The organism is Blautia sp. MSJ-36 (assembly GCF_018917985.1).
Lineage (GTDB): Bacteria > Bacillota > Clostridia > Lachnospirales > Lachnospiraceae > Blautia_A.
Genome location: NZ_JAHLPQ010000008.1, coordinates 1 through 115,343, shown reverse-complemented (window position 1 = coordinate 115,343; position 115,343 = coordinate 1). Strand labels below are relative to the sequence as shown.

General features: G+C 43.6%; 98 protein-coding genes, 2 tRNA genes, 1 rRNA gene, 2 pseudogenes and 2 riboswitches (1 of these 105 running past the window's edge). Of the genes and pseudogenes, 63 read left to right on the top strand and 40 right to left on the bottom strand.

The genetic code is table 11. The features are described from left to right. The 7 genes from KQI39_RS08205 to KQI39_RS08175 form a co-directional block, all read right to left on the bottom strand. A protein-coding gene (locus KQI39_RS08205) for a nucleotidyl transferase AbiEii/AbiGii toxin family protein (protein WP_003505363.1) crosses the window boundary here: on the bottom strand, nt 1-19 show its 5' end (the start). Its footprint begins 845 nt before the window's first position; the window shows 19 of its 864 coding nt (coding positions 1-19); it begins with the start codon at nt 17-19; the stop codon falls past the left edge of the window. Continuing rightward, nucleotides 20-613 (bottom strand): type IV toxin-antitoxin system AbiEi family antitoxin domain-containing protein, encoded by a 594-nt coding sequence (locus tag KQI39_RS08200; RefSeq protein WP_003505367.1) that lies wholly within the window; start codon nt 611-613, stop codon nt 20-22. 88 nt (nt 614-701) lie between these two features. Next, nucleotides 702-1,412 (bottom strand): DUF6040 family protein, encoded by a 711-nt coding sequence (locus KQI39_RS08195; RefSeq protein ID WP_138344492.1) that lies wholly within the window; start codon nt 1,410-1,412, stop codon nt 702-704. Then, nucleotides 1,390-3,111 (bottom strand): MobA/MobL family protein, encoded by a 1,722-nt coding sequence (locus KQI39_RS08190; protein WP_173685576.1) that lies wholly within the window; start codon nt 3,109-3,111, stop codon nt 1,390-1,392. The genes KQI39_RS08195 and KQI39_RS08190 overlap by 23 nt, the downstream gene beginning before the upstream one ends. Then, nucleotides 3,087-3,392, bottom strand: coding sequence for a hypothetical protein (locus tag KQI39_RS08185; protein WP_055156138.1), 306 nt, complete (start codon nt 3,390-3,392; stop codon nt 3,087-3,089). Before KQI39_RS08185 ends, KQI39_RS08190 begins: the two co-directional genes overlap by 25 nt. Continuing rightward, nucleotides 3,392-3,706: a DUF3847 domain-containing protein gene (locus tag KQI39_RS08180; protein WP_216417762.1), complete on the bottom strand. Its 315-nt coding sequence runs from the start codon at nt 3,704-3,706 to the stop codon at nt 3,392-3,394. Before KQI39_RS08180 ends, KQI39_RS08185 begins: the two co-directional genes overlap by 1 nt. Nucleotides 3,707-3,850: 144 nt before the next feature. Continuing rightward, on the bottom strand, nt 3,851-4,081 hold the full coding sequence (locus KQI39_RS08175; protein ID WP_003505382.1) for a helix-turn-helix domain-containing protein: 231 nt from the start codon (nt 4,079-4,081) through the stop codon (nt 3,851-3,853). 174 nt (nt 4,082-4,255) lie between these two features. On the opposite strand from KQI39_RS08175, the gene KQI39_RS08170 reads away from it, so the two are divergent. Both KQI39_RS08170 and KQI39_RS08165 read left to right on the top strand, forming a co-directional pair. Continuing rightward, nucleotides 4,256-4,885: a helix-turn-helix domain-containing protein gene (locus KQI39_RS08170; RefSeq protein ID WP_118109760.1), complete on the top strand. Its 630-nt coding sequence runs from the start codon at nt 4,256-4,258 to the stop codon at nt 4,883-4,885. Nucleotides 4,886-5,045: 160 nt separating this feature from the next. Continuing rightward, nucleotides 5,046-6,341 (top strand): tyrosine-type recombinase/integrase, encoded by a 1,296-nt coding sequence (locus KQI39_RS08165; protein ID WP_118109763.1) that lies wholly within the window; start codon nt 5,046-5,048, stop codon nt 6,339-6,341. A 138-nt stretch (nt 6,342-6,479) separates the two neighbouring features. On the opposite strand, the gene KQI39_RS08160 is transcribed toward KQI39_RS08165, so the two are convergent. The 13 genes and pseudogenes from KQI39_RS08160 to KQI39_RS08100 form a co-directional block, all read right to left on the bottom strand. After that, on the bottom strand, nt 6,480-7,016 hold the full coding sequence (locus tag KQI39_RS08160) for a GNAT family N-acetyltransferase (protein WP_216417726.1): 537 nt from the start codon (nt 7,014-7,016) through the stop codon (nt 6,480-6,482). A gap of 65 nt (nt 7,017-7,081) precedes the next feature. Continuing rightward, nucleotides 7,082-7,486, bottom strand: coding sequence for a hypothetical protein (locus KQI39_RS08155; protein ID WP_216417724.1), 405 nt, complete (start codon nt 7,484-7,486; stop codon nt 7,082-7,084). Between the two features lie 7 nt (nt 7,487-7,493). After that, complete coding sequence (locus tag KQI39_RS08150; RefSeq protein WP_005334864.1) at nt 7,494-7,790, bottom strand: hypothetical protein; 297 nt, start codon at nt 7,788-7,790, stop codon at nt 7,494-7,496. A gap of 9 nt (nt 7,791-7,799) precedes the next feature. After that, nucleotides 7,800-8,522 (bottom strand): annotated as a pseudogene (locus KQI39_RS17880) (DUF6017 domain-containing protein); the annotation flags it as partial. After that, a pseudogene (locus KQI39_RS17875) lies at nt 8,511-9,122 on the bottom strand (ParB/RepB/Spo0J family partition protein); the annotation flags it as partial. The pseudogenes KQI39_RS17875 and KQI39_RS17880, both read right to left, overlap by 12 nt. Beyond that, nucleotides 9,112-9,897 carry a ParA family protein gene (locus KQI39_RS08135; protein WP_216417722.1) on the bottom strand — a complete coding sequence of 262 codons (786 nt, stop codon included), beginning with the start codon at nt 9,895-9,897 and terminating at the stop codon, nt 9,112-9,114. The pseudogene KQI39_RS17875 and the gene KQI39_RS08135, both read right to left, overlap by 11 nt. 14 nt (nt 9,898-9,911) lie before the next feature. Then, nucleotides 9,912-10,877: a ParB/RepB/Spo0J family partition protein gene (locus KQI39_RS08130; RefSeq protein ID WP_216417720.1), complete on the bottom strand. Its 966-nt coding sequence runs from the start codon at nt 10,875-10,877 to the stop codon at nt 9,912-9,914. Between the two features lie 249 nt (nt 10,878-11,126). Further along, a tRNA-Arg gene (locus KQI39_RS08125) sits at nt 11,127-11,200 on the bottom strand. Between the two features lie 374 nt (nt 11,201-11,574). Continuing rightward, nucleotides 11,575-12,450 (bottom strand): DUF3881 family protein, encoded by an 876-nt coding sequence (locus tag KQI39_RS08120; protein ID WP_021976387.1) that lies wholly within the window; start codon nt 12,448-12,450, stop codon nt 11,575-11,577. Nucleotides 12,451-12,483: 33 nt separating this feature from the next. Then, nucleotides 12,484-13,779: a serine--tRNA ligase gene (gene serS, locus KQI39_RS08115; protein WP_021976386.1), complete on the bottom strand. Its 1,296-nt coding sequence runs from the start codon at nt 13,777-13,779 to the stop codon at nt 12,484-12,486. Between the two features lie 42 nt (nt 13,780-13,821). Beyond that, nucleotides 13,822-14,343 (bottom strand): DUF4446 family protein, encoded by a 522-nt coding sequence (locus KQI39_RS08110; protein WP_216417718.1) that lies wholly within the window; start codon nt 14,341-14,343, stop codon nt 13,822-13,824. A gap of 8 nt (nt 14,344-14,351) precedes the next feature. Further along, nucleotides 14,352-15,281 (bottom strand): ParB/RepB/Spo0J family partition protein, encoded by a 930-nt coding sequence (locus KQI39_RS08105; RefSeq protein WP_021976384.1) that lies wholly within the window; start codon nt 15,279-15,281, stop codon nt 14,352-14,354. Beyond that, complete coding sequence (locus tag KQI39_RS08100) at nt 15,281-16,048, bottom strand: ParA family protein (RefSeq protein ID WP_118071877.1); 768 nt, start codon at nt 16,046-16,048, stop codon at nt 15,281-15,283. The genes KQI39_RS08105 and KQI39_RS08100 overlap by 1 nt, the downstream gene beginning before the upstream one ends. A 1,462-nt stretch (nt 16,049-17,510) precedes the next feature. Between KQI39_RS08100 and KQI39_RS08095 the strand changes: the two genes are divergently transcribed. After that, complete coding sequence (locus tag KQI39_RS08095) at nt 17,511-17,954, top strand: SseB family protein (protein ID WP_216417716.1); 444 nt, start codon at nt 17,511-17,513, stop codon at nt 17,952-17,954. Between the two features lie 282 nt (nt 17,955-18,236). After that, nucleotides 18,237-19,190, top strand: coding sequence for an alpha/beta fold hydrolase (locus KQI39_RS08090; protein WP_216417713.1), 954 nt, complete (start codon nt 18,237-18,239; stop codon nt 19,188-19,190). A gap of 140 nt (nt 19,191-19,330) precedes the next feature. Here the strand turns inward: KQI39_RS08090 and KQI39_RS08085 are convergent, their stop codons facing one another. After that, nucleotides 19,331-19,921 carry a TetR-like C-terminal domain-containing protein gene (locus KQI39_RS08085; protein ID WP_148445690.1) on the bottom strand — a complete coding sequence of 197 codons (591 nt, stop codon included), beginning with the start codon at nt 19,919-19,921 and terminating at the stop codon, nt 19,331-19,333. Nucleotides 19,922-20,315: 394 nt separating this feature from the next. Between KQI39_RS08085 and KQI39_RS08080 the strand changes: the two genes are divergently transcribed. Continuing rightward, entirely contained in the window at nt 20,316-23,627 is a 3,312-nt protein-coding gene (locus KQI39_RS08080; protein ID WP_216417711.1) for a YhgE/Pip domain-containing protein, read from the top strand. A 107-nt stretch (nt 23,628-23,734) separates the two neighbouring features. Here the strand turns inward: KQI39_RS08080 and KQI39_RS08075 are convergent, their stop codons facing one another. The 13 genes from KQI39_RS08075 to KQI39_RS08015 all read right to left on the bottom strand — a co-directional run bounded on the left by KQI39_RS08075 (nt 23,735) and on the right by KQI39_RS08015 (nt 37,673). After that, nucleotides 23,735-25,300, bottom strand: coding sequence for a DUF4340 domain-containing protein (locus KQI39_RS08075; RefSeq protein ID WP_216417709.1), 1,566 nt, complete (start codon nt 25,298-25,300; stop codon nt 23,735-23,737). Then, the gene (locus KQI39_RS08070; protein WP_216417707.1) at nt 25,300-26,829 is read right to left on the bottom strand and encodes a GldG family protein; all 1,530 of its coding nucleotides are present in this window, start codon (nt 26,827-26,829) and stop codon (nt 25,300-25,302) included. The genes KQI39_RS08075 and KQI39_RS08070 overlap by 1 nt, the downstream gene beginning before the upstream one ends. Nucleotides 26,830-26,842: 13 nt before the next feature. Then, entirely contained in the window at nt 26,843-27,706 is an 864-nt protein-coding gene (locus KQI39_RS08065; protein ID WP_216417705.1) for an ABC transporter permease subunit, read from the bottom strand. Then, the gene (locus KQI39_RS08060) at nt 27,703-28,743 is read right to left on the bottom strand and encodes an ABC transporter ATP-binding protein (RefSeq protein ID WP_216417703.1); all 1,041 of its coding nucleotides are present in this window, start codon (nt 28,741-28,743) and stop codon (nt 27,703-27,705) included. The genes KQI39_RS08065 and KQI39_RS08060 overlap by 4 nt, the downstream gene beginning before the upstream one ends. Nucleotides 28,744-28,972: 229 nt before the next feature. Then, nucleotides 28,973-29,692: a 16S rRNA (guanine(527)-N(7))-methyltransferase RsmG gene (rsmG, locus tag KQI39_RS08055; RefSeq protein ID WP_216417701.1), complete on the bottom strand. Its 720-nt coding sequence runs from the start codon at nt 29,690-29,692 to the stop codon at nt 28,973-28,975. A gap of 53 nt (nt 29,693-29,745) precedes the next feature. Beyond that, nucleotides 29,746-31,632 (bottom strand): tRNA uridine-5-carboxymethylaminomethyl(34) synthesis enzyme MnmG, encoded by a 1,887-nt coding sequence (gene mnmG, locus KQI39_RS08050; RefSeq protein ID WP_216417699.1) that lies wholly within the window; start codon nt 31,630-31,632, stop codon nt 29,746-29,748. Between the two features lie 668 nt (nt 31,633-32,300). Continuing rightward, nucleotides 32,301-33,677, bottom strand: coding sequence for a tRNA uridine-5-carboxymethylaminomethyl(34) synthesis GTPase MnmE (gene mnmE / locus KQI39_RS08045; protein ID WP_148445706.1), 1,377 nt, complete (start codon nt 33,675-33,677; stop codon nt 32,301-32,303). A gap of 307 nt (nt 33,678-33,984) precedes the next feature. Further along, complete coding sequence (jag, locus tag KQI39_RS08040) at nt 33,985-34,995, bottom strand: RNA-binding cell elongation regulator Jag/EloR (protein WP_216417697.1); 1,011 nt, start codon at nt 34,993-34,995, stop codon at nt 33,985-33,987. 21 nt (nt 34,996-35,016) lie between these two features. Continuing rightward, entirely contained in the window at nt 35,017-36,333 is a 1,317-nt protein-coding gene (gene yidC / locus KQI39_RS08035) for a membrane protein insertase YidC (protein ID WP_330653994.1), read from the bottom strand. Between the two features lie 89 nt (nt 36,334-36,422). Continuing rightward, nucleotides 36,423-36,635 (bottom strand): membrane protein insertion efficiency factor YidD, encoded by a 213-nt coding sequence (yidD, locus tag KQI39_RS08030; RefSeq protein ID WP_015526553.1) that lies wholly within the window; start codon nt 36,633-36,635, stop codon nt 36,423-36,425. Beyond that, nucleotides 36,613-36,975 (bottom strand): ribonuclease P protein component, encoded by a 363-nt coding sequence (gene rnpA, locus KQI39_RS08025; RefSeq protein ID WP_173762165.1) that lies wholly within the window; start codon nt 36,973-36,975, stop codon nt 36,613-36,615. Before rnpA ends, yidD begins: the two co-directional genes overlap by 23 nt. Before the next feature lie 82 nt (nt 36,976-37,057). Further along, nucleotides 37,058-37,192, bottom strand: coding sequence for a 50S ribosomal protein L34 (gene rpmH, locus KQI39_RS08020; RefSeq protein WP_005423866.1), 135 nt, complete (start codon nt 37,190-37,192; stop codon nt 37,058-37,060). A gap of 205 nt (nt 37,193-37,397) precedes the next feature. After that, complete coding sequence (locus KQI39_RS08015; RefSeq protein WP_173762166.1) at nt 37,398-37,673, bottom strand: hypothetical protein; 276 nt, start codon at nt 37,671-37,673, stop codon at nt 37,398-37,400. 90 nt (nt 37,674-37,763) lie between these two features. Between KQI39_RS08015 and dnaA the strand changes: the two genes are divergently transcribed. From dnaA to KQI39_RS07815, 40 genes are all read left to right on the top strand, one after another. Beyond that, nucleotides 37,764-39,134: a chromosomal replication initiator protein DnaA gene (gene dnaA / locus KQI39_RS08010; RefSeq protein WP_173762167.1), complete on the top strand. Its 1,371-nt coding sequence runs from the start codon at nt 37,764-37,766 to the stop codon at nt 39,132-39,134. A 277-nt stretch (nt 39,135-39,411) separates the two neighbouring features. Further along, nucleotides 39,412-40,527 carry a DNA polymerase III subunit beta gene (gene dnaN / locus KQI39_RS08005; RefSeq protein WP_148445716.1) on the top strand — a complete coding sequence of 372 codons (1,116 nt, stop codon included), beginning with the start codon at nt 39,412-39,414 and terminating at the stop codon, nt 40,525-40,527. A gap of 177 nt (nt 40,528-40,704) precedes the next feature. Beyond that, complete coding sequence (locus KQI39_RS08000; RefSeq protein ID WP_021650164.1) at nt 40,705-40,911, top strand: RNA-binding S4 domain-containing protein; 207 nt, start codon at nt 40,705-40,707, stop codon at nt 40,909-40,911. Nucleotides 40,912-40,915: 4 nt separating this feature from the next. Beyond that, a complete protein-coding gene (gene recF / locus KQI39_RS07995) occupies nt 40,916-42,007 on the top strand; it encodes a DNA replication/repair protein RecF (RefSeq protein WP_216417760.1) in 1,092 nt (363 codons plus the stop codon). Nucleotides 42,008-42,062: 55 nt separating this feature from the next. Continuing rightward, the gene (locus KQI39_RS07990) at nt 42,063-44,930 is read left to right on the top strand and encodes a tetratricopeptide repeat protein (RefSeq protein ID WP_253293115.1); all 2,868 of its coding nucleotides are present in this window, start codon (nt 42,063-42,065) and stop codon (nt 44,928-44,930) included. Nucleotides 44,931-44,959: 29 nt separating this feature from the next. Beyond that, entirely contained in the window at nt 44,960-45,841 is an 882-nt protein-coding gene (gene rsmA / locus KQI39_RS07985) for a 16S rRNA (adenine(1518)-N(6)/adenine(1519)-N(6))-dimethyltransferase RsmA (protein ID WP_148445722.1), read from the top strand. 401 nt (nt 45,842-46,242) lie between these two features. Then, nucleotides 46,243-46,710: a DUF1002 domain-containing protein gene (locus tag KQI39_RS07980; RefSeq protein WP_216417694.1), complete on the top strand. Its 468-nt coding sequence runs from the start codon at nt 46,243-46,245 to the stop codon at nt 46,708-46,710. Between the two features lie 535 nt (nt 46,711-47,245). Next, nucleotides 47,246-48,151 carry a 30S ribosomal protein S1 gene (locus KQI39_RS07975; protein ID WP_216417692.1) on the top strand — a complete coding sequence of 302 codons (906 nt, stop codon included), beginning with the start codon at nt 47,246-47,248 and terminating at the stop codon, nt 48,149-48,151. Between the two features lie 35 nt (nt 48,152-48,186). Next, the gene (locus KQI39_RS07970) at nt 48,187-49,857 is read left to right on the top strand and encodes a putative manganese-dependent inorganic diphosphatase (RefSeq protein ID WP_021975983.1); all 1,671 of its coding nucleotides are present in this window, start codon (nt 48,187-48,189) and stop codon (nt 49,855-49,857) included. A gap of 13 nt (nt 49,858-49,870) precedes the next feature. Beyond that, nucleotides 49,871-50,452 (top strand): flavin reductase family protein, encoded by a 582-nt coding sequence (locus KQI39_RS07965; protein ID WP_021975984.1) that lies wholly within the window; start codon nt 49,871-49,873, stop codon nt 50,450-50,452. Nucleotides 50,453-50,519: 67 nt separating this feature from the next. After that, nucleotides 50,520-51,026, top strand: coding sequence for a shikimate kinase (locus KQI39_RS07960; RefSeq protein ID WP_021975985.1), 507 nt, complete (start codon nt 50,520-50,522; stop codon nt 51,024-51,026). 129 nt (nt 51,027-51,155) lie between these two features. Next, on the top strand, nt 51,156-52,448 hold the full coding sequence (locus KQI39_RS07955) for a UDP-N-acetylglucosamine 1-carboxyvinyltransferase (protein ID WP_216417683.1): 1,293 nt from the start codon (nt 51,156-51,158) through the stop codon (nt 52,446-52,448). Between the two features lie 864 nt (nt 52,449-53,312). After that, nucleotides 53,313-54,314, top strand: a complete 1,002-nt coding sequence (locus KQI39_RS07950) for a helix-turn-helix domain-containing protein (RefSeq protein ID WP_216417680.1) — start codon at nt 53,313-53,315, stop codon at nt 54,312-54,314. 363 nt (nt 54,315-54,677) lie between these two features. Beyond that, nucleotides 54,678-59,798, top strand: a complete 5,121-nt coding sequence (locus tag KQI39_RS07945; RefSeq protein WP_216417678.1) for a SpaA isopeptide-forming pilin-related protein — start codon at nt 54,678-54,680, stop codon at nt 59,796-59,798. A gap of 69 nt (nt 59,799-59,867) precedes the next feature. Beyond that, nucleotides 59,868-61,580 (top strand): SpaA isopeptide-forming pilin-related protein, encoded by a 1,713-nt coding sequence (locus KQI39_RS07940; RefSeq protein WP_216417676.1) that lies wholly within the window; start codon nt 59,868-59,870, stop codon nt 61,578-61,580. Between the two features lie 135 nt (nt 61,581-61,715). Next, the gene (locus KQI39_RS07935) at nt 61,716-62,576 is read left to right on the top strand and encodes a class C sortase (RefSeq protein ID WP_253293114.1); all 861 of its coding nucleotides are present in this window, start codon (nt 61,716-61,718) and stop codon (nt 62,574-62,576) included. A gap of 3 nt (nt 62,577-62,579) precedes the next feature. Further along, a complete protein-coding gene (locus tag KQI39_RS07930; protein ID WP_173723269.1) occupies nt 62,580-63,488 on the top strand; it encodes a class C sortase in 909 nt (302 codons plus the stop codon). Further along, entirely contained in the window at nt 63,472-65,061 is a 1,590-nt protein-coding gene (locus KQI39_RS07925) for a pilin N-terminal domain-containing protein (protein ID WP_216417672.1), read from the top strand. Before KQI39_RS07930 ends, KQI39_RS07925 begins: the two co-directional genes overlap by 17 nt. Nucleotides 65,062-65,301: 240 nt before the next feature. Further along, nucleotides 65,302-65,403, top strand: a riboswitch (SAM riboswitch). A gap of 86 nt (nt 65,404-65,489) precedes the next feature. Then, nucleotides 65,490-66,692 (top strand): methionine adenosyltransferase, encoded by a 1,203-nt coding sequence (metK, locus tag KQI39_RS07920; protein ID WP_118063653.1) that lies wholly within the window; start codon nt 65,490-65,492, stop codon nt 66,690-66,692. A gap of 163 nt (nt 66,693-66,855) precedes the next feature. Beyond that, a complete protein-coding gene (locus KQI39_RS07915; protein ID WP_118063651.1) occupies nt 66,856-68,013 on the top strand; it encodes a sensor histidine kinase in 1,158 nt (385 codons plus the stop codon). Continuing rightward, nucleotides 68,006-68,695, top strand: coding sequence for a response regulator transcription factor (locus KQI39_RS07910; protein WP_021975785.1), 690 nt, complete (start codon nt 68,006-68,008; stop codon nt 68,693-68,695). Before KQI39_RS07915 ends, KQI39_RS07910 begins: the two co-directional genes overlap by 8 nt. Before the next feature lie 102 nt (nt 68,696-68,797). Next, complete coding sequence (locus KQI39_RS07905; RefSeq protein ID WP_118063649.1) at nt 68,798-69,334, top strand: Uma2 family endonuclease; 537 nt, start codon at nt 68,798-68,800, stop codon at nt 69,332-69,334. Nucleotides 69,335-69,402: 68 nt separating this feature from the next. Beyond that, entirely contained in the window at nt 69,403-70,842 is a 1,440-nt protein-coding gene (locus KQI39_RS07900; RefSeq protein ID WP_216417671.1) for an aminotransferase class I/II-fold pyridoxal phosphate-dependent enzyme, read from the top strand. A 147-nt stretch (nt 70,843-70,989) separates the two neighbouring features. Next, on the top strand, nt 70,990-71,577 hold the full coding sequence (locus KQI39_RS07895) for a guanylate kinase (RefSeq protein ID WP_216417669.1): 588 nt from the start codon (nt 70,990-70,992) through the stop codon (nt 71,575-71,577). Between the two features lie 101 nt (nt 71,578-71,678). Further along, on the top strand, nt 71,679-72,668 hold the full coding sequence (holB, locus tag KQI39_RS07890) for a DNA polymerase III subunit delta' (protein WP_216417667.1): 990 nt from the start codon (nt 71,679-71,681) through the stop codon (nt 72,666-72,668). A gap of 1 nt (nt 72,669) precedes the next feature. Next, nucleotides 72,670-73,560, top strand: coding sequence for a PSP1 domain-containing protein (locus tag KQI39_RS07885; RefSeq protein WP_216417665.1), 891 nt, complete (start codon nt 72,670-72,672; stop codon nt 73,558-73,560). Next, complete coding sequence (locus KQI39_RS07880) at nt 73,550-74,290, top strand: tRNA1(Val) (adenine(37)-N6)-methyltransferase (RefSeq protein ID WP_216417663.1); 741 nt, start codon at nt 73,550-73,552, stop codon at nt 74,288-74,290. Before KQI39_RS07885 ends, KQI39_RS07880 begins: the two co-directional genes overlap by 11 nt. 965 nt (nt 74,291-75,255) lie before the next feature. After that, a complete protein-coding gene (gene rsmI / locus KQI39_RS07875) occupies nt 75,256-76,119 on the top strand; it encodes a 16S rRNA (cytidine(1402)-2'-O)-methyltransferase (protein ID WP_114001970.1) in 864 nt (287 codons plus the stop codon). A 509-nt stretch (nt 76,120-76,628) separates the two neighbouring features. Beyond that, nucleotides 76,629-78,554 carry a DNA topoisomerase (ATP-hydrolyzing) subunit B gene (gene gyrB, locus KQI39_RS07870; protein WP_118063637.1) on the top strand — a complete coding sequence of 642 codons (1,926 nt, stop codon included), beginning with the start codon at nt 76,629-76,631 and terminating at the stop codon, nt 78,552-78,554. A 14-nt stretch (nt 78,555-78,568) separates the two neighbouring features. Then, a complete protein-coding gene (gene gyrA / locus KQI39_RS07865; RefSeq protein ID WP_021976144.1) occupies nt 78,569-81,124 on the top strand; it encodes a DNA gyrase subunit A in 2,556 nt (851 codons plus the stop codon). Between the two features lie 15 nt (nt 81,125-81,139). Further along, nucleotides 81,140-81,769, top strand: coding sequence for a hypothetical protein (locus KQI39_RS07860; protein ID WP_253293113.1), 630 nt, complete (start codon nt 81,140-81,142; stop codon nt 81,767-81,769). Nucleotides 81,770-81,790: 21 nt separating this feature from the next. After that, the gene (locus KQI39_RS07855) at nt 81,791-82,501 is read left to right on the top strand and encodes a lysophospholipid acyltransferase family protein (RefSeq protein WP_216417660.1); all 711 of its coding nucleotides are present in this window, start codon (nt 81,791-81,793) and stop codon (nt 82,499-82,501) included. A 195-nt stretch (nt 82,502-82,696) separates the two neighbouring features. Continuing rightward, on the top strand, nt 82,697-84,160 hold the full coding sequence (locus KQI39_RS07850) for an alpha-L-fucosidase (RefSeq protein WP_216417658.1): 1,464 nt from the start codon (nt 82,697-82,699) through the stop codon (nt 84,158-84,160). 47 nt (nt 84,161-84,207) lie between these two features. Continuing rightward, nucleotides 84,208-85,524 (top strand): alpha-L-fucosidase, encoded by a 1,317-nt coding sequence (locus KQI39_RS07845; protein ID WP_148445774.1) that lies wholly within the window; start codon nt 84,208-84,210, stop codon nt 85,522-85,524. 97 nt (nt 85,525-85,621) lie between these two features. Further along, nucleotides 85,622-87,064: a transposase gene (locus tag KQI39_RS07840; protein ID WP_216417657.1), complete on the top strand. Its 1,443-nt coding sequence runs from the start codon at nt 85,622-85,624 to the stop codon at nt 87,062-87,064. A 427-nt stretch (nt 87,065-87,491) separates the two neighbouring features. Beyond that, on the top strand, nt 87,492-88,568 hold the full coding sequence (locus tag KQI39_RS07835) for a LacI family DNA-binding transcriptional regulator (RefSeq protein WP_174095794.1): 1,077 nt from the start codon (nt 87,492-87,494) through the stop codon (nt 88,566-88,568). 256 nt (nt 88,569-88,824) lie between these two features. After that, nucleotides 88,825-89,850 (top strand): sulfate ABC transporter substrate-binding protein, encoded by a 1,026-nt coding sequence (locus KQI39_RS07830; protein ID WP_253293112.1) that lies wholly within the window; start codon nt 88,825-88,827, stop codon nt 89,848-89,850. Between the two features lie 37 nt (nt 89,851-89,887). Beyond that, entirely contained in the window at nt 89,888-90,727 is an 840-nt protein-coding gene (cysT, locus tag KQI39_RS07825) for a sulfate ABC transporter permease subunit CysT (RefSeq protein WP_216417655.1), read from the top strand. Beyond that, nucleotides 90,727-91,563 (top strand): sulfate ABC transporter permease subunit CysW, encoded by an 837-nt coding sequence (gene cysW / locus KQI39_RS07820; protein ID WP_216417653.1) that lies wholly within the window; start codon nt 90,727-90,729, stop codon nt 91,561-91,563. Before cysT ends, cysW begins: the two co-directional genes overlap by 1 nt. Next, the gene (locus KQI39_RS07815; RefSeq protein WP_216417651.1) at nt 91,553-92,611 is read left to right on the top strand and encodes an ABC transporter ATP-binding protein; all 1,059 of its coding nucleotides are present in this window, start codon (nt 91,553-91,555) and stop codon (nt 92,609-92,611) included. Before cysW ends, KQI39_RS07815 begins: the two co-directional genes overlap by 11 nt. Before the next feature lie 26 nt (nt 92,612-92,637). Here KQI39_RS07815 and KQI39_RS07810 read toward each other — a convergent pair whose 3' ends face one another. Genes KQI39_RS07810 through KQI39_RS07800 form a run of 3 tightly spaced genes read right to left on the bottom strand, consistent with a single transcriptional unit; the run spans nt 92,638 to nt 94,439 of the window. Then, on the bottom strand, nt 92,638-92,820 hold the full coding sequence (locus tag KQI39_RS07810) for a hypothetical protein (protein WP_216417649.1): 183 nt from the start codon (nt 92,818-92,820) through the stop codon (nt 92,638-92,640). Nucleotides 92,821-92,841: 21 nt separating this feature from the next. Continuing rightward, entirely contained in the window at nt 92,842-93,585 is a 744-nt protein-coding gene (locus KQI39_RS07805) for a serine hydrolase domain-containing protein (RefSeq protein ID WP_216417647.1), read from the bottom strand. Nucleotides 93,586-93,605: 20 nt separating this feature from the next. Continuing rightward, nucleotides 93,606-94,439 (bottom strand): MurR/RpiR family transcriptional regulator, encoded by an 834-nt coding sequence (locus KQI39_RS07800; RefSeq protein ID WP_216417646.1) that lies wholly within the window; start codon nt 94,437-94,439, stop codon nt 93,606-93,608. 261 nt (nt 94,440-94,700) lie between these two features. Here KQI39_RS07800 and KQI39_RS07795 point away from each other — a divergent pair, with 261 nt between their 5' ends. From KQI39_RS07795 to KQI39_RS07770, 6 genes are all read left to right on the top strand, one after another. Next, the gene (locus KQI39_RS07795) at nt 94,701-96,047 is read left to right on the top strand and encodes an APC family permease (RefSeq protein ID WP_216417643.1); all 1,347 of its coding nucleotides are present in this window, start codon (nt 94,701-94,703) and stop codon (nt 96,045-96,047) included. Nucleotides 96,048-96,052: 5 nt separating this feature from the next. Beyond that, nucleotides 96,053-96,985, top strand: a complete 933-nt coding sequence (locus tag KQI39_RS07790) for a serine hydrolase domain-containing protein (protein ID WP_216417641.1) — start codon at nt 96,053-96,055, stop codon at nt 96,983-96,985. 111 nt (nt 96,986-97,096) lie between these two features. Continuing rightward, a riboswitch (TPP riboswitch) is annotated at nt 97,097-97,204 on the top strand. A gap of 210 nt (nt 97,205-97,414) precedes the next feature. Continuing rightward, nucleotides 97,415-97,618: a sulfur carrier protein ThiS gene (gene thiS / locus KQI39_RS07785; protein ID WP_216417639.1), complete on the top strand. Its 204-nt coding sequence runs from the start codon at nt 97,415-97,417 to the stop codon at nt 97,616-97,618. Between the two features lie 59 nt (nt 97,619-97,677). Continuing rightward, nucleotides 97,678-98,463 (top strand): thiazole synthase, encoded by a 786-nt coding sequence (locus KQI39_RS07780; RefSeq protein WP_021977211.1) that lies wholly within the window; start codon nt 97,678-97,680, stop codon nt 98,461-98,463. 199 nt (nt 98,464-98,662) lie between these two features. Further along, the gene (thiH, locus tag KQI39_RS07775) at nt 98,663-99,904 is read left to right on the top strand and encodes a 2-iminoacetate synthase ThiH (RefSeq protein ID WP_118170207.1); all 1,242 of its coding nucleotides are present in this window, start codon (nt 98,663-98,665) and stop codon (nt 99,902-99,904) included. 441 nt (nt 99,905-100,345) lie between these two features. Then, on the top strand, nt 100,346-101,362 hold the full coding sequence (locus tag KQI39_RS07770) for a sulfate ABC transporter substrate-binding protein (RefSeq protein ID WP_216417637.1): 1,017 nt from the start codon (nt 100,346-100,348) through the stop codon (nt 101,360-101,362). Nucleotides 101,363-101,568: 206 nt separating this feature from the next. Here the strand turns inward: KQI39_RS07770 and KQI39_RS07765 are convergent, their stop codons facing one another. From KQI39_RS07765 to KQI39_RS07755, 3 genes are all read right to left on the bottom strand, one after another. Further along, the gene (locus KQI39_RS07765) at nt 101,569-102,879 is read right to left on the bottom strand and encodes a hypothetical protein (RefSeq protein ID WP_216417636.1); all 1,311 of its coding nucleotides are present in this window, start codon (nt 102,877-102,879) and stop codon (nt 101,569-101,571) included. A 143-nt stretch (nt 102,880-103,022) separates the two neighbouring features. Next, entirely contained in the window at nt 103,023-103,736 is a 714-nt protein-coding gene (locus tag KQI39_RS07760; protein ID WP_216417634.1) for a response regulator transcription factor, read from the bottom strand. Then, nucleotides 103,737-104,912 (bottom strand): sensor histidine kinase, encoded by a 1,176-nt coding sequence (locus KQI39_RS07755; RefSeq protein ID WP_253293111.1) that lies wholly within the window; start codon nt 104,910-104,912, stop codon nt 103,737-103,739. Nucleotides 104,913-105,261: 349 nt separating this feature from the next. On the opposite strand from KQI39_RS07755, the gene KQI39_RS07750 reads away from it, so the two are divergent. The 12 genes from KQI39_RS07750 to KQI39_RS07695 all read left to right on the top strand — a co-directional run. Continuing rightward, on the top strand, nt 105,262-106,500 hold the full coding sequence (locus KQI39_RS07750) for an O-acetylhomoserine aminocarboxypropyltransferase/cysteine synthase family protein (RefSeq protein ID WP_216417632.1): 1,239 nt from the start codon (nt 105,262-105,264) through the stop codon (nt 106,498-106,500). A gap of 40 nt (nt 106,501-106,540) precedes the next feature. After that, the gene (locus KQI39_RS07745; protein WP_118071857.1) at nt 106,541-107,404 is read left to right on the top strand and encodes a 4Fe-4S binding protein; all 864 of its coding nucleotides are present in this window, start codon (nt 106,541-106,543) and stop codon (nt 107,402-107,404) included. Further along, nucleotides 107,397-107,642, top strand: coding sequence for a sulfurtransferase TusA family protein (locus KQI39_RS07740; RefSeq protein ID WP_015526613.1), 246 nt, complete (start codon nt 107,397-107,399; stop codon nt 107,640-107,642). Before KQI39_RS07745 ends, KQI39_RS07740 begins: the two co-directional genes overlap by 8 nt. 12 nt (nt 107,643-107,654) lie before the next feature. Beyond that, complete coding sequence (thiS, locus tag KQI39_RS07735; RefSeq protein ID WP_021976045.1) at nt 107,655-107,864, top strand: sulfur carrier protein ThiS; 210 nt, start codon at nt 107,655-107,657, stop codon at nt 107,862-107,864. After that, on the top strand, nt 107,864-108,670 hold the full coding sequence (gene thiF / locus KQI39_RS07730) for a thiazole biosynthesis adenylyltransferase ThiF (protein ID WP_216417630.1): 807 nt from the start codon (nt 107,864-107,866) through the stop codon (nt 108,668-108,670). Before thiS (KQI39_RS07735) ends, thiF begins: the two co-directional genes overlap by 1 nt. A gap of 66 nt (nt 108,671-108,736) precedes the next feature. Next, a complete protein-coding gene (locus KQI39_RS07725) occupies nt 108,737-109,153 on the top strand; it encodes a M67 family metallopeptidase (protein ID WP_021976043.1) in 417 nt (138 codons plus the stop codon). A gap of 5 nt (nt 109,154-109,158) precedes the next feature. Beyond that, the gene (locus KQI39_RS07720) at nt 109,159-110,865 is read left to right on the top strand and encodes an adenylyl-sulfate reductase subunit alpha (protein WP_216417628.1); all 1,707 of its coding nucleotides are present in this window, start codon (nt 109,159-109,161) and stop codon (nt 110,863-110,865) included. Beyond that, nucleotides 110,849-111,160 (top strand): 4Fe-4S dicluster domain-containing protein, encoded by a 312-nt coding sequence (locus KQI39_RS07715; RefSeq protein WP_015526617.1) that lies wholly within the window; start codon nt 110,849-110,851, stop codon nt 111,158-111,160. Before KQI39_RS07720 ends, KQI39_RS07715 begins: the two co-directional genes overlap by 17 nt. Before the next feature lie 51 nt (nt 111,161-111,211). Beyond that, nucleotides 111,212-112,114 (top strand): sulfate adenylyltransferase subunit CysD, encoded by a 903-nt coding sequence (gene cysD / locus KQI39_RS07710; protein WP_015526618.1) that lies wholly within the window; start codon nt 111,212-111,214, stop codon nt 112,112-112,114. A 1-nt stretch (nt 112,115) separates the two neighbouring features. Continuing rightward, nucleotides 112,116-113,801 carry a sulfate adenylyltransferase subunit 1 gene (locus tag KQI39_RS07705; RefSeq protein ID WP_216417626.1) on the top strand — a complete coding sequence of 562 codons (1,686 nt, stop codon included), beginning with the start codon at nt 112,116-112,118 and terminating at the stop codon, nt 113,799-113,801. A 1,004-nt stretch (nt 113,802-114,805) separates the two neighbouring features. Next, nucleotides 114,806-114,893, top strand: a tRNA-Ser gene (locus tag KQI39_RS07700). Nucleotides 114,894-115,229: 336 nt separating this feature from the next. After that, nucleotides 115,230-115,343, top strand: a 16S ribosomal RNA gene (locus KQI39_RS07695); the annotation flags it as partial.

Here is a 115,343-nt window from a genome sequence, read left to right as displayed (position 1 = left end):
GTCTTGCCGTTGTTATCATCTAAAGTAACACCTCCAAATATGGTCTAAGTATGTTTTCAACATGAAACATAGCTGCGTATTTCATAAGCATCCGTAAGTTTTTATCCTTACGTTTTGCATATTGTTTCAATGCGTCTTGAAAGACCTGCATTTCAACATTTTTTCTGCTACGAAGCAGATCACAAATTGTTCTCTCCATGTCATAAACGGGAACGGAATGTCCGAATGATGTCTGCATAGCTATGATTCCTATTTCATGTAAATCCTTTTTTACTGTGTACACTTGAAAACCGTCTTCCTGCAAACGACTTGGATTATATCCAGTTCTTACTGTTATGGTGTATTTCAAAGGCTCTCTGTCCGTTAAATCATGAAAAAACAATGCAGTTTCATGAGAAAATACAGCTTGACCACAACGTAAATGCAAAAGGTACATTGCATCTGTCCACGTATCCGGCGATACATACACACCATGAGCAGCTTGTTCTAATCCTCGTTCCTTCACATATGCATAAAACACAGACTTACTAATTCCATTATTTAGAACTTGAAATGTCTGAATTGTCCCTCCACATTCACGCAACAACAAATCTAATTTTTCAAACTGAGTCATATACTTTCTCCTTTCGTGCTAATATGATAATATATATTAGCACGAAAGTAAAGACATATAGTACCAATAAAATATCGGTATTTTTGTTTTAATGATATCCCCTTGTTTCTCGCCATCCCTTTACATACCACCTGATTCCAACATATACCAGTTGCACGAATAATAAGAGAAATAGCAGATTGATTGGCAATGTTATCTTTATCCACTTCCCAAAGTAGATAGCTGTTGCCATGCTTATAAGTATTACCATTATGGTAATCATATCCCAACAGCACTTCTTATATAACTCTGCAATCTTTATCTCTATAAATGCTACAAGTATTCCAGCACCCACCAAACATCCACCGCAGATCAGTATTCTTATCAGCCAATATACAATTCCGGCAACGACAGGATTGGATATTCCATTACTAATCTGTGCCATGTTCTTTCCTGTCAGTATAATCCACCCTGCAATGGTCTGTATAAAAGTGGCGATTGTATCAAAGAATACCACGCAATCAGAAATAAATATTTTTGACCGTATCATCTGAAAAAGAGTAGTTGATACGGAATACCATATCAGCAGAAACATCAATGCTTCATACATGGCTGTTTTTGTTTTATATCTGCCTGCCAGTTTTTCTCTCTGCGTATCATACTTTTCCTTGGCTTTCAGATAAGCTGTCAGGTTACAGTTCCCACACTTTTGATAGAGTACTGGCTTTTCAACCGGTATCTCTACTTTTTTCTGATGAGAGAGTGCATAGTCCCGTTCCTGTTCTGCCTGCCTTAGCTTATCTTGACATTCCTCTGTCATGATTTCGGCAGCGTGCGTTTTCTCTTTCTCTCTCTGCAACAATTCTTTTGTTTTCCTCAAGTCGTTCTTTAAGGCTTGAATGTTCCCTGCTCTGTTCTCGCTGTTTAACCTCTCGTTCAAGGTCAGCGATTCGTCGAGCTGCATTTTCAGTTCCCGGATAGTCCTGTCTTTCTGGTCGAGTTCTTCCTGCATCTGCTCTGTCAGCAGAAGCAACTCTTCCAGTTGATCGTCGCTCTTTGAGTTTCTTAATTCGTTCATCAATCGACCTTCCTTTCTCTAATTGCTGTTCAAGTTCAGTAATTCGCTGTTCTGTTTCTGCAATAGCCGGTTCTCGCTGTTTAATTTCTGTGCCAATTCCTGCCATTGCTGATTTTCGTCTGTAAGCTTCTGTATCTGGTCTGTCTTTTCTTCCAGAAGTATCAACAGTTCTTCTGTATCCGGCAAGATTTGAAGCAGTTCTGATAATTCGCTCTCTAATTGCTGCAATCGTTCTTCCTTCTCCTGAAAGCACATCAGCTTCTCGTCCTTTTCCTGTATTTCCTGAAGCATCTCTGCCATGATATTCTGCTGTTCCTCTATCTGTGTAATCATTGCTTCCATCATGGGAATTACTTCTTTGCTTTCTTCTAATGTCATTCAACCACTCCTTCCATATTGACAATGCACCGGATACCTTACCAAAGGTTGTGATTACCTTTTGCAGTAGTGCATTTTGTTTTTTAATCATCTGGTTTTCCTCTACCTTCCATGAACCATTCCATATCTGTCCGGTGAGATATTTTTCCTCAATCTTTCTTGCATCCGCACCCTCATGAATCGTAGGGATTTTTAATTTGCCCTGTCTTTCATAAGAGCGGTGGTCAATCTGATTGTCTATGGATAAATGCCGGTTACACATCCCAGCCCATTCGCTTCGCCATAACTCACAATTCTTTGGATTATTCCAGCCGGTAGCATCGGTCAGAACCCGTTTCCATTGTTTTCGGTTTCTTGCCCCGACTTTCTGTACTCCGTTTTCATCAAGTACCGGAATGCGGATTCCATGCCGGTCAGGATTTTTCTTATCCTGCCACCAGTCCGGGTGGGATTCATCAACCACGATATTTCCGTCAGTATCTCTGACAAAATCCCAGTCCTTGACTTCTTTGCTGCCCCATGAATGATCCAGATTGAATGGTCGCATGGTTACAAGTAAATGCACATGTGGGTTTCCATCGCCCTTATCGTGTATGCTCCAGTCGACACACATTCCCTTATCCACGAAAGTCTTTTGAATATATTCGGTTGTATAATCAATCTGTTCCTGTCTGCTCCATTCTTTCGGCAGGGAAAATTCAAATGAGCGTCCAAGCTGTGCATCTGCATTTTTTTCTATCTTCAATACCTCATTCCATAGACGCTGTTTCTGAAATGTGATTTTAAACTTTTCCAGTGCGGCATCTTTATCATCCGCTCTTTTATAACGGATAGACTGTTGAAACCTTTTTATATTTTCTTCCGGTACATGCAGCCATTCAGGAGGTGCATTTTCGCACATCATCAGACTGGTGTAGACGACTTCCTTTTTGGAAGTATAGTAACTGATTCTGCCTGTTTCCTCATTCTTCATCACATCTCCATTAAGATATGCCGATGCGGATATGACAGATTTTTCTTTACTGCGCCCGACAATCTTTACTGTAAAGTGAAATATCGCCATGATACGATTCCCCCTTTCTGCCGTATCCGGCATTGATTTCCGACAGCATCTTCTTCTGGTTTGGCAGAAGTGAAGCTGTCGGAACGCCCTCTGCGCAAGAGTGCCCCCTGCGGCATGAGCAGGTCTGGCTGAAAGCCCCGCCGACGGAACGAGCCCGGCAAGCGTAAGCGCAGACCGGTTGCCACTTGTGGCAAACTTATAAGGACGACCTCTGGTTGTCCATAAGTGCGCCCTTCATTCAAAGGCAATGAAGGGAATGGAAAACCCACTCCCTCCGCCATTACACATCCTCCATGTCTGTAACTAATTCTTTCTGCATCGCTTTTGAGAAAAACTTCCCGTTTGTTTCCTGCCTTTTTAAGAAGCCTATCAACTTTGGTAAATCTTCCTCCTCAATCGGACAGCCAAGAACCGATTCCACCGCTCCTCCAATCTGACAGAGCCTGTGGGTTCGTTTTTTACTTTCTTCCGCTTTCTTTCTCTTTTCCAGTTCCTTCCGCTGTGCTATGAGCTTTTTTGTAGCTTCAATGCTTTCCTGTTCCTTTTTCTCTAATGCACGTATTCTTTCTTCATAAGTCTTTGTTGATTTCGCCATATCGTCTTCATCCTTTCTTTTTCCGATAAACAACAGTTCCCGGTTGCATATCAGGAGAAGCACATGGTATAATCCTCTTGCGTGTAGGTATATCATGGCTTCGGTCTGATAGAACCTTTGGCGGTTTCGTAGGAAGCCGCCTTTTTAAGTTGCCACATTTCTTGTGACAGCTTTTACATTTCCTTTATCCCTCAGATCTCGCCCCTCGTTGGCTTCCATGAACTTTTCCAGAATGTCAGTTTTAATAAGGACTTTTCTTCCGACTTTTAATACCGGAAGCTTCTTCCATTCAACCAGCTTTCTCAAAGTGTTTCTGCCAATTCCTGTATAGTCGGCTGCTTCCTCGATGGATAATGCAATCTTTCTTTCCGTCATCTTGTCACCTCCCGTTAAATTGCATTATGCAATTTTTGTTGTGCTGTTAGTATAGCGGTTTTATATTGCGTTGTCAAGCGTTATGAAATTTTAAAAATAATCATTAAATTGCATATTGCAATTATGTGAGGTACATGCTATAATTCATACATACCGAAAAAGGAGGCAATCAGCATGAAAGATAAAGAACTACGCAAGCTGATAGGTAGCAGGGCAAAACAGCGTCGTCTGGAATTAAATCTGACACAGCCTTATGTTGCAGAGAAGATGGGAGTTACCGCTTCCACAATCCTGCGTTATGAGAATGGTTCGATTGACAATACCAAAAAGATGGTGCTGGAAGGTCTTTCGGAAGCACTTCATGTATCTATTGAATGGCTCAAGGGGGAAACCGATGAATACGAAACCGATATTACGGATAAGAAAGAATTACAGATTCGTGATGCAATGGGCGATATTCTCAAACAGTTACCTCTCGACCTTAGTAAAAAGGAAGATGCTTTTTCCAAAGATTTACTGCTGTTGATGTTAAAGCAATATAACCTGTTTCTGGAATCATTCCAGTTTGCCTGCAAGAATTACAAGGGCAACACGAATGAATCGGATATTGCAAAGGCAATGGGATTTGAATCGAATGATGAATATAACGAGATTATGTTTCTCCGGGAGATCACCCATACCGTTAATGCCTTTAATGATATGGCAGATATTGTAAGGCTCTATTCCAAGAAACCGGAAATAGCAGAACAAAGGCTTGAAAATCTTTTATCAGAAGTTTTGTATGAGGATTCCGATTCGGTATAGAACGACAACCGGAGTTATGATACAATGAGCACGAGCAAGTCAGGCTGTTTACAGATTTGACGAGCGGCGAATTGGCTTATGGACTTGTCCATAAGATGCCTACACGCAAGAAGCATTTCATCAGTTCCGATTGTCTGATATCGAAAGGAGACACACGATTATGGCAAAAGGATCTGTAAGAAAAAAAGGAAAGAAATGGTACTACCGCTTCTATGTAGAAGATGCAAGCGGCAATCTGGTTCAGAAAGAATACGCTGGAACAGAAAGCAAAAGTGAAACGGAAAAACTGCTCCGTCAGGCAATGGACGATTACGAAAGCAAGAAATTCATTGCAAAGTCGGAAAATATTACAGTTGGAGAATTACTTGATATATGGGCAGAGGAAGAATTAAAGACCGGTACTCTCAGTAATGGGACAGTCCAGAATTACCTTGGTGCTATTACCAACATCAAGAAGCATCCAATTTCAGAGAGAAAGTTGAAAAATGTAACATCTGAGCATTTACAAGCCTTCTTCGATCTGCTTTCCTTTGGTGGCACTTATCCAGATGGTTCAGAAAGAAAAGGTTACAGCAAAGATTACATTCGTTCTTTCTCGGCAGTATTACAGCAGTCATTCCGGTTTGCAGTATCACCAAAGCAATATATCACTTTCAATCCGATGCAGTATATTAAGCTGAAATACCAGACGGATGAGGTTGACCTGTTTTCTGATGATGACATGGATGGCGATATACAGCCAATTCCACGAGAGGATTATGAAAGACTGATTGAATTTCTACAGGATTACAATCCACCGGCAATACTTCCAATCCAGATAGCTTATTATGCAGGACTTCGTATCGGTGAAGCCTGTGGTCTGGCATGGCAGGATGTAAATCTTGAAGAACAGTGCCTTACGATCAGACGCAGTATCCGATATGATGGTTCAAGGCACAAGAATATCATCGGACCAACCAAACGAAAAAAGGTAAGGATTGTTGATTTTGGAGATACACTGGCAGAGATTCTTCGCAATGCCCGAAAGGAACAGCTTAAAAACCGAATGCAGTACGGAGAACTTTACCACAAAAACTACTACAGAGAAGTAAAAGACAAAAACAGAGTTTACTATGAGTTCTATCATCTGGACGGAACAGAGAATGTTCCAGAAGATTATAAGGAAATATCCTTTGTCTGCTTAAGACCGGATGGAAGTTTGGAACTGCCAAGCACGTTAGGAATTGTTTGCAGGAAGATTAGTCAGAAACTGGATGGATTTGAAGGATTTCATTTTCACCAGTTGCGACACACCTACACAAGCAACCTTCTGGCAAATGGAGCAGCTCCGAAAGATGTACAGGAACTGTTAGGACACTCAGATGTCAGTACCACAATGAATGTCTACGCCCATTCCACAAGAAAAGCCAAGCGGGAATCCGCAAAGTTACTTGATAAAGTGGCAGGCAACGACTAAATAAAACTTTCCCTTATTTCCCTTACGATTATCTCATAAGGGCAAAAATAAGGGAAAATACATATCATTTCACTAATGAATGGGCTGGAAAGCCTGTAAAATAGGGAAAGTTAGAAAGATATTTCGGCAAACTTGAATTTACCTAATAATCTTTTCAAACCGAAACATTCCGTCCGGAAACTGCTCGTCCTGCTTTTCAGCATTCATTTCCGGATTATTGGGGGCTTGGTGATATTTGTTAAAGAACTCTACGATGTGAAAACCACATCTGTTCACATAAAAATGGATGTTCCGCTGCTCGAAATAGGGCGTTACGGTTTCCCAGACTTTCACTTCTGGATATAACTTCTCAACTTCGCACCATGCAGCATACCCGATGCCTTTGCTATGAACTGATGGCGCAATGAAAAGAAGATCTAGGTCGCCTTTTTCACCCTCGACTTTAATCACAATACCGCCTACTTTTTTGCCATCGAGTACGATGCGGTAAGCTTCACCATCGTCAATGGACTGCTCAATCGTTTCTCGTGATATAATCTGTCCATCTTCCTCAAAATGATTATCTCTAAGGCCAAATTCTTCCAGGGCACCGTAATTGAAGGCTTCCTGATTGTCTAAAACAAATTGCTCTCTATCACTGTGTTCAAGGGGGCGCAACTGCACAATAGTAGTCATGTCTTTACTCCTAAAAATCCCGATTTGCACTTCAAATCGTTTTCTTTATTCTATCATAGCTTCTATTATTCCGCCATCAGTCTTTCGAACCAGGTATCCATAACAATGATGAACTGGCCTGCTCCTGGCAATTCTTGCAGCATTTCGTCAAGAGTTTTCTGTTTCACGTATTTCTGCACATACACCCAACAGGCAACGCTACTGGCTTCTGATACAATGTCAGCTATGGTTTTGCGCATAAGCTCTTCGAATTCAGCAATTTCTTCTTTTTGAAGAATATCATAAAGTTTTGGTGCCTGATGACTTAATTTTACGCCATTTTCATTTGCATCTTTAAGCAGATTCTTAACTTTTTCTCTTGAATTCTCCGGTACTTTCATATACTCCCACATAAATGCTACCACATCGGACGGTGTGTCTTTTTTAAGTGGTGGTAACTGAATATAATCATTGTTTTCGCTCATTTTCATATCCTCCTCACGATATAATAAAATCAATAATACGTTCTCTTGTCATGTCCAGTACAGTATCTACGAACACTCCTGCAAACAGGATCAGATACAGAATTACACTCAGCGAAAACAGAAATGCAACCTGTACCCAGTCATGGTAACAGTATGCAGTCGCTATAATCAACAAAGTGAATATAAACCCAAGGATCCCTCTGACAACCGCATAAGTCTGTACTGTCATCTTCACTGCCAAGCCGATCACAAAAAGGATCAGCCATACCGGCAGTAATAATATCTTCCCAGCAAGTTTTAAAATAAACATGTGCACCTCCTATCTTACCAGTCCTGGCATATCATGGTTCACCTCTGCCTGATAATACCCGTTCATTGTAGACGGTGCATTAAACAGGGCTGCTAATAAATATTTCTTGATGTTCTTCACTTTTGTGGTGTTACCACGCATACAGTGTAAGACATACTCGATATGTGAATAGGTCAGCATCAGAAATTTTTTCTTTACCAGTGATGCCGGATACCAGTTGCTGGCAATCAAGATCTTGTCATTTTTACACATCACAGTTTCTACGATCAGGTTCACGATTTCATCTACCTGTCGCATATCGTCATGATGGGTTACTTCCAGTGATTCATAATCAATGGTCTCTTTGACAAGGTTTTCGTAAGCCTGATAATCCTCAGAGCGATTATCGCTATCAAATCTTTTCTCATCCACAGATATGATATGATTAGATTTATTATCATTCATTTCAGTATCACTAAGATTAGTATTATTAGGGTTTGAAATGTAAACTTCTGTAGGTTCCTCATTTTCTACAGAAGTTTGTTTTTTAAACTTCTTTAATTCCTCTCCAAATTTTTTCTCATCTGTTTTCTCAGGCATAAAGGTTTTCACGTAAATGACGTTTACCTTTCCAAATCCCTGTCTGCGTTTCTCGATCAGACCAATTCCGGTTTCGTCATCCAGTTCTCTCATGGATTTGATGGCTTTATTTCTGCCACAATTCAGTAATTCCATGATATCTTCGATGGAAACTGTAAACTGGAGCTTCTTGTTGTCTACCAAATCAAGCAATTCCGGTATCAATTCTGTCAGGCGGATATAACGAGTCACCTGCACACTGCTTATTCCAACTTGCTCACCCAATAATTCTCGTGACTTTTTACCTAACTTGTGTTCATTTTGTACACAAGTTAAATCTGTTCTAACTCCCTGTCTCTTCATTGCCTCAAGTTTCATCTTGTAAGCAAATGCTTTCTCACTCGGCAACAATTCCTCACGCTGAATGTTAGCGTCCACCATGGCCACAATGGCATCATCATCCGATAATTCTCTTACGATTGCCGGAATAGTCGTAAATCCTGCCAGCTGTGCTGCATGCATTCTTCTGTGACCGGATACCATTTCATATTCTTCATTTTCATCCACACGAAGCAGTACCGGTGTCAGCACTCCATTGATCTTTACACTTTCAACCAGATCCTGCATCTTCTCATCATCCAGCACCTTGAACGGATGATTTTTAAATGGATGGATCTTACTGATCTCTATCTCCATTGCAGATTCTTCATTTACCACACCAAGCAGTTCATCAATACTTGCCAGTCTGATCTTTTCTCCACTTCTATTTTTCATTCTTCAAAACCTCCTGTGTTAAGTTCATATATGCTTCAGCAACCTTTCCTTTCGGGCAGTGCATGTAGATGCTTTTTCCCTCTGCACTGGTCTCAGCAGCTTTTACGGACATCGGAATCACATTTTCAAATACTTCGATCTGGCTTCCGTAGGTTGTATGTACTCTCGCTGCAATGTCCCTTGCATAATTGGTCCTGAAATCTACCATAGTCAGGAGAATGCCCTCAATCGCCAGTTTCCGGTTCAGTCTTTTCTTTACTGTAAGAATGGTCTTGATCAGCTGCTGAAGGCCTTTAACAGGCAAATATGCGGCCTGCACAGGTATCAGAACGGAATCGGAGGAGACCAGTGCATTGATCGTCATCATGCCAAGGCTCGGCATACAGTCGATCAGGATATAATCGTATCGTGATCTTATCGCATCGATATATTCTTTCATGATCATTTCCCTGCTCATAACATTTCCCATCGTTACTTCCAGGGCGGAAAGCTCAATATTGGCCGGAAGAAGATCTACATTTTCCTGATGATGCAGGATTCCATCTTCCAGAGAGATCTCTTCTTCGTTGATGACATCCATCATGATCGTTGCCAGTGTGATGCGTAGATCATCCGGTTCCTCATATCCAAGACTTGCTGTTAAACTTCCCTGTGGATCCGCGTCAATCAGCAGCACTTTCTTACCTTCTCTTGCCAGTCCAATGCCTACATTTACAGTTGTGGTGGTCTTTCCGACTCCGCCTTTCTGGTTTACTATGGATATAACTTTACACATGATTTCTTCCTCCTTTAACTTTCCCATGATTCTTTTTTCCATAATTTCAGCAGTGCCAGTATTTCCCGTTTCATCATTGCCGGTATATAGGAATTCGGAAAATACTTGTGTAACTGCTCGTTTGTAAATGCCACTCTAGTGATCTCACCCTTTTTAACCTCACTCATGATCTCTTCCATCTTTTCCAGTGACAACTGTTTTTCTTTACTCAGTTGTCGGATCCTCTGGGCCTGCGAGAGTGACGGGATTGCCTGTGCATAGTCCATTGCTGCAAGAAGTTCTCTTTGTTCTTTTTCACTCAATGCAGCTATCTCTACAGCCGGACAAAAAGAAATGATCTCATCATCCAGTTTCTGCAGCATTTCCGGTATAAGTTTTGTCAGTGAGATGTAACGCTGCACCTGTTTTGGACTATCACCACAATCCTCACTGATGATCTCTATCGCCCGCTTTCTTGGTGTTTTGTGGTCAACTTGGCTCTTTTTTCGACCACTTTTTCTTTTTAGTACTTCATTCTTCAGTTTGTAAGCAAATGCTTTTTCACTGTAGCTGATCCGTTCTCTGTGAAGATTGGAATCTACCATGCTCAAGATGGAATCATCTTCACTTAATACTCGGATGATCACCGGTACTTTACGGTATCCCAGTTTCTCCGCAGCATGTTTTCTTCTGTGACCGGATATGATCTCATAGTAGTCATCCGGTACCGGTCTGACGATCAGCGGATTTAAGATTCCATACTTCTCAATGCTTTCCTGCAGAAGAAACATTTCCTTATCGTCTTTCACCTGAAACGGATGCTCCTTGAACGGTCGAAGACGCTCAATCTCAATTTCTATGATTCTTTCTTCGTTTTCTCCTGATTGTCTGTTTGGTTCAGTCATCTTGACTCCTTTCCTCCAGGATTCAGGAAATAAAAAATGCCTGCCTGGAACTTTTATAGATAGTAAAGTTCCAAACAGACATTGCTGTTTGACCATTAGCTGTAGCTAATAGAATTGAATACTGTTTCAGCTAATTCATGTTTGCAGGTTTGGGAGAGATTGTTTCTTTTCCCGCCTTTTCTCTGATTTACATCCCCGAATAAGGGGTGACAACAGAGCGGAACCCAAATGTTAGCTGGAAATTGATCATTTTGAATGGAATTTCATGTCACGAACGTGATTAGAAAATAACAAAAGCGTTCGTTGTCAGCTAATCCAGCTAACATTTTCGAACGCTTTGAAGCCCGTCGCCAAGAGGATTTGAACCTCCGACCCCTCGCTTAGGAGGCGAGTGCTCTATCCAGCTGAGCTATGACGACACATGCCGCAAACCCTTGATTTTAATGGGTTTCTGGGATTTTTCCCTTCGGCCATATATAAGATTATCAACTCTTTTTCAAGTTGTCAATCTACAGATTTTTTCGATTTGGTAACATTAGAACGCTCCCAAAATTGGGGAATGCTTTGTTGTCACCTTTGGCATTTTTCAGAATAGATTCGAACTGAAAGTTGTTTTTCATTTTTTCCCTTTGGGGAATGCCTCGGCTTTCTCTTAGGAGGCGAGTGCTCTATCCAGCTGAGCTACGAGGACATATATGGTTGTGAAACATTTCGGATGCTTCCAGAAGTTTCACAACCATTATTTTACTATATTTATTTTGAAATTACAAGAATTAATTCCGGGTCCGGAAACTTAGTAATGCAGCTGTCCCTGCAGCCAGATCGTTCCCTTGAAGCGGCGGCCAACTGCAGGCTCACCGAGAAGATCTTTGCTGTTGATGCAGACATCGAACTGCATATCGTTGCTCTCAATAGTCATCTGGCAGATTTCTTCGCCAGTCAGAATATTCTTAAATTTCATAATATCCAGAATCTCGCCAAGTACATTGTACTGGTCACACTCAATTCCATATGGCATGAAATAGGAATCCACAATGGTTAAAATATCGTCAGTAACAATCCTCTGGGAGATCATGGAATACGTATCCATGTCTTCCATTGTGAGGCTTTCCATTGCTTCTTCATCACCATTTCTTGCAGCCTCGATAAGATTTGTTCTGTTTTTGGCAAGCTCTCGCTCCACCTTTACAGCCTCTTTATCTTTCTGCACCGGAAAAAGGATCTTTCCTTCTGAAGCAAGACCGGAAACTGTTACAGGTCTGTTTCCGGGATCTTTCAGGCCTCTGCATTTTTCCTGCATATATTCTGCCGGGTTCTGCAGATAAAAGATCATCGTCACACCAATGCGAAGATCATCACATGCACCTGCATAAGATTCTTTCTCTGTATGACGTTCAACAGTTACTTTTTCCCTGGATGTGATTCCTGTTCCTCTGAAAAACGGAAAATAATATTCCACGTGAAACTCACCGTTTTCATCGTACTGACCACAAACGCTGATTCCACAGTCGCAGCCGTAATTCTTGGAAAACTGTACAAATACGCCTTCCGGATGATTTTCCACGCAAACTTTTTCATCGTAGTTTGCGATCACATCACGGATGATCTCTTTTACTTCACTTCTTCTGGTAACCTGTGAAAAGCCAACGGCCTTTAAATAACTATGCACAAGAACACCTCCCTGAAAAAGCCTGCGTTTCTCTTACGCGCGTGTCTTTTTCTCAATCTTTGTCATACCGCCCATGTATGGCTGCAGAGCTTTTGGAATGCTTACAGAACCGTCTGCATTCAGGTTATTCTCCAGGAAAGCGATGAGCATTCTCGGAGGTGCTACTACTGTGTTATTTAATGTATGTGCAAGATATTTCTTACCATCTTTGCCGTTTACACGGATTTTCAGACGACGTGCCTGTGCATCACCAAGGTTGGAGCAGCTTCCTACCTCGAAGTATTTCTTCTGACGTGGGGACCATGCCTCAACATCGAGGGATTTTACTTTAAGGTCAGCGAGATCACCGGAGCAGCACTCAAGTGTACGAACCGGAATATCAAGAGAACGGAACAGATCTACAGTGTTCTGCCACAGTTTGTCGAACCACATTTTGCTCTCCTCTGGCTTGCAGACAACGATCATCTCCTGTTTCTCGAACTGATGGATACGGTAAACACCTCTCTCCTCAAGTCCGTGAGCACCTTTCTCTTTACGGAAGCATGGAGAATAGCTTGTAAGTGTCTTCGGAAGCTCTTCCTCCGGAATGATCTGGTCGATGAATTTACCGATCATGGAATGCTCACTTGTACCGATCAGGTAAAGATCCTCACCCTCGATCTTATACATCATAGCGTCCATCTCAGCGAAACTCATAACGCCTGTAACAACGTTGCTTCTGATCATGAAAGGCGGTACACAGTAAGTAAATCCACGGTTGATCATGAAATCTCTTGCGTAGGAAATTACTGCGGAATGAAGACGAGCGATGTCTCCCATCAGATAATAGAATCCGTTACCTGCAACACGTCTTGCGCTGTCAAGGTCGATTCCGTCAAAGCTCTCCATAATATCTGTATGATACGGAACTTCGAAATCCGGAACAACCGGCTCACCGAATTTCTCGATCTCTACGTTCTGGCTGTCATCTTTACCGATCGGTACAGACGGATCGATGATGTTCGGGATTACCATCATGTCTTTCAGAAGCTCTTCCTCAACCTCTTTCTCTCTCTGGGAAAGTTCCTCAATACGGGTTCCGGATGCAGCAACCTGCTTTTTAACCTCTTCTGCCTCTTCTCTTTTTCCCTGGCCCATAAGAGCACCGATCTGTTTGGAGATCTTGTTTCTCTCAGCACGGAGAGCCTCAACCTCCTGCTTAATCTCTCTGTTTTCTTTATCAAGTTCGAGAACCTTGTCAACCAGCTCCAGTTTGCTGTCCTGGAACTTATTGCGGATATTCTGTTTTACAACCTCCGGATTCTCTCTCACAAACTTAATGTCTAACATGATATTCCTCCTGTATTAAAAATATTCTTATTTTTGTAATTTTTATTCTTTCTCGATCTCACCAAGTCCAAAGTTTACGGCTTTTCTCAAAGCTTCCACTTCTTCCTGACTGAGGACAACATAGGATTCACCTTTTACAATCTCCTTTAAATAAAGAAAACAGTTGTCACGGCTGTGAACCGCATTCAGGATCAAACCTGTGTTATTCTTATCAAGAAACGCCAGCGCAAAACTAAGTTTTCCACCTACATCATCAAAAGCATCATACTTCTCAACACCATATTTGCTGAACATTACATTCAGATTTTTTTTGATAAAGCTGATGTCATGATCATGATCTTCCTTTGCCTCATACAGCCGGTCGATCTGTGCAAATTTTCTTACAAAAACTTTTTCCAGTGACTGTGCATCTCCGCCTCTCATGAACAGTTTGTACTTCCGTTCCAGACGGCTCAGACGCATATTGCTGCTCACCACATTAATCAGAAGAATGATGGTAAGGATCAGCAAAATAATGATCACAATCCCGGAATCAATTCCTATGCTTTCAAAAATTCCGCTCATTCTGCCTCCTATCTGATAGATTCGAACAGATCAATGATCCTCTCCAGTTCATCCCTGGAATAATATTCAATTTCAATTTTGCCTTTGTTGTTTTTCTTTCGCTGAATGGATACCTTTGTTCCCATGATGCCTTTCATTTTTTCTTCCAGGCTTTCATAAATGGCATCCTCTGCGGTATTTCTCTCTGTTTTCTCTTTTTTTGCCGGGGAAACCAGATTTTTTACAAGTTTTTCCGTCTCACGGACACTGAGTTTCTCGTCAAAAACCTTCATGGCTGTATTTTCCTGAAGGGTTTCATCGGAAATTCCCAGAAGTGCTCTTGCATGGCCTGCAGAAATCATATCTGCAATCACCATTTCCTGCACTTTTGAAGTAAGCTTCAGAAGACGCATGGAATTGGTTACCGCGGTTCTGCTCTTGGCAACTCTGTCTGCGATTTCATCCTGTTTCAGGTGAAACTCTTCCATCAGACGTTTGTAGGCCATTGCTTCTTCTATAGGGTTCAGATCTTCCCGCTGAATATTCTCAATCAGAGAAATTTCCACAATCTCCTGATCTGTAAACTCCTTTACCACAACCGGAACTTCCTTAAGTCCAGCCATCTTGGCTGCTCTCCAGCGACGTTCCCCTGCTATGATCTCAAAATAATCCTTCTTATCTGATACCAGCAGTGGCTGAAGAACTCCATACTGCTTGATCGATTCAGAAAGCTCCATCAGTGCGTCCTCATCAAAATGCCTTCTCGGCTGATTCAGATTCGGCTCCACACTGGAAATTTTTACAAGACGTTCTGCCGCAGGTTTTTCCTGTGCTTCTGTTTTTTCTTTCTTAACTGTGGATCTTGTCCTTTTTGCGGTTTCCTTTGACGGTCCGCCGGCTTTATTAGGAATCAGTGCATCCAGACCTCTTCCAAGGCCTCCTGTTTTTCTTGCAGCCATTATTCGCCCTCCCTGCTGATAACTTCTTCTGCCAGAAGACGGTAGCTTTCTGCTCCTGTAGATCTTGAATCGTACAGGTTAATTGGTTTTCCATAGCTTGGAGCCTCTGCAAGTCGTACATTTCTCGGAATAATCGTTTTGTATATATTCTGATCCAGGTTTTCTTTTACATTCTCTACAACCTGGAGTGACAGATTTGTTCTGGCATCATACATGGTGAAGACCACGCCTTCGATTTTCAGACGTTTATTCAATCTGTCTCTCACCAGTTCGATGGTATGTATCAGCTGTGACAGACCTTCCAGTGCGTAATATTCACACTGAATCGGCACCAGAACAGAAGTTGCCGCCGTCAGGGCATTGATTGTCAGCATGCTCAGTGACGGCGGACAATCCATGATTATGTAATCATATTTCCGACGCAGTTTGTCAGTAATCTTTTTCAGGATATATTCCTTATCCTCAAGATCTACCAGCTCAATCTCAGCACCGGAAAGATTCATATTCGATGGTATCAGGTCAACATTATCTACTACGTTTTTTATAATGGTATCTTTGGTCTCTGCTTCTCCAAGCAGCAGCTCGTAAAGGGTATTTTCTACTGCATTCTTGTCCACGCCAAGTCCACTTGTGGTATTTCCCTGCGGATCTATGTCAATGGCAAGAACCTTTTTCCCTTTTTCAGCAAGGCAGGCCGATAAATTAATTGCCGTTGTTGACTTTCCAACCCCGCCTTTCTGATTGGCAACTGCAATGATTCGTCCCATTTTACCCCTCCTTTTTTGTATTTTTTAAGGGATTTTTACTCATTGGATACCATTATAACACTTTTATTTTTAAACCGCCACATAATGTTTCACGTGAAACAATAGAAAATGGGTTTTGAATTATTTTATTTATTGTGTAGTATACCCAAACTTCAGGGCTCTTAAACTGCTCTTGCAATACACGGTTCTTACTCCAGAACCTGTTCTGTTATAAATACGATTATTTCATATCTTGTTATCATCAATCACTCCTCTTTTCTCGGCGTATATAGTCTAAGATTTATCACCCTTTAACCGAATCAGGGAAATCCCCTGCGGGGTTACGAAAAGCAATAAACAGTGGGTGGGGACCTGCTCTTATACATCGGGGTACTCAAACGTCGCTTATTTTCTTTTCAGGGCGGAAGTAAAACCAATTGATATTACGATGAAGAGCGAAATGTTGTGAAAGATTTTTGGGTACCGTTTCAGGAAATATATCGGCGCATTTTGTCATATAGCAAAATGAAACAGCGAATTTTGGCGTATTTTAGAGACGTCTGATTTTTGCTGTTTTTGTCATTTTTATATAATATATAGAAACTATAAAGTATTAAAAATGCTTATTTTATAGTCATTACAAGCGCAATATAGTTGAATTTATATCTTGTGAAAAACATTTGTCATCTTCTTATTTCAGACAGCAAAGTTTCATTTTGTGTCATCTTTTTATCCTGGTTATACGCCGCGAAGCGGCGTATTTATATTTTTTTCAGTCATACCCAAGGCATTTGCCTGCCAGTATCTCTCCATTCATAGCTTATCGGTCTCAAAATCTCCATCTGAAGCTCTTCTGATTTGTCCAAACTGATCTTTCAGGCAGCTCAAAGTACCTTTTCTTCTCTATATATAAGCCTCAAATCCATCATCAAAAGGATTTTTTTATCAAAATAGCTATATTTAGGACCTACATGCACCATTACAGCAGCATATTTAAGACGTACAGCCGCATAAAATATTAAAAAAATTCCCTTTAATTGTGCCATTTCAGAAATAAAAAGGACTTTTTTGTACCGTCGCCCATTCAGGTCCTTATTCATAAGGTATTTGCAATAAAAACGGTAGTATTTGTTGCATTTTTGGTGTGTGCAGGTGCACATATTGGTATTAGGGGATTTTTGTACATTTTTATATATGTACTATAAATCGTACATTAATATTATTATAGTACTATAAATCGTACTTTTATGCTATTTTTAGCGTTAAACCTTTATGTTTTGTCATATCTCTTCTTTTATTTTTCTTTCTCACAGAAAAGTCCGATATATTGGACATATATATTTTCTTTCTACATTTCCTTCCTCACACCCTCATCCATAAAAGCATGCATATTTGCATTTAACTTAATCTTGCCGCTCTATTTCCGGAAATGCTATAATACAACCATTAACAATCTATCTATATTGAAAGGAATATTTCTATCATGAATCCAATTAACCACGATCAGGCAAAGGCCCAATTAGATAAAACGCTTCAGGGAAATGACAAAATCGAAACTGCAATCGCTGCTCTCCAGCAGGACGCTACAGAAGAAATGCTGGCGCACGTTCTTACTGTAATTCGTCGCAGAACGAAAGAGCGTGCTCAGCTGATCATCGCAGTAGAACCACCCAAAGGTGATGGAATAATCAATCTTCAGGCCATAAAAACCAGCGACGGAAAACAATGGTGGGCTGCTTTTACCAGCTTTGACGAAGAATTAAAAGGCAGTAACCAGATCATGTCTACTTTTACCGCCGATATTGACAAACTTTTTTATTCCGCACTGGAGGAACCATCTATTGAAGGAGTAATTATTAATCCCTGGAATCGGACAATTATGCTCAATAAAACTTTAATCAATATCATTCTTGGAAATCCTGTATAATCTGTGTAATATTATTTACAGCCATGTATTTACAATGTGTGTTTCACGTGAAACATACATTGTAAAACTCATAAAATTGTTTCTTTTCTATTGTGTTTCACATATTACTGTTCACATTTCACCTTTCTTCTCCCAGTCTACAAAAGCATTGTAAAATCCCCCTCAATAGCGTATAATAAAGCAAAGAAATATTCAGACAAAACACATTAGATCAGTGAAGTTTTAGCGCATAAAGCAGTATATTTTCCCTGATCACTTTGTACGAATTTCAGGAGGCTTTTAATGAAGAAAAATGGACACAAACTATTTACACTTGTAGCTTTATTAGGCACAGCCGCAGGAGTCATTCATATTGCCAACCGTTTTATAGATGCTACATCACAGCTTAAAGACATGCTGGAACAGCCACATAGCAAAACCTATGACTGGCGTTTTGGAAAAATCCACTATACTAAGCAGGGACATGGTTCTCCGCTCCTTCTTGTTCACGATATGATGCCAGGAGCATCCGGATATGAATGGAGTTCCGTTGAAAAGCAGCTTGCGACAGAACATACCGTCTACACATTAGACCTTCTCGGATGCGGCCGCTCAGAAAAACCGGATATTACTTATACCAATTTTGTATATGCTCAATTACTTTGCGATTTCGCTAAAAATGTTATTCAGCAGGAAACAGATGTTATTGCCAGCGGCTTTTCCGGATCCTTTGTAATTATGGCATACCGTAATAATTCCGATTATTTCCGAAAAATTATGCTTGTCAATCCGCCAAGCCTCAGTTCTCTGAAACAGGCACCTTGTGAGGATAATAAATTATTCAAACGCCTGATCGAATTCCCTGTTTTCGGAACATTGATCTATCATATCGCATGTTCACGTGAAACTATCAGCAGTTTTTTCATGGAACAATTATTCTATAATCCGTTCCACGTGACAGATATACTGGTCGATACTTATTATGAGTCCGCTCATAAAGGCGGTTCCAATGCCAAATATCTGTACTCCAGCTATATTGGAAAATATCTCAACATCAGTATTAATAATGCTGTAGAATCTTCTGATGCCTGCATTTATATTGTTTCCGGTGAAAAAGAAGCTTCCGCTTCTCTTATTGCCGAAGAATATCAGAAGTTGAATTCTTCCATCGAGACTGCTGTAATCCCCGAAACCAGACATCTTCCTCACCTTGAAGATCCGGAGCATTTTCTGGAGCAGGTATCTATTTTCCTGTAAATCCAGAAAATATTTATAAAAAAACATTCATAAGATTTCATAAAAAAATAGAGGTTATATAATTTTATAGCAATTATATAGCCTCTATTTTCTTATTTCATTTTTTATTTACTGTTTCACGTGAAACATCAAAGCTTCTACTATCTCAAAGCCTGTTCTAAATACATATGCGTTGTATTATCAATCAACTTATGTGTCAGTTCTGCCATATGCTGTGTAGATTCCTGATTTTCAGAAGAAAGCCATGTTTTAATCATTCCTACACATCCATTCAGGCAAAAAGCATACGCATACTCAATGTCACGGTTATCCTTCGGCAGACGAATAGACAGGCGATGCAGAACTGTATCTGCAATTAACTTTTCAATCCGACTGACGAACGCCATGTCGCCATTCTTTCCGAGAAGTGCAATACAAATATCCTTATTATTGTCCAGAATCGTAAAAATCTGCTCAATAAACGGATAAGAACTCTCCTTATTATTAATAGGATCCAGAGGATAATCCGCTACCAGATGAGAAACCTCATCCATCAATTCCGCCTCAATAGACTCAAGCATCTGATAGATATCTGTATAATGAAGATAAAACGTCGAACGGTTAATATCCACTTCCTCGACAAGTTCTTTCACGGTAATCTCTTTAATGCTCTTCTTCTGCATAAGGCGAGCCAGTCCTGCACGAAGCTGTGCTTTCGTTTTTCGTACTCTTCTGTCAACTTTTTCCGCCATTTCAAATTTCCCCCAATCATTCCTGTAAAAAATAGCTGTTATTTGTCTATCTTGTAGATTTTATTGTGTTATAGATAAATATTCAATATATGTCTATTAATGTACATTCCGCAAATATTTAATGGTTGTATCTGTGGTATGTGTTTAGTATAATACATCACGTAAAGAAAATCAACACTTTGTTTGATAATGGATTTAAGAACTATTAATAGAGTCAAGAGTGATTAATAGAGTCCAATACCATTACTGGAATAAAGTTTGATTAATCAACTGTAGTAATCCAGAAAATCTTTACATCAGGAAGAATTTTTTCAGAATCTGCCCTGATGTAATCATTAACCGGAACGCTGCAAACTATAAATACAAAAAATTTAATAAGAAAGGGATAGGTAAAATGATCAAAAACGAATGGAAAAGCTTACTTCGCAATAAGCTCATGCTTATCGTTGTAATCGCAATCATCGTTATCCCGATCATCTATGCAGGCCTGTTTCTGAAATCCATGTGGGATCCTTACGGAAGCGTGGATAACCTGCCGGTGGCTGTGGTAAACGAAGATAAACCAGTTGAGTACAATGGCAAGACGCTAAGTATAGGTAAGGATATGGCGGATGAGCTGAAAGACAACGACTCAATGGCATTCAACATTGTAGACAGTAAGACAGCAGAGGACGGTCTGGCAAACGGAACCTATTACATGGTTATTACCATTCCGGAAGACTTCTCCGCAAATGCTTCTACAGTAATGGATGATAATCCAAAACAGATGGAGCTGAGCTATCAGACCAACCCAGGAACCAACTACATAGCTTCCAAGCTCAGTGAAACCGCGATCCTGAAACTTCGTGACAACATTGCATCACAGGTTACTGAAACCTACACCGAAACCGTTTTTGATTCTATCTCAGAAGCTGGTGACGGAATGCAGGAAGCAGCTGACGGATCCGGAAAAATCGAAGACGGTTTAAGTACAGTTGCCGATGGTAATAAAACCATTACCAAAAACCTGAAGAAGCTTTCCACCAGTACTCTTACATTCGTAAGCGGCGCTGACAGCCTTACCGAAGGACTTAAGACATACACCGACGGTGTAGCACAGGTCAACGACGGAGCAAAAAGTCTGGATGATGGTGCAAAACAGCTGAACAGCGGTGTTGCCACTCTTACAGAAAAAGTTCCGGAACTGACAGAAGGCGTTGATACCCTAGATAAAGGTGTTCAGCAGTATACCGCAGGTGTTGACGAACTTAACGAAAATTCCGATGCACTGAAAAGTGGCGCAAGCAGTCTGGAATCCGGTGCAAAAGCACTGAGCGAAGGTATTAATACTCTTTCCAGTGGTACTACACAGTATGTAAGTGGCGCTAACACTCTTGCAGATGGAACAACTGCTTATGTAGAAGGTGCAGAACAGCTGGCAGCTGGTGCAAAACAGCTTTCCGGTCTGGAAAAACTTGGAGATGTTTCCAATGGTATTTCTCAGCTGAATCAGGCGGTTACAAAGGGCAGTGACAAATCTCAGTCTCTTGTATCCGGAACCCAGCAGCTGGAAAACGGATTGAAAGATCTCAATGATACAGTTTCTTCCTTAAAGGACAGCACTACTGATGAATCTATCAAAACCTTATCTGCCGGTCTTGCCTCTGCAAAACAGGGCATGAATGATGCAGCAGATGGCATGACAACAGCCGCTAATGGTATGACAGATGCAGCAAACGGAATCAACAACGCTGCTGGATATATCAATCAGGCAGCAGGCATTACCAGCCAGACCAGTTCCAGCATTTCCAACGAGCTGATTCCTGCAGTACAGAATGCAGGCGCACAGTTCTCACAGGTTGGACAGCAGATCAATGATCTTCTCACAGGCTATGAACAGACAACTACCGAAAAGCTTACAGAAGCAAACACAACAATAAGTACTGCACAGCAGAGCATGAGCAATGCTGCAGCTGCACTTCAGGCTATTCAGGCATCCGCTTCTGAAGATGGAACAGTTTCTGCTGAAAGCCTTAGCGAAGTAATCGGTGCACTGAACGATGCAGCTGGTGGAATGTCCGGTGTAGATGGTTCTTATATGAACAGCTATTCCGAACAGGCTTCACAGTTAGTATCCGGTGTATCCAGTCAGCTCTCCTCCACTCAGGAAAGTCTGAATGCTACTGTTTCAAAGCTTAACGAAGCAGCAACCGGACTGAGCGCAATCTCCAATGGTCTTACTGCTGGCGCAGACAGTCTTTCCAAAGGCGCAGCTTCCATGACAGAGGGTGCAGCCAGCATGAATGCGGGTGCAGAAAAAATGGCCGCAGGTGCAAGCCAGATCCCAGCAGTTCCGTCTGATCTGATCGCTCAGCTTTCCGCAGGAGTAAATAAACTCTATGTTGGATCTAAAGCTGTAAATGCCGGAACCCAGCAGGTTTCCGCAGGTCTTCAGACACTGGAAACAAGCACAACATCTTTCCCACAGGCAGCTGCCGGAATCAAGGCACTGAATGAAGGATTCGATACATTAACTGCTAACGATAAGAAACTTACTTCTGGAGCTAAGAATCTGAAAGCAGCCGGAAAACAGATCACAAGCGCACTTCCACAGGTGAAATCCGGTGCAGGTCAGCTTGCCGATGGTTCTGAAACACTGACAGCAGGAATCAAAACTTACACAGATGGTGTTGCAAAACTGGCAGCAAACAGCTCCGCTCTTACCAGCGGTACCAACCAGCTTTCCAATGGAGCTAAAACACTTTCAAACGGTGCTACTACTCTTGCAAATGGCACCAAAACATTAGCAAGCGGTACTACTACTCTTTATACTGGTACCAAGAAACTTGTAAGCAATAACAGCACTCTGAACAGTGGTGCAAAACAACTGGCAGATGGTGCTTTTCAGATTCAGAGTGGTTCTTCACAGCTGTATGATGGTTCCAAGAAACTTGGAAATGGCGTGAAAGAGCTGAAAGATGGTTCCGAAACACTGACTACAAGCCTCAGCGATGGAGCTAAAACTGTAAAAGATAATTCAGCAAGTGACGAGACAATCAAGATGTTCGCAACACCAGTTGTGAGCGATGAAACAAAACTTACCGACGTTCCGAATAACGGACACGCAATGGCACCTTATATGATGTCTGTAGGCCTCTGGGTCGGTGCACTGGCATTCTGCCTGATGTATCCTCTGGCTCAGTATAAAGGCAAACTGAAATCCGGTTTTGCATGGTGGGCAAGCAAAGCTTCCGTACTTTATCCGGTAGCAATCCTTCAGGCAATTTGTCTGATCCTTCTGTTACATGCATTTAACGGATTCACCCCTGTTGAGATGGGCAAGACAGTCCTCTTCGCCTGCCTCGCAGCAATGACCTTTACATCCATGATGTATTTCTTTAACATCACACTTGGTAAAGTAGGAAGCTTCCTGATGCTGGTATTCATGGTCGTTCAGCTTGCAGGATCTGCCGGTACTTATCCGGTTGAGATTTCTCCTGAATTTGTTTCAAAGATTCACGCATACCTGCCATTCACTTACACCGTTGATGCATTCCGTGCAACAATCAGTGGTGGCAGAAGCATTACTACTTCCGTAATTGTACTGGCTGTACTGTTTGTGATCTTCACGATCCTGACAATCCTTCAGTTCAATCACATGGCCAAGAGAAAGAAAGCAGAAAAAGTTGTTCTCTTCGACTGGCTGGAAGAAAGAGGTCTTGCTTAACTAACATGTAACTGACAGAAGCTCCCCCGAACCTTCTGTTGGACATAACACAAAAAAACCTGTACGGTGGGCTGAAACCACTGTACAGGTTTTTTTTGTATTATTTTCTATTTCGCCTCAGCAGTTGGTGTTGCTGTGGCTTCTGTTTTTGTTTCACCATTTACCATAGTTTCATATGCATTAAACATTTCCTTTACTGTCATTTTGTTTACAAGGAATACTTTGTTTCCAACGACAGCTGCGTAATAGTTTGTATCATATGTGTAGAAGGTAACGGTTGTCTGGTTCTTGTCAGAGTCTGTAAATACAACTGTCATCTCCGGATCTGTTGCCGGGGTGTAGGTATCTGTCAGCCTCTTCTGTCCTGCCATATTTGTCAGCTTGTTATAGAAGGTTGTAAAGGTTGTACTTTCTATGTCCTCTCCATCCAGCTGATAGGTTGTTGTCTCTTTATCATTACCGTCATCGTCTGTTGTTGTTTCACGTGAAACATTTACAGTATTTGTTGTACCGCCGTAAGTAACCTGAAGCTGATCCAGATTTTTTACAGAAAGATAATTCACAATCAGGGACCAGAGATCCGATGGTGTCTTATCAATAACCGCACTCAATGTATCTGTGGACATTGTATAAATCTGTTTGTTATCTACAGTTACATATCTGCTGCCATCTCCGGCTTCATCACCAACGTAGATAACAAGCTGTTTATCTACTGTAGTTGTCTTGGTGTCTTCAGAAGAGCTGCTGTCGTCGGAAGCATCCGTACTGTCTGCCTCATCACCTTGTGTATCTTTAGAATCGCTCTCAGAAGCCGTAGAATCGCTTTCAGAGGAATCTGAGCTGGTGTCCTCCACCTCTTCCTGATAATCCACTGTAATCGTCGCATACGGATTATCCAGGCCATACTTGGAAAGATCTTCCGCATTGTAGTCTACAAACTGGTCAAACGCAAAATTTCCAAGTCCGGAAGTTACATTTCCTGCTGCCGTCGTATCTGCTGTTTCTTTATCACTGCTTCCATCACTGGAAACATCCCAAGTAGCTCCATCGGAATTTTCTTCCAGAACGTAGGAATCTTTATCTTCGCTGACCTGCACTTTTTTCACTGTGGAAGAATCAATCGTCGGGAAATCTTCTCCCTGTGCATAATCATAAAGAGAATCCATAAACGGAGTAACGGTAGATGCCGCTACCACATAAACCGTACTGTCATCGTCATCTTTTGTAATGTAATACTGATTTGTGGAAGTATTTTCATCTCCAATATTGAATTTCGTTGTACCATCACTGGTATCAACGGTTATTGTATTGGACGGGGAATCCAGTCCGTATTCCGTAAGATTATCTACATTTTCCAAGACTCTGTCCGCTTCCACCGTTTCAATGGCGGAAGCTGCAGAATCCAGAGTTGTCTGATTTACAGGGAAATCAGTCTCATCTTTTTTTACCCAGGAATCATCTTTTTTCTCAAAGGTGGTTTCCTTTTTATCCACAATAAATTCCAGAGACTTGATATCTTCTGTTTTCACGGAAAACACTTCGGTTTTGTTTTCCTCTTCACTGCTGCTCTCTGTCTGTTCTTCTTTGGACACATAGGTATTTAATCCTACATAAACACCGCCGAGAACTGCCAGAACAACAACAGCAGAAACAAGTTTGGTTGATTTTTTCATTATGCTTTTCTCCTCTTAAGCCAGATCAAAAATCCTGCAACAAGGAACACTCCCGGGATCAGACCGATAGTACAGATCTTCCAGAAAGCTGCATCATAATCGGTTACTGTCAGGCTTGTAGACTGAAGGCTCTTGGACGGAATGGAAACGGAATTGCTGTCATCTGTACTGGTCATCCAGTTTAAGGATTCCAGAAGAAGTTTCTCATTTCCACCGGATACCATCTGGTCTACCTGGCTCTCCATCAGGTTTGCTGTGGAGTAATAAACAATCTGTGTTTCTTTGTCATCATCTAATGTCTCAGTGATTGCCACACCAAGATCAAACGGACCATTTACATCGCCATCTTCTTTTTCAATATTGCTGCTCTGCATGTTGGTCTTAGAATAAGCCTGATCGGAAGTTGTAAGAATGCTGTTGATGGTTACGGTGTCTCTTACATCATCTGTTTTCTGGATGCCCTGTGCGTATGGTGCCAGTACGTAAGATCCTGCAGAAGCTGTCTCAGAGCTTGCGTCTGTGCTGTTAACAGTCGGTACCAGATAATATGGCATCTGCATCGCATAATGCTGATTGTCACCCTCAAATACAATTCCCTCGGCTCGTTTTACACCGTAATTTTCAAGAACTGCATCGAAGTTCGGCAGATCTTCCTGTGTATAATCAGAGAAGATCATGGCCTTTCCGCCTGCCTCCAGATAATCCAGGATTTCTATTTTTTCTTCCTCAGAAATATCACTGGTCAGAGATACGATTATCAGGCAGTCCGCATCATCCGGAACTTTTCCTTCGGTAAGAAGATTCAGCTCTTTGATATCAATATTGGCTTTCTGGATATCTTCTTTAAAGTTAGAATCCAGATCCTTTTCCCCATGTCCGGATAAAGTATACAGGATTGGCAGATCTTCCGATGTTACATATCCGATAGCACTTGTGATCTGTCCCTCACCATCAAAACCTGTTGTTGTCTGCTGCCAGGTATTATAATCTACAGAAGTAGAATACATGTCGTTGTAATTGATAACTTTGTTTCTGTCTCCGCAAACTACAATCAGGCTGTTTGAAGAGAGATCATCGGTTGTATATTCAGATGCAAATTTCGGATTTACAACCGGGTCTTTTACCTCAACTTTAATATGTTTGGACTCATCTTCATAACGTTTCAGAAGATTGGAAATCGTATCATCCTCAGAACCACTCTGAGCAATCTGATAAATGGTAACATCTTTATCCAGCGCTTTCAGCACTTTCTTAGTTTCATCACCGATGGTGTAAAGCTTGGATGAACTTACATCCAGCTGTGAATATTTGGATGGGATTGCACCAACGATCATATTGATCACAACCACGATCACGATAAAGATTGCTGCCATAGCCATACTGTAGGAACCGTTTTTGATGTGCTTTTTGCTGATGGTACCTACCAGTTTTTTCGGATCTGGTTTATGTTTCTTTTTACCGGAATCCTGTGCAGTTTCTGTTGTAACTGACTCGCCTTTATTTTTCTTGAATTTTTCACTGAATTTCATTTCCATTCACCCCCTAGTTCCAGCGTCTCTTCTGAATGGACTGCATGGTAAGGAACAGGCAGATTGCAACGACAGAAATAAAATAAACAATTCCTGTCACGTCAAACACACCGTTTGTAAAGTTTTCATAATGTCCGCTCAGGTTAAATACGTTCAGTACTTTCTGGATACCGCCCTGGAAAATACTGGATTTTATAACGTATACGATCACAAGGGCTATTTCTCCCACAACACCGATCACTGCAGAAATCAGAACATTTTTGATCATGGTATAAATAATAATTGCGATTGCCACGATCAGAAGTCCAAATGCTACTGCGGTTGACATGGAAGTCTGTGAGAAGAAGGAAGAAATTCCATTCATCATATAAAAAGAAAACAGGAACACAAAAGTAAGTACTGCTGCAATTACCTGACTTTCTGTAAGTGCTGACATAAATACACCGATTGCCAGATTGGCACATCCCAAAAGGAAAAATCCCAGGATTCCGGTGTATGCAGAAGCATATGCTACTGTTCCGAATTTACTCATGATCAGCGGATAAAAGCACATGATCACAACCGGAATAGCAAACACTGCTACCAGTGCAAGGTATTTTCCAAATACGATATCCCATACGGATACCGGCGCTGTCAGAAGAAGCTGATCGGTTTTTTGTTTGCGTTCTTCTGCGAGTACACGCATGGAAAGAATCGGCACACCGATCAGAAACACAAAGGTCAGTGCGCTTAATGTATATTCAAACTTTGAGTAACCACCTGAGAGCTGATATGCAGAAAAATAAATTCCGGTCAGCACCAGGACAAAAAATATGAAGAGATATCCAACCATGGAGGTCAGATAGCTTTTCAGTTCTCTTTTAAAAATTGCTGTCATGACTGATCCCCCTCTTTCTCATCAGAAGTTTTCTCCGGTTCCTCAGATTTATCTTCTACCGGTTTCCACTGTGATTTCTCCGGGTTTCCGGTGGTTTTCTTTTTTTCTCCTTCGGTGAGTTCAAGGAATACATCCTCAAGAGAAACTCTCTTAACCTGCATCTCGTAGATCGGGCAGTTTGCTTTTGCCATGGCATAGAAGACTTTTTCCCGGATGTCCACATTTTCCTGAACGGAGAGTTTTGTTTTCCACAGCTCTTCATCGCTGTCGTAGGACATTTCCACACCGGTAACTCCTTCGATGGTTTCCAGGCCTTTTCGGATGGTGTCTTTCTCGCCTTTTATTTTCATAAGGAGACTGTTGGAACCAGCTGCCAAACGTTCCAGATTATCCGGCGTATCACTGGCTACCAGTTTTCCGTGAGAAATGATCAGAACATAATCGCATACAGCTCTTACCTCGGAAAGGATATGGGAACTTAAAATAACTGTATGTTTCTGCTTCAGGCTTTTGATCAGATCACGGATTTCGATGATCTGCTTCGGATCAAGTCCTACGGTCGGCTCATCCAGAATGATTACTTCCGGATATCCCAGGATTGCCTGTGCAAGGCCGACTCTCTGGCGATAACCTTTGGAAAGGTTTTTGATCTGACGATCTTTCATGTCTGTGATCTTTACCATATCCATGACTTCTTTTATCTGTTTGTCTTTCTGGTTTCTTGGGATTTTTTTCAGATCAGCCGCAAATTTCATGTACTCAAGAACAGTCATGTCAAAATAGAGTGGCGGCATTTCTGGCAGATAGCCGATGCATTTCTTGGCTGCCTCCGGTTCTTCCAGAATATCATGACCATCGATCATTACTTTTCCCTCTGTGGAAGCAATGTACCCTGTGATCATGTTCATTGTTGTTGATTTTCCTGCACCGTTTGGTCCCAGGAATCCGTAAATTTTCCCCTTTTCGATTTGAAAGGAAAGATGGTCAACGGCAGTATGATCGCCATACTTTTTGACCAGATTACTTACTTCGATCACTTTACTCTCCTCCTTTAAGCATCTTTACAATAGAAAATGCCCCTGGATGAAACAGAGAATGGGGGAATCCAGGGGCATCTCTATCATTGTATAGTGTAAGAGTAATTTGTGATAAAAGTAGGATAACTTTGTGATAATTTTGTGAAACCGATGGGCAAAAAAATCTCCTGTCGGACAAATCTTGACTTTGTTTGACAGGAGATTACATTTTCTGAGTAATAATGTTTTGTTATGCCAGCGGCTCCCGAAGCGGTGTTCCGGCTTTTCTCGGATATTTACCTGGAGTGTTTTTTATCTTCTCGATGATGACCAAGGAACGGCTGATCTCGGAGCCTGGAAGGTCGAAGTACTGAATGTCTCGGATCTTTCCACCGAGGATTTTTACTGCTTTTTCCGCCGCTTCGGCTTCTTCCTTTACTGAGCCGGATTTATAGGAGACAAAAAGTCCTCCGACTTTTACATATGGGAGGCAGTATTCGGACAGGGTTGCAAGGCCGGATACTGCTCTGGATACGCAGAGATCGTATTTTTCTCTGTAGGCTTTGTTTTTTGCAAATTCTTCAGCTCTTCCGTGGATGGCGGAGATTCCATCAAGTCCAAGAAGCGCAAAGGTTTCTTCCAGAAATTTTACTCTCTTATTCAGGGAGTCCAGAAGGCAGGCTTCCACTTCCGGAAAGGCGATCTTCAGGGGAACTCCCGGGAAGCCGGCACCGGTTCCGATATCCATGACAGTTTTTACCTTGCTCATATCTACGGCTTTGACGCAGCAGAGGCTGTCCAGGAAATGTTTCACGAGAACCTCGTCAAATTCTGTGATACCGGTCAGGTTCATGACTTTATTTTTTTCTACAAGGAATTCGTAGAACTGGATAAACTGATTTTTCTGCGTGTCATTAAGAGTAATTCCAAGTTCTTCGCAGCCTTTTTCCAGGATTTCTAAATTGTACATGCAGTTTCCTCTCTTATTCTTTGTTTTTTATGTTTTCATTATTCAGAATGTTATCAATGTTTATGTCCGGCTTTGCTTTCCAGGTATACAAGAAGTACAGAGATATCTGCCGGGGATACGCCGGAGATTCGGGATGCCTGGCCGATGGATACCGGTCTGTAAGCCTCTAGTTTCTGACGTGCTTCAATGCGGAGGCTTCCTACATCTTCATAATCAATGTCTTCCGGAATTTTTTTCTGCTCCAGTTTTTTGAACTGCTCCACCTGTTTCATCTGGCGGCGGATATAGCCATCATATTTGATGTTGATCTCTACCTGCTCACATACATCTTCTGGAAGTTCCGGTCTTTCTTTATCAATCGGTGCAAGCATTTTATAGTTAAGTTCCGGTCTGCGGATCAGCTCTGCAATGGTGGTTCCTGATTTCAGCAATGTACTTCCCTGAGATTCCAGAAGGCTCTGTACTTCTGCAGAACCGCCTACAGTCGTATGTTCTACTCTCTCGATCTCTTCATGGATCATTCGTTCTTTTTCCTGCAGTTTATGGTATGTCTCATCATCGATCAGGCCAACCTCCCAGCCTTTTTTGCGGAGACGGAGGTCTGCATTGTCCTGACGGAGCAGCAGGCGGTATTCGGCGCGGCTTGTCATCATTCGGTACGGCTCATGGTTTTCTTTTGTTACCAGATCATCGATGAGAACGCCGATATATGCCTCGGAGCGATCCAGGATCAGCTGTTCTTTTCCTTTTACTTCCATGGCTGCGTTGATTCCTGCGATCAGACCCTGAGCGGCTGCTTCCTCGTATCCTGAGCTTCCGTTAAACTGTCCGCCGCTGAAAAGGCCCTTGATCTTTTTGAATTCCAGTGTCGGGTAGAGCTGGCGTGGATTGATGCAGTCATACTCAATGGCGTAGGCATTTTTCACGATCTTGGCATGCTCCAGGCCTGGTACGGAATGGTACATTTCGTACTGGACATCTTCCGGAAGGGAGCTGGACATTCCTCCGATGTACATTTCATTTGTGTAAAGGCCTTCTGGCTCAATGAATACCTGATGGCGTTTTTTGTCTGCAAAACGGACGACTTTATCTTCGATGGACGGGCAATAACGCGGACCGGTTCCTTCGATCATTCCGGAATAAAGAGGGGATCTGTCCAGGTTTGCGCGGATGATCTCGTGTGTTTTTTCGTTTGTGTAGGTCAGCCAGCAGGATTTCTGCTCGATCTGTACGGATTCCGGGTCTGTGGAGAAGGAGAACGGTACGACTCTTTTGTCTCCGAACTGCTCTTCCATTTTGGAATAATCGATGGTGTTTCCGGCGATCCTGGCAGGGGTTCCTGTTTTGAAGCGGAACATTTCGATTCCCAGTTTTTTCAGAGAATCCGTGAGATAGTTGGCTGCCTGAAGGCCGTTTGGTCCTGTGTAGTTGCTGACATCGCCGTAGATGCAGCGGGCCTTGAGGTAGGTTCCTGTACAGAGAACTACGGCTTTTGCGTGGTAGGTGGCTCCTGAAAAGGTTTTTACACCGGTGATGTGGTTATCTTCTACCAGAAGTTCTGTTACTTCGCCCTGGCGGATAGTTAAGTTTTCTGTGTTTTCCAGAGTTTTTCGCATCTCGGTGCTGTAAGCCTGTTTGTCGGCCTGGGCACGGAGAGAATGGACTGCAGGGCCTTTGGACTGGTTGAGCATTTTGGACTGGATGAATGTTTTGTCTATATTTTTGCCCATTTCTCCACCGAGGGCGTCCAGTTCGCGGACGAGATGGCCTTTGGAACTGCCGCCTACGTTGGGGTTGCAGGGCATCAGAGCGATGCTGTCTACGCTGACTGTGAACATGACGGTATTGAGCCCTAAGCGGGCGCATGCCAGTGATGCTTCGCAGCCTGCGTGGCCGGCGCCTACTACTATGATGTCGAAAAACTGTTCCAGATTTTTCATGCTTTTTCTCCTTTATTTCTTTTTTATTTCTGTTTTTGTTATGTTTATTTTGTAATGTATGTTTTTCTTCCTTGGCAAGGGGCCTGGGTTTTTGGCTTTGGGAAGCTAAGGAAAACCGCAAAGGGGCCATAAAGCCATGGCCCCTCTGCACACCCCTCGGGCTTTTTTTTGAAAATTTCTTGGTCGTGGGGATGTGTGACCGTGTTGGCTTGTTTTTGTATTCTTCGGTGTTGGATGTGGGGCGCTGTGCCGATATGGGGGTGAGTGCTTCGATTGTGGTCGGTGTGACTTTATCGACTTTTGTCTGTATGCTTCGGTGTTGGATGTGGAACGCTGTGCCGATTGTTGCAGTGTAGCTGCAACGAGGCTCTCGACGTGCGGTGGCACGTCTGCGGGGTTTTCGATATTTTTTGTAATACTTCCTGTTTGTCACATTTCGGCTCAATGTTGAATTGCCAGTACAGAAGCATACAGGCATAAGTTAGTAACTTTCCGCGTTCTACAATCGCTGCACTTTATAAAAAAAGGCCCTGGGGTGTGCAGAGGGGCGCGGCCTTGTGCCCCTTTGCGGTTTTCTCACATTCCAATGTGAAGTACCTCTGCGGGTTTCCGCAGCCTATGCATATGCATAGCCAAGTCCCTGCGTACTCACGCAACCCACGTGGGAACTACTTGCCCATACAAAATTTAGAGAATATTTCATTAACAAGGTCTTCCCCAAGCGATTCTCCAAGAATCCGTCCCAAACTCTCATACGCATCTGTCAGATCTATGGAATAAAAATCCTCCGGCATTCCGCTCTCTATACTGTTCTCTACCAGAGAAAGACTCTCCTGCGCTTTTAAAAGCTCCTGTCTGTGCCGTTCATTGGTGATATATACTTCATCATTGAAGTTTATCTCCCCACTGAAGAACATTTCCCTGATTTTTTCTTCCAGGTCTGTGATTCCTGTTTCTTCTTTTGCGGAAATCGGGATCACTGGCTGGTTTATTCTGCTCTTTAAATCTTCTATATCTATAGCAGATTTAAGATCTGTCTTGCTGTAGAGGACAATTGTCTTTTTCTCTTGCAAAATTTTTATGATCTCTTCATCGTTTTCATCCAGCGGTACGGAGGAATCTACAACATAGAGAATCAGGTCTGCGTCTGCTGCCATTTCTTTGGCTTTGGATACGCCGATTTTCTCTACGATGTCTTCGGTCTGACGGATTCCTGCTGTGTCGGCAATCTTTAATGTGATTCCGTGCAGGTTGATGTACTCTTCCAGGACATCTCTTGTGGTTCCTGCGATGTCAGTTACGATGGCTCTGTCTTCTCCCAGGAGCAGATTCAGCAGGGAGGATTTTCCTGCGTTTGGCTTGCCCAGGATTACTGTCCGGATGCCTTCCTGGATAATTTTTCCGTCTCCGGATGTCTTTAACAGATTCTGTATTTTTTCTTTTTCTTCTGCTACAATCTGCTCTAATTCTTCGGAATATCCTGTCAGATCATAGTGCTCCGGGTCGTCCAATGCTGATTCAATGTACGCTATATGGTACAGTAATTTTTCTCTGATTTTCTGTACGGTTTTTCGGACTGATCCTTTTAACTGGCCTACAGAATTCTTTAATGAGTACTCATTTTTGGACTGTATTACGTCCATAACGGCTTCTGCCTGGGATAAATCAATCCTTCCATTGAGGAATGCTCGCTTGGTAAATTCTCCTGGTTCGGCAATAATGGCTCCGTTTTTCAGCACTGTTTCCAGTACTTTTTTCATAGCCAAAACGCCGCCGTGACAATCGATTTCTATAGTGTCTTCTCCCGTATATGTCCGTGGTCCGCGCATAGCCATAACCAGCACTTCGTCTACCATCTCTTCGTTATCATAGATATATCCATAATGAATGGTATGGCTTGGGACGTTTTTCAGAGATTTTTTTCCACCTTTGGAACGGTATACTCTGGATGCGATCTCAAAAGCCTCCGGGCCACTGATCCTGACGATCCCGATTCCCGAAGCACTCATGGCTGTGGAAATCGCAGCAATCGTTGTCTCTTCCATTTTTCACTCTCCTTTATCCGGTTAAACACAAAAATGTTATCCCGGAAAAGCTTTTTACACGCAAAAAACACGTGTTATTCACGCTTTCACCTAGAATAACATCTTCTGTCAGTTTCCATATTTATAAAGCTGATCTCTGCATTCCGGATGTCCGCTGCAGAAATATCTTTTATTATTTGCTCTTCAATGATTATAAAGAATTGTTACGGAGATTGCAATGATAATTTTTAATTTCCGATTTTATGAAAAAAAGCCGCATCCACAGAGCTTAACGCTCCGGGATACGGCTTATATTCTTACCACTGAATCAGTAATTATTACGTTTCAGTTTTACCACTACATGTCTGTAAGGTTCTTCTCCCTCACTGACTGTCTCTACATAGCGATTGCCCTGCAGAGACGCATGGATGATTCTTCTCTCGTATGGATTCATCGGTTCCAGAACTACCGGTTTTCTGGTTTTCTTTACCTTGAAGGCAATTCCTCTTGCGAGGTTTTCCAGAGTTTCTTTACGGCGGCGTCTGTAGTCCTCTGTATCAAGCTTTACACGAATATAAGTAGATTCGCCTTTGTTTACTACAAGGCTTGTCAGATACTGTAATGAATCCAGTGTCTGGCCTCTTTTTCCGATGAGGATACCCATATCCTCACCTTCAAAATCTACATCCAGAGAACCGTCTGCAGTGTTGTATTTCGATGTGATCTCCACTTCTCCAAGATCCATGGAACCGAATACATCACGAAGAAATACGACTGCTCTCTCCTCAACTTCTTTGATCTTCTCCGGATCGCTGAGGATTTCTACCGGTCTGCCCTGCTTCGGTGCTCTCTCACGTGTTTCTTTCGGCTGACGCTCCTTCGGAGCTCTCGGCTGTTTTTCACGTGCTGGTTTTGCTTTGCCCTGGAAATCTCTTGCCGGTCTTTCCTTCGGTGCTGCAGCCTTCACAGGTGCTTCTTCGGATGCTTTCTCCACCTGTACAGCTTCTGTCTTCACCGGTTTCTTCTCCTTTACAGGAGCTACTTTCGGTGCAGATTCTTTCTTTACATTTGGAGTAAACGGCTTGTCTAATTTCTTCTCTTCTTTGATAGCGTCCAGTTTCACGGACTCTACCAGATCATCGATCTCCTGCATATCAGAAACTGGCTCGATTCTGCGAACTTTAATTATGGCAGGTTTGCTGCCGATTCCGAAGAATCCGGAGCTGCCTTCACTGATAACCTGAATATTAAGCTGGTCACTGGAAGTTCCAAGCTCAAGACACGCTTTTGTGATAGCTTCATTCTTTGTTTTTGCTGAAAACTGAATGTAATCCTCCATTACGAACCCCTCCGTTCCTGATTATTTCTTCTTATTTCTCTCATCAAAGTCTCTTACGAGATTAGCTTTGGCTGTGATGCTGCCTGATTTTGCATTTCTTGCTTTCTCATAAGCTGCATCAACCTTATGTGCTCTGTCTGAAGCACCATTGTTTCCGCTGTTACCCTTATTGATTACAGGTTTATTGATATTCTTGGCGGACTGATGAGCCTGGTTGGTAATCTTCTGCGGCGGAAGTCCTTCCTTCGCACGTTTTGCTTCGATCTTCTTCATATTCTCATTAACCAGATCATCAATGTTCATCTTATCAAGATGACGATTGATCGCAAACTGCTGGGCACTTCGAACGACAGCACTGGCGATCCAGTAGATACCAAGACCAACCGGGAATGTGAAACAGAAGAATGCAGACATCAGAGGCATGACCATGTTCATGGTTTTCATGGAGTTTGCCATTGCGCTGGCCTGATCATTTCCGTCTGCCGGCTGTGTTGCAGCCTGTGGCATAAGCTTCAGGTTCAGCATCTGAGTTGCCCATGCAAGAACCGGGATCAGAAGTGCTACGATCGCAAGTAACAGAGAACCATGATTTTTGAAGAACTCCATGATATAGTACAGCGGCTGATCTGCGATATTCAGGCCACAGAAGCCCTGCATCTTGGAAATATTTCCGGATGCTTTTGTGATCGCATCAGAAAATCCCGAAAACTGATCCATCTGTGCCAACTCTTTCCACTGGGAAGGAGAAAGTGCATACAGAAAATCAACAATAGAGTTACTTGTAGCATTTCCGGCACTGTCCATAACGAGACGTACTCGTGTCATGGAATGGTCTGTGATAAACTGCTGCAGGATATCTGTGTATCCGTTTACAGCTAACAGGTTGTCAACTACACCAGTAAAAATGTTCTTTACACTTCCAACGTAAGCAGGAATTCGATAGATAACCTGATACAGTGCAAACAGAATAGGCATCTGAATAGCTAACTGTACACAGCTACCGGTTGGAGAAACACCATATTTCTGATAAACAGCCTGGGTTTCTTCGTTCATTTTCATCATGGAGTCCTGATCCTTTTTACCCTGATATTTCTTCTGGATCTTCTGGATCTCGGGCTGCATGATCGCACTTAACTTGGAGAATTTCTGCTGCTTGATCTGCAGCGGTGTCATAAAGGCAAAGATAAGAATACTGAAGATAATGATACAAAGACCAATGTTCTGGATTCCGAACAGGCCGTCAAGCATCTTATATATGCCATCCATGATCCATCCCATCACAGACGCGATCTGTCCGATAATAGGAGTTCCGGTTTTTGTTGCTAAAAACAGTTCCAAATTCATTTCCTCCTAGACTTCTTATTCAATTGTAAAAGTCCAATGGTAACTGCCCTGCCCGAGAAAAGGCCAGACAGTCACAAAATAATTCATGGCACAGGGTCATAGCCTCCATGGGAAAAAGGATTGCATCGCAGAATCCTCCATGCCGCAAGAAGACTGCCCTTGAATGCGCCATATTTTTCGATTGCTTCCAAACCATATTGAGAACATGTGGGAATATAAGGACATTTCGTTCTCTTCATCGGCGATATATATTTTTGATAGAGTCTTATCATCTTAATCAGAAATTTCTTTATCATGTTCATGCCCTGTTATATGATGCTTCTTTGCAAGATGCATAAAAGCACTCTCGATCTCGTGAAAGCCTTTGCCCTTGGCAGAAGCTCTCGCTACTACTACAATATCAAGGTTACTGTCAAAATCTGTTTCGTTGAGACGATAACTTTCTCTGATCAGTCTGGTGAGTCTGTGGCGAACCACACTATTCCCTACTTTTTTGCTTACTGATATTCCCAGACGATTCTTCCTGTGCTGATTCTTCAGCACGTACATCACCAGAAGCCGATTTGCGTATGATGTTCCGTTCTGATATACAACTTTAAAATCTTGATTTTTCTTTAAGGACTCTGATCTGATCAAACGAATCCTCCTTAATTAAATTCCGTCTGCACGGATATTTCTCCGGATAGAAGAAAAGACCACATAAATGCGGTCTTGCAGCTTATGCTGATAACTGTTTTCTTCCTTTTAATCTTCTTGCAGCTAATACTTTACGTCCGCCCTTTGTGCTCATGCGAGCTCTGAAGCCGTGAACTTTAGCTCTGGATCTCTTTTTTGGCTGAAATGTCATCTTCATAGGTAAAGCACCTCCTTTATCTATTTTTAATTGTTATGAAATAACTTATCATTCAGAACATCGTTTCAATTATATAAATAAACCTCCTTTTCGTCAAGGGAAAATTGCAAAAAACCCAATAAAATCAGGGGTTTGAAAAATACCGCCGGCCTCGTGGTTTTTATTTTTTACTCATATGTGGATTACGCTTATGGTTTACGTAACATTATCCACATTTTGTGGATAACTTGTGGATAACTAGTGGATTACCGGCAAAACTATCCACTGTTTCCGGATTATTTTTTTCAGTATCTTCAAAAAATCCCTTTATTTGCGGTATTTTGACAGTGGATAATTTTATACACATAAATTCTCTGTGTTTTCCACACAACGTCAACTTATGGAAACCAATTTGCCAGTTATACACTATTTTCCACCCTAATCCACAGTAATTTCCCCAAATTATCCACATTGTTTTCCCCAAAATCTCGAGGTTTTCCATTGCGAAAACACCATTTTCATTGTAATATATAAAAGGATATCTGTCTCCAGTCGCAGACTGGGGTTATTATAATACTCATGGGAGGAAAAAATGAACGCTGTTATTGAAAAATGGGAGGAGATCCTGCAAACTGTCAAATCTGAATATGAGGTGACTGATGTCCCTTTTAATACCTGGCTTAAGCCACTGAAAGTTTATGAGGTTGACGGGAATCTGATAACAGTGGCCGTTCCCTCTGAGCAGGCAGGCATTGGTGTTAATTACATCACCAAACGCTACAAAATACCTCTCCAGGTTACAATCTGTGTACTGACAGGCATGGAAGAATGCGAAGTTCAATTCGTTCTGGAAAAAGATCTCCTCAAGAAAGAAGAAGAAAAAAAACCTTCCTATGATAAACAGAATCATGATACACGTTACGAAGAAGCACATTTAAATCCAAAATACACCTTCGATACCTTCGTTGTAGGAAGCAACAACAAATTCGCCCAGGCAGCAGCTCTCGCAGTTGCCGAATCTCCGGGGGATACCTACAATCCTCTGTTTATTTACGGCGGAGCCGGTCTCGGAAAAACGCATCTTATGCATTCCATCGCTCATTTTATACTGGAACACGACAAAAACAGCCGGGTTCTCTATGTAACCAGTGAGGAATTCACAAATGAACTGATCGAAACCATCCGAAACGGAAACAACACGGCAATGAGCAAATTCCGTGAAAAATACAGAAATATTGATGTTCTTCTCGTCGATGATATTCAGTTTATTATAGGAAAAGAATCCACTCAGGAAGAATTTTTCCATACATTTAACAGCCTTCACAGTGCCAAAAAGCAGATTATCATATCTTCCGATAAACCTCCGAAAGATATGGAAATTCTGGAAGAACGTTTCCGTTCTAGGTTCGAATGGGGTCTGATCGCAGATATTACACTGCCAGATTACGAAACTCGAATGGCAATTCTTCATAAAAATGAGGAAATGAACGGTTACAGCATCAGTGAAGACGTTATCAAATATATTGCTACAAATATCAAATCCAATATCCGTGAGCTGGAAGGTGCCTTTAATAAGGTTATGGCAGGAGCCAAACTTGAGAAAAAAGAGGTTACTCTTGAACTTGCCGAACAGGCACTGAAAGATATTATTTCTCCGGATGAGAAAAAAATAATTACACCGGATTATATCATATCCGTTGTTGCTGATCATTACGGAGTAACGCCCGCAGACTTAAGTGGAAACAAACGAAATTCAAAAATCGTTATGCCACGCCAGGTTTCCATGTATCTCTGCCGTGAAATTATCTCCACACCACTGAAAAATATTGGAAAAGCTCTCGGAAACCGTGACCATACTACGGTTATGCACGGTATCGAAAAGATTGAAAACGAATTGCAGACCGACGATAACTTAAAAAATACCATTGATATATTGAAAAAGAAGATTAATCCACAAGGTTAGGAAAGTTTTCCACATTACTGGTGTATAACGTGTTGATTGTATGTGGAGAGATGTGTACAACTTTTTTGCGAAAAAATGGCGGTAATTTTATCCCCGCGTTATTCACATCCGAAACTACCACTTTTACACAAAGTTATCCCACTCGAAAAACCTTGAAAACACTGGCCTCGTGGGAGTTTTTCACAAAATCTGGCCCCCTACGGCGGTTACGGCGGATTTTTTCTATAAATATATTTATAAAAACCACAATTTATCCAGAAAGGGAGTTATACACATTATGAAAATTATCTGCTCCAAATCAAGTCTGTTAAAAAGTGTAAGTATCGCACTCAAAGCAGTTCCATCAAAAACTACCATGCCAATACTGGAATGTATTCTTATGGATGCAACAACAAACCAGATTAAATTTACCACCAATGACATGGAACTGGGAATTGAAACAATCGTAGATGGTACGATTGAAGAAAAAGGAAAAGTTGCTCTCGATGCAAAAATCTTTTATGAAATCATCAGACGACTTCCGGATAATGATATTACTATCAGAACAGATGATAAATATTCAGCAACCATCACATGTGAAAAAGCAAAATTCAATATTCCTGGTAAATCAGGAGAAGATTTTGCCTACTTACCAATGATCGAAAAGGATGAACCGCTGACAATTTCTCAGTACACACTGAAAGAAATGATCCGGCAGACCATTTTTTCTATTGCTGTTAATGAAAACAACAAACTAATGACCGGTGAACTTTTTGAAATTAAAGATAACTGTCTGAAGGTAGTTTCTCTGGATGGACACCGAATTGCTATCCGAAAAATGCCCCTTAAGAGAGAATATTCTGACCGTAAGGTGGTAGTTCCGGGAAAAACTTTAAGTGAGGTAAGCAAGATTCTTTCCGGTGAAGTGGATGATCAGGTAAGCATTTACTTCACAAAAAACCATATTTTATTTGAATTTGATCAGACTATGGTGGTTTCTCGACTGATTGAAGGTGAATATTTCAGAATTGACCAGATGCTTTCCAGTGATTATGAGACAAAACTCAAAATCAACAAAAAAGAATTCCTGGATTGTATCGACCGTGCAACACTCCTGGTTCGTGAAGTTGATAAAAAACCGATTATTATTAACATTACAGATAATGATATGGAGCTGCGTATTGATTCCACAATGGGTTCCATGAATGAAGAGATTGATATTGAGAAAGAGGGTAAAGACATTATGATTGGCTTTAACCCGAAATTCCTGATCGATGCACTTCGTGTTATTGATGATGAAACCGTTACAATTTATCTCGTAAACCCGAAAGCTCCTTGCTTTATCCGGGATGATGAAGAAAATTATACGTACCTGATTCTTCCGGTAAATATCAACCAGAATCAGGCCAGATAACAGCTTGTGCAATATAATGGACATAGGATAAGCTCTGAAAACTGCCAAAAGGTGGTAATTTAAAATACCACCTTTTAGGAAAATATCGGAAACGGGGGTATTTAACTACCGCCACTGGACAATATATTGGAAAGGGGTAACCGAATCCGGGAAAGAAAAATTTAAGAGGGTAAAAAATTGGAAATCAGAATTAAAGACGAATTTATCAAACTTGGCCAGGCTCTGAAACTGGCTGGCGTTGTGGAGGACGGCGTTGAGGCAAAATATGCGATTAACGACGGACTCGTCCTGGTAAACGGTGAGGTAGAGAACCGCCGTGGACGAAAAATCCATCCGGGAGATACCATTTCCTACGATGGAAAAGATATTTATGTAATTGGGTGAAAGAATGTACATTGAATCCATCAGATTGAATAATTTCAGGAATTATGAGTCGCTGGAGATGAATTTTGATCAGGGAACCAATATTCTCTACGGCGACAACGCCCAGGGAAAAACCAATATTCTGGAAGCAGTTTATCTGGCCGGAACCAGCAAATCCCACAAGGGAAGCAAGGACCGGGAAATGATCCGTTTTGAGAATGAGGAATCCCATATCCGAATGATGGTAAAAAAGGGTGGACTTTCATACAAGATAGATATGCACCTCCGGAAGAACAAAGCAAAAGGAGTTGCCATTAACGGGCTGCCGATTCGCAAGGCGAGAGAGCTGCTCGGAGTGGTAAATCTGGTGTTTTTTTCTCCGGAGGATCTTAATATTATCAAGAACGGACCAGGCGAGAGAAGACGTTTTCTGGATTCAGAGCTTTGTCAGCTGGACAGTGTTTATATCACAGAGCTGGCCAGCTACAATCACATTGTGAATCAGAGAAACCGTCTTCTCAAAGACTGTTATATGAATCCGGGCCTGAAAAGTACGCTGGATATCTGGGATATGCAGATGGTTGATTATGGAAAAAAAATCATCGGAAAAAGAGAAGAATTTGTAGAAGAGCTGAATGAGATTGCAAAAGGCCTTCACAGAGGACTGACCGGCGGACTGGAAGAACTGGAGATTCTGTATGAACCAAGTGTGACAGAATCGGAGTTTGAGCAGAAACTGGCACAGAACCGGGATCGGGATCTCCGGATGAAACTGACTTCTGTGGGACCGCATAGAGATGATTTCTGCGTGAAGGTAAACGGGATCGATATCCGGAAATATGGTTCCCAGGGGCAGCAGAGAACAGCAGCTCTTTCACTGAAACTTTCTGAGATTTATCTGGTAAAAAAGAAAATCAAAGATACACCGGTTCTGCTTCTGGATGATGTTCTTTCGGAGCTGGACAGCAACCGGCAGACATATCTTCTGGAAAGTATACACGATATTCAGACACTGATTACCTGTACGGGACTGGATGATTTTGTGAGTCATCAGTTTGAGATTAACAAGGTTTTTCAGGTGGTAAAGGGGCATGTTTATATGCCTAAAGGGTTTTGACAAGCCCGTATGCATATGGTAAACTGATTCTAATTATGGAAAGTTGGTGAATATTTTGGATAAAGAGGAGTTTCGCGTCAAGCTGGGAGAGATCAACAAACTGGTTGAAGCCCGGGATTACAAAGGCGCCATGCAGATCGTTGACAGTATCGACTGGCGTCGTGTGAAAAACGTCCGTACCCTTTGCGTTGTGGGCGAGATCTACGCAGCTAACAAGCGCTATGAGGAGAGCAAGGAAATTTTTCTTCTTGCCTATCACAGAGCGCCGATTGGCAAGAACATACTTTACCGCTTGATTGAAGTTTCCCTGAAAATGGGACAGATCAGTGAAGCCACAGAGTTCTTTGATGAGTACAGAGAAGTGGCAGGTAACGATAACAGTCAGTATATACTGCGATACAAGATTGCCAGAGCGAAGAATGCATCTCTGAATGAACAGATCCGTATTCTTGAGGAATATAAGGAGAAAGAGTTTACAGAGCGCTGGTCCTATGAACTGGCCAAACTCTATTACAAGGCAGGAGACAAGCAGAAGTGCCTGGATCTCTGCAATGAGATGATTCTCTGGTTTAATGATGGAAATTATGTGATGAAGGCCCTTGACCTGAAACAGCGTATGGGAGTTCTCACAGGAGAAGAAAAAGAGAAATACGAACAGCGTTTTATTCCAAAACTGATTCCGCCGGAAAAGGCGAAGGAGATCAGGGAAAGTAAGGAAACAGAAACGGCAGGGGAGTCCGAGTATGAGGAATCCAGACCGGTTACAGATACGATTCAGGTAGATGATGAACGAGATCTGAACAGTGCTGAGACTTTCCAGGAGAAGATTTCCAAAGGTATCCGGGATATCTTCGGCGGCCATAAGAAGGCGGCGGAAGAACCAGAGGATATGGAAGAAGACGTACAGGATGAATCAGAAGATTCCACTGAGGAAGAGGCAGAGGATGTTCAGGAAGGTGAAGAAACACCGGAAGAAGAAACTGCTGCCACAGAAGAATCAGCAGAATCTGAGGAAACGGATTCTGAGGACACAGAGGAAGAAATTCCGGAATCTGAAGATGGAGAAGAACTGCTGTCATCCGGTATCGAAAATCTGTCCGGAGGAACTGCAGAATTAAAAGCAGAGATCCAGAAAGAAGCAGCAGAGCCTGTACAGACTACAGAACAGGAATTATCCCAGAGTGTTGCAGAGATCATGAAGGCGTCTCAGGAAAAGGAATCAGAAGAGCCATCCGGCGTTCCGCTTAACGAGGAAGGAAAACCTGATTTCTCAGCGACAATCCGTATGCCACAGCTTAAGATTCCGAAATCAATGATCAATGTAGACCCGGAAAATGCAAGCGCTGCAGCCAAAATTCCGGACGCATCCGAAATTTTCGGAAGTATTGATGAAATTGCGGCTGAGGTGGCCAAGGATAAAGAAACAAAGGCAGAAACAGAAGAAGAGCAGGAGTTCAATCTGGAGGATACAATTCTTGCTGCCGCAACAGAGCAGGGAATTGATATTCCGGAAGAAGAAAAATCACCGGATGTACAGATGTCAGATGTAACTGAGGAGACAGATGACGAAGACGATCTGGATATCGTAGCGGATGAATTTGTTCCGGAAGAGCCGGATGCTGCAGATATTGAAGATATTATGGCGCAGATTTCCGCACAGCAGGCAGAAGATGCGAAGCAGTCTGAGCGTGAGCGCACAAGAGTTCCGGATCTGATTCTGGACGAAGATGAAGAGCCGGTTACAGAAGAAGATATGCAGGCTGCAGAAGCAGAATTTCTCAATGGCCCGGCCGGTGTTTCCAAGCCAGTGGAAGAGGACGCTTTTGAAGATATTGAAGAACTGAATGAAGAAGCACTCACAGATATGCCGGAGGAATTATCCCTGGATGAGGCTGCTTCGGAAGATGACACTGCTGAAAAGACAGCGGAGAAACTGGATGATGTTGCTACTGTTGTAGAAGAAGAGACACCTCTCGATGAGGAAGAAGAATACAGTACAGATGATGTTTCCGTTCAGAGTGAGGCAGAAGATGACGAAGAGGATGATTTTATCTCAAGCCTTACAGAAGATATGGAAGAGGACGACAGTGAAGAAGAACTCACGGAGGAAGAGCAGCTTGAGCGGTTCATCGAGGATATTCAGCCGGAAATTGATCCGAATACCATTATCTCCAGAAAAAGACAGCTCACAGATGAAGAGAAACAGCTTTTCACTTATTTTGTAGCAGTTCCGGGAATGAAAGAACAGCTGCTGGATGTGCTTTGTGATGTGCAGACGGGCGCTGCGGATCATACATCCCAGACAGGAAATGTAATCGTTATGGGTGGCAAAGAAACTGGAAAAACAAGACTGATTTCAAGTCTGATCCCGGCAATCTGCAAGGAGCTGAATATTGAGGCATCCAAGGTTGCCTACATATTTGCGGAAGACCTTAACGGAAAAAATATTGCAGAGATTGCATCTAAGCTTGCAGGCGGTTTCCTTGTTATTGAGAACGCAAACCAGCTTTCCCAGGAAACAGCAGATGAGCTTGATGAAGTAATGAATGGAAATACAAAGGGTATGATCGTGATCCTCGAGGATGAAAAGATCGGCATGCGTAAGCTCATTGCAAGATATCCAAAACTTGCGAAAAAGTTTACGTCCATGATTAATATTCCTGTATTTACAAACGATGAACTTGTTAATTTTGCCAAGGTTTATACCATGGAGAATGGATTCCGTATTGATCAGATGGGTATGCTTGCCCTGTATAATCTGATCGGAGTAAACCAGAAGGAAGATCAGCCGATGTGTATCGGAACTGTGAAGACCATGCTGGATAATGCCATGGCAAAAGCGCAGGGCGGATTATTTAAACGCTCCAAGAAGCGTGTGGACCGTGATGGATTCACCGTACTTCTTGAAAAGGATTTCAGCTGAAAATAAACAGAAAAGCAGAGGTAAAAAATATGGCCAGACCTTATCTTGGTAACCCGAAATATACCATTGAAGTCCTTCAAAAGTATCATTTTGTTTTCCAGAAAAGGTTTGGTCAGAATTTTCTGATCGATGAACATGTTCTGGAAAAGATCATTGATTCTTCCGGAATAACGAAGGATGATTTTATACTGGAGATCGGTCCCGGAATCGGAACCATGACACAGTATCTTGCGGAGGCAGCCAGAGAAGTGGCTGCTGTGGAGATCGACAGTTCTCTGATTCCGATTCTTAAGGATACTCTGAAAGAATGGGATAATGTAACGGTGATCAACAACGATATCCTGAAAACAGATATCAAAAAGATCGCCGATGAAAAGAATGGCGGAAAGCCTGTAAAGGTAGTCGCTAACCTGCCGTATTATATTACGACACCGATCATCATGGGACTTTTTGAGAAGAATGTTCCTGTGGATTCCATTACGGTTATGGTGCAGAAAGAAGTTGCAGACCGTATGCAGGTGGGACCTGGAACCAAGGATTACGGTGCGCTTTCCCTGGCTGTTCAGTATTATGCAAAGCCGGAGATTGTTGCCAATGTACCACCAAACTGTTTCATGCCACGACCGAAGGTCGGAAGTGCGGTAATCAAGCTGACACGGTATGAGAAACCACCGGTTGAGGTTCATGATGAACGCCTCATGTTCAGACTCATCCGTGCGTCATTTAACCAGAGAAGAAAGACTCTTGTAAACGGAATCAAAAACTCCGGAGATTTTTCCCTTGGAAAAGAAGAGATCGAGAAGATATTTGAGAAGTGCGGGCTTCCGCTGAATATTCGAGGCGAAGCGCTGACACTGGAGCAGTTTGCCATGCTTGCCAACTGTATCTACGAAGAAAAAAATAATAAATAAAACATTACGCAAAAAGAACCCGGGCAGCTGTTCCAGGTTCTTTTTGCGTTTCCGGACGGGACAATTGGAGAGGTATCCCACCCGGATCTATATAACTTGTCATAGAAAGGAGGTTATGTCTGAGGTGTCAGACATAAGTAAGTAATGAAAAATTTACAATATTTATTCTATAAAGGAGATGTTAGGAAAGTTTGTTGAAAATATGAAAATATTGTGAATATATTTTTGAACTTATACATAAAGTCAGACCTGACAGGGCGAAAAACAGGAAAATTCCAGTTTACAGAAGGGTGGGGTGTTGTGTTATACTGAGTGGCGTCAATAAGGAACTGAAAATTATGGAACTGGAAACAGTTACAGATTATGGATAGAGGGCAGGGCCCTTCTGGAGGATGAATATTATGAAAAAAATGAACAGGATCACAGCACTGGTTGTTGCAGGAGTTATCTCATGTACTTCACCAATGATGGTTATGGCATCTGATTCCAGCTCTGTTATGAGCCAGGCAGAGGAGATTCTTAAGGATAATGAGATCGAATCTCTTGCGTCTGACCCGGATAAAGTTGGAGATATTATTGTTTATGTAAAAGGGCTTTTTGATTCCAATCAGATTTCTGATGATGAGATTTCACAGGGAATTGATGAGGCAGCAGATCATTATGGTGTGACACTTTCTGAGGATGATAAGAATTCTCTCGTGAATATTATCAGCAAATTCAGAGGAATCGACATCAGTGATGACCAGATTAAAGGTTATGTAAGCGATGCATACAGTACCCTGAAAGATATGGGTGTTACAAAGTCTGATGTAAAGAATATTTTTGAGAAAGCGGTCGAGTTTATTAAGGGTATGCTTTCCCGTCAGTAGGAGGAAGGTGTTCAGAATGGCACTTTTATTGGGATTATTATTCTTAAGTTTACTGGAAATGTACAAAATGTACAATATTTAGAACGCTTGTCAATAAAGCAAATGTGGCGTTTTTATAAAAAAAGAGGAAAAGCAGAAAAGAAATTGTGCAAATACGCTAAAAGTTCACGAGCTGTTCATAATTTATTCATATTTATCTGATACTATAATAACAGTTCGAAAGAACACTACGAAAGACGCTGTAATGGTGTGTATCTGTATCATTACACATACAATTTTTTTCATAATAATCGCCCCGGTAAGCCACTACCGGGGCACTCCTCGTTTTATGGGGAAAAATATCAGAAAATGTAGCCTCTGCCAATGTGCGGAGTTTTTTTTGTATAAAGAGGCTGTTTTGCATTCAAAAAAATAATAGCGTCGGTGGTTTGCCCATGCTATAATAATTAAGATTAAAATGAAAATCCGGCAGAAAGAATAAGAAAAAGGCCGGAAGTAAATGATGAAAAGATGAAGCGTGAACGGAGGTCAGGAAATGGCGGAGTCTATGAAAGATTTTGAGCAGGAGCTGGAGGCTTCTTTTAAGAAAATTGAGGAAGGTGATATCATCGCCGGGACAGTGGTCAGTGTGGATGAGACAGGAGTTGTTCTTGATCTTAAATATTATGCTGAGGGATTTATTCCGGCAGAGGAATTTTCCAGAGAGCCGGGATTTAATATTAAAGAGGCAGTTCAGCCGGGAGAAGAGATCCAGGCAACCGTTCTTAGGAAAGATGACGGACAGGGAAATATTCTTCTTTCCAGAGCAGAGGCAGCAGATGTACTTGCATGGGATAAACTGAAGGAGCTTCAGGAATCCGGGGAAGCACTGGATGTTGTTGTAAAGGGAATCGTAAACGGCGGAGCCATTGCTTATGTGGAAGGTGTTCGAGGTTTTATCCCGGCATCCAAACTTGCGCTGAATTATGTAGAGGATACAGAAGAGTACCTGAACAAGCCGCTTCAGGTTCAGGTAATTGATGTAGATAAAGAGAAAAAGAGACTGGTACTTTCTGCAAAGGAACTTCTCCGTGAGAAAGCAGAGAAGGAGCGCAGAAACAAGATTTCCAATATTGAGGTTGGTTTCGTGACAGAGGGAACGGTTGAGAGCCTGCAGCCTTATGGTGCGTTTGTTGATCTTGGAAACGGAATTTCCGGTCTGGTTCATATTTCCCAGATCTGCGAAAAAAGAATTAAGAAGCCATCAGAGGCGATAAGTGTGGGAGACAAGGTTAAGGTGAAAGTAATTGCGATCAAGGATGGCAAGCTGAGCCTGAGTATCAAAGAGGCATCGGATCTGATGGCGAAGGAAGTTGAGGAAGAGACTTTTGAACTGCCGGAGTCAGAAGAAGAGGCAACCACATCTCTTGGTTCACTTTTTGCGAACATCAAACTTGATTAATTGTTATATTTTTGGATGAAAAAGGATGGATGTGAATGAAGAAACAGGAGAGAATATTTGTAATCGGACATAAGAATCCGGATACGGATTCCATCTGTTCGGCGATCGCTTATGCGGATATTAAAAACAGGACTACACAGAGTAAGAGATATATTCCGAAGAGAGCTGGTCAGATCAATGAGGAGACCAGATATGTGCTGAACCGTTTTGGTGTACAGCCGCCGGCTTATCTGGGAAATATCGGAACACAGGTCAAGGATATGGATATCCGTCTCAGTCCCCAGGCAGACAAAAACATGTCACTGAAAAATACCTGGGATCTGATGCAGGAGAACGGAATCGTATCCCTTCCGATCCGTGATAAGGAGGGATGCCTGGAAGGTCTTGTGACCATCGGAGATATTGCCAAGACTTATATGGATACCACAGACAGTTATCTGCTTTCCAATGCGCGGACACAGTATCAGAGGATTGCTGAGACTGTTGGAGGAGAAGTGGTGGAAGGAAATGGCCACGGGTATTTTGTCAAGGGACGTGTTCTTGTTGGAACGGCCAACCCGAAGATGATGGAAAGCTATATTGAGGAGAACGATATGATCATCATGGGAGACCGTGAGGAGGATCATCTTCAGGCCATCAGCCAGAATGTAAGCTGTATCATCGTAGGGCTGAACATTGTGGTTTCCGAGAAGGTTGTGAAGCTTGCCCACGAAAAAAATATCGTGATCATCCGGTCACCTTATGATACTTTTAACATCGCCCGTCTGATCAATCAGAGTATTCCGGTCAGCTATGTTATGAAACGGGATAACATGGTTACGTTTAATACCGAGGATTTTACAGATGATATCCAGGATGTTATGGTCAAAAACCGCCACAGAGCGTTCCCGGTTATCAATCCTCATGGAAAGTGTATCGGAACGATTTCCAGACGTAATTTCCTGGACATGCACAAGAAAAAAGTTGTTCTTGTAGATCACAATGAGGTGGATCAGGCTGTTGATAATATTGAGAAGGCGGAGATTCTTGAGATTATTGACCATCATAAGCTTGGAACATTGCAGACCATGACACCGGTAGCGTTCCGTAATGAGCCTGTGGGATGTACGGGTACGATCCTTTATGAGATTTACGGAGAGCAGCGTCTGGAGATTCCGGAAAAAATTGCGGGACTTCTCTGTGCGGCCATTATTTCAGATACGCTGATGTTCCGTTCACCGACCTGTACACAGACGGATAAGATCGCTGCCAGCGCCCTTGCCCTGATCGCGGGAATTAAGATAGAGGATTTTGCCAGAGAGATGTTCTCAGCAGGAAGTAATCTGAAAGATAAATCCCCGGAGGAGATTTTTTACCAGGATTACAAGAAGTTTATTGGCGAGGGCAATGTTTCCTTTGGTGTGGGCCAGATCAGTTCCATGGACAGCGAAGAGCTGAAAGAGATCAAGGAGAAGCTGATGCCGTTTATGGTCAGCGAGTGTGGACGTCACGATATCACGAGAGTTTACTTTATGCTGACGAATATTCTGGAGGAATCTACAGAGCTTCTGTTTTATGGTGAGGGCAGCCAGCAGATGGCTGAGATCGCTTTTGAGAAGAAGCCGGACGGAGATGCGTTCTGTCTGCCAGGTGTGGTTTCCAGAAAGAAACAGCTGATTCCGGCGATGATGGAGGCTGCTCAGCTGATGAACAGCGATTACGCATAAGGAGGCCGGATCAATGGCAAAACAGATTTGGAAACCGGGAAATATGATCTATCCGCTGCCGGCAGTGATGGTCAGTGTCACGGACGGAGAGGGCAACGACAATATTATTACCGTTGCGTGGACAGGAACGGTCTGTACGAATCCGGCGATGGCTTATATTTCAGTCCGACCATCCCGTTATTCTTATGGAATGCTGAAAAAAACGGGAGAGTTTGTTATTAACCTTACAACAGAAAAACTGGCTTTTGCGACGGATTTCTGCGGAGTCCGGTCCGGCCGGGATGTTGACAAATTCGAAAAACTGAATCTTACAAAAGAGAAAGCACAGTATGTTTCTGCTCCGATGATCGGGGAAGCACCGGTTTCCATCGAGTGCAGAGTACGAGAGGTGAAGGAACTGGGATCGCATGATATGTTTCTTGCAGATGTACTTGCGGTTCATGCGGATGAAGCATATATGGACAAAAACAACAAGTTCCATCTCAATGATGCGGGACTTCTGGTTTATTCCCATGGGGAATATCTGGCTGGTGGCCGGAAGGTGGGAACTTTTGGCTACAGCGTGAAGAAGAAAAACGGTAAGAAGAAACGCTGAGAATAACACGGCACAGGAACGATTGTTGAGATTTTGTTACAGCTATGTTAAAATGAAAGGACACAGTATGAATAATATTACACTGATAGGGATGCCTGGTGCGGGAAAAAGCAGCATCGGTGTTGTACTTGCGAAAGTGCTTGGTTACCAGTTTATTGACTCAGACCTGCTGATCCAGAAGGAAGAAAAGAGAACTTTAAGTGAGATCATTGAGCAGGATGGAATTGACGGATTCAAGGCGGTGGAGAATCGTGTGAATGCGTCTATCCAGGTTGAGAATACGGTCATTGCCACAGGTGGCAGTGTCGTGTATTGTGATGAGGCAATGCAGCATCTGAAATCAGAAGGAGTTGTGGTATATCTGAAGATTTCTCTGAAGCTGCTGTCCAAGCGTCTTGGCAATCTGAAAGACCGTGGAGTTGTTCTGAAAGAAGGGCAGACACTGGAGAGTCTTTATGAGGAACGGACAGTGCTGTATGAGAAATATGCGGATATTATTGTAGACGAAGAAGACAAAGATCTGGAGGGAAGCCTTCAGATCGTGCTTGATGCACTGAAACGGGGAGAGAAATAGTTTACAAATCCGAAATATGTGTTATAATATACAACTGACCTAAAAAACGGTGTTGCGGAACGTATGTTTCCGTCGTAAATTCAGAGAAAGTTTCTTGCTCATAGAGGAGTAAAATAATAGAGGTGTGTTATGGAACAGTATGTGATTAAAGGCGGCAATCCTCTGGTTGGAGAAGTGGATATTGCAGGTGCGAAGAATGCTGCTCTTGCAATATTATCAGCAGCCATTATGACTGATGAAACAATATTAATCGAGAATCTGCCAGATGTAAGGGACATCAATGTTCTGCTTGAGGCTATTTCAGAGATAGGTGCTCAGGTTGAGCGTGTCGATAAATCTACTGTAAAGATCAACGGTTCTACCATCGGCAATCTCAGTGTTGATTATGAATATATCAAGAAGATCCGTGCTTCTTATTATCTTCTTGGTGCTTTGCTTGGCAAGTACAAGCATGCGGAAGTTCCGCTTCCTGGCGGATGCAATATCGGCAGCAGACCGATCGATCAGCATCTGAAGGGATTCCGTGCTCTTGGTGCGGAGGTTGATATCCGTCATGGTGCTATTGTTGCCAAGGCTGAGAATCTTCATGGCAGCCACATTTTCCTGGATGTGGTTTCTGTTGGTGCTACGATTAATATTATGATGGCTGCTTCTATGGCGGCTGGTCGTACGATCATTGAGAATGCTGCAAGGGAGCCGCATGTTGTTGATGTGGCGAACTTCCTGAACAGCATGGGTGCGAATATCAAGGGTGCCGGTACGGATGTGATCCGTATCCGTGGTGTTGAGAAGCTTCATCGTACGGAGTATTCGATCATTCCGGATCAGATCGAGGCTGGTACGTTTATGTTTGCGGCAGCTGCTACGGGTGGTGATGTTACGGTCCGTAATGTTATTCCGAAGCATCTGGAGGCTACGACTGCGAAGCTTGAGGAGATCGGCTGCGAGGTTGAGGAGTTTGATGACGCGGTTCGTGTCCGTGCACCGCATACATTGCACCGCACGCATGTGAAGACGCTTCCTTATCCTGGTTATCCCACGGATATGCAGCCGCAGATCGCGGTTACGCTGGCGCTGGCTAAGGGTACGAGTATTGTTACAGAGAGTATTTTTGAGAACCGTTTTAAGTATGCGGATGAGCTTTCCAGAATGGGAGCGAACATCAAGGTGGAGGGGAACTCTGCTATTATTGATGGTGTGAAGAAGCTTACGGGTGCGCGTGTGAGTGCGCCGGATCTTCGTGCGGGTGCTGCGCTTGTGATCGCGGGGCTTGCTGCTGAGGGGATCACGGTTGTTGATGATATTGTTTATATTCAGCGTGGATATGAGAACTTTGAAGAGAAGCTGAGGAGTCTTGGAGCGGAGATCGAGAGGGTTTCCAGTGAGAAGGAGATTCAGAAGTTTCGGCTTCGGGTTGGGTGAGACTTTATAGAGAGTTCCTGGGTTGTGGCCTGGGGGCTCTTTTTTTTTCGGATGGCGCGGACGGCGGGGGCGGCTGGATGTACGGGCGGGATGCGGTCGTTTCGCCGAGTCATACTAAGCGTCTGGTCTGCCTGCCGATAAGGGCGCCCCATAACTCGCCATGTACGCTGATGCGTACCTGGCTCAGACAGATGGGGCTTGCTCTGCGGCTGGTGGCCGCAGAGCACCTTCTCGTCAGACAGCCCAGGCGCTAAGTATGACTTGCGGCTTACTCCGACGCATCCTGCCCGTACATCCAGCCGCCCCCGCCTGTGCGTTCATGCCGGAAAAGAAAAGGAGCTGGGTGTGTAGTTGTGGTTGTGTGGGGGTGTTGTAGGGTGGTCTGACGGAAGGGGGTGGGCCATCAGCGCTGCGCTGGATGGCTGAGTTTGTGCCTGTCTGACGGGAGGTTGTGAGCATCAGCGCTGCGCTGGATGCTTGGAGGTGGAAAGGCTGAGTTTGTGTTTGTCTGACGGAAGGCTGTGAGCCGAAACGCTGCACTGTCGGCCTGAAGGTGTGAGCCGAAACGCTGTGCTGTCAGCCTGAAGGTGTGAGCCGAAACGCTGCGCTGTCAGCCTGAAGGTGTGAGCCGAAACGCTGCACTGTCGGCCTGGAATTCCGAAAAGTTTTCGGAGGCACACAGTTTATCCATTTGGCTGGGAAAATAACATTTTTTTTTGGCAATTTTTTGGAAAATATTTGAATTTATTTTCTGGGAAGTTTGGATTATAATTTATCTATATAGATGAAGATTATTTGAATTCCGGGTGCGCTGAAGCCGGGCCTGAAATTTTTTTCTGACATGATCACGGGAGATGATAAGGTATGAGTGAGTACACAGTATTACCGCTTTTAAATTCTGCTTTTGAGCCTGGTAAGGCTTTGGAGGCGGTTGAGAGGATCGGGGATGTTGATTTCAGGTGTATTGCGCGGGCGGAGCTTTTTTATTTTACGGGGAGTGCCCGGGAGTGTAGTGAGATGGTGGAGGCTTATCTTTCGGATGAGAGGCTGGAGCTTCGGCTTTCAGCTTGTATGCTTTATGGGTATGCGAATCTTAGTCTTGGAAATGCGCGGGCTGCGAGGCGGGCGCTGGAGGGGATCCAGGAGTGTTTGCGCAGGGCTTTGAGGGAGGATGCGCCGAAAGAGGTGATGGCTTCCTGTGTGTTTGCGGGGTATGTTGGAGCGGTTTTGCTTCATTTGCCTACGGAGGGGATTCCTTCTTTGTGGGAGTTTAGCGGGTTGCTGCCGGAGGGGCTTCGGCTGTTTGCTATTTATGTGATGGCGCATCAGGCTTATTTGAATGGTGAGATCTGGAGTGCTTACGGGATGGGGCGTGCGGCGTTGCTTATGGCTTCTAAGGTTTATCCTATCAGTATGACGTATATGCGTTGTATGATGGCGATGTGCATGATGAACCGGAAGCATAAGGCGGAGGCGCAGGTGGAATTGCAGCAGGCCTGGGAGCTGGCTAAGATGGATAATTTCCTGGAACCTTTTATTGAGCATCATGGACTTTTGCGGGGGTTGATCGAGGCTTGTATCCGTAAGAGTGATCCGGATGCCTACAGGCGGATCACGGAGGGGGGTTTGTCTTTCAGCCGTGGGTGGATGGCGATTCATAACCCGGAAACGGAGCGGAAGGTGACGAATGAGTTGTCTACGATGGAGTTTTCCATTGCGATGCTGGCCAGTGGTGGCTGGACGAATAAGGAGATCGCGGAGCATATTGGGATATCGGTGAATACGGTGAAACATTACCTTACGGATATCTTTTGTAAGCTGAATGTTAAGAAGAGGGATGAACTGAAGAAATATATGCTGAAATAGGGGCCTGGGGCACTTTTTTGAAGACAAATGGGCCTTATCAAACAAGTGTCTGTAAGGTATAATAAATTATACGAATAATCAGATATTACAAGAATATTAACTGAAATGAAAGGAAAACAGAAACAGAAGGAGGTTCAACAAACAATCTTATACATATTCTGAAAATGTCAAAAGAGATGTTAATAATGACATTGGTATTGACTCTTTAATGGAAGAAAGATAGAATGTGGACAAGGTATAACTTATTTATTCACCGATCAGAGAACATGAAGCTTTTTTTTAAAGAAAGGAATATATACAGAAGTTCAGTAATAAGAATTATAGGACACGTTAATGCACCACACATAGGAAAGCGGGAAGGTTATGAAGAGATTGAGGAGAGACAAGATCAGAAAAATCCTGGCATTTATGGTGGCTTTGGCGTTGATGGTATCTTGTGTGCCAAGTGCGTACACGATCTCCGCGAGTGAGACATTTGGAGATGGAACGGAGGATTTTACAGATGGTGAATCTGTCTCCGGATCAGCGGCCGAAGAAGCGACACCGGATGTAAGCAGCGCAGACCAGGGAGAACAGGCGCAGCAACAATCTACGCTTACATATGAAAACGATTCTGTGAAAGTAACAGCAGAAGCGCAGGAAGAGGGAGCTCTTCCACAGAATACAACATTAAGAGCTGAAAGTGTGAATGAGAATTCTTCCGTTTCTTATGATACGGTATCTCAGAAACTTGCGAAAGCAGCAGAAGATAAGGGCAGCAGCCTGAAGGGTTTTGTTGCGTATGATGTGTATTTTGCAGATGCCGACGGAAACAGAGTTGAGCCGAATGGCAGAGTTAATGTTACGATCGAGTACAAGACACCGGCAGCACCGGAACTTACCGATGCAGCCAGCACGAGCGTAACGGCAGAGAAGCTTCATTATAACAGCAACACAGGTGAAACAGAGGTTACTACCTTACAGCCGAATGAAGAATTAAAGGTTCTGAATGTGAATGAGAGCAAACAGCTTCAGACTCTTCAGGTGCAGACTTCCAATGCAGCAGTTTTTGCAGTGATGTGGGATGCTCCGGAAGTTCAGGATGCTGAGGATGAGATTTCTGTTGAGACTGAGGAGCCTGCAGCGGATGGAGATTTCACAGATGGTGACGGAACTTCCGATCCGGAAGTGACACCGACCGAGACACCGGCAGCAGATCCTACTGTTACGGAAGCTCCGGTTGAGCCTACAATTACAGAAACACCGGCAGTTGAGCCCACTGTTACAGAAGCTCCGGCAGATGATCTTACAGATCCGGATGACGGAAATACAGATGCGACAATCACACCGGAACCGGCAGCACAGCCGGTGATCGTGGAAGTGATTGGAGAAGATGTTAACCTTCGGGTAAGCCCATCCACAGAAGCAGAAGTAGTAGAAACCATACCGACAGGAACAAGACTTACCGTTCTGGAAACGGTTACCGCAGAAGATGGAACAACCTGGTACAAGGTTTCCTATGAAGATGTGGAAGGCTACATAAGAAGTGACATGGCGCAGGTGGTTGATGACAGTGAGCAGGAACCTGCGAAGGATGGAACAGATACAGTCACTTATACGAAGGAATTAGATAATGTAATTGTGACTGCAACGGCTGATAAAGAGGTAATTCCTGAAAATGCAGAGTTTATTGTAGAACCAATCAATAGGGAAAATGAGCAGTATTCAAATGTGGCTCAGCAGCTGGAAGAGAAAGCAGAAGGAGAAGAATATTCTGTTGCAGGTTTCCTGGCATATGATATTTATTTTCAGGACAGTGATGGAAATAAGATTCATCCGGATAATGGAAAAGTTAAAGTTTCCATGGCATATCAGGATTCGTCAGTTCCAGAGGAAGTAAAAGAAGCAACTGCCGAAACTCTTAGTCTTGAGAGTGAAAGCAATGCAGCTCAGGAAAATACGAATTCGGAACAGAAATCTCTTTCCATTTCTGTTATGCATCTAGTGGAAGATGAAAATGGAAATATAAACGTAGTTGATATGACAGAAGATGGTTCCGCCAATGTAGAGGCAAATGCTGATGGTGAGATTCAGAAAGCAGAGTTTGAAACGGAGAGCTTTTCAGTATTTACCATTACATGGAAAAGAACAGGGCTTGGATCTTTTGATTTTACTAAAGATATATATATGGTAAAATCTAGCAACAATGGCTATACTGGATTAACAGCAACTGTATCAACTGGAAATCTGACGCTGGAAACGGAAGATACAAACCCGGTATTGTATCTGGATACGATAACATCGACAGGAATTAATAAGGTATTATACAGAGTCACTGAAAACGGAAACACGTATCGATTCCAAGGTGCGTACATTGCAACAAAGAGTGGTAGCACATACAAAAAGGTCAGTGAAGAAAAAATATCTGTACTGACAGGCCGTTTGGAAAATAACCAACAGGTAATGAAGTATAAAGATAAAAATGATACAAAATATAAAAACCTGGCAAGCGGTCAGTATGTGATTTTTGTATATGCTAATGACACACTTACAAACAAAGCGCTATTATATGCTGAAGATGGAACTGCGTTAAGAACAACAAGTAATAATAATTCCGCAAATGTTGCCCTTAATGATATCGGAAGCACGGTTCTGGATGTACAGAAAAATACAACAAATAATCTAGTTCCGAAAAACGCATATACATGGAATAGAAATACGATAACAGCTACATATACATATAAGTATGCTGTTGTAGGTACAGGCGCTGAATCTACAGAAATTAAGTATCTTAGAAAAGGCGAAGTAGAAGGGTTACAATACAGCGAAGATGGTGAGTCCTGGAATGATGTAGGAAGCCAGACAATCAAATTTGTGTATGGAATCAGCAGTGGTGATTATAAATCAATAGAAACGGCTAATACACGTGGCCTGATTGATATTGATCTGTATAATTATCAAAATAAGATGACATATGATTCTAATATGTCTTATACTTATTACTTCAATCGGCCGAACTGGGAATGGGGATACAAAACTCAGAATGGATATAAGTTTGGCCAGGATGCTGGTTGGACCGGAAGTTCGAGCGTTACACAGGGGCTTGTAAGCAGTGAGCTGGTAAATGGTTTCCCAGTTTTAAACAGCAATGGTCAGACGTATAAATCACTGGATGGCCTTTTTTCCAATAAGAGTGGAACGTCTGCAAAAACAGTTGCAGAAGGGCTGAATCATCTGTTTCAGTATGATTCTGCTACAGGCTTATATAGTTATGATAGCGATACAAATTATGCATATTATAATATCGCGTCAAGTAACTCGGAAAAAAACTTTATTGTTTATGATAAGAAAGATTATCATGGAAGTACTGGTAGTCATAAAACCGGAGCATTCATGCCGTTTTCATCATTAACTGATAATACAGCTTCTAATAAGTATGCATTTGGTATGAAGGTATCTTTTGATTTTATGCAGCCTAAAAACGGGCAGATAAATGGAAAAGATATGATTTTCAGTTTCTCCGGTGACGATGATGTATGGGTATTTGTAGACAATAAACTGGTATTGGATCTGGGTGGTGTACATGATATGGCATCCGGAACTATTAACTTTAGAACTGGAGAAGTTAAAGTTAATGATACTGTGAATACTTCTTTACAGAATATATTTGGAAAGTTATTCTCAGATTATTCCAGCCATACCTTGAAATTCTTCTATCTGGAACGAGGCGAAGGTGAATCAAACTGTTCTTTAAAATTCAATCTTCCACCGGTGCCAACGAATTCTATTGAGGTTGCAAAGGCACTTGGTAACTCAGATAAGGAAAAGTACACCAGTACAGATTTTAAATTTAAAGCATATCTGCAGGATGAAGATGATACAACTGGTAAACAGTTTAATGCAATTCCAACAGGGACTACTTTTAAAGTAAAGAAAAATGGTGTATTGACAGGTGAAACAAGAGTCGTTGGAGAACACAATATATTTTCACTGAAAGCTGGAGAATCAGCAGTATTTGAGGGAATATCCTCAGGACTTCTGTTTTATGCAGAAGAAGTTGGAATTGAATCGGATCAGTTTGATGTTGTAGATGTTAATGACTGGAAGGTAATATATTACGATAAAGATGGTAATGAAATTACAAATACGTCTGGTAAGGTTCCGGAAGGACAAAATTATATAGCAAGAAGTGAAACAAAGACAGCAGGTGATTCTGTGAAGGTTATCTTCAGCAATAATTGTTCCGGAAAGAACTTAAGAAAGCTTCAGATAACAAAGAAGATGACGGAAGGTCAGACTACGACAGATACCTTTAGATTTAAGGTTTATTTATCCGGACAGGATGGAAAACTGATTCCGTACGATGGCTCATATGTTATAAAACGAGCAAATGGAAGCGAGACATCAGGAGTTGCCACATCAGAGGGAGTTATATCTGACGTGGGAGTGAATGACACCATTGTTATTGATCAGATTCTATCAGGAACGGAGTTTAAGGTAGAAGAGTATCAGGTGGATCCAGAAAAATATGCAACTCCAACTAAAAAGGTTACAGGATGTAAGACAGAAGAACTTAGTAACAGTGATTCCGATGGTAAATTGGAGCTTGAAAAAGATGCATTGGTTACAGTAACTAATAATCTAAAAACGAAATTTACAGTAATTAAAAACTGGTCAGGAGATTCAGAGGAAACGACCCATGATAGCGTTTATGTTGGTCTTTATAAAACGGATGGAACTCCTGCTAGAAGGGATCTGTATGCAGAACTTAATGAAAGTAATGGATTCACATACACGTTTAATGGTGTAAGTAAAGAATATACTGCTTATGAGTTAAGAGAAGCGGGAACAGATGAAACTCCAGAATATACGATTAATAATGTTGGTTATGTAAAAATTGAGAACGATGGTTACTCAAAAGTAAACACTATTTATTTGGAAAAAACCAAAGCAACCAATTATAAAGTAACATATAGTGAAAAAACAGAATCAACGGAAAATAATATCGTATCACAAAGTATTACAAATACGAAAATAGAAACTCAGGTAAGTATAGTGAAAATCAAAAAAGGAGATGCGTCTACAACATTAAAGGATGCGGAATTTTCACTTTATCTGGCAGGAGAAAATGGAAACTATACAGAGGATGATCTGGTTCAGAGTGGTATTAAGACAGATAATTCTGGAAAGAAAACAATTACAAATTTGACACCAGGGACTTATGTATTAGTTGAAACCAAGGCTCCAACAGGTTATTTGTTATCAGAAAAAACATGGAAGATAGCAGTAGCCCTGGATGGAACAGTTACAGTTACTTATGACGGGAAACCGGTAAATCAGGCAGAAGGAAATTATCTGATTGAAAACTCAGAGGTTTACACCTTACCAAGTGCCGGTGGCCCGGGAATCTATGGATTTACAATCAGTGGTGTAGCGATTCTTGCAACTGCACTCCTGTTGTTTATAAATAATAAACGAAGGGAGGAAGAAGCAAAGAGGTCGTAACTCATTAATTGTAAATGCAACACGAGGAGATTGAAAAAGAAAAAGAGGAATAAAGAAAGGAGCAAAGATATGAAGAATTTATTTAAGAAAGTCAGTGCAATACTGATGGCAGCAATCATGGTATTTGCGATGGCTGCATCTGTATTTGCAGAATCAGGAACGATGGCAACAACTCATCCTTCAGAGAATGATAAAGCGACTCTTACTATTACCGGAATCGCAACTGACGACAGCCCAACGGTAACACTGTATAAAATTGCAAAAGGTAAGTATAGTGAGAAAGGTTTCACAGGTTACGAAACTGTAACAGGTGTTAATCTTGCAGATCTGGAGAATCCTACAGAAGCAAGTGTCAATACCATCGCTAAGGCAATTCTTGATGGTGATATTACACCTATGGAAGTAATTGCTGATGGAACAATAAGCGATGGAACTTATAAAAAAGAAGTCACAGGTGCAGGTGCATATATTGCAATTATCACAGGTGCAACAAGCACTGTTTATAATCCGATTCTTCTTGGTGTTTCCTATGATAAAGACAGTATTATTACAACAGGAACAGTTGATGCAACAGATGTTTATGCTTCCAGTGCAGTAGCTAAAAGCACAAAGCCACATATCGACAAGACAATCACAGGTGGAACAACTACAGATGGAGAAAAGGCTACTGTTTCTGTAGGTGATGTTGTTGACTATAATATCGCTGTAACAGCTCCGAGTTATCCATCTAACGCAACAAACAAGACATTCTTCGTTGCAGATACAATGTCTTCTGGACTTACCTTTGATTTTGCAAGCCTTGAAGTTAAAACAGATGCAGATGATGTTACAGTAACAAGAACTGATGACAAAGACAATGGTATTGCTATTTTCAAAATTGGTGACACTGTTATTGCAAGAGCTAAAGTAGATGGAAACGGATTTAACCTTTCCTTTATGTATGACAACCTTATCCAAAATAAAGAGACAGGTGCTCTTTATAATGTAAGCGTAGAGTACAGCGCTCTGGTAAATGACCTTGCAGTTGTCGGAACAGCAGGAAATAAAAATGATGCAAAACTTTACTATGCAAACAACCCATTTGGTGGAAGCACACATGATACGCCTGATAGCAAACCAGATAACGCAGAAGGTGTAACATCCAATGGCAGCGACAAGACAGTTTACACATATCAGATCGCATTAAAGAAAGTTGCAGCAGAGGATGAAGAGAAAGTTCTCAGCGGAGCAGTATTTGGTATTTATTCTGACAAGAAGTGCGAAAACCTGGTAGATGAGATCACAACTAATGAGAATGGTTTTGCAGTATCTACAGCGGTTGCAAAGGGTACTTACTATGTAAAAGAGTTAAAAGCACCTACAGGTTATACTCTGAGTGAACAGATAATTCCAGTTGATGCACAGTGGACAACTGCTACAACAACTGTTGATGGAACAGTAACACGTACAACTTATACAACAGAGGCAAATGAGAGTGTTGACGGAAAACAGGTTGGATGGATCAAAGATGGTAAATTCTATAAGGAAAAAGTTACCGATTCAAAGCCAGCTTATGTATTAGCTACTAGTGAAACATCTTCTACAAGCGTAACGAATGTTGTAGAGAATGGTGCAGGCACAGTTCCGACACTTGTTAAAACTCCGGTTAAAGATACCAAGCTTGGCACTCTTCCATCCACAGGTGGAATGGGAACATACCTCTTCACTATCATCGGTGTTGTAGTTATGGCTGGTGCTGCTGGCGCATTCTTCATGAGCCGCAGAAGAGGATCTGAGGAGTAATCCTTTACAGATCGATTGGTCGAGTTTTTTCGAAATATTTATAAACAACAGAACCAAAGTAATTATGAAGTAAATCAGTTACCGCCCGGCCTCTTCGGAGGCCGGGACTGGTAATACAACAGTATGGAGAAACCTATGAGAAAGAATAAAAAGAAAAATTATATTGGACTTGGGTTGCTGTTTCTGATAGGATTGTCCATACTGCTGTATCCAATGGTCAGCGATGCCTGGAATAAACACAGGGATAATCTTCTGATCAGTGATTATAGCAGCAGTGTTTCTTCGGAGGATAATTCGGAGAAGATTGACAGCATGTGGAAGGCAGCAGAGAAATATAACGAGCAGATCAAACAGGAAAGTGTACCGGATGCTTTTTCCGTAAGGGATGGAGAGACGGACAGTACATATGAATCTCTTTTGAATCTGAATGGTGATGGAATGATGGGATATGTGGAGATTCCTGTGATCGATGTAAAGATCCCGATCTATCATTACACAACAGATGAGACATTGGAGAAGGGTGCGGGACATTTGTTCGGCAGCAGTCTTCCGGTTGGCGGAGAAAGTACACACGCGATTCTTTCCGCGCACAGAGGGCTTCCCAGCGCGAAGCTTTTTACAGATCTGAACCTTGTGGAAAAGGGAGATGTTTTTTATCTGCATATCCTGGATAAGACGCTTGCTTATGAAGTGGATCAGATTCAGACGGTTCTTCCGGAGGAGACCGATTCGCTGGCAATCACAGAAGGTAAGGATTATGTGACACTGGTTACGTGTACCCCATATGCGGTAAACACGCACAGAATCCTTGTAAGAGGACACAGAACAACTGTAAAAGCTGCGAAAGAAGCGCAGAAGACAGAGAAGAAAGCTACCGGAGTTTCCAATCCGACACTTCCGATGCTGATCCTTTGTGTTGTGATCGGCCTTGCGATCGCGGCTGTGCTTGTAACAGTTGTCAATTTTGTTCAGAACAAAAAACGACGCAGGAAATAATTTATGGCTAAAAAGAAAAAAAAGAAAAAGAGCAATGTCGTCCTGAATGTTTTTATTGCAGTAGCTTTTTTGGCAGGGGCAGGAATTTTTCTTTATCCTACGATCAGTGATATGTGGAATCAGTACAGAAACGCGCAGCTGATCAGCGATTATGATCAGGCAGTCACAGGACTTTCTGATGATAATTATGAGAAGCTCTGGAAAGAAGCAGAAGAGTACAATGCGGAGCATACCGTAAATGCGATTGTAGATGCTTTTGACGATGAGGAGGATTATGAACCGACCCATCCTTATGATGAGGTTCTGGATCCGAATGGCGATGGATTGATGGGAAGTATTGAGATTCCGAAGATCCAGGCGAAGCTGGCAATCTATCATGGACTAAGTAAAAATGTTCTGGAAAAAGGTGTGGGCCATGTGGAAGGTACGAGTCTTCCGATCGGAGGAGAGAGCACACATGCCGTGCTGGCAGCACACCGAGGACTTCCCAATGCAAAGCTTTTTACAGATCTTGACCAGATGGAGATCGGAGATATTTTTATCCTGCACATTCTGGGAAAGAATCTGGCATATAAAGTAGATCAGATCAAAACGGTTCTTCCGGAAGAGACCAGCGAGCTGGATATCGTGGAGGGCGAGGATCTGGTGACTCTTGTAACCTGTACTCCTTACGGAGTAAATACACACAGACTTCTTGTGCGGGGAAGCCGTACAGAGTATGTGGAGGAAGAAGAAAGTAATGAGACAATTCCGCAGAAGCTTGCAAAAACAGATCCGAAGAAGGTTCTGGCTGCGGGAGGCATCGTGCTTGTTATCTTGATACTGCTGGTTTATCTGATCGTCCGCCGCAGTGGAAAGAAGCGGGTATCAGGAGAAAAAGAGGAGGCGGAAAAAAGTGGAAAAGAGAACTAAGCGGAAAAATTTTTTAAGCAGCTTTCTGGCAATCCTGGTAATGGCTGTGATGCTGATCGGCAGTATGGCGCAGGCAGTTCTGGCAGATGATTATGTAGCCGGGAAGACCGGAAATATCAATCTGACGATCCAGGAGACCGGAGAGGACGGAACCGTGAAACCGATTCCCAACGTGAACCTGACCCTTTATAAAGTGGGTAGTGTGACGTTTGACGGGAATGTGCATTTTGTGGTTGACAGCGCACTGCAGTTTACGGGAATTGATTTTGAAAATCTGAAAACAGCAGATGAGTGGTATAAAACAGCGGATACGCTTTCTGCGGCAGTGAAGAAGGCCGGACTTAGCGGAAGCGAGATGCAGTCAGACGCAAACGGAAAGATCGTCTACAGCAACATGGCTGAGGGTGTATATCTGATCGTACAGAGCAACCCGGATGACCCGACCGTATCGGTTTCTCCGATGGTCCTGACCGTTCCTTTTGTGGAAGAGGGTACGGGCTGGACTTATGATGTGCAGGCTTATCCCAAGGCTGTAACCCGTGATGGTGATAAGGAAACAAAGATCCAGGTTACAAAACGACTGTACTATATTAATCAGGATACTTTCGATGTTATCGAAATGGAAGCAGATGATGCAACCTATAAAGTTGGTCTTTTCCTGGATGATAAGGGAACAATCCCGTTCAGAAGTGACTACATGAAAGATATCCGCCTTGTAAAAGCAAGCAGCGGAACGGCTACCTGGGCAAATGTACCAGATGGAAAATATTATGTATTTGAGCTGGACGAGAATGGCGATCCGATGACTATTAATGATTCGATCATTATAGATGAAGGAAAGTCCTATTACTATGATGTAACTGATTCCAATGAAAATGCGACCAATGAGGCAGAGATCAGCCAGAATGGTTCTACAGAATCGGTATCATATGTAAATAACTATTATTCTTTCATTCCGACTGGATTTGCGTTGAAAGGACATATTACGATCAATAAGAAGGTTCTTGTTGACGGACAGAAGACAACGGTACCGGATACTTTCTATGCAGCTGTATTTGAGACAGGAGCAGATGACTCTCTGAATCTTGTTGAGGGTACGATCAGAGAACTGAATCAGAACGGTTCTGTCGATATAGAGGTTTCTTTCCCGGAGAATACAGAACCTGAGTCAGTTACCTATACAGTTATGGAGACTGATAAGGATGGAAATCCGGTTGATCATGATTCTTTCGCATATGAGATCGACGGTGAAGGTGATATCATTCTGAACGAAAGTGAGAGTTATGAAAACTCCATGGATATCACTAACAGTAAGAATACAACACCGGAGCCGACGGTAACGAATACACCGGTACCGAGCGGACAGCCAACAGTAACACCTTCTGAGAGAACAAGTACACCAGTACCTGGAGGTTCTACATCAACCAATAATGATGGAGGCGGAACAACAGGACGTACTTCTGTAAAGACCGGCGATAATACACCGATCGGTGTATGGGTTGGCATCCTTGCAGCAGCGATCGTAGTTGGCGGTGCAGCAGGTTTTGCAGTAAAAAGAAAAAAGAAAAAATAATAAAATGAATCATTGTAAAGAATGATCATCAGAAAGGCCAGACAGAGATGTCTGGTCTTTCGCTGGATATGGAGAACCGTTTTACGAATATTTTTACTGTAACGGCGGATGAGAGATAAACAACAGGGAATGGGAATATTGTCTTTTTTTTATCAAAAGAGAGTTTTACATAAAAAATTTCTTGACATTTGGTAAGGAGAAGTATATTGTATGTGTTGCAGTAATTTCATAAAAGATAGCCTTTTATTCAGAGTGGTGGAGATACAAAGGATCTGAGAAGCCACGGCAACCCCGGAATATTCTGGAAGGTGCCAACCTGAGCGAGCAATCGAACAATAAGAGGATTGTTTACAGAACTTAAACAGTCCGGATTGTACGGGCTGTTTTTTATGTCTATGACCGTTGTTTTATTACAAAAGGAGAAGAACATGGAGAAAATTTTATTTACATCTGAATCTGTAACTGAAGGACATCCTGACAAGGTTTGCGACTCTATTTCCGATGCCATCCTTGACGCTATGATGGAGCAGGACCCAATGAGCCGTGTTGCATGCGAGACAGCTACTACTACAGGTCTTGTACTTGTTATGGGTGAGATCACAACCAAGGCTAACGTTGATATCCAGAAGATCGTTCGTGATACGATCCGTGAGATTGGATATGACAATGCTGATTATGGTTTTGATGCAGATACCTGTGCAGTTATCACAGCTCTTGACAAACAGTCCACAGATATCGCTATGGGTGTTGACAAGGCGCTTGAGCAGAAAGAGGATAACATGAACGAGGATGAGCTGGATTCCATCGGTGCCGGTGACCAGGGCCTTCAGTTTGGTTATGCTTCCAACGAGACTGAGGAGTATATGCCATATGCGATCAACATGGCTCATAAGCTTGCTCAGCAGCTGACAAAGGTTCGTAAAGATGGTACTCTGAAATACTTAAGACCGGATGGTAAGACACAGGTTACTGTTGAGTATGATGAGGCTGGAAAGCCGAAGAGAATCGATGCGGTTGTATGCTCTACACAGCATGATCCGGATGTGACTCAGGAGCAGATCCATGAGGACATTAAGAAATATGTTTTTGACGCGATCATCCCGGCTGATATGGTTGACGCGGATACGAAATATTTTATCAACCCGACAGGCCGTTTTGTTATCGGCGGACCTCACGGTGACAGTGGTCTGACAGGACGTAAGATCATCGTTGATACTTACGGTGGAACAGGCCGTCACGGCGGCGGTGCTTTCTCCGGTAAGGACTGCACAAAGGTAGACCGTTCTGCAGCTTATGCAGCTCGTTACGTTGCTAAGAATATTGTTGCAGCAGGTCTTGCTGACAAGTGTGAGATCCAGCTTTCCTATGCGATCGGTGTTGCACATCCGACATCTGTCAGTGTGAATACTTTCGGAACTGGTAAGCTTTCTGAGACCAAGCTTGTTGAGATCGTTCGTGAGAATTTTGACCTTCGTCCGGCTGGTATCATCAAGATGCTTGATCTTCGCCGTCCGATCTACAAACAGACTGCTGCTTATGGTCACTTTGGCCGTACAGATGTTGACCTTCCATGGGAGCATCTGGACAAGGTTGAGACTCTGAAGAAGTATCTTTGCAACAGCTACGAATAATCGTTTCAGAAGAATAAAGAGTGAAGCCCCCGGTAGTGCCAGTACCGGGGGCTTCTTGTATGGTGAGATGGGGTTTTTTATAGAAAATTTAGAGATAGGGAATATAGTTTATGTTATAATACGTGTATGTGAATGTGTGAATTTATAAAGGACGGAGATACAGATGAAGTTAAAAACACGTATTATTGTGGGCTTCGTTGCGATCATCCTGCTGCCGCTGCTTCTTTTTTCCGCAAGTCTGTACGGGTTCAGCCAGACGCAGGCGAAGCATGTGCAGGAGAGCAGCAGCCAGGCTTCGGATTCCAGCCAGATGGTCTATGATATTTCGCTGCCGCAGTCTTCCAGCAGCCAGGTGAAGCTGATGGCCAAGGATATGATCCTGACCGCAACGATCATCCTTGTTTTTACCGCGTTGTCCGTAGGGCTGTGGATCTATCGGAGCATTGCGGTTCCGCTGGTGAAGCTTAAGAAGGCTACCAAGAACATCAAGGAGGGGAATCTGGATTTTGTGCTGGAGGTTGAGGGGAATGATGAATTTTCCCAGCTTTGCCAAGATTTTGAGGAGATGCGTAAGCGTCTGAAGGAGTCCACGGAAGAGAAAATCCTGATGGATAAGGAGAATAAGGAGCTGATCAGCAATATTTCCCATGACCTGAAGACGCCAATCACTGCGGTGAAGGGTTATGTGGAAGGGATCATGGATGGTGTGGCGGATACGCCGGAGAAGATGGACCGGTATGTGCGTACCATTTATAATAAGACCAATGAGATGGATCATCTGATCAATGAGCTGACCTTTTATTCCAAGATCGATACCAACCGTATTCCGTATACGTTTAGCAAGCTGAATGTGGAGGATTATTTTTCGGATTGTGCGGAGGAGCTTGGGCTTGAGATGGAGACCAGGGGGATCGAGCTTGTGTATGCCAATTATGTGGAGAAGGGTGTGCAGGTTATTGCGGATGGCGAGCAGATCCGCCGTGTGATCCATAATATCGTGAGTAATGCCATTAAGTATATGGAGAAGCCAAGGGGGATCATCCAGCTTCGGGTGAAGGATGTGGGTGATTTTATCCAGGTGGAGATCGAGGATAACGGTAAGGGTATTGCCGCCAAGGATCTGCCGTATATTTTTGACCGTTTTTACCGTACCGATGTTTCCAGAAATTCTTCCAAGGGAGGAAGCGGTATCGGACTTTCCATCGTAAAGAAGATCATGGAGGATCATGGTGGAAAGGTCTGGGCTACAAGCCGGCTGGGGATCGGAACGATCATGTATTTTGTTCTCAGAAAATATCAGGAGGTACAGCTGAATGAGTAGAATTTTGATCATAGAGGATGAGGAAGCGATTGCGGATCTTGAGAAGGATTATCTGGAGCTTTCGGGGTTTGAAGTGGAGATCGAGAACCGTGGTGATACAGGTCTTGTACGTGCCATGAAGGAGGATTTTGATCTGATCATTCTGGATCTGATGCTTCCGGAGGTGGACGGTTTCGATATTTGCCGACAGGTCCGTGAGGAGAAAAATACGCCGATCATCATGGTTTCTGCCAAGAAGGATGACATCGATAAGATCCGTGGACTGGGTCTTGGTGCGGATGATTATATGACCAAGCCGTTCAGCCCAAGTGAGCTGGTTGCACGTGTGAAGGCGCATATGGAGCGTTATAACCGGCTGGTTGGTTCCAATGTGCATAAGAATGATGTGATCGAGATCCGTGGTATTAAGATCGATAAGACGGCCAGGCGTGTGTGGGTCAATGGTGAGGAGACGACGTTTACTACCAAGGAGTTTGATCTTTTGACCTTTCTGGCTGAGAATCCGAACAGGGTTTTTACAAAGGAGGAGCTTTTCCGGGAGATCTGGGATATGGAGTCTGTGGGTGATATCGCTACGGTTACGGTGCATATCAAGAAGATCCGTGAGAAGATCGAGTTTAATACGGCCAAGCCTCAGTATATTGAGACAATCTGGGGTGTGGGATACCGGTTTAAGGTGTGAGTGTATCGGGAAATCTTCAGATGGAGCTGCTGTATGCGCGTATGAATGCAGAGCGAAATAAAGGTGTACATTTTACCAGGTGTTTTTGAGAGGAGTGGAAATATGCCGCTGTTGAAAGAAAAAGTTTATACGATAGAGGATATTTATGCTCTGCCGGAGGGCGAAAGAGCGGAACTGATCGATGGACAAATTTATTATATGTCGCCACCGAATACGAGACATCAGAGGATCTCGAGCATTTTGTCCAGAAAAATAGGCAACTATATAGATGACAATAAAGGGAAATGTGAAGTATTTGCTGCACCGTTTGCAGTGTATCTGGATGAGAAAACAAATACTTACGTGGAACCGGATGTTTCCGTTATCTGTGATTCTGATAAACTGGATGACAGAGGTTGTAAAGGAGCTCCGGACTGGATCATTGAGATCGTTTCTCCTTCAAGCAGGCGTATGGACTACTACACGAAGCTGTTTAAATACAGGACTGCCGGTGTGAGAGAATACTGGATCGTGGATCCGACGAAGAATCAGATAATGGTATATGATTTTGAGAATGAAGATACGGAACAGTATACATTTCAGGATTCGGTTAAGGTTGGAATTTATGAGGATCTGAGGATTGACTTTACTGAGATGTGATAAAACAGAGGGGAATATCGTTTTGATGATAGCCCCTCTTTATTATTATCTGGACGAAAGGGAGAATTATGGAAGACAGATTATATAAAAAACTGGAGGCATACGGCAGAAGTGATTTTTACCCATTTCATATGCCCGGGCATAAGAGAAATCCACTGGCTGTGGATGGAGATTTTCCGGTAGAGAGGGATATTACGGAAATCAACGGGTTCGATAACCTGCATCATGCAGAGGATATTCTGAAAAGGGCCCAGGAGGATGTTGCACGGCTTTATGGTGTGCCGGAGAGTTTTTACAGTATTAACGGAAGTTCCGGGGCGATTCTGGCGGCGGTGTCTGCGGCTGTAGATAAGGGTGGTCAGATCCTGGTGGCAAGGAATTGCCATAAAGCAGTTTACCACGCAATCTACCTCAGAGATCTGGGTGCTACGTATATTTATCCACATGAAGATCCAAAACTGGGGATAAACGGAGGAATCTCACCGAGCTGTGTGGAAATGTATCTGGCAGAGAATCCGGAAATCGAGGCGGTTCTGATCACTTCCCCGACTTATGACGGGATCGTGTCAGATGTGGCGAAGATCGCAGAGGTTGCTCATCATTATGGTGTGCCGCTGATCGTGGACGAGGCTCATGGGGCACATTTTCGTTTTTCGGATTATTTTCCGGTGTCTGCGGCGCAGCTTGGTGCGGATGTGGTGATCAACAGCGTACATAAAACATTGCCGTGTCTGACGCAGACGGGGGTGATCCATCTGTGCAGCGAGCGGATAAGCAGAGAAAAACTGAAGCGTTTTCTGAGAATTTATCAGAGCAGCAGCCCTTCTTACATTCTTATGAGTAGTATTGATGCGTGTATGGATAAGCTGGAGCGGGAAGGGGATGAAATGTTCCAGGTATTTACGGACAATCTGGAAAAAGCCAGGGAGCGTCTTGGAAAGTGTAAATATATCCGGCTGGTCACTCCGGAAGTTTGTGAATGCCAGAGAGTTTTTGATTTCGACAGATCCAAGATATTGCTGTCGACAGTGAACAGCTCATTGAATGGAAGACAGCTGCATCAGATCCTCAGGGAGGAGTTCCATCTGGAAATGGAGATGGAGGCGGAGAATTATGTTCTGGCGCTGGCAGCAGTTGGAGATACGGCTGAGGGATTTCGAAGACTTTGCGAAGCCGTTGAAGAGATCGACAGGCGTGAATCGTTAAAATGTAAAAAGGAGGCGGAGGAAGAAGAACCATTGAAGAATGGAAAAATGAAGCAGATGATGCGAATTTCTCAGGCGATGGATGCGGAATCTGAGCGTTGTGCCCTTGAGGAATGTATCGGGCGCACTTCTGTGGAGTTTGCATATCTTTATCCTCCGGGAATCCCGCTGATCGTTCCGGGGGAACAGATTTCTGGACATTTCGTAAAAAATGTGAGAAGATACCTGGAACAGGGCTTTGAGGTACAGGGCCTGAGTGACCAGACAAGTGAGACTGTGTGCGTTGTGAAGAATGAAACATGAGATGTATGACAGTGATAACTGACAGTGAAAATTCTGTGTATTGCTGATCTGTGGGAAGGCAGCAAACGGATTGTCTGCTTTGGCTATGGGATATATTGGATTGGGCTGAAGTGTGAGCAGTAATGCGCGGAAAGCAGAGGAGACAGAGTGGGAAAGATTTTTTACATTATGGGAAAAAGTTCTTCCGGTAAGGATAGTATTTACAGGCAGCTGGAGGCGGACCAGGAGCTGGGACTGAGGCGGCTTGTGATCTATACCACCCGGCCGATCCGTGATGGAGAAGAGAACGGAAGAGAATATTTTTTTGTGGATGAAAATAAACTGAAGGAGTTCCGGAGAAACGGGAAGCTGATCGAGGCCAGGACTTATCAGACGGTTTATGGTCCGTGGACATATTTTACAGCGGATGACGGGCAGGTTTCCGTGGAAAATGACAGCTATCTGGGAATCGGTACGCTGGAGTCTTTTGTGAAACTTCGGGAGTATTATGGGGATGATGTGATGCGTCCTGTTTATATAGAAGTGGAGGACGGGGAGCGTCTGGAGCGTGCCCTTGCCCGTGAGAGAACTCAGGAAGTGCCGAAGTATGAGGAGATGTGCAGGCGTTTTCTGGCGGACCAGAATGATTTTTCAGAAGAAAATATTCTGAAAGCTGGTATATGGAAGCGCTTTCAGAATCATAATCTGGATGAATGTGTGAAGGAAATTGGAAATTATATAAAATCTGTACAATAGGGAAAAATAGTTTTTTTTATACAGAAGATTATGTTATAATTAGATGAAAGATGTCCGCCGGGTATGACGGAGGACACAAAAGGCAGAAAGAGGTGATTCTTATGGCAGGATTTCATGACATCATCGGCCATGACGATATAATCAGGCATTTGAAGAATGCGATAGAGACAGGGAAGGTGTCCCACTCTTATATTTTTACGGGAGAACCGGGCTCCGGCAAGAAACTTCTTGCGGGGACTTTTGCGGCAGCACTGCAGTGTGAATCAGGAGAATCTGAACCGTGTATGACCTGTGATTCCTGTAAGAAGGTGATCGGCAAGAATCATCCGGATATTATCACAGTGACTCATGAGAAACCTGGCAGCATCAGTATTGATGAGGTGAGAGATCAGGTTGTCCATGATGTGGATATCAAGCCGTACTGCAGTCCGTATAAGATTTATATTATTCCAGATGCGGAGATGATGACAGTACAGGCGCAGAATGCCATTTTGAAAACAATCGAGGAGCCGCCGGAATATGCGGTAATCTTGTTGCTGACCAGCAATATCGACAGCCTTCTTCCTACCATCCGTTCCAGGTGCGTGCGTCTGGATCTGAAAGTAGTGGATGATGGTCTTGTGAAAAAATATCTGATGGAGCATCTTCAGGTGCCGGATTATCAGGCTGAGATCGATGCGTCCTATGCACAGGGCAGCATTGGCAAGGCGAAGGAGGCCGCTACTTCCCAGGAGTTTGCGGATATGACGGCCAATGCACTGAAGATTTTGAAATATGCCAATTCCATGGAAGTTTATGAGCTGACAGAGGCAATTAAGACTCTGACTGCTGATAAGAATAATATCAATGATTACCTGGATATTTTTCAGTTCTGGTTCCGCGATGTTCTGATGTTTAAGGCAACAAGGGAAATTGACAACCTGGTTTTTAAACAGGAGATTAATTTTATCAGAGAGCAGGCCAGCGAGCGTTCTTATGAGAATATCGAAAAGATCCTTGAAGCACTGGAGAAGACCAAGGTGCGTCTCCGTGCCAATGTTAATCTCGAACTTGCCCTGGAGCTCCTGTTCCTGACAATTAGGGAGAAATAGAATGGAAATGGTAGTTGGAGTTAGATTTCGTAACGTTGGTAAGATTTATTATTTTAATCCGAAGAACTATAAGGTGAAGGTCGGCGATCATGTGATCGTGGAGACTGCCCGTGGTGTGGAGTATGGCCGTGTTGTTCTGGAGCCGCGCAGTGTGAAGGAGGACGAGGTGGTGCATCCGCTGAAGGAAGTTCTCCGTGTTGCGACAAAAGAGGACGAGGAGCATGAGGCTGAGAACCGTCTGAAGGAGAAAGAGGCTTTTAAGATCTGCAAGAAGAAGATCCGTGAACATGGGCTTGAGATGAAGCTGATCGATGCGGAGTATACGTTTGATAATAACAAGGTGCTGTTTTATTTTACAGCGGACGGGCGGATTGATTTCCGTCAGCTTGTTAAGGATCTGGCGTCTGTGTTTAAGACAAGGATTGAGCTTCGTCAGATCGGTGTCCGTGATGAGACGAAGATCCTTGGTGGTATTGGTATCTGTGGAAGGACGCTTTGCTGCCATACGTATCTTTCCGAATTTGCACCGGTTTCCATTAAGATGGCGAAAGAGCAGAATCTTTCTCTGAACCAGACGAAGATTTCAGGTGTTTGTGGACGTCTGATGTGCTGTCTTAAGAATGAGCAGGAAACTTATGAGGAGCTGAACCGGAATCTTCCGGGAATTGGTGATATAGTGACTACACCGCAGGGTATTACCGGTACAGTTCAGAGTGTGAATGTTCTCCGTCAGATGGTTAAGATCGTTGTGGATGTGAACGATGAGAAGGAGATCCAGGAGTTTCCGGTTCGTGATCTGAAGTTCCGCCCTAAGAAGAAAAAGGGTAAGGGTGGAGTTGACCACGAGGAGAAAGAGGGTAAAAAGGGAGATTCGAAACCGAATGAGAAGTGATCTTGTTAAATGCGGTGAGCGTGTGGATGATCTTCAGAATGGGTTGTTTGTGATCCAGGATCCGAAGAAGTTCTGTTTCGGGATGGATGCGGTTCTGTTGTCTGGTTTTGCCCGGGTGAAGAAGGGTGAGGTTGCACTGGATATGGGGACTGGCACGGGAATTATTCCGATTTTGCTTTCTGACCGTACGGATGGGGAGCATTTTACGGGGCTGGAGATCCAGCATGAGTGTGCGGAGATGGCTGACCGTAGTGTGAGATATAATGGTCTTGAGGACAGGGTTCGGATCGTTGAAGGTGATATCAAGGAGGCTGCCGGGATTTTTGGGGCGGTTTCTTTTGATGTGGTGACGTGTAATCCGCCGTATATGATCGGACAGCATGGGTTAACGAATCCGCATGTTCCCAAGGCGATTGCGAGGCATGAGATTCTTTGTACTTTTGATGATGTGGCCTGTCAGGCTGCCCGGGTTCTGAAGGACCGGGGGAGGTTTTTTCTGGTGCACAGGCCTTTCAGACTGGTGGAGCTGATGGCGACTTTGACGAAGTATAAGCTAGAGCCTAAGAGGATGCAGCTGGTGTATCCTTTTATTGATAAGGAGCCGAATATGGTGTTGATCGAGGCCTGTAAGGGCGGGAATTCCAGGATCCAGGTTGAACGGCCGCTGGTGGTTTATGAGAGGCCTGGGGTTTATACTAAGGATATTTTGGAGTTGTATCGGATGGTGTGAATGGGGCTGGCTTAGGGTGGCTGCCTGGTTGTGAGAGATTGGGTGGCTGCTCGGGAGGTTTTGGGCCATCGGCGCTGCGCTGGATGGCTGGGAGGTGATGGTGGCTGTGGAACTTCGGTTGGTGAAGGGACGGCGAGGGGAGGCAGGCTGCTGGTGGTGACACGCTGCGCCCCCTGCTCGGCTGCGGCGCCGGTTTGCTGCCATTCGCGCAAACTCGCTTCGCTCAAACAGTGCGCTCGGTGGCAGCAGCTATCCTCACCTCGCTGACGGGGGCTCCGCTAACGTCACCACCAGCAGCCTGCCTCCCCTCGCCTGAGATTCAAAGCGAGAGATCGCAACGCGTAGCGCACTGAGTATCGAAGAATACAGACACCTTGCCGGAAGTGAATTACTGAGAAAGTGAAGAAATGAAATAATATCGGCATAGCGTAGCGCGCTGAGTATCGAAGAATACAGACACCTTGCCAGAAGTGAATCACTGAGAAAGTGAAGAAATAAAACAACATCGGCACAGCGTAGCGCGCTGAGTATTGAAGAATACAGGTACTTTGCCAGAAGCGAACCACAGAGAAACAGAAGAAATAAAACAACATCGGCACAGCGTAGCGCGCTGAGTATCGAAGCATACAGACACCTTGCCAGAAGTGAACCACAGAGAAAGAGAAGAAATAAAACAACATCGGCACAGCGTAGCGCGCTGAATACCGAAGCATACAGACACAAGTCAACAAATAAGAACAGCGAATCCCTTGCACTACTTAAAAAAAGCCCAAGGGGTGTGCAGAGGGGGCGCGGCTTTGCGGCCCCTTTGCGGTTTTCAAAGTTCCCAAACTTAAACAAACCCCCGCGGTCAAGCGGAATATCCCCCACGGTTAAGTGGAATATCCTCCGCGGTTAAGCAAAACAACTCCCCCACGGCCAAGTGGAAAACAACTCCCCGCGGTCAAGCGAGAAAAGAGGAAAATATGAAACAAAACGGAAAACTATACTTATGCGCCACCCCCATAGGAAACCTCGAAGACATCACCCTTCGAGTACTAAGAACCCTTCGGGAAGTGGACTTAATCGCTGCGGAAGATACCCGCAACAGCATAAAACTTCTGAATCATTTTGATATAAAAACCCCCATGACCAGCTACCACGAATACAATAAGATCGATAAGGGCCATGTCCTCGTGGAAAAGCTGCTGGCAGGTACAAACATTGCGTTGATCACAGATGCAGGTACTCCGGGTATCTCAGACCCCGGGGAGGAGCTTGCCGCCATGTGTTATGAAGCCGGAATTGAAGTGACTTCACTTCCGGGTCCTGCTGCCTGCATCACTGCTCTGACTTTGTCAGGTCTGCATACCAGGCGTTTTGCTTTCGAGGCTTTTCTTCCGGCGGATAAGAAAGAACGAAAAACGATCCTGGAGGAGCTTTCTTGTGAAACCAGGACTATTATCCTGTATGAGGCACCTCACAGGCTTGTACGGACTCTTGGTGAGCTCAGAGAGGCGCTTGGCAACCGCCGGATGACTCTTTGCAGAGAGCTGACCAAGAAGCATGAGACGGCATTCCGGACTACGATCGATGATCTGATGGATTTTTATAAAGATGAGAAGCCGCTGGGTGAGTGTGTTCTTGTGATCGAGGGCAGGAGCCGCAGTGAGATGGAGGCGGAGAAGCGTGCTTCCTGGGAGGAGATTTCCATTGCGGAGCATGTGGCGATGTATGAGCAGCAGGGGAATTCCAGGAAGGATGCCATGAAGCTTGCTGCCAGGGATCGTGGTGTTTCCAAGCGGGATATTTATAAGGCACTTCTGGATGGAGAAGGTTCTGCTGAATGATCAGGTGTAATTGTGGTACGGATCGTAGGTAACGTGATCGTGGATGATTGAATAAGCTGCATACTGTGACCAAGGATTTTTGGGAACGTATGTGGCTTTTTTTATAAGATCGGCATCAGATCCGGAATACCAGAAGAAATTGTTAAAGGAATTTGGGCTTTTACCGGAGTAGCTGAATATTTCATATGTTTTAAGAGTATATTGTGCTGTGCTTTTGGATTGCATTTAATAAGATACTTTTTTGTCTGTATTTCCTATGATTTTGCGTGGAAATACAGGCTTTTTTGTGCTATAATAAACTCTGTATTCGTATGTAAAAAACGTTTATTTTACAGGTATAAATGACACTTCTGGAGCGGGTTTGAGAATTGCTTTCTGCAAAATTTGAAAATACCGTATTTGCTGAAATTAATGGATCAGGGTATGGTGCAGTAATTTCTGAAATTGCTGTGGTTCTGCAGAAATGAATTTTCAAACACGTCCGGACAGACAAGAACAGGAGGAATGACATGGGCGCAGAGAATACAGAATACGGCGCGGATCAGATCCAGATCCTGGAGGGACTGGAAGCCGTACGTAAGAGGCCTGGAATGTATATCGGAAGTACCTCCAGCCGTGGACTTCATCATCTCGTATATGAGATCGTGGATAATGCAGTCGATGAAGCACTGGCTGGTTTTTGTACGGAGATTCATGTAGATATCAATCCGGATAATTCCATTACAGTTACTGATAATGGTCGTGGTATTCCGGTTGGGATCAATCATAAGGCGGGTATTCCGGCAGTTGAGGTTGTATTTACCATTCTTCACGCAGGTGGTAAGTTCGGCGGTGGAGGATATAAGGTTTCCGGTGGTCTTCACGGTGTTGGTGCATCAGTTGTAAATGCACTTTCCGAGTGGCTGGAGGTTACTATTTATCACGAGGGTAAAGAATATAAACAGAGATATGAACGTGGTAAGACCATGTATCCGCTGAAGGTTGTAGGTGACTGTGATCCGGAGCTTACCGGAACGAAGGTTTATTTCCTTCCGGATAAGGAGATCTTTGAGGAGACTGTTTATGATTATGATATCCTGAAACAGAGACTCCGTGAGATGGCATTCCTGACAAAGGGTCTTCGTATTGTGCTGGAAGATAAGAGAGAGGGCCAGGAGCGTGAGAAGGTATTCCACTATGAGGGTGGTATCCGTGAGTTTGTAAGCTACCTGAACAGAAGTAAAGAGGCACTTTACCCGGAGATCATTTACTGTGAAGGTGAGAAGGATGGTGTATCTGTAGAGGTTGCTCTGCAGCATAATGATTCCTATACAGAGAATACCTATGGTTTTGTAAATAATATCAATACACCGGAGGGCGGTACACACATTACCGGTTTCCGTAATGCGATCACCAATACATTCAATGATTACGCACGTAAGAATAAGCTTCTTAAGGACAGCGAGCCTAACTTAAGCGGTGATGATATCCGTGAAGGTCTGACCGCGATCGTCAGCGTTAAGATCGAGAATCCGCAGTTTGAGGGACAGACCAAGCAGAAACTTGGAAACAGCGAGGCAAGAGGTGCGGTAGACAGCGTTGTAAGCAAGCAGCTGGAGATTTTCCTGGAGCAGAATCCGGCAGTTGCCAAGGCTACTGTTGAGAAATCTGTTCTTGCACAGAGAGCCAGAGAAGCAGCCAGAAAGGCCCGTGACCTTACAAGAAGAAAATCCGCACTGGACAGCATGTCTCTTCCTGGAAAACTTGCAGACTGTTCGGACAAGAATCCGGAGAACTGCGAGATCTATATCGTAGAGGGAGATTCCGCGGGCGGTTCCGCCAAGACAGCGAGAAACCGTGCCACACAGGCGATCCTTCCACTTCGTGGTAAGATCCTGAACGTTGAAAAAGCACGTCTGGACAAGATCTATGGAAACAAAGAGATCAAGGCCATGATCACTGCTTTCGGAACCGGAATCCATGAGGATTTTGATATCTCCAAACTTCGTTACCATAAGATCATCATTATGACCGATGCCGATGTTGATGGTGCGCACATCGCAACACTGCTTCTGACATTCCTGTATCGTTTTATGCCGGAGCTGATCAAGCAGGGATATGTATACCTGGCACAGCCGCCTCTTTATAAAGTCGAGAAAAACAAGAAAGTATGGTACGCATACGATGATGATGAACTGAACAATATCCTTACCGAGATCGGACGTGACGGAAACAATAAGATCCAGCGTTATAAAGGTCTGGGTGAGATGGATGCGGAACAGCTCTGGGAGACTACTATGGACCCTGAGAAGAGAATTCTTCTCCGTGTGACCATGGACGAGGCTGCCACATCTGAGATCGATCTGACATTTACCACTCTTATGGGAGACAAGGTAGAGCCAAGACGTGAATTTATCGAAGAAAATGCAAGATTCGTCAAGAATCTTGATATCTAGGAGAATAAAGAAGAATGGAAGATAATATTTTTGACAAAGTCCACGAAGTGGATTTGGAAAAAACTATGAAAGAATCTTACATCGACTATGCCATGAGTGTTATCGCCTCACGAGCTCTGCCGGATGTAAGAGACGGCCTGAAACCGGTACAGCGCCGAGTGCTGTATTCCATGATCGAGTTGAACAATGGTCCTGACAAACCACACAGAAAATGTGCGCGTATTGTCGGTGATACCATGGGTAAATATCACCCTCATGGTGACAGTTCCATCTACGGTGCGCTGGTTAATATGGCCCAGGAATGGTCAACAAGATATCCGTTGGTTGACGGACATGGAAACTTTGGTTCCGTGGATGGTGACGGTGCGGCTGCCATGCGATACACAGAGGCACGTCTCAGCAAGATTTCCATGGAGATGCTTGCAGACATCAATAAAGATACCGTTGATTTCCAGCCGAACTTTGATGAGACAGAACGTGAGCCGGTTGTACTTCCGGCACGTTTTCCGAATCTGCTGGTAAACGGTACAACAGGTATCGCTGTAGGTATGGCGACCAATATTCCACCTCATAATCTTCGTGAGACAGTTAATGCCGTTGTTAAGATCATTGATAACATTGTGGAAGAAGACCGTGAGACAGCGATGGAAGAGCTTCTTGAGATTGTCAAAGGTCCGGACTTCCCTACAGGAGCGACGATCCTTGGTACACGTGGAATCGAGGAAGCTTACCGTACAGGACGTGGCAAGATCCGTGTCCGCGCCGTAACAAATATCGAGACTTTGCCTAACGGTAAATCCCGTATCGTAGTTACCGAGCTTCCGTACCTTGTAAACAAGGCACGTCTCATCGAGAAGATCGCAGAGCTTGTCCGTGACAAAAAGATCGACGGAATCACAGACTTGAATGACCATTCCAGCCGTGAGGGTATGCGTATCTGTATCGATCTCCGTAAAGACGCCAATGCCAATGTAATCCTGAATCTGCTCTACAAACATACACAGCTGCAGGATACTTTTGGCGTGATCATGCTTTCCCTTGTTCCGAATCATGGAAGCATGGAACCGAAAGTTCTGAACCTGAAAGAGATGCTGGAGTATTATCTGGAACATCAGGAGAATGTTGTTCGCAGAAGAACACAGTACGATCTGAATAAAGCCCAGGAGAGAGCCCACATTTTGGAAGGCCTCCTGAAAGCACTTGATAATATCGATGAAGTGATCCGTATCATCCGTGGTTCCCGTAATGTACAGATCGCGAAACAGGAACTTATTGAGCGTTTTGAGCTGACAGACGTTCAGGCTCAGGCAATCGTGGATATGCGTCTCCGTGCACTGACAGGTCTGGAAAGAGAGAAGCTGGAAGCCGAGTATGCAGAGCTTATGGAGAAGATCCGCAAGTTCCAGGCAATCCTCGCTGACCGTAAGCTTCTTCTCCGTGTGATCCGCGAGGAGATTCTCGCTGTTGCAGAAAAATACGGCGATGACAGAAAGACTTCCATCGGATACGATGTATACGATATTTCCACAGAGGATCTGATCCCGAGAGAGAATACCGTGATTGCAATGACCAAGCTTGGTTACATCAAGCGTATGACGGTTGATAACTTCCGCAGTCAGAACCGTGGCGGCAGAGGAATCAAGGGTATGCAGACCATTGAGGACGATTATATTGAAGAGCTGTTGATGACTACAACCCATCATTATCTCATGTTCTTTACCAATACCGGACGTGTATACAGACTGAAGGCATATGAGATTCCGGAGGCCGGCCGTACAGCCAGAGGAACTGCGATCATCAACCTGCTGCAGCTTGCACCGGGAGAAAAGATCACAGCTGTGATCCCGCTCCGCAAATATGAAGAGGGTCATTATCTGATGATGGCAACCAAGAAAGGTCTTGTGAAGAAAACTCCGATCAGAGATTACGAGAATGTACGTAAGACAGGCCTTACAGCGATTGTTCTCCGTGACGATGATGAGCTTATCGAGGTTAAAGCTACCGATAATAACAAAGATATCATTCTTGTGACCAAGGACGGACAGTGCATCCGTTTTAAAGAGACTGATGTCCGCAGCACAGGTCGTGCATCCATGGGTGTAAGAGGTATGAATCTTACAGATGGTGATGAAGTTGTTGCCATGCAGCTGAATACCCAGGGGGATTATCTGCTGGTAGTTTCTGAGAACGGAATGGGCAAACGTACAGCAATGAGTGAGTTTGTTGTCCAGAACCGTGGCGGTAAAGGTGTGAAGTGCTACAAGATCACCGAGAAGACCGGAAACGTTGTCGGAGCCAAGGCTGTGAACGAAGAGAACGAGATTATGATGATCACAACAGAAGGTATCATCATCCGTCTGCAGTGTGCAGATATCTCAGTTCTTGGAAGGATCACTTCCGGTGTGAAGATGATCAATCTTACAGATGGTGTAACGGTTGCAAGCATCGCCAAGGTAAGAGATAAAGATCCGGAAGTGGAGGTAAATTCCGAAAAAGCTGACGGAGAGACCAACGATAACGAGGAAGAAATATCCGCAGATGAAACTGTCACAGGCAGTGAAGAAGAATAAGGTCGAGGATAAGTCATGACGACGACAAAAAAGAAACGCAGAAAAAAATCTGTGAAAAAACTGAAATATTCCAACAAAAAACTGAATTTTGTCCATGTGGCGACACTGGCAGGAGTTATTCTGATACTGCTGGTGATCATCCTGGCAGCCAGAGGCTGTGGGGGGATCAGCCACAGAACCCCGGAGGGGCTTGTGGAAAGTTATATCAAGGCTGCGGTAGAAGGCAAGGACAAAAAAATGCAGGAATGTTATGGTGCGGATAAGATTTCTGATGAGGCAAAAACAGAGATTTCATCCACGGTCAAATATTTCCAGGCTCATGGAGCAAAGGATGTAAATATTGACAGCTGTGAGGCCATTTCTGAGAGTAAAAATTATACGTATGTTTATATCCGCTATAATCTTGTACTGCAGAATGACCAGGAATATCCGTGCATCAGTACTTACCTTGTAAAAGTGCAGGATAAGAAATATTATCTGTATTCGCCGGCTGAGATCTCAGATGAGATCAGCCAGCAGGCTGCGGCAGATTATCAGAAATTTATGCCCACCAAAACTTATACAGACTATACCAAGGCTTATGAGGTCTTTCTGAAAAAGAATCCGGGATATGAAGATAAAATCGCAGGGAAACTGAACGGATAAAACAGGCAGGAGGACATAAGAATGAAGCGAATTTTGCTGATGGTGATCAGGAATCTGATCTTTGTTCCCTACTGGTGGATCAAACTTTGCTGGTATGCGGCGCATACCGACGATTATCCTGAAGCAGAGAAATATGCATTCCTGAGACATGTGGATGATCATGCGATCAAAGGTGGAAATATCCATATTGATGTGCATGGGCAGGAAAACATCCCCAAGGAAAACGGATTTATGTTTTTTCCGAATCACCAGGGACTGTTTGATGTACTGGCGATCATTAAAGCCTGCCCGGTTCCTTTCTCTGTGGTAGCTAAGAAAGAAGTGGGAGATATTCCATTCCTGAAGCAGGTTTTTGCCTGTATGAAGGCCTTTATCATTGACAGGGAAGACCTGAAGCAGTCCATGCAGGTCATTGTCAATGTAATACGGGAAGTGAAGGCTGGTCGTAATTATCTGATCTTTCCGGAGGGAACCAGAAGTAAAAACGGAAATCATCCGGGGCCGTTCAAGGGCGGCAGCTTCAAGACTGCCACCAAGACGAAATGCCCGATCGTTCCGGTTGCACTGATCGATTCTTTTAAGGCTTTTGATACCGGCTCTACAGAGAGGATCACTGTACAGGTGCATATCCTTCCTCCGATGTATTATGAGGAATACAAAGATATGCATACCACAGAGCTCGCAGAAGAAGTGAAGAGACGGATCGAAAAGGTGATTGAAGAGAATACCTGATAAAAACAGAAAATACTCCGATGATGTTCGAATAAAAACATCATCGGAGTATTTTTTTACTTTTTGAAATGTATATATTGCATAAAAACGAAACGATTTATTTGCGGATTGTTAAATATATACAACTAAAAAGTTTGATGGTAACATATAGGCATCTGTTGAAAATGACCAAAAAATATAAAAGAGGGCTACAAAATGAAAAAAGAAGAATACCTTTCTCTGATCGATGAGGTGATCGCACAGGGACCGTACACGGATACCTGGGATTCTCTCTGTGAGCATCCTGTACCGAAGTGGTATGCAAGAGATAAATTCGGAATTTTTATCCACTGGGGTGTTTACAGTGTTCCGGCATTCGGAAATGAGTGGTATCCCAGAAATATGTACATAAAAGGCTCCAAAGAAAATCTGCATCACGAAGAAAAATACGGAACTCTGGATAAATTCGGATATAAAGATTTTATTCCGCAGTTCAAAGCAGAGAAGTTCGATCCGAAGGAATGGGCTGAGCTTTTTAAGGAAGCAGGCGCAAAATTTGTTGTTCCGGTTGCTGAGCATCATGATGGATTCCAGATGTATGCCAGTGATCTCTGCCGTTGGAATGCAGCAGAGATGGGACCAAAGAGAGATATTCTCGGAGAACTGAAAACAGAAGTTGAAAAAGAGGGAATGGTACTTGGTGCTTCTACTCACAGAGCAGAGCATTACTGGTTCTTTAATGGCGGACGTCAGATTCCTGAATCTGATGTCAATGATCCGGAGTATGATGATCTTTACGGACCGGCAGCAGGAATCAGCAGAGATATCAGTAGCATTTATGACAATCCTCCTTCAGAGGAGCATATGCAGGACTGGCTTGTTCGTACATGTGAGATTGTAGATAAATATCAGCCTTCCATCGTATATTTTGACTGGTGGATTCAGCAGTATGCATGGAAACCGTATCTCCGTAAATTTGCGGCATACTATTACAACCGTTCCGCACAGTGGGGAAAAGAAACGGCCATTGATGCGAAATTTGACGCATATGTTTATGGCAGTGCTGTAAATGATCTGGAAAGAGGCCAGTTAGACCATATCACACCGGATCTGTGGCAGAATGATACCTCTGTGGCAAAGAATTCCTGGGGTTACACTGTTGGAAATGATTACAAAAAGCCATCAGATGTAGTTCTGGATCTTGTTGACGTAGTCAGCAAAAACGGCGCGCTTCTTCTGAACATCGGACCGAAACCGGATGGAACCATTCCGGAAGAAGATGCACATATTCTGAGAGAGATGGGAAAATGGCTGAAAGTAAATGGTGAGTCCATATATGGAACCAGATACTGGAAAGTATTTGGTGAGGGACCAACTGTAGTTCCGGAAGGACATTTTACAGACACTTACGACAAGCACTTTACTTCTGAGGATATCCGTTTCACAAGCAAGAGCAATCATATTTATGCTACCGTACTTCACTGGCCGGAAGATGGAGAAATTCATATTAAATCCCTTGGAAATGAGATGAAACTTCTGAAGTCTTCCATTAAGGATATTGAGATTCTGGGAACAGATCTTCATCCGTCTTATTCAAGAAACAAAACTCTGGATATTTCCTGTGGAAAAGTTATTGAGCCAGGAGATATGCCGGTTGTATTAAAGATTACAATTGAATGATAATACAATAAAAGTCTGAACAGACAGAAAGGACATGGGACTGTATTATGGAAAGATATAAGGGAAACTGGAACTCTGTAAATACACATACCGTTCCAAAATGGTATGAGGACTGTAAATTCGGAATTTTTATTCACTGGGGAATTTATTCTGTACCGGCTTTTGCGCCACATACATGGGAACTGGGAGAAGTTGATTCCAAAGAGTGGTTTGCGGATAATCCTTACGCAGAGTGGTATTATAATTCTCTGAACATAGGAAAAGGCCCGACATATGAGCATCATATGGAAAAATACGGAAAAGATTTCAAATATGAAGATTTTATTCCTATGTGGAAAGCTGAAAACTGGGATCCGAAACAGTGGGCAGAGATTTTTAAAGAAGCAGGTGCAGAGTATGTTGTTCTGACAACCAAGCATCATGATGGATTCTGCCTGTTCCCGAGTAAGTATACACACTTTAACTCTGTGGAAATGGGACCGAAGAGAAATATCACCGGTGAGCTGACAGAGGCTGTCCGGGATGCAGGTATCCGTATGGGGCTGTATTATTCAGGACTGATTGACTGGCAGTATGCAAATGATCCTATTTTTGAGGATGATGATCTGTTTGGAACAGCCAGCCCGACATTTGCATATGCAGATTATTCATACAACCAGATGAATGAACTGGTAGATGATTATGCACCAAGCGTTTTCTGGAACGATATCGGATGGCCGAAACAGAGCGAAGAGATGATGCCGTATTTCCTGGCACATTATTATAACAAAGTGCCGGAAGGTGTAGTAAACGACCGTTTCAATGACCGTTACCATGACTTTCTTACCAAGGAGTACAAATCCGGTTCTGTGAATCGAAAAGAGAAATGGGAAATGTGCCGTGGAATGGGATTATCCTTCGGTTATAATGCCAATGAAGGTGATGACAAACTGATTTCTGTTCCAGATCTAATTTCACTTCTGGTAGGAACTGTTGCAAACAATGGAAACCTGCTTCTGAACATCGGACCAAAAGCAGACGGAACAATTCCGGAAGAACAGGTAAAGAGGCTGAAGATTCTTGGCGCATGGCTGAAAGTTAACCATGATGGTATTTATGGCACACGCTGCAGCGACCGCGAATCTGAGATGCTGGAGAATGGAATTGAGCTGCATTATACACAGAAAGAGGGAAATCTCAATGTGTTTGCAGATCATCTGAAAGAGGGAGCAAATGAGTTCCTGATCAAAGGTTATCATGGACAGCTGAGACCATTTGATCCAAGTGTTAAGGTAGAAACAACAGACACAGAAGAGGGTCTTCTGGTTAAGATTCCGGAGTACAGAAAAGAACTGTATGTAGTTGGACTTACCAACAAACTGTAATTAAGATTATAAGATAAGGGGCTGTAAAAAAACTCCCCTAACAGAAAAATCGCCCAGACCGTGTGTGGTCTGAGCGATTTTTTGGTATAATGTATTTATGCTACTAAACCAAAATACCAATAATAATTATACAGCTCGTCAACTGAAATTACCATTAGAAATCGAAAAATTAATTGATATTTCTGACCCGGTATACACTTTTTTTGAAGTTATGGACCACATCGACCTATCAGGATATTTTGTAGAGAAAGGCTACAAAACAGGCCGTCCAAGATGTGATGAACAAAAACTGCTTAAAGTGATACTCTTTGCTTTTATGGAGAATGGCGTTTGTTCGTTGCGCAAAATCGAGAAGCTCTGTCATAATGATATTCGATATATGTATCTTCTGGATGAAATGAAAGCACCTACTTTTGCTACATTCGGAAATTTTATCCGAAACAAACTGACAGCTTCCATAGAGCAGATATTTACAGACATAAATACATACATTTTTACAAAGGATCATGTGGATCTGCAGCATACATACATTGATGGTACAAAAATAGAGGCAAATGCCATTGGTTATGTTTCTGAATTACTGGCGATGTATAAGGAAGAAACAGGCATTGATGAAAACTCCTTTGTTTCCGGCTGTGGACACAGAAAAAGTATTCAGCAAAAACAATATCAGGAATTGGAAGGATATTTAAAACGCTTAAAAACTTATGTGCATCATATAGAAATCTGTGGTAATGAAAGAAACAGCTATTCCAAGACCGACCAGGATGCGACTTTTATGCGTCTGAAACGAGATTACATGGGGAATGACCAGCTTCTACCGGCATATAACTTACAGGCTGCCATCTGTGACGAGTACATAGCCGTAATTGATGTAAAACCATATGCATCCGATATGGAATGCTTTGTACCCTTGATGGAAAAATTCAGCCGCACATACGGTCATTATCCGAAATATCCGGTTGCTGATGCAGGATACGGTTCTTACAATAATTATCTTTATTGTGAAGAACATGGCATGGAAAAATACATGAAATTTACCATGTACAAAAAGGAAACAACGGACAAAAAATACCATGAAAATCCGTATCGTGCTGTAAACTTTTCAAAAGATGCGGATGGAAATCTTATTTGTCCAAACGGGCAGAAATTTCTCTTTAAGAGAAGACAGCATGTGAAATATAATAAATATGGGAGAACAGAAGAACTATATGAATGCGAATCTTATGAAGGATGCCCTCATAAGCAGGAATGTTGTCCAAGAGCATGCAAAAACCGAACAATCCGAATGAATGAAGAATTAACTGCCATCCATCAGGAAGTACTGAAAAATCTTGAGTCCATACACGGTGCTCTTTTAAGAATGAACCGAAGCATTCAGTCCGAAGGTACCTTTGGTGTGTTAAAGTGGGACAGATCGTATAAAAGATTATTCCGAAGAGGCGAGAAAAATGTAATTCTCGAACTTACACTGATCTCATGTGGATTCAATCTTTATAAATATCACAACAAGAAGCAAAGACAAATGAAAGTTGCTTAAAACTTAAGCGTTATTGGCTTAGGTTTATTAAGTGTACCATTTTTTTGACAAGAATGTGCATGCTTGATCAGCAGCAGAAAGATTCATACAAAGAAACGCCAGAACCGGCATTTGCCGGAACTGGCGTTTCTTTATCTACGGACTTATTTTACAGTCCCATTTTTTTGTAGTGCGCCTTGCGTGGTAATGTAATGCTAAATGAGATGGGCAAGGCGCAGAATCCGGGTGGTCTACTGGAAGATGCAGTAAAAAAGAATACGTTTTCACAAAATAAGATTGACTTTTTTTAAAACTCTTATTATCATATAAAACATATTTAATTACTATGAAATAAAGAATGATAAAAAGTTCTGTTACACAGATGATGCTGAGCAGCTTACAGGACCGGTAGCTGGCAGACTTTTTTTCAGAGGGAGGGGAAAGGCACATGTCCATTAAGAAGATCGCAGAAAAGGCAGGGGTTTCACCGGCGACGGTTTCCCGGGTTTTGAACAATCCCAATTATAAATGTTCCATTCCCGGACTCCGGGATAAGATATGGAAAACAGCTATCGAGATGAATTATGTGCCCAACGAGGCGGCCCGGAATCTGAAAAAAGGCGTTTCCGCAAAGCAGGAGAAAACCTGGTACATCAATATCCTGATGACAAGAACCGATTCTTCCACAACGGATCCGTTTTTTGCGGAGCTCCTTCGGGTGATCGAAAGTGAGATCCATGATAAAAACTGCATTCTTTCCAAAGTATGGTATATGTCTGTGTTTTCCGATGACCGGAAGTGCCGAAGGGAGAATCTGGACCGGCTGATCGACGGAATGTATGACGAGGTGGAAGGGAAAAGGGACGGACTGATCATCATCGGCAGATGTAATAAAGAGGCTTTGAAGAAGCTGAATAAGAAGTATAAGAGTGTGGTATCGGTGAACCGGAATTCTACCAATTATGAAGTGGATGAGGTCCTTTGTGATGGAAAAAAGATCGCAGCAGCGGCAGTGGAATATCTGATCTCCCTGGGGCACAAAAATATCGGTTATATTGGCCAGTGTCACAGCGAGGACCGGTATAACGGGTATCTGGAAACACTGAAGAAGCATGATCTGGATGTGATACCGGAGTATGTTATCGAAACAAAGCAGACTGAGGCCGAGGGCTACGAGGCCATGGAAAAGTTCTTTCAGTCGGACGACATGCCAACCGGAATCTACTGTGCCAATGATATTTCGGCGATTGGAATGCTGAAGTGCCTGAATAAATTTCGGAACCGGTATTATATGCCTTCGATCATATCCAGCGATGATATCCAGGAGGCACAGTTTACCAGACCGATGCTGACAACGGTGAGCCTGCCCAAGGAGGATATGGGAAAATTTGCATTATACCTGCTGTTGGACCGGCTGAAGGGCGGGCATTCCGGTATCGTGCGGATGGAACTGGAAGGCAGATTGATGATACGAAACAGCTGCAGCAGTGTGGAGGACAGTATGTGGAGCGATTATTGTATCTGAGTGTTGCGGATGCGCAGATATAGTGACAGACAGGATGCGGATGCGCTATGACCAGAGTATTTGGTGAAAACGTTTTCAGATATTCCTATTTAATTAATGGGAATAATATGGTTTAATGTATTCAATTCAAATAAAAAAATTACAGAACCACAGTAAACGGAAAGAACAGGTATGATTTAACAGCGAAATGAAGCATTTACATTGTTGGGAAAAAGATTTCTAAATAAAAATGTGGTTGTAAAGGAGTACACAGATCATGAAAAGAAAACGCATTGCAGGTGTCTGTATCACACTGGCAGCAGTGGTACTGGCAGGAACTTTTGCAGTATCGGGAAACAATACAAAGGATAAAAATCATGTGGAGATCATCAATGTGTCCTATGATCCGACCAGAGAATTTTATGAAGCATATAATAAGATTTTTTCAAAATATTGGAAAGAGGAAACAGGTCAGAGTGTGGATGTGATCCAGTCTCATGGCGGTTCCGGAAAGCAAGCCCTTGAGATTTCCAACGGACTTCCTGCAGATGTGGCGACACTTGCACTGGAATATGATATCGATGCGATCCGGAATGCCGGTCTGATCGACAAGGGCTGGATCGATGAATATCCGGATGACAGTGCTCCTTATACTTCCACCATTGTATTTCTTGTTCGGAAGGGAAATCCGAAGAATATCCACGACTGGGATGATCTGACGAAGGATGGTGTGGGAGTGATTACACCAAACCCGAAAACTTCCGGTGGTGCCCGCTGGAATTACATGGCAGCCTGGGCTTATGCCAATGAGAAATATAACGGCAACGAGATAGAGATGAAGGCTTTTATTAAGAAGCTTTACAAAAATGTCCTGGTTCTGGATTCCGGAGCAAGAGGTGCCACCACTTCTTTTGTGGAAAACGGACAGGGTGATGTGCTGATCGCCTGGGAAAATGAAGCGTTTCTTTCTGTAAGGGACAATCCGGATGATTACGAGATCGTAACACCGAGCATCAGTATCCTGGCACAGCCGTCCGTTGCTGTTGTAGATGAAAATGTAAAAAAACACGATAACGCAGATGCCGCAAAAGCTTATCTGAAATATCTGTATTCCGATGAAGCGCAGGAGCTGATCGCTGAGAATTATTACAGACCGGTCAATCAGACCATCCTGAAAAAACATGCAGATACTTTTAACCTGAGTGTGAAGCTGACTACTATCAAAGATTTCGGCGGATGGGATGCAGTACAGAAGAAACATTTTGTGGACGGTGGAGTGTTTGATGAGATTTATGAAGAGTAAAAAAGCATAGCGGATACAGAAAAGAGGGGAGACAGAAATGAAGAAACAACAGAGTAAACGGGTGATACCAGGCTTTGGGCTGACAATGGGAGTGACTTTGGCGATGCTGAGTATCGTGGTTCTGATTCCCCTTGCATCTCTGGCAGTTTATTCGGCGCGGCTGGGATTTCGGGAATTTATCCAGGTGATCACGAGACCTCGAGTTTTGTCCGGATTTTACGTAAGTTTTATTACTGCATTTGCGGCCACGGTGGTGAATGCCATCATGGGACTGATCCTTGCGTGGGTGCTGGTAAGATATGATTTTCCGGGAAAACGGATCATGGATGGAATGATCGAGCTGCCGTTTGCGCTGCCAACTGCGGTTGCCGGTATCTCGTTGACATCACTGACATCCGACAAAGGGCTTGTGGGCAGTTTTTTTGCAAAGTTCGGGATCAAGATCGCGTATACCAGGATCGGTATCACGGTGGCTCTTATCTTTGTGGGAATTCCGTTTGTAGTCAGGGCCATTCAGCCGGTTCTGGAGAAGCTGGACGGTTCCTATGAGGAGGCGGCCCGTGTTATGGGTGCAAAGCCATTCACCGTTTTTCGCAGAGTTATTCTTCCGGAGCTTCTGCCGGCAATGCTTTCCGGGGCGGGACTTGCCTTCGGACGCTGCCTGGGAGAATACGGAAGCGTTGTTTTTATCGCAGGAAACAAGCCTTATTATACAGAAATCACGCCGCTGATCATCATGTCAAAGCTTCAGGAGTTTGACTATGAAAGCGCAACAGCTATCGCACTGGTTACACTGGCAGTATCATTCCTGATCCTGTTTGGCGTAAACATGGTGCAGGCAAGAAATACGAAACGAATCAGAGGGAGGGACGCATAATGGACGAAAAAAAGAAGCAGGCTTCCGGGCCGGTGAAATGGATCCTCATTGGGATCTCCGTGATCTTTCTTTTTGTAATGCTGGTGCTTCCGCTGGTCGTTGTTGTGACCCAGTCACTGAGTAAAGGCTGGGAGTGCTATGTGCAGGCTGTGACGGATTCTTATACGCTGAAAGCTCTGGCGCTGACTATTGAGGCAACAGTGGCTGCTGTTGTATGCAATACGATCTTCGGACTGTGTGCAGCATGGGCTATGACCAGATTTTATTTCCGGGGGAAAAAGATCCTCACAACTCTGATCGATATTCCGGTTACGGTATCACCGGTTATCGCAGGTCTTATCTATATTCTGGTTTTTGGAAAACAGAGCCCCCTTTATTCTGTGCTTGAAAAAGCCGGAATCCAGATCGTGTTTGCGGTTCCCGGAATTATCCTCGCAACGATCTTTGTTACATTTCCATTTGTATCCAGAGAGATCATTCCGGTCCTGGAATCTATAGGATCGGATGAGGAAGAGGCGGCAGCACTGATGGGAGCCAAAGGCTGGACCATTTTTACAAAGGTGACATTCCCGCATATCAAGTGGGCGTTTCTCTATGGCGTTGTGTTGTGTACAGCGAGGGCCATGGGAGAGTTTGGAGCTGTGTCCGTACTGTCCGGACATCTTCGTGGAAAAACAAATACACTTCCGCTTCATGTGGAAATTCTTTATAACGAATTCCAGTATGTTCCGGCATTTGCGGTTTCTTCGATCCTGGTGATCCTGGCGGTGATCCTTCTGATCGCGAGAAATGTTTTGGAACATAAAGGAAAGGGGGAAAAAGGCGATGTACGTTGAGTTAAAAAATATCAATAAAACATATGGGGATTACAAGGCATCTGATAATGTAAGCTTTGGTATCGAAAAGGGAAAGCTGATCGGTCTTCTGGGTCCCAGTGGAAGCGGAAAGACTACGATTCTCCGTATGATCGCCGGTCTGGAGCAGCCGGACAGCGGTGAGATCATCATTGACGGAAGAGTGGTCAATGATGTTCCTGCCAGCGAGCGAGGCATTGGATTTGTGTTCCAGAATTATGCCCTTTTCCGGTATATGACTGTGTATGATAATATTGCGTTTGGCCTGAAAGTGCAGAAAGCGGATAAGAAGTATATCAAACAGAGGGTTATGGAACTGGTAGAGCTGGTCGGGCTGAAAGGTCTGGAAAAAAGATATCCAAGTCAGCTGTCCGGCGGCCAGAGACAGCGAGTTGCTTTTGCCAGAGCCCTGGCCCCGAATCCACAGCTGCTTCTTCTGGATGAGCCTTTTGCCGCTATTGATGCAAAGATCCGTACAGAGCTTCGAAGCTGGCTGAAGGATATGATCGAGAAGCTGGGAATCACCAGTATTTTCGTTACGCATGACCAGGATGAAGCTATTGAGGTGGCAGATGAGATCATCATTACAAACCGTGGTCGCATTGAACAGAAGGGAACGCCGCTGGAAGTTTACCAGAATCCGGATACTGCGTTTACGGCGGGATTTTTCGGACAGACTTCTGTGATCGATAACTACCAGGTGTTCAATCACTTCGAGGAAGTTCCGGGAGGCGAAAAAGCCATTGTCCGTCCGGAGTTTGTAAAAGTGACTAAGAAGAACGAGGAACAGAAATATAAAAGCTCCGCAACAGAAGGCGTCGTAGAGCGAGTCGCATTCCGCGGCAGCAGCCTGGAACTGAAAGTCCGGGTAGGAAACACCACACTCAGCGCCAGAAGAAGCCTTGACGAAGAACCCGTCCGTGAAGGCGAAGTTGTGGAGGTGTTTGTGCAGAGGATCTTCGTGACGAAAGGAAATGAAGCAGTGTTGCTGCATAATACGGCTATGGTTGAGGATTGGCTGGTTATCTAAAAAAATGCCGCGGGAGCGGCATTTTTTTAGATATGTGAAATTTTTACACCATAATATTCTGCAAGAGAATCCACCAGATCATCACGGATTTTTTTATGATCATTGCCATCCAGAGACATGACACAGGATACCATTTGACGTTTTTTGTCAATGACACAATATTGGCCATAATTGCCGGCCAGGATCAAGGTATCTTCTATGGGCCCCATGTATATGAAATATCCATAGCCCTAGCTCTGGTAATCCGGACGCTCGGTCAGTGGATTGTAGGAATCAATATGTTTTCGGCAGGCATCCATAACAAAGTTTTTTGGGACAATCTGTTTTCCGTTCAGAGCACCCTCATGCAGAAGCAGATGTCCAAAACGAGCCAGTTCATCAATCGTCAGATACAGTCCGTTAGCTGCCATGCAATGTCCCTGAGGGCAGAGGGTCCAGTCAGGATTTGGAATACCAACTGGTTCAAAGAAACGATATCGCAGATAATTCAGCAGACCTGTTCCGGATTTCTCTTCCAGAAGAACAGACAAAATATAGGAACAGAAATTGCTGTATACAAAATGCGTACCGGGTGTATAGGGAAAAGAATCATTCTGAAAGAAATATCTTACCCAGTCCTTTTCTCTGTATCGTTCCGGACCGTCGCAGAAAAAGAGAGGATCTTTCTGACCGGATGACATGGTAAGGAGATCACGGATCTTTATTTTGTAAAGATTTTCGGAAGGATTTGACGGGAAATATTTTTCGAACCAGGGATAAATATATTCATCAAGTGTGATCAGTCCTTCACGTTCTGCGATACCAGCAGCCATTGCAACAAAGGGCTTGCTGACAGACCATATATTTAATCGGGTTTTTACCGGAAAAAGTCTGAATTCTTCTTTTAAAACATCATTTTTATATATCTGGGCATAGATAATATTGGAATGATGCTGTTTCGATTTTTCTAGGAAAATATCTAAAATTTCCTGCATGATAATCCCCCCTGTAATTATTATTCGTAAAAAAGATCAAAGTCTGAATAAAGTTCTTCCAGGTCATGAAGTCGTGTACTGATGGATTTGCACCTGGTTTTGCGGATTTTTGCAACAATACTGTCAAACAGACAATAGAGGCATGAGAAGGAGTTAAATCCCATTTCATTGAGATTGATCTCTGTAATGATAGCGTGGTCTGCCAGAGCCCATGCCGGTGATGAAATGCTGTCTGTGATGGCGAGTATTTTTGCACCATGGTTTTTGGCAATCTGTGCATATTTCAGAGACCATTTGGTATAGCGGGCAAAAGAGATCAAAAGAACAACTGTATCCTCGGATGCTTCTGTGAGATATTCGAAATTGGAATCGTAAAATTCGTGAACCACTTTGGTATTTCCAAGAAGCTGATTCAGCAGAGTTCCCATCCAGAGTGCTGCACTGTAAGATGAACGGGCACCGACAATCAGACGTTTTTTCGCATTGGTCAGATGAGTAACGATCTGATCCATATCTTCCTGATTCAGGTGGGAAGTCCAGTTTTCCATGGAATGGAGCTCTTTTGCAATGATGTTCTGATAGAAATTTCCGTTATCCAGTGTGTCATCTGCTGTAGCTGTGGGAATGGAAAGGATGTCATTCTGTACAGTTCTCTGCATTTCAGAAAAACTTTCAAAGCCCAGAGAATAAGCAAGGCGTATGATAGTGGTTTCGCTTACAGAAATTTCCTTGCTGAGTTTCGCAAGGGTGGAATAACTGAAAGAATCAAGGTGTTGTAATATATATTCGGCAACCTTCTTCTGACCGGCAGAAAGAGAAGATATTTTTTCACGGATCAACTGTTCTACTTTCATGAAAAACCTCCTGTTTTGTGTAGTTTGTATAATGAATTATAACAGGCGCGAAGTTTAATTACAATATAATAGAGTAAAAAATTCTTCTAAAACAAAATAAAATGTAAATAATGCACAATTAAAAAGATGAATTTTTAATGATATTGTCAATAGAAATTCTGAATACTAAATGATAATATAGCATTAAATAATTCATATGACGTCAGAAAAAGAATTAAATACACTATCAATATTGCAACTTATATGAAAAGGGGGGCTTTTATGTCATCAACAGCAAAGGAAGTAAAAGAAAAAACAGGTTATCTGAAACGAAGTGATCTTTATACGATTGGTGTAGGACAGGCAATTGGTTCGGGAGTTCTGACATTGATCGGTCCGGCAATTTTGCTGACAGGACAATCAGCGTGGCTAGCGTATGTGGCTGCATGTATCTGGGGATTTATGATGATCGCACCGATCCCCTGGATCACATCTACATTGAAACTTGGAGGAGGATTTTATTCTCTGGTAGGAGATATGGCAGGTAAACGAGTGGCCGGTATGTATGCGGTAGGATTTTTGCCACAGACGATCAACCTTGCGACTTATGGTGTTGCCATTGGTATGTATGCAAATTCTCTTTGGCCACAGATCAATGCGAAATGGTTTGGTATTGCAGCATTGAGTGTATTCTTTGTAATTAACCTCTGTGGCGTGGATGTAATGGCGAAAGTTCAGAAAATCCTGGTTATTTTACTGTTTGTCGCACTGGGACTGTTTATTATTCTTGGTGTTCTGCAGCTGAAAAATCCGGTATTTGACTTTACAGCACCAGACTTTTTCTCAAACGGACCATCTGGATTTTTCTCAGCAATCCTGCTGTATGTATATTCAACAAACGGATACTCCTGTATCATGAATTATGGTAAACAGGCGAAGGATGCACATAAGGATATTCCAAAGGCACTTCTGTACTGCGTACCGACATTAATGGTTGTATATGGTGGTGTTGCGCTTGTAGCCAGTGGTGTGCTTCCTCTGGATCAGGTAGCAGGACAGCCGCTTACTCTGGTAGCAAAGAATATTTTAAATCCGGCTCTTTTTACGGTATTTATGATCGGCGGACCAGTGCTTGCACTTTCATCTTCTATTAACTCTACAATTTCCAATAACTGTATTCCGGTTGCTCAGTCCTGCAAAGATGGATGGCTTCCGAAATCCTGGGCAGCACAGAACAGACGTGGCGCTTACTGGAAACTGATGACATTTACATATCTTATGGGGATTTTACCGGTATTACTTGACTTTTCTATCAGTGATGTTGTAAACAATATTATGCTTCTGGCATCTGCTCTGGCATTTTTACAGATTTACGCATATTTCCAGCTCCCAAAGAAACATGCGGAAGCATGGGAAAAATCATCAATGCATATTTCTAATGGAAAATATTATTTCCTCTGTTGCCTGAGTTTGTTTGCATATATCTGCATTTTTATCAATTCTTGCAGAAGCCTGAAACTTCCGGTAGTGATCATCAGTCTGATAGCTATTGTAATATGCATGGCTTACGGATGGTTCAGAAGTGCAAGTCCTGATGTGAAAATTGAAACAAGTGTGTGGGAGGAGTAATGTTTATGAATAAAGACCAGAATCTGCTCAATGAATTTGCGATTAAAACATTAAAAGAAAATCTCAATGTTATGTATGCACAGATATGGCGTGAGGGACAGTTAACGGCAGAATATAAAAGAATGCCGGTGAAAACGCGTCTGAATACCTGGTCTGCATGCAAAGGCGTGGTATCCTGTGCAGTGGGAATTGCATTGGATGAGGGATTGATTCATCTGGATGAGAAGATCGTTGATATTTTTCCGGAGTATGTTCCAGAAAAAACAGAAGGATATCTTGGTGATGTGACTCTGGAAAATATGTTGACAATGACCACCGGTCTGGAAAGCTCGCTGTTTTTCTGTGACTGGCCGGAACGTTATACAACACCGGACTGGATCAGATATTTCTTTGAAAATGCAAAGGTTGTAAATAAGCCAGGAACTCAGTGGCTATACAGTAATTTTAATACCTATATGATCAGCTGTGCTATTGAAAAACGTGCGGGAGTCAACCTTCTGGAATATCTGAGAAATCGATTTTTTGAACCATTGGGAATTGGTAATCCGGACTGGACTTTGTGCCCGAAAGGTCATGTACATGCGGCGAATGGTCTTTATGTAAATATTGACGAGTTCACCAGATATGGACAGCTGATACTTCATAAAGGAAAATATAATGGAAAACAGCTGGTGCCGGAGGAATATATGAAAGTTGCGACATCTAATCTTGTAGACAATTCAGCGGCAGGAAGCCCGGGAAATCTATATTCCGGTTTTGGATATGGATATCAGTTTGTAATGAATCCGGAAGCTGGTTCCTATCGATCTGATGGAAATTACGGACAGTTCTGTCTGGCGTTTCCTGATAAGGATGCAGTAGTGACTGTAATGTCTTTGGAGGGGAATTTCCAGAAAATAGGAAATCATTTATGGTCTACAGTGGTTCCGGAATTGTAATATATTCTGGCTGACAAATCAGAGTGGAAAGTATAAGATAATAGCCGTTATGTAAGGGGGCTTAAGCCTTTCAGGCTTGACATTGGGTAAAAACCGATTTATACTAAACCATGTAAATAACAGGGGAGCTTGTGATGGCAGGCTGAGAGGAAGTCTTCAACTTCGACCCTTATACCTGATTTGGATAATGCCAACGTAGGAACGTATAGGATGAATTTACGGGAGATACTTTGGCGTATCTCCCTTTTTTATTTTGATCAGGATTTACAGGGAAGTCAGAGTTAAAAGAATTCGATTTTTTATCTTTTAACCCTGGTATCTACAATTAAATATTGGAAATTTTGAGAGTGAACTGAGTTCATGAAGGGGTGCACCACCGCGGGTGTATTTCTTTGTGGACTCTTTTTTTATTCCCGGAAAGGAGAGACTATGATCACAGTAAACGGTGAGAGCAGAACACTGGAAAATCCGGTGACAGTAACGGAATATCTGAAAGCATGTAGCTATGTTCCGGTGCAGGTTGTAGTGGAGCTGAATGAAATGATTATCAAAAGAGAGACCTACGATACAACCATGCTGAAGGATGGCGATGTTGTAGAGATTCTGCAGTTTATGGGCGGCGGAAGCTGCTGAGATAAAAGGCAATTTTTCTGAAAAAGTTTTGACAGATAAAAAGAAAGGTGGACATAAAAATGACAACAGCAAACACAAATGAAGACAAACTGATCCTGGGGGGCCATGAGTTTACTTCCCGTTTTATTCTTGGTTCCGGAAAATTTTCCCTGGATCTTGTAAAAGCATGTATCGAAAAAGCAGGAACACAGATCGTAACGCTTGCTCTGCGCCGTGCAAATGAAGGCGGACTTGCCAACATCCTGGACTATGTGCCGAAGGACGTTACACTTCTTCCGAATACATCCGGTGCCAGAAACGCACAGGAGGCAGTCCGCATCGCAAGACTTTCCCGTGAGCTTGGCTGTGGAGATTTTGTAAAGATCGAAGTGATCCATGATTCCAAATATCTTCTCCCGGATAACTATGAGACGATCAAAGCAACGGAGATCCTTGCAAAAGAAGGCTTCGTTGTCATGCCGTACATGTATCCGGATCTGAACGCAGCCAGAGATCTGGTAAATGCAGGAGCTGCCTGTGTGATGCCACTTGGTTCTCCTATCGGTTCCAACAAAGGAATCTGCACAAAAGAATTCATCCAGATCCTCATTGACGAGATCGACCTTCCGATCATTGTAGACGCAGGAATCGGCCGTCCGTCACAGGCATGTGAGGCTATGGAAATGGGTGCTGCGGCAGTTATGGCAAACACAGCCATTGCAACAGCAGGAGATGTCCGTGTTATGGCGGAGGCCTTTAAAAAAGCCATCGAGGCAGGAAGAAGCGCATATCTTTCCGGCATGGGAAGAACCCTGGAGAGAGGCGCCAGCGCATCTTCACCGCTGACCGGATTTCTGCATGAATAGGATAATGACAGTATATTGAAAGATTTGGAAATATATGGGTTATTAAGAGCAGACTTATGTATCGAAAGCAGATTGCGAATATCCGCCTGATGCAGATCAACCAGAGAAGAAAAGAGAACGGATAGCTAAAAGTAGAATCAGATACTGAAATATTGCAAATTCGAAATAATAAAAGTACGAGAGGAGCGACATAACAACAATGGCAGAAACAGCACAGGCCAGTCAGCAGGACGGCCATTTTAATGAGAGTATCGTAAACGAAGAAATTCTGGAAGACATGAAAAAGAACCGTATCGACCACATGAAGTACCTTCCGGATATGGAACAGCTGGAAGAGTCTGATGTGATGGATCAGGTTATTTCCGCAATGAATGCATATGATTATGACAAATACACAGAAGCAGATGTACGCAGAGCCCTGGCTCATGACAACCGTACACCGGAAGATTTTCAGGCACTGCTTTCACCGGCAGCACTGCCTCTTCTGGAAGAGATCGCACAGGCAGCGCGGATCGAAACAAGAAAACATTTTGGAAACAGTGTCTGTATGTTTACACCGATCTACATTGCAAACTACTGCGAAAATTACTGTATTTACTGTGGATTTAACTGCCACAACAAGATCCGCCGTGCACAGCTGAATGAAGAAGAGATTGAGAAGGAAATGGCAGCTATTGCAGAAACCGGCCTTCAGGAAATCCTGATCCTTACCGGTGAAAGCAAATCCAAATCCAATGTAGAATATATCGGAAAAGCCTGCGAGATTGCCCGGAAATATTTCAAGGTGGTAGGTCTTGAAGTGTATCCGATGAATTCTGATGAGTATGCATATCTTCACAAATGCGGTGCAGATTATGTAACTGTTTTCCAGGAGACCTATAATTCTGATAAATACGAAACCCTGCATCTGGCAGGCCACAAGAGGATTTTTCCATACAGATTAAATACACAGGAGCGTGCACTGAAAGGCGGCATGCGAGGAGTTGGCTTTGCGGCGCTTCTGGGGCTGGATGATTTCCGTAAAGATGCTTTTGCGACGGGATATCACGCATACCTTCTGCAGAGAAAATATCCCCACGCAGAGATTGCTTTTTCCTGCCCGAGACTTCGCCCGATCATCAACAATGACCGGATCAATCCGAAGGACGTCCACGAACCGCAGCTTCTGCAGGTAGTCTGTGCATATCGCCTGTTTATGCCATTTGCAAGCATTACTGTATCCACCAGAGAGTGCGAGCGTGTCCGTGACAATCTGGTAAATATCGCGGCAACCAAGATCTCCGCAGGTGTCAGCACAGGAATCGGAAGCCATGTGGAAGACATCGAAGATAAAGGTGATGATCAGTTTGAGATTTCAGACGGAAGATCCGTGGATGAAGTATTCAATGCCCTGAAAGATCACGGTCTGCAGCCGGTAATGAACGACTACATCTATCTGTAAAAAGAGATAAGGTCACACAAGCGCATAGATGACTGCACAGCCAACAGGGGATAATTTCTGTGGATTTCTGTGGAATATGTGGAAAACCACCCGCCTGAAAGAACGATTTTCCTGGGCGGGTGTGGATAACTGTTTCAGAAAAATAAATGCAGAAAGATTTTTGTCAAACAGAGGGGAGTACTGGGAGAATTTGTTGGATTCACAAGGTTGATGACGTTTTCACATATACTCCCGGAACAATAAAATACGATGCAAAAATCAACAAAAACAACATAATATCGGCCGGAATCAGATATAAAAACCTGTGAAATCCGCAAAAACACCCCTGTTTCTGAAAACTGCTGAAAACGGTTTCTAATCTAACAGTTTTCATATGGACTTACTCATGTTTATAATAGCCCCAACAACAAAACACGAGGCAAAACACAGGAGGTAAGTATTATGAAAAGAAAATGGAAATCAGCAGTAGCAGTTCTTGCAGCAGTAGCAGCGACCGGAAGCCTTACAGGTGTGACAACATATGCGGCGGACAGCGTCAGCATCACCAATGTATCCTACGATCCGACCAGAGAACTTTATGAACAGTACAATAAGATATTCCAGGAACACTGGAAAGAAAAAACTGGACAGGACGTGGATATCACGCAGTCCCATGGAGGCTCCGGCAAACAGGCACTTGAAGTTGCCAACGGACTGGAAGCAGATGTGGTAACACTGGCACTGGAATATGATGTGGACGCGATCCAGGATGCAGGGCTTATCGATGACGGATGGGTAGATGAATTTCCGGAAGACAGTTCTCCCTATACTTCAACTATCGTATTCCTTGTAAGAAAAGGAAATCCCAAGAACATCAAAGACTGGGATGATCTGGTAAAGAAAGACGTAGGTGTGATCACACCAAACCCGAAAACCTCCGGCGGAGCAAGATGGAACTATCTGGCAGCCTGGGCCTATGCAAAAGATAAATATAACGGAGACGAGGATAAAATTAAAGAATTCATCGGAGATCTTTACAAAAACGTACTTGTCCTGGACACCGGAGCCAGAGGCGCAACGACATCTTTCGTGGAAAACGGACAGGGTGATGTACTGATCGCCTGGGAAAATGAAGCCTATCTTTCCGTAAAGGATTATCCGGACGACTACGAGATCGTAACACCAAGCATCAGCATCCTTGCACAGCCATCTGTAGCAGTAGTCGATAAAGTTGTAGACAAAAGAGGCACCAGAGATGTGGCAGAGGAATATCTGAATTATCTCTATTCCGATGAAGCACAGCGGATCGCCGGTGATAATTATTACCGTCCGTCAAACCAGGATATTCTGAAGGAATACTCCGATGTGTTTGACCTGGACATCAATTTTGTCACCATTGATGATTTCGGCGGATGGAAAAAGGCACAGGAAACACATTTCTCAGATGGAGGGATTTTTGATCAGATTTACGAAGGATAGACAGTAGAAGATATAGTTGGACACAATAACACAAAGAAGCTGCAGAACAGTGAAAAAACAGAGTCTGCAGCTTCTTTTATGTAAATATGATATGCCGCGACTGGAAAATCTGTACCTGATATATAGCAGCTGTCAACATCACATGCAGCTATGGATCTTCCGGTCTGCAAAATAACGGCAGAGGGGGCAATGTGAATCACAAGGGATCAGGCATGGCTTCCTTCGGTCAGGGAACAGCCGTCCATTATACGGATCCCGTTTATGACATCCAGATAAGTGTCATACATTTCCTTCCATTCATCAGAGGCGTCCCTGGAGTACTGGCTGATGGTGGACAGAAGATCGTATTTTTTGCCGTCGACGGTTTCGATACGGCCGAGATAGCCCTGCCATACGCTGTCCAGAGGCTGGTTTTCGCCATCGTAATATCTGGCTTCCAGGGTCAGTACAGGAACATCCTCATTGTAATAAGTCAGTTTATATCCACCATTTTCGGTTTCGGTTGTTTCATAACGGCAGAGATATTTCCAGCGCTCCGGAGTGAGGACCTGGAAGTAATCCGTCATGGCCATATCCACACGCTCTGCGTAAACGAAATCTATGGATTTGATCAGCTCTGTGGCTTCCTTTTCGGCGGCCTTGTCATAGGTGTCTGACGGAGTCAGGACAAAAAGTCCAAATGTATAATCGTCAGTCTGGCATACAAGAGCATCTACATTTTTTTCTTCTTCGTTGACCGCGGTTAAGTATTGATATTTCGTGGCGGGATAAGATTCAAAGGTAAGGTCCTTTTTTGTGATGATCTCACCCTTTACCGGATAGTATTCTGCCAGAAAACCCTTCAGGGAAGAATCCTCCAGAGAGGAGTTTGGTACTTTTAAAACAAAGGCAGTGCTTTTTCCGCCATTTACGGAACGCTGTTCGAAATAACCTTCTTTTTCGGGCATGGATTCTCTGATCGTATCATCGGCAGGGAATCCAACCCGCATATGAAGCTCGCCACGCTTTTCCGATTCAGAGGATTCTTCTGCGTTTGTATCGGAAGAGGAATTTGGGTATGAAGAATCGGAATCCTGCGAGGAGGAGTTTCCACTGGTATCGGAGGATTCTTCTGAAGAATCTCCGGAGGAGGAATCAGTTTCAGAATCGGAATATTCCTGAAGATTGCCGTAGTCATCAATATAATAGTCATCTCTGGAACCAATATAAGTAGTTCCGGTGGCATCTTCCAGCCACACGCTGCCGTCCTCATAATAATAATGAGGCTCAAAATAACCGTCCTGTTCGGTCCAGCCGGCATCGTTGCCTTCCATCAGTTCACCGGAATCCGGGTCAGGGGCATAATTACCTTCCCCGATATATTCATCCTCGGAACCATTGCGGTACCAGTAATCTCCGTTTTCATCCTGCCAGATGTACTGACCGTCATCGGTTGGAGGGTCAGAAGCGAGGACCGGGACTGCAGATATGGAAAGAGCGATCGCGCCTGTTAAAAGAACTAAGATTTTTTTATGCATAGGCACCTCCTGATAAATTGCGCAGCAGTTATTCAGTTACTGTCCACGGATCATAAATTTTTACAAAATAAAAAGGATCTGTTTGTTAAGTATATTGTAACAGACAGATCCTGATATCCGGAAATGTGAAGAAAAAGAGACATTTACCGGCAGGTAAAAAGATATCCCTTCCCATAAACCGAGACAATGTCATATTCATCGGTATCCTCGGCACCGATCTTGGTCCGGAGGTTAAAGATATGCCGCCGTACCGTGCTGGTATCTGTTCCTGCACAGCTGCCCCATACCGTTTCGTAGAGCTCCTTTGCAGAAAAAATCTTCTCCTGGTTTTCTGCAAGGAGACGCAGCAGAGAGAATTCGGTCCGGGTAAGGCCTGTGTCGGCATTATTGAGATATGCATGGCCGTCCGAAAGATCCAGCCGCAGGCTGCCGATGGTGATCTGACGGGAGGACTGAAATTTTTCTTTTATTTTTTTTTCCATTCGTTTCTGGCGTTCCAGCAGCATCTGGATCACAGCCAGAAATTCATCGAAATTATAAGGCTTGGTGAGATAATAATCGCCGCCCTGCTGAAGCCCTTCCACTTTATCCCGGACATCACCTTTTCCGGTGAGAAAAAGAACCGGGCGCATGGTTTTTTCGCGGAAGCGGCGGCAGATATCCAGACCGTTTCCGTCCGGAAGCATAATGTCCAGGATAAGAAGATCCGGCAGATATTCTTCAAGCTGATGACAGGCTTCGGCGGCTGTCTGTGCAATGCGGACATCGTAGCCACGGCGCCGTAGCATCCGGCAGTTGGTATTCAGCACCTGTTCTTCATCCTCGACCATAAGGATAAGTGATTTCTTTTCATTCATTTATGATTCCTCCTCCGGAAGTGAGAAGAACACCTGAGTTCCCTCGCCTTCTTTACTTTTCAGCCATATTTTGCCGCCATGGGCAGTGATGATCTGATGACAGACATAGAGGCCTATGCCGTGCCGCCAGTAATCCTTATCAGCGGAAACATAACCCTTGAGTGCGTTTTTTTGCATTTCTTCTGACATGCCGGTTCCGGTGTCGGAGACGCAGATGGTCTGCCAGCCCGGTTCGCCGGTAAGAGAAATGGTGATGGTTCCGTTCCTGGTATGACGTTCTGCATTGGAGATAAGATTGGTGACAACCTGGATCAGCCGTTCCGGATCTGCTGAAATTTCCGGGAGGTCGGGCTGTATCGTAAGGACCAGCTGGTTATTCCCGGAGCTTGGATGACTGCTGAAATCTTTTTCCACAGAATGTAAAAGTGCTCCCAGATCTGATGGTACAAGGGAAAGGGCAAGCCGTCCCTGCTCAATGGAAACGGTATCCATAAGATCCAGCACAATCCGGTCAATCCGCATTACCGACTGTTCGATCGTGCGGAGATTTTGCTGCATAAGCGAGAAATCCAGAGGTTCTTCCTCAAGCAGCTCGGAAGTATCCCGGGCGTGGAGGGAGATGGAGTTCAGAGGATTTTTGATCTCATGGGCAACGGTGGTCAGGAAGGTGGACTTGGCATTGTCAAGGGAACGAAGCCGCTGGTTCTGTTCCTTAAGAAGGATCTGCTGCTGATTGTATTCTTTCAGATGAAAATAGAGAACAATGCCGCAGACAATACTTACAGAGACAAATGCCAGGAGTACATCTGCCAGCCGGTCTTTTTCCGTTGCAAAAGGAGTCACACTGTCCGGAAAATGGTACGCAACCAGACACAGTCCCATATATAGGACAATCTCCAGAAGAGAAACGATCAGAGCACGCCATTTTTCCAGCATCAGCACAGTGAAGATAATGGCAAACACGAAGAATGCCGGCATGCCGCCATGATATCCGCCGCTGGTAAAAAACATGATCGGAAAAACAATGAGAAAGATCAGGACAATGGTGATCAGGTAACAGCGCTGATATTTCCCACTATAATAGGAATAAAGAAAAAGTCCTCCGGATATGACAACCAGTGCGAAGTTGATCAGCACATTTCCCCAGGAGCCGGTCCCGAAACTGAGAAAAGCCATGATCAGACTGATAATGGTGCCACCGGAGGCGAGGATGTTGAACAGCCGGACACGGAAATCCAGGGTGGGGCTGAATAATGAGTGGAAAATATCTCGGAGTTTCAGATTTATATGGATAGAGATCACCTCCTGATAAAATTAGAAACGGTTATTCGATGCAGAGTTATGTAGCGAATGCGGATTGCAGATATCCGCCTGATCCGGATCTGAGATTCTATAAGTATAATTTCATTGTACCATGTCAGCCCTTTCTTTTGTATCAAAAAAAATGCAATTAATCCATATTTCCTATTGACATACTATGAATACTAGGTTAATATAAGTGTCAACAAAAGAAAGGGAAGAGGCTATGAACGAATACGGCTTTAATACAGGACTGCTCCACGGCACCAATGAGAAATATCCGCAGGGTGCAACACAGGTTCCAATCTATCAGAGCAGCGCATTCCGACATGACAGCGCGGAAGACCTGGAGAAAATTTTTGACAATAAAAAAATGGGCTTCTCCTATACAAGGATCAACAATCCTACGGTAGAGTCCTTTGAGAAAAGAGTGACTATGCTGGAGGATGGAATCGGCAGTGTGGCATGTGCTTCCGGAATGGCGGCGCTGACCAATGCGTTTCTGAACATTCTGCAGGCAGGAGACGAGATCGTGGCAGCCTGCGGACTGTACGGCGGAACTGTGGAACTGTTTGATGATTTGAAGCCTTTCGGGATCTCCGTAAAGTATGTAAGTGAGAATAAGCCGGAAGCTTTTGAGGCAGAGATCACAGAGAAAACGAGACTTGTTTTTGCGGAGACTATCGGAAACCCCAAGCTGGACGTTACCGATATCCAGGCGGTTGCAGAAGTGGCACATAAGCATGACGTACCACTGATCGTAGACAACACGGTAGCAACCCCGTATCTGATCCAGCCACTGAAGCTTGGAGCTGACATCGTGGTTCATTCCTCTTCCAAATATATCAATGGAAGCAGCGATGCAATCAGCGGCATTCTTGTCTGTGGTAAGGGTCTGAAATGGGACCCTGACCGATATCCGGGACTTGCTCCATACCGGAAATTCGGACCATTTGCATACATCGCCAAACTTCGAAACGGACTTTTCCGGAACACTGGCGCGTGTCTTGCTCCGCAGAATGCTTTCCTTAATAATCTGGGACTGGAAACCCTGGGGCTTCGAATGCAGAGACAGTGTGACAACGCACTGGAACTTGCCAGATTTTTACAAAGCCTGGGTGGTGACATTGAAGTAAATTATCCGGGACTGGAAGAAAGCCCTTATCACGAAATTGCGAAAAAGCAGTTCAGGAATGGTTACGGAGCTATCGTAACTGTGAGAACCGGAAGTAAGGAGAAAGCTTTTTCCATTATCAATTCCCTGAAGATCCCGCTGATCATCTCCAACATCGGAGATACGAAGACACTGGTGATCCATCCGGAATCCACCATCGCGGCACACATCTTCGACGAGGAGAAGCAGCAGTCCGGAGTATTCGAGGATCTGATCCGCATCAGCGTGGGAATTGAAGATATTGAAGATTTAAAGAAAGATTTTAAAGAAGCGATAGAAAATAACCGATAAAATCTAAGAGCTGCACCAGCAGAGAAATGGAGAGTTCGCTATGGCAAAAGTAGATTACGCTACATTAAAAAAAGGTGGTTTCATGAGACAGAAGCAGAAAAATAATTTTTCTCTTCGTCTTGCCTGTGTAGGCGGTACGCTTACAGCAGAAAACCTTAAGAAAATCGCAGAAGTAGCTGAGAAATATGGTGACGGATATGTACATCTTACTTCCAGACAGGGAGTTGAGATCCCGTTCATTAAATTAGATGATATTGATGATGTAAAAGATGATCTTGCGAAAGGCGGATGCAAACCTGGTGTCTGCGGACCGAGAGTCCGTACAGTTACAGCCTGCCAGGGTAATGCAGTCTGTCCAAGCGGAAACATCAACAGCTATGACATTGCGGTGAAATTAAATGAGAGATATTTTGGAAGAGAGCTTCCTCATAAATTCAAATTCGGTGTTACCGGATGTCAGAACAACTGTCTGAAAGCAGAGGAGAACGATGTAGGAATCAAAGGAGCAGCACAGGTCAGCTGGAAAGAAGATACATGTATCCACTGTGGAGTCTGTGAAAAAGCCTGCAGAGAAAACGCCATCTCCTTTAAAGATGACAAGCTGGTGATCGACACAGAGAAATGTAACTACTGCGGCAGATGTGCAAAATCCTGTCCTGTAGATGCATGGTATGTAAACGAAGCATTTATCGTTTCCTTTGGCGGAACGTTTGGAAATCACATCAGCAAGGGACAGGAATTCCTTCCGCTGATCACCTCTGAAGAACAGCTTTTCAGAGTGACCGATGCAGCGATCCAGTTCTTTGATGACTATGCAAATCCGGGAGAGCGTTTTAAATTTACCATCGACCGGGTAGGCGCTGAAAAACTTCAGGAAGTTTTGAAAGGAGCATACAATGGCTGATATTAAAATTGATGATACAGTAGATATTACCGATGTAGTTTGCCCGGTAACTTTTGTAAAAGCAAAGGTAGCACTTGAGGAACTGGACGACGGACAGATCCTGGCGATCAAAATGAACGATGGCGAGCCAGTACAGAATGTACCGAGAAGCGTAAAAGAAGAAGGACATCAGATCCTGAAACTTGAAGATAATGAAGATGGAACTTATACACTGATCGTAAGAAAAGTTGAAGAATAGGAGAACAGAGAAATGACAATCACAGTTGCAGGAAATAAAAAAGAATACGAAGACGGACTGAAACTTACAGAGCTTATTGAGAAAGAGGATATCGAAAGTCCTGAGTATGTAACCGTAACCATCAACGATGAATTCATCAGCAAAGAAGACGTTCCGAACACAGTTGTAAAAGACGGTGATGTTGTTGAGTTCCTGTACTACATGGGAGGAGGCGCAAGATAATGGCTTTTACAAATGAGCAGCTTGAGCGTTACTCTCGCCACATCATCCTGAAAGAGGTGGGAGTAAAAGGCCAGAAAAAGCTTCTGAATGCCAAGGTTCTTATCATCGGAGCCGGCGGACTTGGAGCACCGGCAGCCCTTTACCTTGCAGCAGCAGGTGTGGGAACAATCGGAATCGTAGATGCAGATGAGGTAGATCTTTCCAATCTTCAGAGACAGGTCATCCACACAACTGCAGATGTTGGCAAACTGAAAGTAGAGTCTGCGGCTGAGACTATGAAAGCCATCAACCCGGACGTTACCGTAAATACATATCATACATTTGTAGATTCCAGCAACATTATGGAGCTGATCAAAGATTACGATTTCATTCTGGATGGAACGGACAACTTCCCTGCAAAATTCCTTATCAACGATGCCTGTGTAATGGCTGAGAAACCGTTTTCACATGCAGGTATCATCCGTTTCCAGGGACAGCTGATGACTTACGTTCCGGGACAGGGACCATGCTACAGATGTGCATTCCAGAGCCCGCCACCAAAGGATGCCGTACCGACCTGTAAGCAGGCTGGTGTTATCGGAGCCATGGGCGGAGTGATCGGAAGCCTTCAGGCAATGGAAGCCATCAAGTACATCATCGGACAGGGCGATCTTCTTACAGGAAGACTTCTTACCTACGATGCGCTGAAGATGACATTCCGTACCGTAAAACTTCCGAAAAACCATCATTGCCCGGTATGCGGCGACAATCCGACCATCACAGAGCTGATCGATTACGAGCAGGCTGTGTGCGAGCTGAAACACTAAAGAATTGTCTGCGGGTGCAGACGCTATAAATTAAGTATAGAAACCCATTGGAGGCTGCGAAATAAAATGCTGAAATTAAAAAAAGAAGATTACGAAAAAATATTAGACCACTGCAGAAAGGGACTTCCCAATGAGTCCTGCGGCCTTCTGGGCGGGACCATTGAGGGCGATGTAAAAACCATCGAGAAGGTGTATCTGCTGACAAACATCGACGAGAGTAACGAGCACTTTTCCATGGACCCGAAAGAACAGCTGAGCGCGATCAAAGATATCCGTCAGAACGGATACCAGATGATCGGAAACTTTCATTCTCATCCGGAGTCTCCGTCAAGGCCTTCCGAAGAAGACAAACGACTTGCTTTTGACCCGAACATCGAATATCTGATCCTCTCCCTTATGGATGCAGAAAACCCGGTGCTGAAGGCCTTCGGCGTAGACAAAGAAAAAAATGTAACTGTACATGAGATTCAGATAACAGAGTGATGAGTATGAAAAACAGATTAAACACAAAAGAAATTACAACGGATGTGCTGATCATAGGCGGAGGTACCGCAGGCTGCTATGCGGCGCTGGTTCTCTCAGAACAGAAAGCCGGCAGGGTACTGATCGCAGAAAAAGCAAATATCAAGCGAAGCGGCTGTCTGGCAGCTGGTGTCAACGCCATCAATGCCTACATTGTAAAAGGCCGCAAGCCTCAGGACTATGTAGATTACGCCACAAAAGATGCCGCCGGGATCGTAAGACAGGACCTTCTTCTTACAGCAGCGGAGAACTTCAACGAAGTTACCGCAAAAATGGAAAAACTTGGACTTGTGATCCTGAAGGATGAAAATGGCGATTATGTAGCCAGAGGAAACCGTAACATCAAGATCAACGGCGAGAATTTCAAACCACTTCTTGCGGATGCAGTTCATGAAGCTGAGAATGTAGATGTTCTGAATTATGTAAATATCACAGACCTTCTTGTAAAAGACGGTCAGGTTTACGGAGCCGTTGGTTTTTCTATTATGGAAGAAACCGCTTACGTTATCCGGGCAAAAGCAGTTCTTGTTGCAACCGGCGGAGCGGCTGGACTTTATAAACCGAACAATCCTGGATTTTCCAGACATAAGATGTGGTATCCGCCATTTAACACAGGTGCCGGATACGCAATGGGAATCCTGGCAGGCGCGGAGATGACATCTTTTGAGATGCGTTTTATTGCTCTTCGCTGCAAGGACACCATCGCTCCTACAGGAACCATCGCACAGGGTGTCGGCGCAAAACAGATCAATGCGGCAGGCGAGATCTACGAGACAAAATACGGTCTGACCACAAGCGAGCGAGTTTACGGAACAGTCCGGGAAAATCAGCTTGGCCATGGCCCGTGTTACCTGAAGACTACAGGGATCACGAAAGAGCAGGATGAAGATCTTCTGAAAGCTTATCTGAACATGGCACCAAGCCAGACTCTGAAATGGATCGAAAGTGGAAAAAACCCAAGTGAGCAGGATGTGGAGATCCAGGGAACAGAGCCCTATATCGTAGGCGGCCATACAGCCAGCGGCTACTGGGTAAACACAGGCCGTGAGACTACTGTGAAAGGTCTTTATGCAGCAGGTGATGTTGCAGGCGGATGTCCCCAGAAATATGTAACAGGGGCACTTGCAGAAGGAAAACTTGCAGCACTGGATATGGTGAAACAGTTTTCCGCAGGATCTCTGAAAGAAGCGGATATTACCACAGAAGCAGAGATTAAAGTTCAGGAAGAAAAAATCCTTTCCCAGTACGAAAAGTTCCGTAATGAAGATGCACCGGCATTTTCCGTTGAGGAGCTTGAGGAAGCCATGCAGAAAGTCATGGACGAGTATGCGGGAGGAAGTGCTTCCAATTATCAGTTCAATGAGAAACAGATAGATCTTGCAGATGAAAAGATCCTCAAGCTTCAGGCCCTTGCCGAAAAAACAGCGGCAGCAGATATGCATGAGCTGATGTTTGCATACGAACTTCGTGAGCGTCTCATTGTGTGCCGTTCACTGATCGCTCATCTGAAAAACCGAAAAGAGACCAGATGGCATTCTTTCAACGAAAATCTGGATCATCCGGAAACCGATGAGAAATTTTATAAATATGTAAATTCGAAACTGGAAAACGGCGAGATCAAGATCATTTTCCGTGACATTGTAAAGGAGGACACATATGAGCATACGAATTGATCAGAAAAAATGTGTTGGCTGCAGAAAGTGCAGTGAAGTATGTCCGGGAACCCTGATCGTCATGGAAGACAAAAAAGCCGTGATGAAATATCCGAAAAACTGCTGGGGCTGCGTTTCCTGCGTAAAGGAATGTAAAGCTGGTGCCATTGACTTTTTCCTTGGTGCGGATATCGGCGGTAACGGAAGTATCATGAATGTAAAAAGCGAAGGTGATATCCTTCACTGGATCATTACAAAAACAGACGGTTCCACATCCGTGATCGATGTGGACCGACGAAATTCGAATAAATACTAGAAGACAGGTGCTGCCGGTTCTGGCGGCCAAAACAGGAGGATGAGATCAGATATGAGTGGATTATCACATTTGGATGAGCTGGAAGCAGAGGCAATTTACATCATCCGTGAAGTTGCAGCAGAGTGCGAAAAGCCGGTAATGCTTTATTCTATAGGAAAAGACAGTTCTGTAATGCTTCATCTTGCGATGAAAGCTTTTTACCCGGAGAAACCGCCATTCCCGTTTCTTCATGTAAATACAACCTGGAAATTTAAAGAGATGATCGAGTTCCGTGACAAGACTGCAAAAGATCTCGGGATCGAAATGCTTGAGTACATTAACCAGGACGGTGTGAAACAGGGAATCAATCCTTTTGACAGCGGTTCCGCATATACAGATATCATGAAAACACAGGCCCTGAAACAGGCTCTTAAGAAATATGGTTTCACAGCTGCATTTGGCGGCGGCCGTCGTGATGAGGAGAAAAGCCGTGCAAAAGAGCGTATTTTCTCCTTCCGTAACGCAGAGCAGGCCTGGGATCCGAAGAACCAGCGTCCGGAGATGTGGAAGCTTTACAATACTGAGATCAACAAAGGTGAAAGCATCCGTGTTTTCCCAATCTCCAACTGGACTGAGACTGATATCTGGCAGTACATTAAGAGAGAAAATATCCCGATCGTTCCGCTGTATTTTGCAAAAGAGCGTCCGGTTGTATACAGAGACGGCAACATCATCATGGTGGATGACGACAGAATGCGTCTGAACCCGGGTGAGGAGCCGCAGATGAAAAAAGTTCGTTTCCGTACTCTTGGATGCTATCCTCTGACAGGTGGTATCGAGTCTGACGCAGAAACACTGGACGAGATCATTGACGAGACTTTAAGCTCTGTGGAATCTGAGAGAACTACACGTGTTATCGATTCCGACGGCGGAGCTGCCAGCATGGAAAAAAGAAAGAGAGAGGGGTACTTCTAGGATGAGCGGATTACTGAAATTTATCACTTGCGGAAGTGTGGATGATGGAAAGTCTACACTGATCGGCCATATTCTTTATGATTCCAAGCTTTTATATGCAGACCAGGAAAAAGCCCTTCTTCTGGACAGCAAGGTAGGTTCCAGAGGTGGTGCCATTGATTATTCTCTTCTTCTGGATGGTCTGATGGCTGAGCGTGAGCAAGGTATCACCATTGATGTTGCTTACCGTTATTTTACAACGGATAAGAGAAGTTTTATTGTTGCGGATACTCCTGGTCATGAGGAGTATACAAGAAACATGGCAGTTGGTGCTTCTTTTGCCCAGCTTTCCATTATTCTTGTGGATGCAAAACAGGGTGTTCTGGTGCAGACAAGACGTCATGCGCGTATCTGCGCTCTGATGGGTATCCATCATTTTGTATTTGCTGTTAATAAGATGGATCTTGTTGATTACAGTGAGAGCCGTTTTAACGAGATCGTGAAGGATATCAATGAGCTTTCAAAGACTCTGGGTCTTCAGGATGTTGTGATTATTCCTGTCAGTGCTACAGAGGGTGATAACGTTACGAAGAAGTCTCCGAATATGCCATGGTATACGGGCAAAGCTCTTCTGGATCATCTTGAGACTGTAGATGTTTCCGAGGCTGAGAATGTCAGCGAGTTTTATCTGCCTGTTCAGCGTGTTTCCCGTCCAAACCATGAATTCCGTGGTTTCCAGGGTCAGATCGAGAGTGGCCGGGTTCATGTAGGCGATACCATCACTACGCTTCCAAGCAACGAGACAGCGGCTGTTAAGACGATCCTGGTGGGCAGTGATAACCGTGAGGAGGCTGTTGCGGGTCAGGCTGTTACCATTCAGTTGGATAAAGAGGTGGATGTCAGCCGTGGCTGTGTTCTTACCAATAATAATGAGATTCCGGTGGCTAAAGGTTTTGAGGCTACGCTTCTCTGGATGGATGATTCCAGGCTTGAAGTGGGCAAGGAGTATCTTGTGAAGGTTGGTACGAAGAAGATTGCTGGTGTGGTTAAAAGTATCGAGTTTAAGACGGATGTGAATACCGGGGAGCATTTGCCTGCTGATACGATTGTGAAGAATGAGATTGCTTTGTGCAAGATTGGACTTTCTGATAAGGTTGTGCTGGATGAGTTTAAGAAGAATAAGACTCTTGGTGAGCTGATCTTGATCGATCGTGTGAGTCATATGACTTCTGCTTGTGGTGTTGTGGAGTCTGTTGATACTGAGGGTGAGAAGCCTTATTTCCAGAAGGATGATGTGAAGGTTGGCGGTTATGTTTTTGAGGAGTTTTATTTTAACCTTGAGAATGCGCTGCTTTCTAAGGCGGATAAAGAGGTTAAGACTTATCATGTAGGGGATGCTGTACCTACAGAAGGTGATAGCTTCGAGTATCCGGGTTATTTTGATATTGTATCCCTGGAGGACAATGCAGCTGTTCTTATTCGTGATAAGAAGGTGCTGGATATTATTCCGCTGGATAAGTATGTGTTTATGGGGCTTCCTGTTGTGGATGAGAGAGGTTTTGCACTGGAGATCCGCAGTAATGATGATTATCAGCAGTTTCTGGAGGAGTTTAAGGGGGCTGATAATAAGTCGGAGTTTCATAATAAGTGGTTTAAGTTTGAGACTTACAGGAAGATTGTCTGCACAGATAATTTCTGGATGATCTAATGAAAAACTGTATCAATAACATTAAGAGGCTGCATGGGTGTGCGGTCTCTTTTTTTTGTTGAATTTGAAGGTTGTTGAGCCATCAGCGCTGCGCTGGATGGCTGGGAGGGTGGGCTTCTGCGGGAGGTTGTTGGTGATTGGACGTTTTGGTGGCTGAAGGGACGCCGAGGCTCAGGATACTGTCCGGTCTGCGGCTTCGTCGGGGGCTGGCTTCTAAGATGCCGAAAATCTGCTAAAACCGTTTTCCAAAAGTCCGAACTCGCTTCGCTCAAACAGCGAACTTTTGAAAAACAACGCAGATTCCCGCCATCTAAGAAGCGCACCCCTCCTGCAGAAGCAGAGCCAGCCAGTATCCTGAGCCTCGGCTGTGCATTCAGACCGGAAAGGAGAAAACAAGCCTGCAGAGGGACGGAGGCGGGCGCTGTGGCGCCCTGTCCTGGTTGTGTGGAGTTTCTTATAGTGTATATGGATTAAATTGGTGAAGGGAAGCATTTTGAATAGAGTGGCATATAGAACGCCGGATAGGCAAAGGGAAGCATTTTGAAATAGAGTGGCATATAGAAAACTAGATCGGCAAAGAGAACCATTTTGAATATCGTAGCATACAGAAGATCGGATCGGCAAAGAGCTACATCCTGAATACCGAAGAATACAGACAAGAGTCAACTGTGTTACACATCGAAGATGTAACACTGGTTTCCGTGCCCAAGAGGGTGGGGGTGCAGGGGGAGGGCCTTCGGGCTTACGGAACTCTGAGATGGCCTTCCCCCTGCGTATTCCCGCATTACAATGCGACCCGCGTAGCCATATGCAATAAGGCAATAAACAACAGTATATACCCGTTGTTATCCCCCATCTATCGCAATACAATAAAATTAATGTAAAAAAATAAAAAAAGGTGTTGACAAAGCATATCGCCTTCCGCTATAATTAAACCTGCGTTTCGGATGAAAACACAGAAGAAATGCGCTCCAATTTAATAAGAAATTATGAGTTCGGAGTCTGGAGAAGTACTCAAGAGGCCGAAGAGGTGCCCCTGCTAAGGGTATAGGTCGCTAACGCGGCGCGAGGGTTCAAATCCCTCCTTCTCCGTTATTTTTTTGAAAAAAATAAACTTTTCAAAAAAATAAAAAAACTTGTTGACAAACGTTTGCAAACATGATAAAGTAAACAAGCTGTCAGCGAGACAGAGATTCATCAAAAAAAGAATTTGAAAAAAGTTGAAAAAAGTACTTGACAAATGATTTGAGATGAGATAAAATAAACGAGCTGTCTGAGAGACAGAACGAAAAACCTTGATAACTAAACAGTGAAACACATACGATTCTCGAAAATTTCTTTACATTTTAAAGAACGGTTTTAACAAACCAAAAGCAGTAAAAACGAGAGATAGCCAAACGGTTGTCTTGAGTAAATGAATCAAACATTTTATCAGAGAGTTTGATCCTGGCTCAGGATGAACGCTGGCGGCGTGCTTAACACATGCAAGTCGAACGGGAATTACTTTATTGAAACTTCGGTCGATTTAATTTAATTCTAGTG

What these genes read in the sequence shown, in the direction of transcription:
- KQI39_RS08180 (WP_216417762.1), bottom strand. Translation starts at nt 3,706, where the DNA reads ATGGCGAAATCAACAAAGACTTATGAAGAAAGAATACGTGCATTAGAG.
- KQI39_RS08095 (WP_216417716.1), top strand. Translation starts at nt 17,511, where the DNA reads ATGAATCCAATTAACCACGATCAGGCAAAGGCCCAATTAGATAAAACG.
- KQI39_RS07910 (WP_021975785.1), top strand. Translation starts at nt 68,006, where the DNA reads ATGAGTAGAATTTTGATCATAGAGGATGAGGAAGCGATTGCGGATCTT.
- KQI39_RS08165 (WP_118109763.1), top strand. Translation starts at nt 5,046, where the DNA reads ATGGCAAAAGGATCTGTAAGAAAAAAAGGAAAGAAATGGTACTACCGC.
- KQI39_RS07970 (WP_021975983.1), top strand. Translation starts at nt 48,187, where the DNA reads ATGAAGAAACAGGAGAGAATATTTGTAATCGGACATAAGAATCCGGAT.
- KQI39_RS08130 (WP_216417720.1), bottom strand. Translation starts at nt 10,877, where the DNA reads ATGGTCAAACAGCAATGTCTGTTTGGAACTTTACTATCTATAAAAGTT.
- cysT (WP_216417655.1), top strand. Translation starts at nt 89,888, where the DNA reads ATGAAGAAACAACAGAGTAAACGGGTGATACCAGGCTTTGGGCTGACA.
- KQI39_RS07935 (WP_253293114.1), top strand. Translation starts at nt 61,716, where the DNA reads ATGAGAAAGAATAAAAAGAAAAATTATATTGGACTTGGGTTGCTGTTT.
- KQI39_RS07795 (WP_216417643.1), top strand. Translation starts at nt 94,701, where the DNA reads ATGTCATCAACAGCAAAGGAAGTAAAAGAAAAAACAGGTTATCTGAAA.
- KQI39_RS07790 (WP_216417641.1), top strand. Translation starts at nt 96,053, where the DNA reads ATGAATAAAGACCAGAATCTGCTCAATGAATTTGCGATTAAAACATTA.
- KQI39_RS08155 (WP_216417724.1), bottom strand. Translation starts at nt 7,486, where the DNA reads ATGAAAATGAGCGAAAACAATGATTATATTCAGTTACCACCACTTAAA.
- KQI39_RS07855 (WP_216417660.1), top strand. Translation starts at nt 81,791, where the DNA reads ATGAAGCGAATTTTGCTGATGGTGATCAGGAATCTGATCTTTGTTCCC.
- KQI39_RS07805 (WP_216417647.1), bottom strand. Translation starts at nt 93,585, where the DNA reads ATGCAGGAAATTTTAGATATTTTCCTAGAAAAATCGAAACAGCATCAT.
- thiS (WP_021976045.1), top strand. Translation starts at nt 107,655, where the DNA reads ATGACAATCACAGTTGCAGGAAATAAAAAAGAATACGAAGACGGACTG.
- KQI39_RS07880 (WP_216417663.1), top strand. Translation starts at nt 73,550, where the DNA reads ATGAGAAGTGATCTTGTTAAATGCGGTGAGCGTGTGGATGATCTTCAG.
- KQI39_RS08085 (WP_148445690.1), bottom strand. Translation starts at nt 19,921, where the DNA reads ATGGCGGAAAAAGTTGACAGAAGAGTACGAAAAACGAAAGCACAGCTT.
- KQI39_RS07815 (WP_216417651.1), top strand. Translation starts at nt 91,553, where the DNA reads ATGTACGTTGAGTTAAAAAATATCAATAAAACATATGGGGATTACAAG.
- rsmI (WP_114001970.1), top strand. Translation starts at nt 75,256, where the DNA reads ATGAAACAAAACGGAAAACTATACTTATGCGCCACCCCCATAGGAAAC.
- KQI39_RS08190 (WP_173685576.1), bottom strand. Translation starts at nt 3,111, where the DNA reads ATGGCGATATTTCACTTTACAGTAAAGATTGTCGGGCGCAGTAAAGAA.
- KQI39_RS07960 (WP_021975985.1), top strand. Translation starts at nt 50,520, where the DNA reads ATGAATAATATTACACTGATAGGGATGCCTGGTGCGGGAAAAAGCAGC.
- rpmH (WP_005423866.1), bottom strand. Translation starts at nt 37,192, where the DNA reads ATGAAGATGACATTTCAGCCAAAAAAGAGATCCAGAGCTAAAGTTCAC.
- KQI39_RS07810 (WP_216417649.1), bottom strand. Translation starts at nt 92,820, where the DNA reads ATGGGGCCCATAGAAGATACCTTGATCCTGGCCGGCAATTATGGCCAA.
- KQI39_RS07760 (WP_216417634.1), bottom strand. Translation starts at nt 103,736, where the DNA reads ATGAATGAAAAGAAATCACTTATCCTTATGGTCGAGGATGAAGAACAG.
- KQI39_RS07740 (WP_015526613.1), top strand. Translation starts at nt 107,397, where the DNA reads ATGGCTGATATTAAAATTGATGATACAGTAGATATTACCGATGTAGTT.
- KQI39_RS07945 (WP_216417678.1), top strand. Translation starts at nt 54,678, where the DNA reads ATGAAGAGATTGAGGAGAGACAAGATCAGAAAAATCCTGGCATTTATG.
- KQI39_RS07840 (WP_216417657.1), top strand. Translation starts at nt 85,622, where the DNA reads ATGCTACTAAACCAAAATACCAATAATAATTATACAGCTCGTCAACTG.
- KQI39_RS07800 (WP_216417646.1), bottom strand. Translation starts at nt 94,439, where the DNA reads ATGAAAGTAGAACAGTTGATCCGTGAAAAAATATCTTCTCTTTCTGCC.
- KQI39_RS08175 (WP_003505382.1), bottom strand. Translation starts at nt 4,081, where the DNA reads ATGACGGAAAGAAAGATTGCATTATCCATCGAGGAAGCAGCCGACTAT.
- KQI39_RS07955 (WP_216417683.1), top strand. Translation starts at nt 51,156, where the DNA reads ATGGAACAGTATGTGATTAAAGGCGGCAATCCTCTGGTTGGAGAAGTG.
- dnaN (WP_148445716.1), top strand. Translation starts at nt 39,412, where the DNA reads ATGAAAATTATCTGCTCCAAATCAAGTCTGTTAAAAAGTGTAAGTATC.
- KQI39_RS08200 (WP_003505367.1), bottom strand. Translation starts at nt 613, where the DNA reads ATGACTCAGTTTGAAAAATTAGATTTGTTGTTGCGTGAATGTGGAGGG.
- KQI39_RS07900 (WP_216417671.1), top strand. Translation starts at nt 69,403, where the DNA reads ATGGAAGACAGATTATATAAAAAACTGGAGGCATACGGCAGAAGTGAT.
- KQI39_RS07750 (WP_216417632.1), top strand. Translation starts at nt 105,262, where the DNA reads ATGAACGAATACGGCTTTAATACAGGACTGCTCCACGGCACCAATGAG.
- KQI39_RS07720 (WP_216417628.1), top strand. Translation starts at nt 109,159, where the DNA reads ATGAAAAACAGATTAAACACAAAAGAAATTACAACGGATGTGCTGATC.
- KQI39_RS07845 (WP_148445774.1), top strand. Translation starts at nt 84,208, where the DNA reads ATGGAAAGATATAAGGGAAACTGGAACTCTGTAAATACACATACCGTT.
- KQI39_RS07780 (WP_021977211.1), top strand. Translation starts at nt 97,678, where the DNA reads ATGACAACAGCAAACACAAATGAAGACAAACTGATCCTGGGGGGCCAT.
- holB (WP_216417667.1), top strand. Translation starts at nt 71,679, where the DNA reads ATGGCAGGATTTCATGACATCATCGGCCATGACGATATAATCAGGCAT.
- mnmG (WP_216417699.1), bottom strand. Translation starts at nt 31,632, where the DNA reads ATGAAAAATCTGGAACAGTTTTTCGACATCATAGTAGTAGGCGCCGGC.
- KQI39_RS07755 (WP_253293111.1), bottom strand. Translation starts at nt 104,912, where the DNA reads ATGGCTTTTCTCAGTTTCGGGACCGGCTCCTGGGGAAATGTGCTGATC.
- recF (WP_216417760.1), top strand. Translation starts at nt 40,916, where the DNA reads ATGTACATTGAATCCATCAGATTGAATAATTTCAGGAATTATGAGTCG.
- cysD (WP_015526618.1), top strand. Translation starts at nt 111,212, where the DNA reads ATGAGTGGATTATCACATTTGGATGAGCTGGAAGCAGAGGCAATTTAC.
- KQI39_RS07930 (WP_173723269.1), top strand. Translation starts at nt 62,580, where the DNA reads ATGGCTAAAAAGAAAAAAAAGAAAAAGAGCAATGTCGTCCTGAATGTT.
- cysW (WP_216417653.1), top strand. Translation starts at nt 90,727, where the DNA reads ATGGACGAAAAAAAGAAGCAGGCTTCCGGGCCGGTGAAATGGATCCTC.
- thiS (WP_216417639.1), top strand. Translation starts at nt 97,415, where the DNA reads ATGATCACAGTAAACGGTGAGAGCAGAACACTGGAAAATCCGGTGACA.
- KQI39_RS07860 (WP_253293113.1), top strand. Translation starts at nt 81,140, where the DNA reads ATGACGACGACAAAAAAGAAACGCAGAAAAAAATCTGTGAAAAAACTG.
- KQI39_RS07835 (WP_174095794.1), top strand. Translation starts at nt 87,492, where the DNA reads ATGTCCATTAAGAAGATCGCAGAAAAGGCAGGGGTTTCACCGGCGACG.
- KQI39_RS08090 (WP_216417713.1), top strand. Translation starts at nt 18,237, where the DNA reads ATGAAGAAAAATGGACACAAACTATTTACACTTGTAGCTTTATTAGGC.
- dnaA (WP_173762167.1), top strand. Translation starts at nt 37,764, where the DNA reads ATGAACGCTGTTATTGAAAAATGGGAGGAGATCCTGCAAACTGTCAAA.
- KQI39_RS07715 (WP_015526617.1), top strand. Translation starts at nt 110,849, where the DNA reads ATGAGCATACGAATTGATCAGAAAAAATGTGTTGGCTGCAGAAAGTGC.
- KQI39_RS07940 (WP_216417676.1), top strand. Translation starts at nt 59,868, where the DNA reads ATGAAGAATTTATTTAAGAAAGTCAGTGCAATACTGATGGCAGCAATC.
- KQI39_RS08065 (WP_216417705.1), bottom strand. Translation starts at nt 27,706, where the DNA reads ATGACAGCAATTTTTAAAAGAGAACTGAAAAGCTATCTGACCTCCATG.
- thiH (WP_118170207.1), top strand. Translation starts at nt 98,663, where the DNA reads ATGGCAGAAACAGCACAGGCCAGTCAGCAGGACGGCCATTTTAATGAG.
- KQI39_RS08135 (WP_216417722.1), bottom strand. Translation starts at nt 9,897, where the DNA reads ATGTGTAAAGTTATATCCATAGTAAACCAGAAAGGCGGAGTCGGAAAG.
- KQI39_RS07745 (WP_118071857.1), top strand. Translation starts at nt 106,541, where the DNA reads ATGGCAAAAGTAGATTACGCTACATTAAAAAAAGGTGGTTTCATGAGA.
- KQI39_RS07765 (WP_216417636.1), bottom strand. Translation starts at nt 102,879, where the DNA reads ATGCATAAAAAAATCTTAGTTCTTTTAACAGGCGCGATCGCTCTTTCC.
- KQI39_RS08160 (WP_216417726.1), bottom strand. Translation starts at nt 7,016, where the DNA reads ATGACTACTATTGTGCAGTTGCGCCCCCTTGAACACAGTGATAGAGAG.
- KQI39_RS08105 (WP_021976384.1), bottom strand. Translation starts at nt 15,281, where the DNA reads ATGGCTGCAAGAAAAACAGGAGGCCTTGGAAGAGGTCTGGATGCACTG.
- KQI39_RS07915 (WP_118063651.1), top strand. Translation starts at nt 66,856, where the DNA reads ATGAAGTTAAAAACACGTATTATTGTGGGCTTCGTTGCGATCATCCTG.
- KQI39_RS08170 (WP_118109760.1), top strand. Translation starts at nt 4,256, where the DNA reads ATGAAAGATAAAGAACTACGCAAGCTGATAGGTAGCAGGGCAAAACAG.
- KQI39_RS07885 (WP_216417665.1), top strand. Translation starts at nt 72,670, where the DNA reads ATGGAAATGGTAGTTGGAGTTAGATTTCGTAACGTTGGTAAGATTTAT.
- KQI39_RS08150 (WP_005334864.1), bottom strand. Translation starts at nt 7,790, where the DNA reads ATGTTTATTTTAAAACTTGCTGGGAAGATATTATTACTGCCGGTATGG.
- KQI39_RS07830 (WP_253293112.1), top strand. Translation starts at nt 88,825, where the DNA reads ATGAAAAGAAAACGCATTGCAGGTGTCTGTATCACACTGGCAGCAGTG.
- gyrB (WP_118063637.1), top strand. Translation starts at nt 76,629, where the DNA reads ATGGGCGCAGAGAATACAGAATACGGCGCGGATCAGATCCAGATCCTG.
- serS (WP_021976386.1), bottom strand. Translation starts at nt 13,779, where the DNA reads ATGTTAGACATTAAGTTTGTGAGAGAGAATCCGGAGGTTGTAAAACAG.
- jag (WP_216417697.1), bottom strand. Translation starts at nt 34,995, where the DNA reads ATGGAGGATTACATTCAGTTTTCAGCAAAAACAAAGAATGAAGCTATC.
- KQI39_RS07980 (WP_216417694.1), top strand. Translation starts at nt 46,243, where the DNA reads ATGAAAAAAATGAACAGGATCACAGCACTGGTTGTTGCAGGAGTTATC.
- KQI39_RS07965 (WP_021975984.1), top strand. Translation starts at nt 49,871, where the DNA reads ATGGCAAAACAGATTTGGAAACCGGGAAATATGATCTATCCGCTGCCG.
- KQI39_RS08185 (WP_055156138.1), bottom strand. Translation starts at nt 3,392, where the DNA reads ATGGCGGAGGGAGTGGGTTTTCCATTCCCTTCATTGCCTTTGAATGAA.
- KQI39_RS08110 (WP_216417718.1), bottom strand. Translation starts at nt 14,343, where the DNA reads ATGAGCGGAATTTTTGAAAGCATAGGAATTGATTCCGGGATTGTGATC.
- KQI39_RS08015 (WP_173762166.1), bottom strand. Translation starts at nt 37,673, where the DNA reads ATGGAAAACCTCGAGATTTTGGGGAAAACAATGTGGATAATTTGGGGA.
- KQI39_RS07905 (WP_118063649.1), top strand. Translation starts at nt 68,798, where the DNA reads ATGCCGCTGTTGAAAGAAAAAGTTTATACGATAGAGGATATTTATGCT.
- metK (WP_118063653.1), top strand. Translation starts at nt 65,490, where the DNA reads ATGGAGAAAATTTTATTTACATCTGAATCTGTAACTGAAGGACATCCT.
- KQI39_RS08075 (WP_216417709.1), bottom strand. Translation starts at nt 25,300, where the DNA reads ATGAAAAAATCAACCAAACTTGTTTCTGCTGTTGTTGTTCTGGCAGTT.
- mnmE (WP_148445706.1), bottom strand. Translation starts at nt 33,677, where the DNA reads ATGGAAGAGACAACGATTGCTGCGATTTCCACAGCCATGAGTGCTTCG.
- KQI39_RS08195 (WP_138344492.1), bottom strand. Translation starts at nt 1,412, where the DNA reads ATGACAGAGGAATGTCAAGATAAGCTAAGGCAGGCAGAACAGGAACGG.
- KQI39_RS07770 (WP_216417637.1), top strand. Translation starts at nt 100,346, where the DNA reads ATGAAAAGAAAATGGAAATCAGCAGTAGCAGTTCTTGCAGCAGTAGCA.
- KQI39_RS08100 (WP_118071877.1), bottom strand. Translation starts at nt 16,048, where the DNA reads ATGGGACGAATCATTGCAGTTGCCAATCAGAAAGGCGGGGTTGGAAAG.
- yidD (WP_015526553.1), bottom strand. Translation starts at nt 36,635, where the DNA reads ATGATAAAGAAATTTCTGATTAAGATGATAAGACTCTATCAAAAATAT.
- KQI39_RS08070 (WP_216417707.1), bottom strand. Translation starts at nt 26,829, where the DNA reads ATGAAATTCAGTGAAAAATTCAAGAAAAATAAAGGCGAGTCAGTTACA.
- rsmA (WP_148445722.1), top strand. Translation starts at nt 44,960, where the DNA reads ATGGCCAGACCTTATCTTGGTAACCCGAAATATACCATTGAAGTCCTT.
- gyrA (WP_021976144.1), top strand. Translation starts at nt 78,569, where the DNA reads ATGGAAGATAATATTTTTGACAAAGTCCACGAAGTGGATTTGGAAAAA.
- thiF (WP_216417630.1), top strand. Translation starts at nt 107,864, where the DNA reads ATGGCTTTTACAAATGAGCAGCTTGAGCGTTACTCTCGCCACATCATC.
- KQI39_RS07705 (WP_216417626.1), top strand. Translation starts at nt 112,116, where the DNA reads ATGAGCGGATTACTGAAATTTATCACTTGCGGAAGTGTGGATGATGGA.
- rsmG (WP_216417701.1), bottom strand. Translation starts at nt 29,692, where the DNA reads ATGTACAATTTAGAAATCCTGGAAAAAGGCTGCGAAGAACTTGGAATT.
- KQI39_RS08080 (WP_216417711.1), top strand. Translation starts at nt 20,316, where the DNA reads ATGATCAAAAACGAATGGAAAAGCTTACTTCGCAATAAGCTCATGCTT.
- KQI39_RS07850 (WP_216417658.1), top strand. Translation starts at nt 82,697, where the DNA reads ATGAAAAAAGAAGAATACCTTTCTCTGATCGATGAGGTGATCGCACAG.
- KQI39_RS07950 (WP_216417680.1), top strand. Translation starts at nt 53,313, where the DNA reads ATGAGTGAGTACACAGTATTACCGCTTTTAAATTCTGCTTTTGAGCCT.
- KQI39_RS07725 (WP_021976043.1), top strand. Translation starts at nt 108,737, where the DNA reads ATGCTGAAATTAAAAAAAGAAGATTACGAAAAAATATTAGACCACTGC.
- KQI39_RS07975 (WP_216417692.1), top strand. Translation starts at nt 47,246, where the DNA reads ATGGCGGAGTCTATGAAAGATTTTGAGCAGGAGCTGGAGGCTTCTTTT.